The following is a 110,940-nucleotide window of genomic DNA, read 5'->3' on the forward strand; positions in this document are numbered from 1 at the left end:
ACCGAAGAGGGCCAGTTCCACTGATCCGCCACTCCGAGGTTTCAGCGCACTAGTCAGGCGGCTCGCGACATTCGTTGCGGGCCGCCTGTCTCGTATCGGCCCGGCTTCGCCCGTGCCCCAGCAGAGTCACCCTCGCCTCGCCTCCGCGCGGGGAGTCGTGCATCGTGAAGGAGAAACGTGAGCAGCGAGAAGATCGAACGTGTCGGGATCGTCGGCGCCGGACAGATGGGGGCCGGAATCGCCGAGGTGTGCGCACGCGCCCACGTCGACGTGATCGTGTTCGAGCAGACACGGGAACTGGCTGCCGCGGGCAAGGCGCGCATCCTGAAGTCGCTCGACCGCGGCGTCAGCAGCGGCAAGATCACCGAGCGCGAACGTGAGCAGGCCGCCGCACGGTTGACCTTCACGTCCGAGCTGTCCGACTTCGCCGATCGCGAGATCGTCGTCGAGGCCGTGCTCGAGGACGAGGGGATCAAGACGGCTCTCTTCGTCGAGCTCGACAGGGTGGTCACGGATCCCGACGCGGTGCTCGCCTCCAACACCTCGTCGATCCCGATCATGAAGCTCGGCGTGGCCACGACCCGTCCCGAGCGGGTCATCGGCATGCACTTCTTCAACCCGGTGCCGGTTCTTCCTCTCGTGGAACTCATCTCGTCGCTGAAGACGTCCGATGCCGTCCTGGCACGCGCGGAACGTTTCGCGGCGGACGTCCTCGGCAAGCAGGTCGTCCGCGCGGCGGACAGGTCCGGCTTCGTCGTCAACGCTCTGCTGGTGCCGTACCTCCTCTCGGCGGTCCGCATGGTCGAGTCGGGCTTCGCCACGCGCGACGACATCGACAAGGCCACGGTGCTGGGCCTCGCGCATCCCATGGGCCCGCTCGCACTGTCGGACCTCATCGGGCTCGACACCGTGAAGTCGATCGCCGACTCGATGTACGCCGAGTACAAGGAACCGCTGTACGCGCCGCCGCCTCTCCTGCTCCGCATGGTCGAGGCCGGCCTGCTGGGCAAGAAGACCAGTGCCGGGTTCTACGAGTACGTCAACGGTCGCATCGCGACCTAGTCCGGGGCCCGATGTTTGTCAGGCGTCACTGAACTCCCGAGAAACCGACTCGATCCCCGTTCTGCCGCGCTAGTTTTCAGCGCGGCGCACCACCTGCGTCCGACTGACTCGAGACGTACGGGGGGATCGACATGGCGCGCAGCATGCCGCTCGTCTCCCGCGTCACCACGGGCACCCGCACGCTGGGTCGTTTCGCCGACCTCGTGGTCGCTGCGTTCGGTCACCTGGTGCGGGACCTGGTCGGCTTGCGCTTCGCCTGGCGCGAGTTCCTCGACCAGGCGTGGTTCATGGTCACGGTCACCGTGCTTCCCGCCGTGCTCGTCTCGGTGCCGTTCGGTGTCATCGTCTCGGTCCAGGTGGGCAGCCTGACCAACCAGATCGGTGCCACGTCCATCGCGGGCGCCGCGGGCGGCCTCGGAGTCATCCGCCAGGGAGCGCCCATCGTGACCGCGCTGTTGCTGGGCGGCGCAGCAGGATCCGCGATCGCGGCCGATCTCGGTGCCCGCACGGTGCGCGAGGAGATCGACGCGATGCGCGTCATGGGCATCGACCCGGTGCGTCGGCTCGCGACCCCCCGGCTCGCCGCCATGCTCGTCGTCGCACCGCTGCTGTGCTCGCTGGTCATCTTCATGGGTCTGGTGTCCGGGTACATCGTCAACGTCGGGTTCCAGGGCGGTACGCCGGGCAGCTACCTGTCCTCCTTCGCGTCCTTCGCCTCGACCACCGATCTGGTCGTCGCGATGGTGAAGGCCGAGATCTTCGGCATCATCGTGGTTCTCGTCGCGTGCCAGCGCGGGTTCGAGGCCACGTCGGGCCCTCGCGGTGTCGCGAACGCGGTGAACGCCTCGGTCGTCGTCGGTGTGCTGTCGGCCTTCATCGTCAACGTCCTCGCCACCCAGTTGGTGTCGATGTTCCTTCCGCAGCGGCTCGGGTGACGCCATGACCGTCGCTCGCTACACCCCGCCCGGCACCGCGCCGCTCGTCCGCGGCGGCAAGCGCATCGCCCGCGTACCGCTCGGGCTGGTCGAGCACCTCGGGCATCAGCTCACCTTCGTGTGGCAGGTGCTCGTCGCGATCCCGCACACCCTGCGTGCCTACCGGCGCCAGACCATGATCGTGCTCACCGACATCACTTGGGGCAGCGGTAATCTCGTGGTCGGCGGCGGTACCGTCTCGGTGCTGGTCATCCTCGGCGTGGCCGTGGGGTCGTCCATCGGGATCGAGGGTTACAACGCCCTGAATCTCGTCGGCATGGGTCCTCTCACGGGCTTCATCTCGGCCTACGCCAGCACGCGGGAACTCGCCCCGATGATCGCCGCGATCGGGTTCGCCTCCCAGGCGGGATGCCGCATGACGGCGGAGATCGGTGCGATGCGCATCTCCGAGGAGATCGACGCGCTCGAGGTGGTGGGAATCCGCTCGATCCCGTTCGTCGTCACCACGCGCGTCATCGCCGGCGTGGTCACGATCATCCCGCTGTACCTGCTCACGCTGATCCTGAGCTACGTCTCGTGTGCGTTCATCGTCGCCGCGTTCGGCGATCAGTCGTCGGGGACGTACGACCACTACTTCTCGGCGTTCCTGCAGCCGTCGGATCTGCTGTACTCGCTGCTCAAGGCCACCATCTTCGTCGGCGCCGTCATCATGATCCACGGCTACCAGGGCTACTACGCGACGGGCGGACCCGAGGGTGTCGGCCGTGCGTCGGGCCGCGCGATCCGCGCGTCGCTCATCGTCATCGTCGTCCTCGACATGATCCTCACCGTGGTCATCTGGGGAGTCGACGTCGGCATCAGGATCTCGGGGTAGGGGACCATGGCAGTCTTCGACGATCTGTCCCGCAGATCCGCGGGCCCTCGCTCGCTCCGGGTACGTGGCCTCGTGGTGGCCGTCGTGCTCGTGGTCCTCGGTGTGGTGCTCGGCAAGTACGCCACCGGTGACTTCGAGTCCCGTTTCGATCTCACGATCGACAGCACCGCCGTCGGTGACGGCCTCGCGGTCGGGTCGGACATCAAGTACCGCGGACTCCCCATAGGCCGTGTCGACGAGATCGAGCCGCTCGGGTTCGGATCGCAGCGAGTGCACGCCCACATCGAGCCGGCCGTCGCCTCGGTCCTGACCGACGACGTCACCGCGCGGTTCTCCTCCGCGACGGTCTTCGGAGCAACGGTCATCGAATTGTACTCGGAGGGAGAGGGATCCCCGCTGCGCGAGGACACCGTCCTGGCGCTGGGCGACGACACCGAGACGGCGACGGTCACCGGCGTCTTCCGCCGACTCGCCGATCTGACCGACGTGCTGGACGCGGACAACACCGAGCGGGTGCTCGACCTGGCGTCCCGCGTGTCGTCGGAGTTCGGCGACAGCCTGAAGCCCTTCTTCGACACCGCGCAGATGATGGCCGAGACCCAGCGTGCGCCGCTCGCCTGGAAGCTGCACCGCGGTGGTGAGTTGGCGGACGGGCTGGGCGCCTCCATCGGACCGGTCACCGACGTGATCGACCAGGTCGTCACCAGCAGTGAGTACTTCGAGAATCCGGAGAACAGTGCGCGGGCGATCAAGGCCATGTCCGGACTCGGATCCGGCCTCTCGATCCCACTGGGAGATCTGTTGCGCGACAACGGTCCGTACCTCCGCCCGCTGCTCGACACCTTGCTGGACGTGTTGCTGCCGGTGGCGCTCTCGGCGGGAACGCTCGCGCCGGCATACCAGCGTGTGCCCGACGTGATCTCCGGCGTCGAGGACGCTTTCCCGAACGTCGACGGCCGGACCCAGCTGCAACTTCAGGTGATCGTGAAGAACATGCCCGCCATGGCCGGTCCGGCGGAAGCCTTCGCGGCGCGTCTGGGCGGTGTGCTGTGACGCGCTCGTCGGTGGTGGGGACGCCGGTGGCGACCCTGGTGAAGCTCGGTGCGTTCGCGCTCGTGGCCGTGTTGTGTCTCGTCCTCGTGGGCGGCGCGCTGCGCAACGGCGGCGGCGACGACCGGTCGACGTTCGACGCGCGTTTCGACGACGTCTCCGGTCTCTACGCCGGTGACGACGTCCGCCTCTCGGGCGTGCTCGTGGGGTCGGTGAACGACATCGAACTCGACGGGAACCGGGCCAGGGTGTCCTTCGAGGTCGACTCCGACCGGCCGGTGCTCACGACCACGAAAGCTGCTGTGCGCTACCAGAACCTGTTGGGTCAGCGGTATCTCGAGCTCATCAGCACCGACGACTCGGGATCGGAGTTGGCACCGGGGTCCTCGCTGGCGGACGACATGACCGTGCCGTCGTTCGACATCACGACGCTCTTCGACGGGTTCCAGCCCATCTTCGAGACCATCGACACCGACCAGGTGAACCGGTTCGCGCAGAACGTGCTCGATCTCGTGCAGGGCGATGGGTCGGGCCTCGGGCCGGTCCTGCGCGACCTGGACGGGCTGACCACCTATGCCTCGCAGCGCGAGGACCTCATCGTGCTCCTCATCCGCAACCTGGGCGCCATCTCCGGTGTGGTGGCCGAGCGCTCGGAGCAACTGGGTCGACTGTTCGCCGAACTCGACCGCGTGGTGTCGACGTTCGCCGACAGGGCCGACACCCTGCTCTCGTCCGTCGACGACATCAATTCCGGTCAGGGACCGTTCATCTCGATCGGGGAGCAGTTGCGCGACACCTACGACTCCGAGTACGGCCCGGTGGATTCGGCGTTCAAGCGGCTCGTGCCGGGAGCTCAGCAACTGGTGGACCTGCTCGCGATGGTGCCCAGTCTGCTGCGCGGTGTCGACCAGACGGTGCGCAACGCCCCCGAGGGGCAGGTCTCCGCGTGCTCGGCCGGCGACACCGAGATTCCCGGCATCGGCTCGGTCGTGCTCGGAACCCAGCGCCTGGTGGTCTGCCGATGAGCTCCGTGCGTCAGGGAAGCCAGACCGTCTGGGGAATCGTGGGTGTGCTCGCGCTCGTCGTCGCCGTGGTGGCCGCCGTCGTCGTGTACTCGCTTCCCATCGGGCATCGCACGTACACAGCGGCATTCGAGACGACCGGCGGAGCGCACGCCGGGGACGACGTCCGCATCGCCGGTATCTCGGTGGGATCGGTGACGTCGATGAAGCTGGACGGCGACCACGTCCAGGTGGCCTTCGAGGTGGACGAGAACGTCGAACTGGGCGACGCGACGTCGCTCGGGGTGCGCCTGCTGACGCCGGTGGGGGGCCACTACTTCTCGCTGACTCCCGGCGGTACCGGAGAGCTGCAGGACGGGGAGATCCCGCTCGAGCACACCCGCGTGCCGTTCTCGCTGTCCGACACGGTCGAGGCGGCGACGCCGATCCTCCGAGATCTGGACGGAACGTCGTTGCGGCAGAACATCGCCGAGATCGATCGGGCCGTGCAGGCTCAGCCGGAGTCGATCCGCGACATCACCACGACCCTGACGTCCATGACCGGTGCGATCGCCGATCGCCAGGACGATCTCGACCGGAGCCTCGACGTGGCCGACGAGTACATCGGCGAACTGGCGACCGATCGCGAGATCCTGCTGGGGCTGCTGAAGCAGATCGGCATCATCACTTCCAAGCTGGGCGCGAAGCGCGCCGACGTCGCCGCGGCCGCCGACAAGCTCTACCGGCTGTTCTCGCTCCTGCACCGACCGATCATGGCGCTCGACGAGGGGCTCGGCCCCACGATCGACGAGGTCGAGAATCTCGTGGCCTCGCTGAAGGAGCGCACGGGGTCCATCGACGACGCGATCTCCGCGGGCCGCGAGTTCTCCGAGTCCATGGCCGGCCTTCTCGACACCGGCGCCGGGCCCGTCATCGACCGCAGTGCCGCCGTCGTCACCGGATCGACGCTGTGTGTCCCGGTTCCCGGAAAGGTGTGCTGACGTGGCCGCTCGCAGCAAGGTGGTGGCAGTGGCCGTCGCCGCCGTCGTCCTGGTCGGCGCCGGGACCGCGGCGTCGTCCGCAGCCCAACTCGTCGGGACCCCGCGCTCGGATCTGTGCGCCGAGATGACCGATTCGGTCGGTCTCTACGAGGGGAACGACGTCACGCTCCTCGGCATCCCCGTGGGCGAGGTGACCGGCATCGATCCTCGCGGCGACCACGTCCGGGTCACGATGTCCGTCGAGGACTCGCTCACGCTGCCGGCCGACGTGGGTGCGGTGACGATGTCGGACTCCATCGTCACCGATCGCCGGCTCGAACTGACCACGCCGTATCGCGACGGCGTGCCCCTCGATCGCGACGAGTGCATCCCGCTGGAGCGCACCCGCACCCCCATCGGGATCAGCGACACCCTCGAGGCGGTGAACAAGCTCGGCGCGGAGCTTCTCGGAACGACGTCGACGACCGATCCGGACAACCCGCGGCCGCCGGACGAGGAGATTCTCGGCGACACCCTGCGCTCGCTCGACACCGCACTCGACGGCAGCGGGGAGCAACTCGGGACCGCGCTGTCCCAGGTCTCCGATCTGGTCGGCAATCCGGCGAACAAGGACACCCAGGTGCGCCGCATGGTCGACAGCGTCGACACGCTGACGGCGACCCTGGTGGACCGGTGGCCGGACATCACCCTGCTGATCGAGAACCTGAAGCAGGGGCTCGGGGCCGCGGGCGACTTCTCGGAGCGGTTCGCCCAGGCGATCGACCTGACGGTCGAGTTCCTGCCCGTCCTCGAGAAGACGCTGCCGAAGTTCGCACCCACGCTCTACCGCGTGCTCGACGTCGTCGTCCCGATCGTGGCGATCATCGTCAGCAGAGTCGGCGACATCGCGAGCATCCTGTCGCGGGTGCCGAAGCAGACGGAACAGCTCGCCTCCCTCCAGGATCCGGACACGCAGGCCGCCCGGCTGACGTTCGCACCTCCGCAGTTCGCAGTGCCCGTCGCGGGTGGGTCCACCGTGAACGTCGATCTGGTCCCGCTCGTGCTCGGATCGGCAGGGTCCCGGTGAAGCGGCTCCTGGCGGCGCTGACCGTGGCGGCCGCGGCCGTGACGGCGTCGGGCTGTGGTGCCTCGATCGCCGACCTGCCCGTGCCGGGCAGTTACGTTCCGGGCCCGACCTACCGGGTCGACATCGAGTTCTCGAGTGTGCTGAATCTGCCGGCGCGGGCCAAGGTGGTCCTCGACGGTGTGGACGTCGGGCTCCTGGAGTCGGTCACCCTCACTGGTTCGACCGCCGTCGCCGCCGTGAACGTCGATCGCACCGTCGCACTGCCGGCGCTCACGCGAGCGGAACTGCGCCAGGGCACGATCCTGGGCGAGATCTACGTCGCGTTGCAGCGTCCGGAGGACGGATCCGACACCTCGGGTGCCACCCTGCAGGACGGCGACGTCATCCCGCTCGAGCGGACGACGCCGGCGGACAACGTCGAAGACGTGCTGCGCGGGCTCTCCGAGGTGGTGGCCGGCGGGCACATCGTCGACTTCCAGCGGTCCATCGATCGGTTCAACCGGGCGATCCCGCCGGATCCGGCGACGGTCGACCTCATCAACGACAAGGCCCGAGAGGCGTTGCGAGACCTGGCGACCAACACGACGGAGCTCGACCGCATCCTGGGCGGCGCCGAGGCGGTGACCCGGTCGTTCGCCGAGAAGACGGACACGCTCGACACCATCCTAACGAGTGGTCCGGAACGTGTCGCGGGACTCGCGGACGCCCTGTTGGTCGTGGTCGACGCCCTGATCGATCTGGGGTACATGTCGCGGAACATCGGTGCCGTGATCAACCCGGTGGCGGGAGATCTGCACGACGTGATCGCCACTCTGCAACCCATGATCCGCACTCTCGCCACGGCCGATCTGACGGCGCCGATGCTGGCGTCCCGCATGGACGCCCTGCTGCGCGAGAAGCTGGTGCCGTTCTTCACGTCGTCGCCGAACGTCCGCATCGCCTCCGTCTCGGGTGACACGCCCGCGGGAGAAGCACCCGTCGATCAAGCCGACGAGATGATTCAGGTTCTGCGATCGATCGGATTCGTGCGATGAGGGGTTCGATCCTGTCCGCCACGGCGCTCGCGGCGGTCGCCGTGCTGGGTGTCGGATACCTGTCGTTGAACGTCCTGGACATCGATCCGCGACGCGACCACGCCGAGATCACCGTGCCGCTCACGACTTCCGGCGGCCTGATCGACACCTCTCAGGTGACCTTGCGAGGATTCGCCATCGGCAGGGTCGAGCGGATCGACGTCGAGGGCGGTGGACTCCGTGCCGTCGTCAGAGTGGATGCCGCGCAGAAGATTCCGGTCGACACCGAGGTGCGGGTCTCGAATCTCTCCGCGGCGGGCGAACAGTTCCTCGACTTCCGTCCGCACTCGGACTCCGGGCCGTACCTGGCGGACGGGGACGTGGTGGACGCGGCGGACGTCTCGGTCGCTCCCAGCGTCAGCGACACCCTCGCGGTCGCCGAGGCACTCACGCGCGAGATCGACACCGATGCGCTGGGCGGCATCGTCGACACGGTCGACACCGCCACGCGTGGCCGGGAGTCGGACATCGACAACGTCGTCGAGGTGTTGCGGCTGCTGTCCCTCACGTTGGCCGACAAGAAGGACGAGATCCGGCGGCTGTATCGCAACCTGCAGGTGCTCGGCGAGAACGCGTACGCCGATGCGCTGGGCCCGCGGCTCGCGGACGCGGTTCCCGAACTGAACGCCTCCGGAGCAGGTCTCGACCACCTGATCGGTTCGTACCAGGACTACTCGTACGTCGGCGAGACCGTGTGGGACGGCGAACTGGCCCGGTTGGTGCCCAAGATCGACGAGTACCTGAGTCAGTTGTCGCCGGACCTCGGCTTCATCGCCACCGTGCTGCGCCCGGTCACACAGCCGATCCGCCCGCTCCGGGTCGATGCCGGCGCCCTGGTGACGATGCTCGAGCAGGTCTTCCCGCGCGGCGGACCGGCTCGGGTGGCCGTGACCCTGCCCGGCAACTGACGTACCCCTCCTGCATCAGACGGACGACTAGAAGGCCATCATGACAACAGAACTCGACACCACCTCGACCGAGGACGACGCGGCGCCGGACACGGCGGTGCCCGCGGTGTCGTCCCGGACGCGCCTCGTGGCGATCGTCGCCACCGTGGTCGCCGTGCTCGCGACCGTCGCTGCCGTGGTGGCAGGAGTGCAGTGGCAGTCCGCCCACTCGGCCCTGGCCGCGGAACGCGGAGCCGATGCCGACCGCGCCACCGCCGAGAACACGGCGCGGGCGTACACGGAGCGGTCGTTGACCTACGACCACACGGACATCGACGGCTTCTTCGGGGGCGTAGAGGAGGGCACCACCGACGCTCTGCGTGAGCGCTTCGACGGTGTGCGCGAGGTGCTCACGCAGATCATGACCGACTCGCAGGTGGTGGCGTCGGGTCGGGTGAACGCAGCGACGGTCACGGCGCAGGAGGGCGACACCTACACGGTGTCGGTCTTCGCGACCCAGACCACGCAGAACCTGCAGCAGCCCGAACCCGGTGCCGTGCCGACGCTTCTGACGGTGACCGTCGAGCACACCGGCGACGAGTGGTTGGTCTCGGACTACGGAGCCGACACCGGCACGTCCTGATCGCTGCGGCTCAGCCGCCCGGTGACGAACTGGGCTGCGCCGTGGATGCGCTGCTCCACATGCTCGACCCCGCGTTCCCGCAGGACGTCGGTGATGTCGTCGCGTCGGAACATCTCCAGTCCCACGGTGCTCGCTGCCGCGGCGGTGACCGCCCCGACCGGCTGTGGGCCGCGCCGCACCGTCGTCATGAGCGCGATGCGGCCGCCCGGTCGCAGCACCCGGATCATCTCGTCGAGGACCCGGTACGGCTCCGGCACCAGGTACAGCGCGGCGTAGCAGCACACCGCGTCCACGGCGTCGTCCTCGAACGGGATCTCTCGCGCGTCCCCGAGCAGGTAGGCGACGTGCTCGTCGTCGTCGGTGTCCGCCGACGCGCGGGCGATCATCGGCTCCGACGCGTCCAGGCCGATGACGAGAGGCCGACCGTGCGCTCCGGTGAGCATGGCCTCGGCCAGCGATCGCGAGAAGTTGCCGGGTCCGCACGCGACGTCCAGGACGACCGACACGTCGGGGGACACGAGACCGAGGTCACGCACCGCGTAGGCCCGCTGTTCCTCCACGGAGGGCCCGCCGGCGCCCATCCACAGGCGGAACAGAGGCCGCCACGCGCGTTCGTAAACGGCCGCGAGGGGGGAGAAGGTCATCAGGCGCCCGGCGACGGACGATGCGGAGGCGGGGGACGCCTCTCGCGCTGTGGAGTCCGTCACCCGGACGTCGAGCACTCCGCGCATCGGCGACGACGCGTCGACACCCGTTCGGAGCAGTTCTCGGGTCCGCCGTACCGCGGGTGTCTCGGCCATACCGACCACGCTAGCGCGACCACGCCCACGGCGGTGCGGACGTTGCTACTGTGACCGACGGGGTCCGGTCGGACCCGTTCGCGTACAGGGGAGGACGTCACGTCATGGCTTCGATCACGGTGCCCACCATCGCTGGAATCGGTCTCGCTGCAACAGGTGCCGCGCACTTCGTGGCGCCCGACGCCTTCCGCTCGATCACCGAGCCGGCGTTCCCGAAGGACACTCGTACGTGGACCTACCGCAACGGTGCGTCGGAGCTCGTGATCGGCACTGCCATCGCCGTCCCGGCCACGCGCAAGGTCGGTCTCGTCGCGCTCGCGGGGTACCTCGGCTTCCTCGGGTACCGGATGGCCACCGCTCGCTGATCCGTCGCCGGGGACGAACCGGACATGGTTTACGAGTCAACGATGCACGGGTAGACATGTGTACATGTCCACAGCAACCGCATACGCCGCCACCGCACCCGACGCACCGCTCGAGAAGACCACCATCGAGCGACGAGAGCTCGGTCCGAACGACATCCTGATCGACGTCAAGTTCGCCGGTATCTGCCACTCGGACATCCACACCGCCCGTAATGAGTGGGGCGGCACCACGTACCCCGTCGTCCCCGGCCACGAGATCGCCGGCATCGTCGCCGAGGTCGGTTCCGACGTCACCAGCCGCAAGGTCGGCGATCGCGTCGGCGTCGGCTGCTTCGTCGACTCCTGTGGCACCTGTGAGGCCTGCAAGGACGGCGACGAGCAGTACTGCACCAAGGGCGTCGTCCAGACGTACAACTCGAAGACGTACGAGGGTGAGTTCACCCACGGTGGCTACTCGACGCAGATCGTCGTCACCGAGAAGTTCGTGCTGGGCATCCCCGAGGGCGTCGAGCTCGACGTCGCCGCGCCGCTGCTGTGCGCCGGCATCACCCTCTACTCGCCGCTGAAGCACTGGGGCGCGGGCCCCGACAAGAAGGTCGCCATCATCGGCATGGGCGGACTGGGCCACGTCGGCGTCAAGATCGCCCACGCGCTCGGCGCTCACGTCACCGTGCTCAGCCAGACACTGAGCAAGGAGGAGGACGGCAAGCGACTCGGAGCCGACGAGTACTACGCCACCAAGGACACCACCGCGCTGAAGGACCTGCGCGGCAAGTTCGACCTCATCCTCAACACCGTCTCCGCGAACCTGCCGATGGGCGACTACCTCGGCCTGCTCGCCCGTAACGGCACGCTCGTCGAGTTGGGCGTTCCCGAGAAGCCCCTCGAGGTCCCGGCCTTCAACCTGCTGGCGAACCGTCGTTCGTTCGCGGGCTCCATGGTCGGCGGCATCGCCGAGACCCAGGAGATGCTGGACTTCTGCGCCGAGCACCACATCGGCGCCGAGATCGAGGTCATCTCCGGCGACCAGATCAACGAGGCGTACGACCGCGTCGTCAAGTCGGACGTGCGCTACCGCTTCGTGATCGACACCGCCACCCTCTGATCCACAGGCGCAGCGCCACAGCTGCGAACACCACTTCCGGGCGCCGACCTCGCGGTCGGCGCCCGTCGGCGTTCACGGCCGCGGCAGGGACGCCAGACGCTGCTTCTCGTGCTCCACGTCGAAGTCCGCGGGCGGCCACTGCAGGTCCAACGACGTCAGTGCTCCCGTCAGCAGCTCCGTGACGGCGAGGCGGCTGTACCACTTGTGATCGGACGGCACCACGTACCAGGGCGCCCACTGCGTGTCGGTGCGATCCAGGACCGCCTGGTACGCCTCCTGGTAGGCGACCCACTTCTCGCGCGCCTCGATGTCGCTCGGGTCGTACTTCCAGTACTTGTCCGGCCGGCGCAGTCGACGAGCGAGACGCTTGCCCTGCTGCTCCCACGACAGCGCCATGGCCACCTTGACGATGGTGGTGCCGCTCTCGACCACGCGGCGCTCGAAGTCGTTGATCTCGTCGTAGCGCGTGCGCCACACGCTGGGAGGAGCAAGTTCGTTCACACGAACGATGAGGACGTCCTCGTAGTGGGACCGATCGAAGACCCCGATCTGGCCCGGTCGCGGCAGCTTCTTCTCCACGCGCCACAGGAACGGGTGCGCCCGCTCCTCCTCCGTCGGGGTGCCGAAGGTCGCGTGATCGACACCCTGGGGCTCGACCATGCCGAGCACGTGCCGGACCATGCCGCCCTTGCCCGAGGTGTCCATCCCCTGCAGCACGAGCAGGACCGACCGGTGGTCGCCGCTCTTGCCGCAGGCGTACAGACGCTCCTGAAGTTCCGACAGGATCTTGCCGCGCGCCGACATCAACTCCTTGCCGGCGTCCTTGTCGCGATCGAAACCGGGCGTCGACGCGGCGTCCACCGTCGACCACGACGTGCCCGACGCGGCCAGGGCCGCGGGCAGATTCGTGGTGAAGCCGGGCGACGGTGAGCTGCTCATCCCGCGAGCGTAGGCGTACGCCCCGCTTCTCTAGTGTAGTTCCTCGCGGAGTTGGGCGAGTGTCCGGGCGAGGAGACGCGAGACGTGCATCTGCGAGATCCCCATCTTCTCGGCGATCTGCGTCTGCGTCATGTTTCCGAAGAAGCGCAGCAGCAGCACGTTGCGCTCACGCTCGGGGAGCTTCTCGAGCAGGGGACGGAGAGCCTCGTGGTTCTCGACGTTCTCCATCTCCTTGTCGTAGTCGCCGAGGGTGTCCGCCAACGACAGGCCCTCGGAATCGCTTCCGCTGGAAGCACTGTCGACCGAGAGTGTCTGGTAGGCGTTGCCGGCGGTGAGCCCCATCGCGACCTCGTCGCGGTCCAGGTCGAGATACTCGGCCAACTCGGAGACGGTCGGTGACCGCCCCTGCGTCTGCGACAGATCCGCGATGGCACGGGAGAGCTGCAGGTGCAGTTCCTTCATGCGCCGAGGGACGCGGACGGCCCATCCCGCGTCACGGAAGTGTCGGCGTACCTCGCCCATGATCGTGGGTACCGCGAAGGACACGAAATCGGATCCGCGTTCGACGTCGAAGCGATCGACCGCGTTGACCAGCCCGACGCGGGCGACCTGCACCAGATCGTCGTGCGCCTCACCGCGGCCGTCGAATCGGCGGGCGATGTGTTCGGCGAGTGGCAGGCACCGCGTCACCAGCTCGTCGCGCAGCTTGCCTCGCAGGGGATCGCCCTCGGGCAGCGTGCGGATGCGGGTGAAGCGCTCGGCGACGTCGGCGTACTCGTCCGCCGAGCGCCGTGACTTCGGCTTGCGTTCGCTTGTCGTCACTCGTCCCAGCCGTGCTTGCTCTTGGTGAACTCGATGGTGGTCGAGACGACACCGTGCTCGTCCTCGGACTGCGACGTCGACACGGAGTCGGTCAGGGCGTTGAGAACGTGCCAGCCGAAACCACTGGCGTCCAGATCGGCGCCGGCCTCGGTCGTCGTCGTCACCGACACGTGGAGGGCGTCGTCCGCGGTGAGGAAACGGCACACCATGCGGGCACCCGGGGTGGCACGCACGATGAGGCGGCTGCAGGACTCGTCGATGGCGAGCCGGATGTCGGCGATGCTGTCCAGATCGAAGTCGTCCTGGGCGGCGAGTGTCGCGGCCACGGCGCGAGTGACCGACAGCTGGCTCGCGTCGGCGTGGACACCGAGCTCGATGGTGGCGTCGGCCCCCTCCGTGTTCGGCTCCGTCGTGATGGCCCGTGTCATGAGGTCTCCCACTTCTTCGTGTCGCGTGTCGGTTCAGACGAACCTCGTACGTGTTCGACCGGTCGAGATTACCCGGGGGCCGTCGTCGCAAAACGTGCACCGTACCGGCGGCGTCTCCCGCGGCGTCGCTCGATGTTCACCAGGATCCTCACCGAAGTGGTTGGCAGACCGCTCCGGGTAGCGTAGGTTCAGAGACAGGTTGAGTCAGCAGCCGACGTACGAAGCACCGTCGATGGTCGCTCGGACTCCTTTCCATCAACCGCCACTCATTCTGCAGTCGCGGACGGGTTCTTTCTCCTGCAGCACCATTGCTCTGCTTCTCCAGCTAGATCGGCATTTGGAGAATCATGACTGTTTCGACTTCACACGCATCCACCACCACCACTCTCGGCGACGACGTCGTCATGCTCGGCGGACTCATCTCCGTCGTGCGCACCGACTCGGAGACCACGTACCGCGTCACCGGCAGTGTGGATCTGTCCAACTCGTCCACCTTCTCGGACGTCGTGAGCAACGACGTCGAGGCGGGACGAAGCATCGTGCTCGATTTGTCCGGAGTCGACTTCTTCGGCACCGCAGCACTTTCCGTCGTGGCGGGTCTCGACGCCCGCAGCGCGGCGAACGGTTCCCACCTGACCCTCGTGGTCGGCGACGCGGTCACCCGCGTCATGGGTGCCGCTCGGTGGGAGCCCACCGCACGCGTGGTCCGCTGACCACCCTGCACCGAAACTCGGCGTGATCCGGTTCGTCCGGGTCGTCGCTCCCCCCTGCCCCTGTCGCCGGTTCCCGGTGGCAGGGGAAGTGTCATGTCCGGGGCCGTAGGCTCTGACGGCATGGAACCTGTTGCCGCACTGCGAGAGGTGGCGTTCTGGCTCGAGCGGTCGCGGGCCGAGACGCGCCGGGTCAAGGCCTACCGCACCGCCGCCGACGTCCTGGCCGCACTGGACGCCGACAGGATGGCCGAGCTCGCTCGCACCGACGGCTGGACCACCCTGCGCGGCATCGGTCCGAAGACCTCCGCGGTCGCCGCGGCGGCCGCGGCCGGCGAGGTTCCCGAGTACCTCCTGCAACTGCGCGCCGAGGCACAGCCCATCGGGGTCGGCGGCGAGGAACTGCGAACAGCTCTGCGCGGGGATCTGCACACGCACTCCGACTGGTCGGACGGGGGAAGTCCGATCGAGGAGATGGCGGAGACCGCGCGCAGGATCGGGCACGAGTACTGGGTGCTCACCGACCATTCACCGCGTCTGACCGTCGCCCACGGGCTCTCCGCCGACCGACTGCGCGCCCAGCTCGAGGTCATGGACGAGGTGCAGCGACGCTTCGAGACCGACGGCGGGCGGCCGATGCGGGTGCTGACCGGCATCGAGGTCGACATCCTCGACGACGGGTCGCTGGACCAGGAGCCGGAGCTGCTCGACGACCTCGACATCGTCGTCGCGAGCGTCCACTCCCACCTGCGCGCGGACAGCGCCACGATGACGGCGCGCATGATCGCCGCGGTGACGAACCCGCAGGTCGACGTTCTCGGCCACTGCACCGGCCGTCTCGTCGAGGGCGGACGCGGCACCCGCCCCGAGTCGACGTTCGACGCCCGTGCCGTGTTCGAGGCGTGCCGTGACCACGGGACCGCGGTGGAGATCAACGCGCGTCCCGAGCGCCAGGACCCGCCGGAGCGGTTGATGGAGCTCGCTCTGGAGATCGGCTGCCTGTTCAGTATCGACACCGACGCGCACGCCCCCGGCCAACTGGACTGGCTCGGCCACGGTTGTGCACGTGCCACCGCGGTGGGCATTCCGCCGGACCGTATCGTCACCACCTGGCCGGTCGACCGGTTGCTGGACTGGGCGTCGTCGGACGGAGCGTGACGCGGGCAGGTACCGGTCCCCGAGAGGAAAAGCGGGCAAAGAACGGGCAGAGTGCGTCGAAGGTGGAACAATCGCGAGGTGTTGCTGGGGGCGGAAACGGGTCTGGGGGCGGAGACGTGGTGACGGGAAGCCTGAACTCGGGTGGCCTGAACTCTGGTGGTTCGGACTCGGGCGACGCCGGCGACAGGCGCACCGTTCTGGCAGCGCTGACGGCGATCTCCGAGTCGTCCCAGGACGGTGTCGTGGTCTTCGATCGCAACACCTCCGTGCGGTACGCCAACGCCGCCGCCCGCACCATCCTCGAGTTCCCGGCCCACGAGAACCCGTCCGCGCGAGACCTCGTCGCGGACACGGCGGCCTCTACACTCGACCTCATTCTCGCCGAGCTGAACGCCACGGGAGCCTGGACCGGTCGGATCGCGGTGGGAACTCCGGCCCGACCGATCCTGGTGTCCGCCTGGGTACTCGGACCCACCGACGGCCACGAGGTCGTGGTCGCGACACTCGTGGACGGCTCCGAGCGGCAGGAGCGCGAGGAGGAGCTCGTCGACGCCCTCACCGCCGTCCGCCGCCGAGCGCGCGAGCAGCGCATCGTTGCCGGGCTCAACCGTGCGGCGCTCACCGGATCCTTCGACGACCTCGTGGTCACCGCTCTGCAGTCCATCGTGGATCTCGTCGGTGCCACGCACGCCGTGGTGTTCCGCCGACGCGGTGCGGACCGCCTGGCCGTCCACGCGGCCACCTTCGAGCCGCCGGACGAGGAGACCCTGCCCTCGGGCACCGCGACGCTGGCCGGCTACGCGCTCGAGCGCGAGGAGGTGATCGTGTGCGCGGACACCCGCGACGAGACCCGCTTCGACGTCACCCTGCTGGAGGACCACGACCTCCGCAGCGGTGTCGCGGCTCCCGTCCGCGGGGGCGACGGCACGTGGGGTGTCCTCGTCGTCTATCGCACCGAGCCGCACACGCCGTCGGCCGACACGCTGTCCTTCGTCGTCACGGTGGCCGCGGTGCTGGCGTCCGCCGTGCGACGGTCCGACCTCGAACGCGAGCTGCGGTACCGCAGCCTGCACGACCCGCTGACGCAGTTGGCGAATCGCACGCTCGCGTACCAACGCATCGATTCCGCGCTCGGAGTCTCGCGCGAGGACGGCACGCTCACCGCGGTGATCCTGGTGGACCTCCACGACTTCCGCACCATCAACGACAGCTTCGGCCACGGGGCGGGGGACGCGGTGCTCACGGCGGTGGCGCCGATGCTCACGCGCACCGTCAGGCCCTCCGACACCGTCGCCCGCTTCGGCGGCGACGAGTTCCTGCTCGTGTGCCCGGGCCTGCGCAGCACCTTCGACGCCATCGGCGTCGCCCAGGGTGTGCTGGCCATGTTCCGCCGTCCGCTCACCATCGGGAACCGGACGACGACCGTCACCGCCTGCATGGGCATCTCGGTCGGGTACGGCGAGCACACCGCCGCGGAGATGGTCCGCCAGGCGGACGTCGCCATGGGGGGCGCGAAGAAGGAGGGGCCGGGGAGCTACGAGCTGTACGACAAGGTGCAGGGCGGAGAAGCGTTGCGGCGCTTGACCATCGCCTCGGAGCTCCGGTCTGCGATCGAGAACGACGACCTCGACGTGGCGTACCAACCCGTGTTCGACATCCGATCCGGACGCATGACCGGGGTCGAGGCGCTCGCGCGGTGGACCACGTCGAGTCTCGGCGTCGTCGGGCCCGACGAGTTCGTTCCCGCCGCCGAACGCGCGGGCCTGATCGGGCCGCTCGGCAGCTGGGTGCTGCGCCGGGCGTGCACCGAGGCCGCGCGCTGGCAGACCGGTGATCCGGTGGAACTTCGCGTCAACGTCAGTCCGCTGCAGCTTCGTCAGCGCACGTTCGCGTCGTCCCTCGCCGACACGCTCGAGCGCACCGGTCTCGCCCCGGATCTGCTGGGCATCGAGATCACCGAGACCCTGTGGCTCGAGGACACGTCCGCCGTGAAGAACAACCTCGACGAGCTGCACCGGATGGGCATCAAGATCCTGCTGGACGACTTCGGTGTCGGCCACAGCTCGCTGGACTACCTGACGCGCTTCCCGATCCTCGACGCCATCAAGATCGATCGATCGTTCGTCGCCGACCTGCCGACCGAGCAGTCGGAGGCGGTCATCCGCGCCGTCGTGTCGGTGGCCGACGCGTTCGGTCTCGACGTGGTGGGCGAGGGCGTGGAGACCACGGCCCAACTCGACAGCCTCGTCCGGTGCGGATGCGGCTACGCCCAGGGCTACCTGATGGCGCGACCACTACCGCCGGGCGACGTGACCGCCCTGGTGGCGTCCGGGGGTCGGATGAATGTCGATGCCGGACCTGCTCGGTGACCGACGCTTCGACACGTACATGTTCTCGTCCGCGAGCGACCACGACGCGGTGATGCTGCCGGCCTCGGTGACCGTGCTCCAGCCGACCGACATCGGCACGTCCGCCGCGTGGGCGGAGGACTCCAGGGCCGTGAGCATGCCGTCGACGTCGGTGGCGTCGCGGTCGAACACCAGGACTCCGAACTCGTCGCCGCCGAGACGGGCCACGACGTCCGACTCGTGAGCCCACGCCCGCAGCAGTTCGGCGGCGCGTCGGATCACCCGGTCTCCCGCGGCATGGCCGTGCCGGTCGTTCACCTGCTTCATCCCGTCGAGGTCGACGACCACCACGGCGCCGGGGTCGGCGAAGCGAGTCCAGCGCGCGTCCTCGGGCTCGAGCACCCGGTTCCATCCCCGCCTGTTGAAGAGTCCGGTGAGAGGGTCGGTCTCCGCCTCGCGCCGAGCCAGTTCGGCGGACCGCTCCGCGACCGCGCGGGCGTGGTCGGTCTCGAACACCGTGGTGAGCAGCCCGGACAGAAGATCGAGCAGCGCGGTCATGCCGGCGGGCAGCGGCCCGCTGATCGGCCGCGAGCCGAAACCGCACATCGTGCCGAACAGCGAGCCGTCCGCCCGCCGGATGGGCACACCGATGTACGACCGGACCGGGTCGTGCCCGGGAACGCCGATGCGCGGAATGCCCGCGTCGTCGAGGTCCTCCACGACGGACGGGATCTCGCCCTCGGTCATCGAATGGCACAGCGACTCGTTCCACCCCACGACGAGGCCGGTGTCGATCCCCAGGCCGTTGGTGTTGGTGCGCAGGAAGATCTGCTTGTCGTCGACGACGCGCGAGACGGCCCAGGCCGTCGCGGGAAGGATGCTGTCGAGATACGCGACGACGGCCGCACCCGCGGCGTCGAAGGTGGAGAGCGCGGAGGGCGGCGGTGCGATCGAGGGGGGACGAGGTGGAACGGTCACGGTCTGTCCTGAGGGCGGAAGGTCGACCGCGGCACCCCCGGAACCGCGTGGCCGGTGAGTCCGGACCGAGTGTCGTCTGTCGACACCGATTCTAGCCCCCGGCGGGCGAGCACCTACTCTCGAATCATGGCACCGACGTACGCAACAGCCGACCGAGTCGATCTCGATGCCCTGCATCGCTTCGTCGCCGAGCGGCATCACGCCACCCTGGTCACCACGAAGCAGTCCGGTGGACTGCAGATCTCACCCGTGACCTGCGGGCTCGACGCGCAGGGGCGCATCGTCGTCTCGACGTACCCGCAGCGCGCGAAGACCGTGAACATCCGTCGGTCCTCGGCCGTCACGCTCTGCATCCACTCCGACGACTGGAACGGCCCCTACGTGCAGATCGACGGCACCGCGGAGGTCATCGACCTGCCCGACTCCGTCGAGCCGCTCGTGGACTACTACCGGGCGATCGCGGGCGAGCACCCCGACTGGGACGAGTACCGGCAGGCGATGGTGACGCAGGGCAAGTCGATCATCCGCATCGCCATCGACACGTGGGGACCGATCGCGACCGGCGGATTCCCGCCGCCCGCGCAGGATCAGCCGGCCGACGAGTCGAACGGCTGACCCCGGCTCACTCGGCCGCGTCGAGAGCGGTGACGGCCTGGACCACGGCCTCGCAGAACGCGGGGATGTCGTCCGGGTTGCGGCTGGAGATCAGGTTGCCGTCCACGACGACCTCCTCGTCCACCACCGTGCCGCCGGCGTTCCTGATGTCGGTACGCACGCTCGGGTACGAGGTCAGCGTGCGACCGCGTACGACGTCGGCCTCGACGAGCGTCCACGGGCCGTGGCAGATCACCCCCACCGGCTTGCCGGAGTTCACGAAGTCGCGGACGAACGACACCGCGTCGGTGTCGAGGCGCAGCGTGTCGGGGTTGGTCGTTCCACCCGGCAGGACCAGCGCGTCGAAGTCGTCGACGGAGGCCTCGGCGACCAACTGGTCGACGGCGAAGGTGTCGGCAGGTTCGGTGTCGTTCTCGAAGGCCTGGATCTCACCGTGGGTCAGCGAGAGCAGCACCGTGGTCGCTCCGGCCTGATCGAGTGCCTCGCGGGGAGCGGTGAGCTCGATCTGCTCGACACCGTCCGTCGCGAGGAACGCCACGGTGCGGCGGGCCGACCCGGAGTCGGTGTTCGGGGTGTCAGTCATCGTGAACCTCTCTCGTTCTCGCCGTGTCGCGGGACGCGATGCGGCTGTCCCGATCTACCCGGCACCCGGTGGTGGGAAACGGCACACCCTCGGCGGGTTGGATCGGCCCGGGCGCGGGTATCTGCCCTTCGACCGGATGGTGAGCACGTCCGATCGAGGCACCGCTGCGTTCACCGAGAGGTGACGCGGGAGAGGGGAACACCAGTGAGCACACCGACAGTGGACGCGGCCGGAGCGGTCGTGCCCGACACCGCCGGCGATGCCGCCGAGGCACCCGTGATGACCTGCCTCTTCGAGCACACCACGGCGGGAATCGTCCTGATGGTCGCCCTGTGCGCCGGGATGGCGGCCTTCGTGGCGGCCGCGGTGAACTCCTTCGCCCTGGGAGCCCTGGTCGGTGTCCTCATGATCGGTATGGCCGGTATGGCCGTGGTGTTGGTTCCGGTCGAGCGCCGGTAACCTCGGAACGGCCCACGCAGACTCACCGAGGGAGGGAACGACAGATGCCCGATTTCACGAGCCCGGAACTTCCCGTCGAGGACGCTCTCGAGCAGGAGCGGGACACGGTGCGGGACGACGACACCGACGCGGTCACGCCCACGGTCGCCGTGACGTACGACGCCTCCGACGCGGACCTGCTCGAGCAGAGTCGCGACGTCCCGCTCGACGACGAGCACGACCGCTAGGCGCCTCTATTCGTCGACGAGTGGGTGGTCGACCGCGTTGAAGCGTGAGGGCGAACCGCCCGCTTCCGCGACACCGTGGATGCCGCCCCACACCATCATGGTGAGGTAGTCGATGAGGTCCGCTGCCGACATCGACCGGTTCGAGATCCACCAGTGCGTGGCCAACTGGACGCCGCCCACGATCCCGTACGACCAGGGCAGCGAGCCGCCCGAGTCCATCTCCATCCGGCGCAGGCGCTCACCGAGCACCGTCGCCAGCAGTTCGGCGATCATGCGCTCCGACTCGGCGACCACGTCGCGGTTCGGCCCCGAGCTGTTCGACATCGCGTACAGGTAGACCTCGGGGTCGTCCGCGACGGTCTCCACGTACGCGGCGACCACCTGGCGGGTGAGGTTGTACTCGTCGAGCTCGACGCTGATCGCGTCGTAGATCCGCGGTGCGAGAGTCGTCTCCACATATCGCTCGAGCGTCGCGTTGGTCAGATCGTTCTTGTCGTGGAAGTAGCGGTACAGGACGGTCTTCGAGATACCGATCTCGGTGGCGATCTCGTCCATGCCGATGTTGCGGCCGCGCAGCCGGATGGCGGCGAGAGTGCCGTCCACCAGTTCCTCGCGACGGGCGATCTTGTGCTCGCGCCAGCGTCGCTTGCGGCCGTCCGGCTTGTCCGTGCGGGCGTCGGTCGCGGTGTCGTCGGAATCCGGCTTCACCGTCTCGGCCCTGGCGGAACGGGTTCGCCCGGTCTTCCGGGCCCCGGTCTCGTCGGCGTCCTGGTCGGCGGTGTCCCCGTCGCTCTTCCTCGCTGCCGATCTGCTCGCCACGCGCGTGTACTCCGTCCCGATGTCCGACTGCGCTTCTGGCGCACTCGTGTGCGGCGGCGCATGTCACGTCGCCCACTCCAACAGTAGTGCCCGGCGCCGTCGGACCCGCGTCCGGGCGAGACGTCGTCGCCGGTCGGGGCACGAGTCGCGCGCCGACCCTGCACAATGGAGTCGGTGCAGCTCATGACATTCGACGAGGACGTCAAACGACGCGACCTCCGCAAGATGAAGATCGTCGCCACCGGCTTCCTGGTGTTCGCCTCCATCGTCTATCTCTTCTGCCGGTGGCAGGAGTCCCGCGGCGCCGGCGGCTGGGTCGGTTTCGTCCGGGCGGCGTCGGAGGCGGGCATGGTCGGCGCGCTCGCCGACTGGTTCGCCGTCACCGCTCTCTTCAAGCACCCCATGGGTCTGAAGATCCCGCACACCGCGATCATCAAGCGGAAGAAGGACCAGCTCGGCACCAGCCTCGGATCGTTCGTCGGGCAGAACTTCCTCGCCGTCGACGTGGTGTCGCAGAAGGTCGAGTCCGCGCGCATCCCGCTGCGCCTCGGCACCTGGCTCGCCGACCCGGCCCACGCCGACCGTGTCGCGGAGGAGACGGCGACCGTGCTGCGCGGCTTCCTCGACGTGCTCGACGACGAGGACATCCAGCAGGTCATCGACAACACCATCGTCAAGCGCCTCGGTGATCCGCAGTGGGGGCCGCCGATCGGACGCGTCCTGGGCTCGCTGCTCGAGGACAACCGGCAGAAGCCACTGATCGACCTGCTCGCCGAGCGCGCACACGAATGGGCCCAGAACAGCCTGCCGACCATCGACCGGATCGTGTCGAGGGACTCTCCGTCCTGGTCGCCGAAGTTCGTCGATGTGCTTCTCGGAGAACGCATCCACCGCGAACTCGTGGAGTTCACGTGGAAGGTCCGGTCGAACCCGCAGCACGAGTTGCGGCTCGCGGCCGACAAGTTCCTCACCGACTTCGCCGACGACCTGCAGAACGACCCCGACACCATCGCCAAGGCCGAGTCGATCAAGTCGGAGATCATGGGCCGCGACGAGGTCACCGGCCTCGCGGCGGCATCGTGGAAGGTGGCCAAGCGGCTCATCGTCGACTCGGTGGACGACCCGAAGAGCACCCTGCGCGCCAAGATCAGCGAGAACGTGCAGAAGTTCGGGCTCCGCCTGCGCGACGACGACGCGATGCGCGGCAAGGCGGACGGCTGGCTGATGGCCGGCGTGCGCTACATCGTCGAGAACTACACCGACGAGATCACCACCGTCATCACCGACACCGTCGCCCGATGGGACGCCGACGAGGCCAGCCGCAAGATCGAGCTGCAGGTGGGACGGGACCTGCAGTTCATCCGCATCAACGGCACGGTGGTCGGCTCGCTCGCGGGTCTGGCGATCTACTCGATCTCGCACCTGTTGTTCGGGTAGCCGCCGCGGCCGTGCACGGGGTGCGTGAGGTGCCCACCCCTTTCCGCCGACTGGTCGGGGTGCGCAGCGCCGAGCAGGGTGTGTGGCTGGTCGACACCACCACCGCGTGCGCTCAGGTGTGGGTGCTAGCACAGTGCTTGCAATTGCTAGCACCCTTGGTTATCGTCGTTGGCGAGGCGCATTCGACATGAGTCAGGAGTGTTCGAGATGGCATCCGAGGAGAAGGAAGGCGACGACACCACAGTGGTGTCGGCAGCCGGAGATCTCGCCGCCCGCGTCGTCAGCACGGCGACACAGGACATCGGGAGTTTCATTCGGGCACAGCGAGAGTCGGCCCAGGTGTCCCTGCGGCAACTCGCACTCTCCGCCGGCGTCAGCAACCCCTACCTCAGCCAGATCGAGCGGGGCCTGCGCAAGCCGTCGGCAGAGGTTCTGAGTCAGATCGCCAAGGGTCTTCGTGTGTCCTCGGAGGTCCTGTACGTGCAAGCCGGTCTGCTCGAGGAACGGCCGCACAGTCCCATCATCGACGCGGTGCACGGTGACGACTCCATCACGGAGCGTCAGAAGCAGGTGCTCCTCGAGATCTACTACTCGTTCCGCCGCGAGAACGAGACCGGCACCCCCACGCTGCGATCAGAGATCAACCACGAAACGACATCAGGAGATCACACATGACCGACCCGAAGTTCGACACCGTCAAGACCCCGCTGTTCGCCGCCGTCGGCGCCGGTGACGCCGTGGTCCAGGCCGTGGCCGACGTCGTCGCCCAGGTCCGCCACCGCGCCGAGAGCACGCAGGCCGACGTCAACGACCGCGTCGACACCGCCCGCGCCCGCCTCGCCGACCTGCAGGAAGACGTCACCGAGAGCGTCGAGACGCTCCGCGGACGCCTGAACGCGCTGCCGCAGGAGCTGCCGGACGAGATCGCCGATCTCCGCGAGCGTTTCACCCCCGAGGAGCTCCGCAAGGTCGCCGAGGCCTACCTCAAGGTGGCGTCGGACCTCTACACCGCACTCGCCGAGCGCGGCGAGGAGACGGTCGAGCGCATCCGCAAGAACCCGGCGGTCGAGGACGGTCTCGAGCGCGCCAACGCCGTCGCCAACGACGCTGTCGACCTCACCGAGCAGACCCTCGGCACCGTCGCCTCGCAGACCCGCGCCGTCGGTGAGCGCGCCGCAGCCCTCGCGGGCCGCGCGTCCGATCGTGTGCAGGAAGGTGCCGACGAGGCCACCGACGCGATCAAGGAAGGCGCCGAGGACGCCGTCGACAATGTCGACGAGGCTGCCGACGAGCTGAGCGAGAAGATCGACGAGCTCGGCCAGAAGGCGAAGACCGCAGGCCAGAAGGCGTCGGATCGCGCCTCGGGTGCAGCCGGCACGGTCGAGGGCAAGACGCGCAACAACGCGGGCTCGCCCATCAAGAAGACCCCGGCCACGAAGTCGGCTCCCGCCAAGGCCACCCCGGCCAAGGCCTCGACTCCCGCCCCCGCCAAGAAGGCCACCCCGGCCAAGAAGGCTCCGGCCAAGAAGTCGACCAGCTAGTCGATCGCGACAATTCCGACCCCCGCGCTGACGAAGCGCGGGGGTCGGTGTCGTTTAGGATGACCGCATGCCCATGGCGTACAGCGCGACCAGCGCGATCATGAACATCCTGCAACTCATCGCTCTGGTGGGTGTGGCGTTCGCGCTCTTCCACGCCATCCGCCAGCGCCCCGACGCCTTCACCGCCGCGGACAAGCTGAACAAGCCGGGGTGGGTGGCCATTCTCGCGGTCGCGCTGCTGATCCTGCTCGTCTTCCCGGTGGTGGGCTTCGTCGGCATCATCGCCGTCGTCGCCATCGGTGTGTACCTCGTGGACGTGCGGCCCAAGGTCGACGACATCCAGCGCGGACCGCGCTGGTAGCTACCCCTGGCCGGTGACCGTGAGCCAGAGCAGTGCCGCGTTGAGCGCCACGATCAGGCCGGTGGTGACGACGGCGAGGACCACGGTGGTCCGTGAGTTGATGCGGGCGCCCATCACCGCGCTGCTGGAGGTCATGCGCACCAGCGGGATCAGCGCGAACGGAATGCACAGGCTCAGCACCACCTGACTCAGCACCAGCGCCAGCGTCGGATCGACGCCGATACCCAGGACCACCAGCGCGGGAATCAACGTGACGACGCGGCGCACCTGGATCGGGATCCGCTTCTGCAGCAGTCCCTTCATGATCTCGGCACCGGCGGCGCAGCCCACCGAGGTCGACGCGAGACCCGAGGCGAGCAGGCCGACGGCGAAGATCGCGGCGACCGCGGGCCCGAGATTGTTCTCGATGGCCGCGTGCGCGCCGTCGATGGTGTCGGTGCCCTCCTCGCCGCGGAACGCCGATGCGGCGAGCAGCAGCATGCCGATGTTGACGCTGCCGGCGATGATGAGCGCGAACGTGACGTCCCACTTGGTCGCGCGCAGCAGGCGGTCGAGCTTGCCGGAGTCCTTCTCGACGCCGTGGCGGTCGCGGGCGAGCGCGGAGTGCAGGTAGATGGCGTGCGGCATGACCGTCGCGCCCAGCATGCTGGCCGCGAGCAGGACCGATCCGGAGCCGTCGAACCCCGGTACGAGACCGCCGGCGACACCGCCCGCGTCGATGTCGGTGAACAGCAGGCCGGTGAGGAAGCCGATCGTGATGATGGCAAGCATGCCGATGACGACGAACTCGAAGGTGCGCTGACCCCGCCGTGACTGGACGGCCAGGATCACCATCGACACGACGCCGGTGATGAGACCGCCGACGAAGAGCGGAACGCCGAACAGGAGGTTGAGCGCGATGGCGCCGCCGATCACCTCGGCGAGGTCCGTCGCGATCGCCACGGCCTCGGCCTGCACCCAGAACGCCCGGCGGGGCCAGGGACGCATGCGGTCGCCGAGCATCTCCGGCAGTGATCGTCCGGAGACCAGGCCCAGCTTGGCCGAGAGGTACTGGATCAGTACCGCCATCGCATTGGCGGCCACGAGTACCCACACGAGGAGGTAGCCGTAGCGCGCGCCCGCGGTGAGATTCGCGGCGACGTTGCCCGGGTCGACGTAGGCGATGGCGGCGACGAACGCGGGGCCGAGCAGCGTGAACAGCCGGACGGGAGTGATGCCTCCGGATGTGGGTAGACGAGTTCCGATGCGGTCGACCATGACGGAAGTGTAGGGCACCCGGCGCGATCATGTTCGCCGGGCCGTACCGATAAGTTAGGGCACCCGCATCATGTCTCGTCGTCCACCCATTCGAGCAGGTCACCCGGCTGGCACTCCAGCACCCGGCACATGGTCTCCAGGGTGCTGAACCGCACCGCGCGGGCCCGCCCGTTCTTGAGTACGGCGACGTTGGCGGGGGTCAGTCCGACGCGCTCGGCGAACTCGCCGACGCTCATCTTGCGCTTGGCCAGCTCCACGTCGATGCGGACGACGATGGGCATCAGATGACGCCCTCGAGGTCGGCGCGCAGGTCGCTCGCCTTCCGCAGCAGGGCACGCATGACCATCATCAGCAGTGCGGCGACGCCGACGATCATGCAGAGCAGGAACAGCAGGAGCACGGGCCCCGGATCGTCCGCGCGGAACCCGACGACGAGGAACACGACACCGAGCGACACACCGGCGGCCACGATCGCGCGGACGATCGCGTCGACCCACACGAACGCGGCACCGGAGAAGATGCGATCCCGGCGGACGAGAGTGAGCAGCTTCCAGGTGGCGATGACGACGATCTGCACGCACACCACCCAGAAGATGGTGAGCGCGGTGAGGGGCCATCGGAGGTACGCGGATTCCGGGTTCTCGCGGGCCATGTGCGCGAACTGTCCCGGCAGCGACATGACCTGGAACAGGACGAGCAGGGCGAACAGGCCGGCGAGGAACACCCTGAGTGTCGCGACGACGCGTCTTTCCGTGATCATGCATCGAGTATCGGTCAGGATCTATCGAAAATCAATAGGTACTGGTGCGGGAGGACGGCAGGGTTAAGGTCTGAGGGTGCCGGACTCCCCACTCGACGATGCTCGCTCGCGTGATCCCCGGGATCTCCGCCGAGTCGGCCTGACCGAGTACCGGATCGACGACCTCGCCAGGGAAGCCGGCGTGAGCGTCCGCAACGTGCGCGTCTATCAGGACCGCGGTCTGCTGCCGCCCCCGCGCAAGGTGGGTCGGACGGGCTGGTACGACGAGTCGCACCTCGCTCGGCTGCAGATGATCTCGCGCATGCTCGACCGTGGCTACACCTTCGTCACCATCAGCGAACTCCTCACCGCGGCGCAGTACGGACTCCGCGTCGAGGACGTCCTGGGCACTGAGGATCCCGACGGCGCCGCCAACGTCGACCACCCGGCGCGGCTGACCCGCGACGAGATCGACACCATGTTCGACGGACGGATCAGCGACGACGATCTGACGCGTGCGGAAGCGCTCGACGTCTTCTCCCGCGACGGGGACGGCTACCGCATCGAGAACCCCGCCCTGGTCCGCGCGGCCAAGGTGCTGTTCGACGCGGGTCTCGCGCTGCCGGACATCCTGTCCCGCACCGAGCGCGTCCACCAGGACCTGACGAGCGTGTCCCAGCAGTTCGTGCGTCTGGTCGTCGACAGGTTCGTTCCGGGCGGCGCCGATCCGTTCACGCTCGACCCCAGCGAGCTCTCGGCCATGGCGGACCTCATCACCACCCTGCGTCCGCTGGCCAGCCGTGCCGTGCAGGCGCTCTTCTCCGAGACCATGGACGCCGAGATCGTGCACGCGATGGAGAAGGCGCTCAGCGGCGACGCCGCCACGGCGCTCAGCGGCGACGCCGCCACGGCGCTCAGCGGCGACGCCGCCACGGCGCTCAGCGGCGACGCCGCCACGGAGGACAGCGGCGACGCCGCCACGGCGGACACCGACGACAGTGACGGCAACGGCGCGAGCACCAGCTCGAGCAGCAGGACAGGAGACCGATGAACACTCGTGGTGCAGTGGTGACCGCTGCCGTGGCCGCGGTCGCGGTGGCCGGTGCAGCCTCGATCCGGGCGACTCGACGGGCGTCACCGCCCTCGGCGCGGATGGCGGACACCGATGTACTGCTGGCGCGTCCGGAGCTCACCCCACGGGTGCGCACGGTCGTCGCCGAGGACGGTGCCGCGCTGCACGTGCGCGAGTACGGCGACCCGGACGCCGCCCCGATCGTCCTCAGTCACGGATGGACCTGCTCCGCCGACTTCTGGGCGCCGCAGATCAACGACCTCGCCGGACGGTACCGCGTCGTCGTGTACGACCAGCGCGGGCACGGAGCCAGTGAGGTGGGGACCCGGCCACTCGGTGCCGACGTCCTGGGGGACGACCTCGCCGCGGTGCTCGACGCGACGGTCGACTCGGACACCAAGGCCGTCGTCGCCGGACACAGCATGGGCGGCATGTCCGTGATGAGTTGGGCGGCACAGTATCCCGCGCAGGTGCGCCACTACGTGAAGGCGATATTGCTGGCCAACACGGCCACCGACAGTCTGGTCCGCGAGACCACTGTCATCCCGTTGCCACCCGGTGTCGCGCAGGTGCCGGCGCGGGTGGCGTCGAGCGTGCTCGGATCGGCACTGCCCATCCCGTCGAGTCCGTTCTCCGCTCGTGCTCTGAAGTACGTGACGATGGGCGCCGAGTCCACTCCGGCGCAGGTGGCGTTCTGCGAACGCATCGTGCGCGAGTGCTCCCCTCGAACGCGGGGCATGTGGGGATCGGCGCTGTCCGCGTTGGACATTCACGACGCGCTGGAGAACATCGACGTCCCGACGTCGGTGATCGTCGGTACTCGCGACCGCCTGACGCCGCCGGTGCACGCCCGCAAGCTCGCCGATCGACTCTCCCGCGCCGGAGTGCTGGGCCGGTTCCTCGAACTCGACGGTGTCGGACACATGAGCTCGGTGGAATCGATCGCGGAGTTCGACGCCGAGCTGGTCCGGCTGGCGGAGCTGCCGGCATGAGCGACGACACCAGAGGGGACGCCTACACCGAGCGGCTGCGCGAGCTGCAGGGTGCGCGGTGGAAACGCGTTCTGCGCGTGCAGGCTCCGTACCAGTGGAACATCCGACGCCATCTCGCTGGGCGGCGCGTTCTCGACGTCGGCTGCGGGATCGGCCGGAATCTGCGCAACCTTCCCGCGGGCAGCGTCGGTGTCGATCACAACGTCGCGTCCGTCGAGTTCTGCCGCTCGCAGGGCATGACCGCATACACACCCGAGGAGTTCCACGCCCTCGGCGACACGGGCTTCGACGGCATGCTCATGGCCCACCTGCTCGAGCACCTGCCGCCGGGCGCGGAGGGTGAGGTGCTGACGGAGTACCTGCCGTGTCTGCAGCCGGACTCCGTCGTCATGATCGTGTGCCCGCAGGAAGTCGGGTTCGCCAGCGACCCGACGCACACGAGTTGGTTGGACGCCGCCGACCTGCTCGCCCTCTGCGCTGCCGCCGGCATCGAGCGCACGACGTCCGCCTCGTTCCCGTTCCCGCGGCCGGTGGGAAAGGTGTTCGTCTACAACGAGACCGTCGTGGTGGGTCGAACCCCAGCTGCCTGATACGACCAGCCGTCTAGTCGAACACCACGGTCTTGCGGCCGTGCACCAGCACACGGTCCTCGAGGTGCCAGCGCAGTCCGCGCGCGAGCACCATCTTCTCGATGTCCCGGCCCTGACGGACCATGTCGGCGACCGCGTCCGCATGGTCGATGCGGATGACGTCCTGCTCGATGATGGGTCCGGCATCGAGCTCGGCGGTGACGAAGTGGCACGTCGCGCCGATGAGCTTGACCCCTCGTGCGAACGCCTGGTGATACGGCCGGGCGCCGACGAACGACGGCAGGAAGCTGTGGTGGATGTTGATCGCGCGCCCGGACCAGTGCTCGCACAACGACTCCGGCAGCACCTGCATGAAGCGCGCCAGCACCACCGCGTCGGGGGAGTAGCCGTCGACGAGGTCGCGGAGCGCGTCGAAGGAGGTCCCGCGCTCGCTGGGGTGCTTGGGGAACGGAACATGGTGGAACTGCACACCGTGTGCGCGCGTGACGGATTCGAGATCGGGGTGGTTTCCGATGACCGCTTCGATGGTCGCCGGCAGTTCTCCGCCGGCGGCGCGCCCGAGCAGATCGTGGAGGCAGTGTCCCTCCTTGCTCACCAGGAGCACGACCTTCTTGCGCTCTCCGGAATCGTGCAGCGACCACTCGGATTCCGGGCCGATCTCCGCGGCGACCGCCGCGAACCGTGCGCGCAGCTCGTCGACTCCGATGTCGATCGACGAGGCCGCGACGGCCTGACGGGTGAAGAACCAGCCACTGTCCGCGTCGGCGTGATAGGCGGCCTCGACGATCGAGCCCCCGAGATCGGCCAAGAAGGTCGAGATGCGCGCGACGATGCCCGTGCGGTCGGGGCAGCCCAGGGTGAGGACGAAGCGGCGAGAGTCGGAGCGTGGAGATTCGGGCGGCATGGGCGCCATTGTCTCACTGACACCCGTCCCTTCCTGACCGATCCCGACCGGCCTCCGTCTGGAAAGGTGGAGCGCATGACAACCCTCACGCGCACCGACGTCGCCCGCATGGTCGATCACACTCTGCTCAAGCCCGAGGCGACGGTCGCCGACGTCCGGGCGCTCGTCGCGGAGGCGAAGGATCTGGGCGTCCTCGCGGTCTGCGTGTCGCCGTCGATGCTCCCGGTTCGTGACACGGGTGACCTGGTGGTCGCCGCGGTGGCGGGGTTCCCGTCCGGAAAGCACCACTCGTTGATCAAGGGTTCGGAGGCGCGTCTGGCGGTGCAGCACGGGGCGCGCGAGGTCGACATGGTGATTGACGTCGGCGCCGCGGTGGAGGGTGACTTCAACGCCGTCCTGGCGGACATCATCACCGTCCGGGAGGCGATGGGCGAGAACGCCGTCCTGAAGGTGATCATCGAGTCGGCGGCGCTGCTCGCGTCGGCGGACGGGGAGCGCGCGGTGATCGAGTGCTGCCGGGCGGCGGAGCGGGCCGGCGCGAACTATGTCAAGACGTCCACGGGGTTCCATCCCGCGGGTGGAGCGTCGACGGAGGCCGTGAGTCTGATGGCCCGCACCGTCGGTGGCCGCCTGGGTGTCAAGGCGTCGGGCGGCATCCGCGATGCGGACACCGCCCGAGCGATGATCGAGGCCGGCGCCACCCGACTGGGCCTGTCCGGGACCCGCAGCGTGTTGCTCGGCTTCGCCGACTAGCAGGTGACCTGCTGCTGACCGCCCTGCGCGGCGGGGATCGTGTACTGGCCGCCGCTGAGGGTCATGTGGATCCCGGTGTCGGTCACCTCGAGGGCGTCCGGCGTCATGCCGAGCGGGTACGCCTGCAGGCTGTCCGTGAGCACCGAGACGACGCTGTCCGCGAGGTCGGTGGGAATGCCGATGCCGAGGATCGACGCGTCCGTGGTCTGGACCTCGATCGTATCGCCCTGCACCACGGGCTTCACGGTGAGTTCCGCCAGTCCACCGACGATGGCGAACTTCAGCGTTCCGGCGGCGGGATCGCTGGTCACACCGGACACGACGCTGCCGACTCCCTGCTCCTGCAGGGTCGCGAGGATGCCGCCGGTCGACCACGTGACGTCGGCCGAACTGCTGCCGATCTGACCGGACGTGGTGTCCGTGGAGGTGAGGTCGACGTCGTTCACGGTCGCCTGGACCTGCATGTCTTGTGCGGGCCCGAACTTCGTGTCGTCGCTCGAGATGTCGACGGACGAGAACTTCTCGGTCGCGAGGGAGAACAGGACGGGCTGCAGGCCGAGGCCGACGTCGATCTGTGAGCCGAGTTCGCTCTCGAACTGGGTCGTGAGGCAGTTCTCGACGCGGTTGCGGGCATAGAACTCGCCGCCGACGAGTGCCGCGATGACGACGATGACCAGCACTCCGGCGATGAGAGGCACCCGGGAGCGTCGTCTGGGTGCGGTGTCGTGAGTCATGAGAGACAGTGTGGACGACATCTCTGAGGTTCCTCTGTGGACCGGCCGATCGGGTGCACGGCGACAGCGCCATTTCTCTGTGACGCGTGACACAACCACGTAGGCTCTTCGAGCATGGCGGGCGACGATGTGGCGGAACGTCTGGACGGCGTGGTCGCCGAACAGGACGGGTACTTCACCGCAGCTCACGCGCTCGATGCCGGGTATCTGCCGTCCGAGATCGAGGCGCACGTCGCCGACGGATCCTGGACGCGGGTCGAGACCGATCTGCTCCGGTTGTCGGACTGGCCGAGCCACGATCTCGAGGAGTACTCGAAGTGGTGCGTGTGGCTGGGCGCCACCGCGGTGATCTCCCACCAGAGTGCGGCCGAGTTGCACGGCATGGGCAGCCTGCACCCGCAGTTCGTCCACGTCCGGGTCAGTGGGACGGCGCGAGCGCACGACCAGCGCCTCGCGATCCATCGGGGACGCCTGACGGGCGCGGACATCGAGCTCTCCGGTGCCTTCCGCATGACGACGCCGGTCCGCACCGTGCTGGATCTCGCGGCGGGCGGCATCTCGCAGTTCACCCTCGACGAAGTGGTCGCCGACGGTCTGGTGCTCGGACGACTGGTCGTCGACGACCTCTTCGAGCAGGCTGTGGAGTGCGGTGACCGGGTGGCCGAGCGGGTGGAGACGGCGCTGCGCTGAGAGGATGTTCCTCTCATGCGCACGCTGCTGATCGACAACTACGACTCGTTCACCCACAACCTGGCCCAGTACCTGGAGCAGGTGTCCGGCACCGCCCCCATCGTCGTGCACAACGACGTCCCGTGGTCCTCCCTCCCGCTGGACCGGGTGGACGCCGTCGTCGTCTCGCCAGGCCCGGGCCGCCCGAGTCGCCCGGCCGACATGGGCGTCAGCAGCAGGATGATCCGGGACGGTGGTCTGCCGCTTCTCGGGGTGTGTCTGGGGCATCAGGGCATCGCGGACAGCTGTGGTGGCGTCGTCGATCTGGCACCCGAGCCCATGCACGGCCGGATGTCCGACGTGCGGCACGACGGCACCGATCTCTTCGCCGGCCTGCCGTCGCCCCTGCGCGTGGTGCGGTATCACTCCCTCACCGTCACGGCCCTGCCCGACGAGCTCGAGGCGACGGCGTGGACCGACGACGGGGTGATGATGGCGCTGCGTCATCGGTCACGGCCGCTGTGGGGAGTGCAGTTCCATCCCGAGTCGATCGGCACGGAACGTGGACTGCAGGTGATCGCCAACTTTCTCGACCTCGCGCGGGACGCCCGCCCGAGCACCCACACCTCCGCGCCGACCGTGGCGCCGCGTGACCCGGTCGTGCGCGACCCCCGCTACCGGGTGCTCGTGCGCCGTCTCGACGTTCTACCGGACCCCGAGGAGGTGGCGCGCCCACTACGAGGACGGTCCACGTTCTGGCTCGACTCGAGCGCCGAGCTCGACGGCAGTGCCCGGTTCTCCTACCTCGGACCCGGTGACGGCCCACTGGCGGAGGACGTGTCGTACGACGTCGCCACCTCGTGCGTGACGACGACGACCGCCGACGGCACGACCGAGGAGACGGTCACGTCGTTCCTCGACCACCTCGGGGAACAGATCGCGGCGCGGGCCGTGGACCGGGTGCCCGCGGTGCCGTTCGACTTCGCCCTCGGCTACGTCGGTCACCTCGGCTACGAACTCAAGGCCGAGACGGGCGGAGCGGCGGCGCATGCGTCACCGACGGCCGATGCGCGAATGATGTTCGTGGACAGACTCATCGCACTCGACCACCGCGATCGGTGCACCTATCTGCTCACCCTCACACTCGTCGGTGGCGACGACACCGCGGCGCTCGGATGGTTGGACGAGACGGCCGCGGCCGTGACCGCGCTGCCCCGCTCGGAGCGCGGTCGCCCGGCCGTGTCCGACACCCCCCTCGGCGCGCTGCCGTCGGTGATCGACACCCGGCACGACGACGGCGCGTATCGCGCGGCGATCGCGGACTGCCTGGAGCAGATCACGATGGGGGAGAGTTACGAGATCTGTCTGACCAACGAGATGAGCGTGCCGTTCGACGGCGACGCCGCCGACCTCTACCTCGCGGTGCGGCGCGCCAGTCCCGCCCCGTACGCGGCGTTCCTGCGATTCCCCGGGCTGGCGATACTCAGCGCGTCACCGGAGCGCTTCCTGCGGATCACGGCGTCGGGCGTCGTGGACTCCAAGCCCATCAAGGGAACTCGGGCTCGCGGGCGCACGCCGGCGGAGGACGCGGCCGCGCGCCTCGACCTGGCGACGAGCGAGAAGGACCGCGCCGAGAACATCATGATCGTCGATCTCGTCCGCAACGACCTGAATCAGGTGTGCGTGCCCGGGTCGGTGCACGTGCCGGTGCTCTTCGACGTGGAGAGCCACACCCATGTGCACCAACTGGTCTCGACGGTCGAGGGTCGGGTGCGCCCGGGGCTCTCGGCCGTCGACTGTGTGCGCGCGGCGTTCCCGGGCGGATCGATGACCGGCGCCCCGAAGCGCCGCACGATGGAGATCATCGACCGCCTCGAGGGCGGGCCGCGCGGCGTGTACTCCGGTGCGCTGGGCTGGTTCTCGCTCACCGGCGCGGCGGACCTGTCCATCGTCATCCGGACCGTGGTGCTCGCGGACGGCCGGGCGTCGGTGGGAACGGGCGGCGCCGTCGTCTCGCTGTCCGACCCGCAGGACGAGGTGGACGAGATGCACCTCAAGGCCGACGCACTACTGCGTGTCCTCGGCGGGAGCGACGGCCGACCACGGTAACGCGAGCACGTTGTCCCGCAGTCGTCGGCGCGGCACGGTGACCGGAAGTCCCTGCGCCGCCAGGGCTGTCAGCGCCGCACGCCACCGCACGCGGGGTCCGAACGGTGCCAGCGGCGCCGCCACGTCCCACGCCCGATCGGCCGCCCGCAGCACCTCGTGCACGCGCTCGCCCGCGACGTTGCGGTGGATCAGGACCTTCGGCAGCCGCTCCGCGATGTCCGACGGCCGCTCCACCGTGAACGGATCCCACGCGATGGTCAGACTGCGCGGTCCCGACGCGTCCACGGTGACCCACGTGGCCCGACGCCCCAGTTCGTCGCACGTGCCGTCGACGAGGAGGCCGCCGTCCGCGAGAGCGGAGGTGATGCGTGCCCACGCACCCGGTACCGCGTCCTCGGGATACTGACGCAGCACGTTGAACGCGCGCACCAGGTGTGGCCGCAGTCCTGCGAGTTCGAAGCCGCCGCGGCGGAAGGAGACACCGTCCCGATCGGGGACGACGCGGGACGGCTCGATCTCCAGCCCGACGACGGCGACGTCCGCACGGACGGTGCGCAGTCGCGCGGCCAACTCCAGAGTGGTGACCGGACTGGCGCCGTAGCCCAGGTCGACGACCAGAGGACGCGTCGCGCCGCGGAGCAACGCTCGGACGTCGGGATCGTGCACCAGCCGGCGATCACTGCGCCGCAACCGGTTGATGTTGGTCGTCCCTCGAGTGACCACACCCTCGGGACCGATCCGGGAGATCACAGTGCCCAGCAGTTCGTTCCGCTCATCCCGACCGGCTTCCGGCCTACCCGCCGGTCAGGCGTTCTTCGTGAGCCAGTCGTGCGTGACCTCGCCCTCGCCCCGCCACAGATCGACGAGGTTGACGAGCATCAACTGTTCGAGCTTTCCGCCGATGAAGGGGATGTACACCTTGGCCTCGGACGTGGTGCGCAACGTGGAGCCGGCCTCGGTGGCGAAGAGGGACGTCGTGCCGGTGAGGCTGCCCGGGCCGGCGGGAATCGACGCGTCGTACTTCCCGGCGGTGGTCTCCGAGTACGCGTCGTGATGGATGTTGCGGGTGATGACCATGTCCTTCTTCATCACCGCCTGCGCGACGTCGGGCAGCGTGTCGCGCGGAATGATGTGCCGCATGACCACGTCGACACCGTCCGCCGTGACCTCGAAGCGCGTGAGCTCGTTCTCCGAGTACTTGCGCAGCTCCTCGATCACCGCGTCCCAGTAGTCACGCGTCGTCAGCGCCCCGTACACCTGCTCTGTGGTGAACGGGAGACGAGCCGAGTAGTTCATGCGACGTGCCATGGTCGATGAGGTTACCGGTGAGTCAGAGGTGCTCCGGCGCCCAGGTGTCGGTAAACTCCTGCTCGGCGTCGATCAGCGCGAGAACCTGCTCGATGACCGCCTGCTCGATCTTGCCGCCGAAGATCGGCACCTTGACCTCGGCCTGACCCGTTGCCGTCAGGCTCGATGCGGAGCCCTTCGAGCGCAGTGCCAGGGTGCCCGTGATGGACGCCGGGGCGCCCTCGACCTTGGCCTCGAAGGTGCCCGAGGCGCCCTGCGCGTCGAGGGAACCCCACGACTCGGTCCGGTGGATGATCAGATCGCCCGGGCGGATGCTGGTGATGGCGCCGGGCAGGAACTCCTCCGCGATGGCCTGGGTCATCGACACCGACACCGTGCGGCTGTCCGCGTCGTCGCCCGCGACGGTCACGTCGTTCAGCTGTGCCTTGGGGCCGCCGACGGCCTCGAGCCGATCGGTCCAGTACTGCTCGGTGGTGAGGGCGGCGTGGACGTCGGACGCGGCGAGCGTGGACGGAACCGTGTGATCGAACCTGCGTGGCATGAGCTGAGATTAACTCTGTGCGGCGCGCTCGGACCGCAGCGGGTGGCCCTTCGACGTGAGGCACTTGCCCGTCTCGAGGTTCCAGTCCCAGCCGTGCAGATTGCACGTGAGCGTGGTGCCCTCGATGACACCGAACTTCGACAGATCCGCCTTGAGATGCGGGCAGCGCCGCTGGATCTCCCAGCCGTCCTTGACGATGGTGGCCGTGTCGTCGTGTGCCTCGGCGAACCAGCCGTCCGCGTAGGCGATGCGCTCGTCGGTGAGGCACTTGAAGAACGTGTACAGGAACTCGTTGTAGCCACCGACCCGCTTCGCCCGGAACCGCGTCGACAGGAAGATCGAGTTGACCCAGTCGGACTCCCCGTCCCGCAGCACCGTGCGGACCAGCTCGGCCGGGATCTCGAACGTGTAGCGGAACTTCTCGTCCTGGATCGGTTCGCGCACGATGCGTTTCGGAAAATCGAGCACCACTCTGTCGGCAGCCACCGGAGGTCGACCGGCCTCCGGCCTGCCCGTCAGATTCAGCTCCACCGGGTAGCCGATGCCGTCGGAGATCTGGTCGGTCTGCGCCATGATCGGCTCGAACAGCGCGCGCAGCGGTCCCAGCAGCGGCTCGCCGGCTGCGGTCGCCCACGACGCCTTCTCGGCCGCGATGACGTCGGCCTGACGCTGCGCGTACGCCTCGATGTAGTCGGCCTTGCCGGTGGTGAAGATGGCCTCCACCTCGTCGGTGGGCAGCGGGTGCGCCAGCTCGTTCAGGTCGGAACCCGCGAAGTCCGCCGTGGTTCCGGGCATCATCAGCAGGCCCTTGTCGTGGCCGTGGCGGCGCATCTGGTCGAGGAACACCATCTGGTCGGGGAAGATGTTCGCCGGATCGCCGTAGACGTCGTTGAGCGAGCGCAGCTCGTCGTCGAGGAAGCACGGGGGACCTGCGGACGGAATGACCCACGTGGCGCCGACCTGCTCGATGTACTGCCGACACCGGTCCATCTGACGCTGCCGCTTCTGCGTCCCGAACGCGTCCTTGGCGCGCTGCGGCATGTCGTAGACCATCGGGTACCAGATGGCGCCGGAGTACTGCAGCATGTGGACGTCGATGTGGCCGAAGGCTTCGGTCATCATGTCCAGGTCGACCGGCCGGGCGTCGTTCATGTTGAACGCGGTGGTCTCACCGTCGCTCACCACCAGACCCGAGTCGCCGATGGGTCCGTCGGCAGGAGCGCGCAGCGCCACGATCATGACGTCGAGGTCGCCCTTGGGGCCGGACACCGTGTGCTTGACCGAGTCGGTCGTCTCGAAGAACGAGGTGAAACCGAGCTTCTCGAGCTCCGTGCGCAGGTCCGGCACCGGGTAGTCGGGGAGCAGCACGACCGCGTCCTTGTTGACGTGCTTCGCCAGGTGCTTCGGATCGAAGTGGTCCTTGTGCAGATGCGAGACGTACAGGTAGTCGCAGTTGCCGAGCTCGTCCCAGTCGAGCTGGGAGTTGTCGGGGAACGGGAACCAGGACGCGAAGTACGCGGGGTTGACCCACGGATCGCACAGGATGGACCCCGCAGACGTCTGGATGTGAAATCCCGCGTGTCCGACACTGGTGACCTGCACGTGAATCCTCCCGAAATATGGAACCTGGTTCGGTGACCATGGTAGGCGTGCACACCCGGTGCTCACGACGAGGCGGGGGCAGCGCCGGGTAGCGTTCACCCCCGTGACGAGCAGTCCCCTCCAGTCCGCGACGGCTCCGGAGACCGGCGATCCCGGCTCCGCGACGGCCGCGCACCGCCCCGTGTCCTTCGCCGACCTCACCACGATCCACGTCGGTGGCCCCGTCGGACGTCTCGTCGAGGCGACCACCTCGCAGGAGCTCGTCGACGCCGTACGCAGCGCCGACGCGGCCGGAACTCCGGTGCTCGTCATCGGCGGCGGCTCGAACCTGCTGGTCGGAGACGACGGTTTCGACGGCACCGTCGTCCGCGTCGCGACGTCCGGGCTCCGGGTCGAGGGCACCAGGATGCACGTGGACGCCGGAGTCGAGTGGGATCTGGTCGTCCGCACCGCGCTCGATCACGGGCTCGCCGGCATCGAGGCACTCTCCGGCATCCCGGGCAGCACCGGCGGAACGCCCGTGCAGAACGTCGGCGCGTACGGCGCCTCCACCTCGGACTGGCTCGAGTCGGTGACGGTGCTCGACCGGGAGAGCGGGGAGGTCGAGGTGTGGGACAACGCACGCTGCGGATTCGGCTCGCACCGCTCGTCGGCCTTCAAGTACACCGATCGCTACGTCGTGGTGGATGTCACGTTCGCGCTCCGACGCAGCGACGAGTCGGCGCCGGTGCGTTACGCGGCGCTCGCCGAGCGGCTCGGCGTGCGCATCGGAGAGAGCGTCTCGGCGCGCGAGGTGCGCGATGCCGTGATCGCTCTGCGGACCGATCGCGGCATGGTGTGGGACGAGGCGGAGCACGACTCGTGGAGTGTCGGGTCCTTCTTCCTGAACCCGATCGTGTCGTCCGTACCGCCCGAGGCACTCGGATCGCCGCAGTTCACGGACCCGAAGGGCATCAAGCTCAGTGCTGCCTGGCTCATCGAGCACGCCGGGTTCTCCCGCGGGTACGGCGAGCGCGTCGGCACCGGACGGGCCACCCTCTCCACCCGCCACGTCCTGGCCGTCACCAACCGGGGCGGCGCGAGTGCAGCGGACGTCACCGCCCTCGCGTCACACGTGCGCGCGGGTGTGCAGGAGAAGTACGGCATCACGCTGACCCCCGAGTGTCGCCTGGTGAACTGCACGCTCGACTGATCGGTCTGTTGCCACAGGTAACGTCGTCCCCGTGAAGATGCAGGGGAGAACACCGTACGCAGCCGTCCTGGCCGTGCTGGCACTCGTGATCGCGCTGGTCGCGGGGTGCTCCGGCACACCCGGGTCCTCGGAGAGCGCCGCGCCGACCACCGAGGCCGCGCCCGTGGCGGCGGTGACCTACGCACCGGCGGCCGGTGCGACCGACGTCTCACCCACCGCTCCGATCTCCGTCTCGGTCGCGAACGGCACCTTCGAGGCCGTGTCGCTCACCACCGCCGACGGCCGCGCCGTCGCGGGAACGCTGGACCCGGCGAAGACGACGTTCACCGTCACCGAGCCCCTCGGGTACAACGCGGTCTACACGTGGGCAGGGACGGCAGTCGGCAGCGACGGCAAGCCGGTGCCGGTCGAGGGCACTCTCGGCACGGTGGCGCCGCAGTCGATCACGTCGGTCTCCACCAACATCGGTGACGGCCAGGAGGTCGGTGTCGCGGCGCCGATCATCCTGAAGTTCGACGACGCGATCGTCGACAAGAAGGCGGTCGAGAAGGCGCTGACGGTGACCACGAATCCGCCGACGGCCGGCTCGTGGGCCTGGCTGCCCGACGACGGCGGGTCCCGCGTGCACTGGCGTCCGCAGAACTACTGGGCCCCCGGCACCACCGTCGACGTGTCGGCGAAGCTCTACGGCGTGAACTACGGCGGCGGCGCCTACGGCGACTCGGACGTCACGGTGAACTTCACCATCGGTCGGAGCCAGGTCGTCGTCGCCGATGCGACCAGTCACCGCATGCAGGTGGTCCGCGACGGCCAGACCGTCATGGACATCCCGGTGAGTTACGGCGAGGGCAACGAGGACCGCAACGTCACGCGCAGCGGCATCCACGTCGTCACCGAGAAGTACGAGGACTTCCTGATGTCCAACCCGCCGTACTACGAGAACGTGCGGGAACGGTGGGCCACCCGCATCTCGAACAACGGCGAGTTCATCCACGCCAATCCGCTGACCACGGGAGTGCAGGGCTCGTCCAACGTGACCAACGGCTGCATCAACCTCTCCACCGAGGACGCGCAGACGTACTTCCAGATGGCCGTCTACGGTGACCCCGTCGAGGTCACCGGCACGCGCATCGATCTCTCGGCGGCGGACGGCGACATCTACGACTGGGCGATCGACTGGCCCACATGGCAGAGCATGAGCGCCCTGACTGCCGCGTGAGAGTCGGACTGCCGCGTGAGAATCAGGTCCGACGGCTGAAACGGCCGTTCGGGGCCTGATCGCGCGGGCGCACGACGATGGTGTCGAGGTTCACGTGCGAGGGGCGGGACGCCACGAAGCCGATGACCTCGGCGATGTCGGCGGCCACCAACGGGTCGATGCCCTCGTAGACCTTCGCGGCCTTCTCCTCGTCCCCGTCGAAGCGGACGAGAGAGAATTCCGTCTCCACCGCGCCCGGAGCGATCTCGGTCAGACGGACGGGCGTGCCCAGCAGTTCGCCGCGGAGCGTCCGGTGCAGCACGCCCTGTGCGTGCTTGGCCGTGGTGTATCCGGCGCCGTTGTCGTACGTCTCGAACGCGGCGATGGACGTGATGGTCACGACGAGACCGTTGCCGGACTCGATCAGTTTGGGTAGCAGCGCCTTGGTCATGCGCAGCGTGCCGACGACGTTGGTCTCCCACATCCACTGCCAGTCGTCGAGGTCCGCCTCGAGGATCGGGGCGAGGCCCTTCGCGCCGCCCGCGTTGTTCACCAGGACGTCCACACGCGGCAGCACCGAGGTGAAGGCCGCGACGGAGTCCTCGTCGGTCACGTCGAGGGCGAGGGCGGTGCCGTCGATCTCCTCGGCCAGTGCCTCGAGGCGGTCGACGCGGCGGGCGCCCACGACCACGTGATAGCCGCCGGCGGCGAGTGTCCGCGCGGTGGCGGCGCCGATCCCGGAGCTGGCTCCGGTGACGACGGCGGTGGGGCGGTCGGTCTGGGTCGACGGTGTCGTCGGAACGCTGGTCATGGGAACCAGGCTAGATCGCGTCAGCTCGCGATCGCGCTGTAGCCCGACGCGTCGCCGGCGACGACGCGCGAGTACTCGCCCTGCACGCTGACGGGAACGTCGCCCGCGAGGGTGATGCGCTCGAGGCGGCGGTACTGGTCGTCGTAGTCGGAGACGGCGTAGTGCTGGGTCGACCGGTTGTCCCAGATGGCGATGTCGCCGAGCTCCCACGACCACCGGATGGTGTTCTCCAGGCGGGTCACCCGGTCCTGCAGCAGCTCGAAGAGTGCGCGGAACTCCTTGGAGGAGAGGCCCGGGAACGACTTGGCGAAGTGGCCCAGCAGGATCGCGCGCTTCCCCGTCTCGGGATGCACGCGCACCACGGGATGCTCGACCTCGAAGTACTCGCTGCGGAACTCCGCGCGGTAGCGCTCGGCCGTCGACGTGACGGACTTCTCGGCAGCGGTCGCCGCGTAGTCGTAGATGTTGGTGTGCACGGCCCACAGCGACTCCGCGAGGGCCTTCATCGCGGGCGGCAGCTGCTCGTAGCCGGCGGTCGCCGACGCCCACGTGGTGGTGCCGCCGTACGGGGGCAGGTGCACGGCCCGCAGGATCGACGCCTTCGGCACGCGGTCGACGAACGTCACGTCCGTGTGCCAGCTGTCCGCCTTGTCGTACGTGGAATCGATGGCGAGAGTGCGGGTTCCGCGCGACCGGACCGTGGGGTGCGGGGTGGTGGGGATCCCGAGCCGCTCGGCGAACGCGTACTGCACCTTCTCGTCCACGTGATGCTGGCCGCGGAAGAACACGACCTCGTGCTCGAGCAGCGCCTCGTTGATCTCGTGCACGATCTCGTCCGGGAGATCGCCGCCGATCTGCACGTCGTCGATGCGTGCGCCGATGTTCGCGCCCAGTTTCACGGTCTTCATGGGCCCACTGTGATGCCGAAGTCGCAGGTTGTCCACCCTTCGAATCACCTCGAGCGAAACAGGCGATTCTGCAGCGCGGCGACATCGGTGCTACTTTTCGGTCATGGCACCAGCGAGGAAGTCCGCACCGCGGGTCACGTATGTGACCGCCGCGCTCGGTTCCCGTCTGCCTCTCGCTCGCGAACTCTGTTGTCGACGCGGTCTCTCACGAGTCTGATCGCGCGTCGACGGACGACCTCCATGTGAGGTCCGACGATCGGGTGTGACCGGCCTCGTTCCCAGGCTCCCGGCCCATCCGTCTCGCTTTCGAGGGATTCCCATGTCTGCCCCCACCGTTCTCGCCCAGAGTTCTGCTCCTCGTACGCCGGGTTCCGCCGCGCGGTCCCCGTACGGACGTCCCCACCGGCCGAGGCCGGCGCGCGTCGTCGCGCCCGAACTGCGCGTCAGCGACACTCCGGCCGCCGTCGTCCTGCGCGCCGTGGTGCAGCGCGGCCCCGTGTCGCGCGACGTCATCGTCTCGGCCACCGGCATCAGCACCGCCACCGTCAACCGCCACGTCAGTGCGCTCATCGCCGCAGGGCTGCTGCGTGAGCGTGCCGATCTGTCCACGTCCGGCGCCGTCGGGCGTCCCCGCGTTCCGGTGGAGGTGGACCACGAGGGGCAGTGCACCCTCGGGGTGCACATCGGCGCGACCACCACGCGCATCGTCGCCGTCGACCTGCGCGGCACCGTGCTCGGCGGCGTCGAGATCGCCACACCCTCCGGCCCGCACGCCGGCGCACTGCGCTCCATCGCGGAGAGTGCCGCGTCCTTCGCCGCACGGTGGCACCGGCGCCGCATCCTGTTCGTGGGTGTCGCCATCGGTGGCCGCGTGAACGTGCAGAAGGGCACCGTCGATCACCCTCGCCTCGCCTGGTCCGACGCCCCGGTGGGCGCGGTCCTGGGCGAGCGGCTCGGTGCCGTGGTGGCCGTGGCGCCCCACGTCGAGGCGATGGCAGCGTCGGAGTTGCTGCTCGCGACGGAGTCGGCCCCCGAGGATGCGGGAAGGTCGGAGGCCGGTGGGTCTGTCGGCGGCCGGCCGGGTACGTCGCTGTACTTCTATGCGCGGGAGATGACGGGGTTGGCGCTGACCATCGACGGTCGGGTGCACACCCCCGCGGGCGGTCCGGGGTCGATCGCTCATCTACCGACCGGCTCGGACGCCGTGTGCGACTGCGGGCGTACGGGATGCCTCGAGGCGACCGTGAGCGATCGGGCCGTCGTGGCCGCGGCGCAGCGCGCCGGACTGCTGGACGAGTCGGAGCGTTCCATCGCTGCGGTGTACCTGGCGGCGCGCACGGGTTCCACTGTGGCACAGGGACTTCTGAACGACCGCGCCGATGCGCTGGGTCGCGCACTGGCGTTGGTGCACGATGTCGTCAACCCCGACAGCGTGCAGGTGGGCGGTCAGGCGTTCACCGCGTATCCGGCGGCGATGGAGCGCGTCGAGGCCGCGTTCGAGTCCTCCAGTTCGGTCGCGACGTCGCGGCGAGTGCGGGTCACCAGCTTCGGCAAGCGCGTGCAGGACCACGCTGCGGCGGCGGTGTCCCTGGGCTCGCTCTACGCCGATCCCGTGGTGACGATGCGGAAGATCGACGCTCAACGCTGATCGCACGGGGAATACTGCGGACATGACAGCACCCGATCTCCGGTTCTACTTCGACCCGGTGTGCCCGTTCGCCTGGATGACCAGCAGGTGGGTCCGCCTCGTCCAGGCGCAACGGGACTACATCGTCGACTGGAGCTTCATCTCCCTGCGACAACTCAACGCGCACATCGACTACGCGACGCACTTCCCGCCGGAGTACGAGGCGGGACACACTGCGGGGCTCCGGCTGCTCCGGGCTGCCGCGAGCGTGCGGGCCGAGCACGGCCGGGAGGCGATGGGCCCGCTGTACGCCGCGCTCGGCGCGCGGATCTTCGATGCGGAGCCGGTGCCCGACGAGGCCGGTGCTCACGCGCACCGCGGAACGGCCGAGTTCCTCGCACCGATCCTCGCCGGCCTCGGCCTGCCCGAGCATCACGTCCGGGCACTGGACGACACGTCGTTCGACGAGGAGATCCAGGCGTCGACCGACGAGGCGCTGTCGCTCACGGGCAAGGACGTCGGAACACCGATCATCCACGTCGAGCCGCCCGAGGGCGTGGCGTTCTTCGGCCCGGTCATCAGCCGGCTCCCGTCGGACGACGACGCGGTGGAGTTGTGGGACCACGTCGTGGGACTGGCACGGTTCCCGGGATTCGCGGAGCTGAAGCGCAGTCTGCGGGAGCTACCCCAGCTGCGGGCTCTCGGTGTGAGCGAGGACGAGGCGGGCGTGCAGCAGGACTGGCACGGCGGTAGTCGGCGCCGGAAGAAGTAGCTACCGCGTCGGCGCGGGGAACTTCGCGAGGTACTTCTCCCGCTTCGCGGGCTGGATGTTGGAGCGCCGGAGGTCGCCGTCGTAGTGCGCGACCACGCGCTTGTCCATCAGCGCCCGCCACAGGAACGGGAAGTACGACACGAGGATCAGTGGCGCGTAACCCGCTGGGAGCTGCGGAGATTCGGGCATGCTCCGCAGCACCTGGTACCGGCGCGTGGGGTTGGCGTGATGGTCGCTGTGTCGTTGCAGGTGGTAGAGGAAGATGTCGGAGACGGCGTAGTCGCTGTTCCAGCTGTGTTCCGGAGTGCAGCGCTCGTAGCGTCCGTTCTCCTTGGTGCGCCGCAGCAGCCCGTAGTGCTCGAGGTAGTTGACGGCCTCGAGCAGCGAGATCCCGTACACCGCCTGCAGAACCAGGAACGGCAGCAGTTCGACACCGAACACGCCGACCAGCGCACCCCACAGGGCGAGGCTCATGAGCCAGGCGGTGAGATTCGCGTTCGAGAAGGAGAAGGTGCGCTTCCCGGTGCGGTGCAGACGATCACGCTCGAGTGCCCACCCGGAACGGAATCCGCCGAGAACGCTGCGGGGGTAGAACTGCCACAGGGTCTCACCGAGACGCGAGCTCGCCGGATCCTCCGGAGTGGCGACCCGGACGTGATGCCCGCGATTGTGTTCGACGTAGAAGTGCCCGTAGAAGCTCTGCGCGAGCACGATGCGCGAGAGCCACTGTTCGTACTCGACCCTCTTGTGACCGAGCTCGTGGGCCGTGTTGATGCCGATGCCGCCGACGAGTCCGATGGTCAGCGCCACGCCGATCTTCGAGGCGAGTGACAGGCCGTTCTCGAGCCCGAGCCACGAGAGGTCGTCGGCCGTCAGTAGATGGGACGACAGCCCGATGCCGAAGAACTGCATGGGGATGTAGGCGTAGACGCAGCCGCGATACCAGAAGTCGGCCTCGAGAGACTCGACCAGATCCTCGGGCGGATTCTCGTCGAACGGGACGACGATGCGATCCGCGATGGGGACCACGACGTAGAGGAACAGGGGACCCGACCACCACGCGACCTGTGACACTCCCGGTGCCCACCACTGCAGTCCGAAGACGATGCCCACGGAGATGAGCGGAAGCATTGGAGCGATGAGAGCCCACGGCCAGTAGTACCGGTTGAGGTCACGCCATTCGCCCGTCTTCGGCGAGATGGAGCGCTGGTGTGTTTCGGTCACGACGGAACTTTACCGACGAGTCGACGCTGCTCAGGCCGCTGCACGAGCCCTTCTGACATCCCACAACGTGCGCCCAATATGTTGGTGGCATGGCAATACGAGAGGCGCTCGGGCGCGACGGAACATCCCTGGTCTACCGCGTCACGGGAGACGTCTCGGCTCGACCGTTGGTGCTGCTGCACGGCTGGGCCCAGACCGGAGCCTGCTGGGGCGACGACCTCCTCGCCGACCTGTCCGAGCGGTACCGCGTCATCGCACCGGACCTGCGCGGGCACGGCATGTCCGGTGCCCCCGACGTCGGTTACGACCGGTCCGCGCTGTGGGCCGGGGACGTGCACGCCGTTCTCGAGCAGGAGGGCATCCGCTCGGGTGCGGTCCTGCTGGGCTGGTCCTACGGCGGTCTGGTGCTGTGCGACTACCTGTCGGTGTACGGCACCGGTGCGGTGGCGGGTGTCGTCTTCGTCGCGGCGATCACCGCGATCGGTCCGGACCGACCCGGCGGCGCCGTCGGCACGGCGATGCGTGCGGCGATCCCCGGCGCGATGAGCGAGGACTCGCGCGTGGCCATCAGGGCGCTCGCGAGTTTCGGCAACGCCCTCACCGGACCCGGCGAAGGACACGGCGCCGCAGCTCAGGCACTGTTCGGCGCCAGCCTGGCGACGCGTCCACGCGTGCGGTCCGCGGTGTTCCGGCGCGACGTGGGACACGACGAGACGCTGGCGGCGCTGGACGTCCCCACCCTGGTGATGCACGGCACGGCGGACACGGTGGTGGACGTCGGCGCGGGTCGGCACACCGCCTCCGTCGTGCCCGGTGCGTCGACCTCGTGGTGGGAGGGCGTCGATCACGGCCCGTTCGTCGCCGATCCGTCGCGGTTCCTGGGGGAGGTCACGGGCTTCGTCGACGCGCTGGGCCGCCGGACCTGACCGGGTGGGCGCGCACCTGCGACGCAATCGGACAGGGCACACTGGAACGGTGGTCCGCCGTCACAGCCCGCATCGGGTAGCCGTGTTGTCGCTGCACACGTCTCCGCTGGCGCAGCCCGGCACGGGGGACGCGGGCGGCATGAACGTGTACGTCCTGCAGACCGCCGTGCAGATGGCGGCGCGCGGAGTCGAGGTGGAGATCTTCACCCGGGCCACGTCCTCCCGTGACGAACCCGTGGTCGAGGCCGCGCCCGGCGTACTGGTGCGCAGCATCGCGGCCGGCCCGTTCGAGGGTCTCGACAAGCACGACCTGCCCACCCAGCTCTGCGCCTTCGCCGCGGGCGTCCTGCGCGAGGAGGCACGGCACGAGCCGGGCCACTACGACATGATCCACTCGCACTACTGGTTGTCGGGGCAGGTCGGCTGGCTCGCCCGCGACCGGTGGAAGGTCCCCCTGGTGCACACCGCGCACACGCTCGCCGCGGTGAAGAACCTGTCGGTGGCGGCGGGAGACAAGCCGGAACCGGCGGCCCGCCGCATCGGTGAGAAGCAGGTCGTCGAGGAAGCCGATCGGCTCACGGCCAACACTCTCGACGAGGCCCGGGCTCTCGTCGATCTGTACGACGCGGCCGAGGACAAGATCGACGTCGTCGCGCCGGGAGCGGACCTGAGCATGTTCCGGCCGGGCGATCGCGCCGCCGCTCGACGCTCCTTGGGGCTGGACGCCGACGACCCTCTCGTGACGTTCGTGGGACGGATCCAACCTCTCAAGGCGCCGGACGTCCTCGTCGCGGCCGTCGCCGAGATCCACCGGCGGGACCCGTCGTCGCGCGTACGCGTGCTGGTGGTCGGTGGCCCGTCGGGCACCGGTCTGGAACGGCCCGACTCCCTCATCGAGCTGAGTCGCCGGCTGGGCATCGAGGATCGGGTGACGTTCCTCCCGCCGCAACCCCCGGACAGGCTGGCGGACGTCTACCGCGCGTCGGATCTCGTTGCGGTGCCCAGTTATTCGGAGTCCTTCGGTCTCGTGGCCATCGAGGCCCAGGCGTGCGGTGTCCCGGTGGTCGCCGCGGACGTCGGGGGCCTCGGTGTGGCCGTGCGGGACGGGGAGACCGGCGTGCTGGTGCAGGGCCACGATCCGGCCGACTGGGCCACCGCGGTGCAGTCGTTGCTCGCCGACGACCGTCTGCGCACCGTGATGGCGTCGAATGCCTCACGACATGCGGAGAACTTCTCGTGGGAACACACCTCGGACGCGTTGCTGGACACCTACGCCCGCGCGGCGTGGAGATTCGGCCGTACCGCGGGTGTCGAGAGACCGACGGGTGAGTTCTCGCCTCGCAGACCCCGTGGTCTGTGGCGACTACGACGGACAGGACCGGTGAGAGCGCTGTGACGACGACCGACCAGGTGACGGAACTGATCGACTCGGTGTTGGCCGACCGGGAGTTGGACTACTCCCGGGCCACCGACACGCAGTTCGTCGTGGACCTTCCCGGTGAGAAGAAGCTCAAGACCTCGACGATGCTGACGGTCGGCAACCACGGCGTGCGCATCGAGGCCTTCGTGTGCCGCAAGCCCGACGAGAACTTCGAGGGCGTGTACCGATACCTGTTGCGGCGCAACCGCCGTCTGTACGGAGTGCACTACACGATCGACAAGATCGGTGACATCTACCTCGTCGGCAAGATGTCGACGCACGCGGTCACGGGAGACGAGATCGACCGCATCCTCGGGCAGGTGCTCGAGGCGGCCGACGGCGATTTCAACGTGCTGCTCGAACTGGGCTTCGCCGAGTCCATCCGCCGCGAGTGGGCGTGGCGCGTCTCGCGCGGCGAGTCGCTGAACAACCTGAAGGCGTTCGAGCATCTGGTGAACGGCAGGCCGGACGACGGGCCCACGTCCTGGGTGCAGCCGGCGGACCGAGCGGACGACGACGACCGGGACTGATTCGGACACCGTGCAGGTAGGCTCCTTCGTGTGATGGCTGTCACCCGGAATGTCCGAAGGATGTTTATGTGACCGCCCGACACATTAAGGTTGCCTTTCTGTCGTCCCTGCTGTGCCGATGAGGAGTTCCATGAGTTTCCGCAGCCCGTACCCCGACGTCGAGATTCCCGAGCAGAGCGTCTACGAGTTCCTCTTCGGTGACCTCACCGAGGACGACCTCGCGCGCCCCGCCCTGATCGACGGCCCCAGCGGCGCCGTCACCGACTACCGCACTCTCGTCGGTCAGATCAACGGTGTCGCAGGCGCACTCGCCTCGCGCGGAGTGAAGGTCGGCGACGTGGTCGCGGTGCACTCGCCCAACGTGCCGGCGTTCGCGTCGGTGTTCCACGGCATCCTGCGCGCCGGTGCGATCGCCACGACGATCAATGCTCTGTACAACGCCGAGGACATCGCGAAGCAGCTCACGGACTCGTCCGCGACCATGATCTTCACGGTCTCGCCGCTGCTCCCGCAGGCGAAGGCCGCTGCGGAGCAGGTCGGCCTGTCGGCCGATCGCATCGTCGTGCTCGACGGCGCGGAGGGCCACGAGTCGCTGCGCGACCTCCTCACCGAGGGTGCACAGGCGCCCGACGTCAGCTTCGACCCGTCGACCCACCTCGCGGTGCTGCCCTACTCCTCGGGCACCACGGGACGGCCGAAGGGCGTCATGCTCACGCACCGCAACCTGGTGGCCAACGTGTCGCAGATCGAGCCGCGCATGGGCGCGAACCGGGACGACGTCCTGCTCGCCGTGCTGCCGTTCTTCCACATCTACGGCATGACCGTGCTGCTCAACCTCGGCCTCAAGGTGCGCGCGTCGCTGGTCACGATGCCGCGCTTCGATCTCGAACAGTTCCTGAGCCTCACCACCGAGAAGAAGATCACCTACCTCTTCATCGCGCCGCCCGTCGCCGTCGCACTGGCCAAGCACCCGATGGTGGACCAGTACGACATCTCCAGCGTGCGAATGGTGTTCTCCGGTGCCGCCGCCCTCGACGAGAACCTGGGCAACGCCGTCGCGAAGCGACTGAAGACCAAGGTGCGTCAGGGTTACGGCATGAGCGAGCTGAGCCCCGTCTCGCACGCCATCCCGTTCGACGGCGACGACATGCCGCTGAGCAGCTGCGGCACCGCCGTCGCCAACTCGGAGAACAAGCTCGTCGATCCGGCCACCGGCGAGGAGGTGGCCTACCCGGAGCCCGGCTCGGACAAGGTCAGCGAGCCCGGTGAGCTGTGGATCAAGGGCCCGAACGTCATGGCCGGCTACCTGAACAACGACGCTGCGACGGCCGAGACGCTCGACGCCGACGGGTACCTGCACACCGGCGACATCGCCGTCGTCGACGGTCGTGGGTGCGTCAGCATCGTGGACCGGCTCAAGGAGCTGATCAAGTACAAGGGCTACCAGGTGCCGCCCGCCGAGCTCGAGTCGCTGCTGCTCACGCACCCGCAGATCGCCGATGCGGCCGTCATCGGCGTGCTCGACGACGAGGGCGAAGAGGTACCGAAGGCGTTCGTCGTGCTGCAGCAGGGCGCCGAGCTCACCGAGGACGACGTCATGACGTTCGTGTCCGAGAAGGTGTCGCCGCACAAGAAGGTTCGCCGCGTGCAGTTCATCGACACGGTGCCGAAGTCGGCGTCCGGCAAGATCCTGCGCAAGGATCTGCGCGCGGCCGAGCCTGCCGCCGGCTGACACTCCCTGTACCACCCGAACACCCTCTCCAGCGTGCTGGAGAGGGTGTTCGCGTCATGTGAGGGGTGTGGGGGCACTCGGGGTGGTACTCATGAGCCATGGACACGATCACCGTCGATACACCCCAGGGCCAGGTGCGCGGTCGCACCGACAACGGCATCGCCTCGTTCCTCGGCGTTCCCTACGCCGAGGCGCCGTTCGGCCCGCACCGGTTCCAGGCGCCCACCGCGCCGCCGCGCTGGTCCGACACCCGCGACGCCCTCGAGCACGGCGCCACCGTCCCGAAGGTCGGGTACCGGCCGCCCACCAGCGAGATCCTCAGCGAGCCCGTGGTGCCCGGCGAGGAGTGCCTGAACGTCGCCGTGTACTCGCCGGACGTCGCCGGCTCCGCGCCCGTGTTCGTGTGGATCCACGGCGGCGCCTTCGTGAACGGCAGCAATGCAGTACCCGCCTACGACGGCACCGCCTTCGCGCGGGACGGCGTCGTCGCCGTGGTGATCAACTACCGGCTCGGCGTGGACGGCTTCGCGCAGATCGAGGGCGCTCCCGCCAATCGTGGTCTGCTGGACCAGGTCGCGGCGCTCGAATGGGTCCGGGACCACATCGCGTCGTACGGCGGCGACCCGGCGCGGGTGACCGTCGCGGGAGAGTCCGCGGGTGCCATGAGCGTCGGCACGCTGCTGTCGATGCCCCGCGCCGAGGGGCTGTTCCACCGCGCGGTCCTGCAGAGCGGCGCCGGCCATCACGTCATCTCGGCGGAGACCGCGGGCACCGTCTCGGCCGCGCTGGCGTCGGCCCTCGGCGTTCCGGCGACGGTGGAGGGGCTCGGCTCGGTACCCGTCGACGCCCTCGTCGACGCCCAGCGCACCCTGTCCGATCGCATCGCCGCGGAGGCATCGAGCGGCGCGTGGGGTGAGGTGGCACTGAACATGATGGCGTTCGAGCCGTGCATCGACGGTGATGTCGTTCCTGCGCTGCCGTATTCGCGCATCGCCGACGGTGCGGGCACCGACGTCGAACTCCTGCTCGGCACCACCAGTGAGGAGCACGCGTTCTTCCTCGTGCCCGCCGGCATCGTTCCGCACATCACCGAGGACTACCTGCGGACGGTGCTCGCCGGGTATCGACTGGACCCGTCGGTGCTGGACACGTACCGCGATCGGTATCCGGACGCCTCGCCCGGTGAACTCATGATCGCGGTCATGACCGACTGGTTCTTCCGCATCCCCGCCGTGCGCGTCGCCGAGGCGCACCCGGCCCACGTCTACGAGTTCACCTGGCGCTCGCCGCTGTTCGACGGGAACCTCGGCGCGTGCCATGCGCTCGAGATCCCGTTCGTCTTCGACGTGCTGGGCAAGCCCGAGACCGCTCGCATCACGGGGCCGAACCCGCCGCAGGCGGTCGCCGACGAGATGCACCGTGCCTGGGTCGACTTCGTGCGCGACGGCGATCCCGGCTGGGCGCAGTACGGGTCCGAGCGCACGGTGAAGATGTTCGGGACGGAGTCGGCCGTGGTGAACGACCCGCGGCCCGACACCCGGGAGGTGTGGGCCGGGGTCCGCTGACTGCGTTCGAGGTCGGCGCTACTGGGGCCGGACCACCACGGCATACGATCCGGCGCCGACGAGGTCGAAGCCCGGGATCGACGTCGACTTCATGACCAACGACGTGACGGAGCCGCTCTCGGGGTCGAAATCGACGTCCTGGACTACTCCGAGATCGGATCCGCTCGTCGTCAACACCCGCTTGCCCAGGATCGAGTGATCCTTGTGCGAGAGGGTGTCGATGTCGCCGGTCGCGTCGGTGATGCACTCCTCCGATGCCACCGTCACCGCGTCCGTGCCGAACGAGGAGAGCGCGTCCCAGACGATGACCTCGCCCGCTTTGGTCTTCTTGACCTCGACAGCGACGACGAGGCGCGATCGAGCATCCACGACGAACCCGGACACCTTGGCGATCGTGTCGGCCGTGCTGGTGCTGACCACCTTGTGGCCCTTGGCCTCTGAGAACAACATGTCACTCGCCCTTCAGTGCGGATCGAAACTCGTCGACGGCTGCGCCGAAGCCCGCGAGGTCGTTGCGCACGAACTCTGTGGCGCGGGCCGGAACCATCAGGTGCTGTCCCGAGGCCGCCAAGGTGTCGGGAAGCGGGATCAGTACCTTGGTGCCGTTGTTCGCCAGCGCCTCGGACGACTGGATCTCGTACCCCACGACGTCACACTGCCCGTCATTCTGTCCACTTACCTCGATGATCACGTCGACCACCTTGCCCAGGTTCGTCCCGGTATCGGTGAGCACCTCGGATCCGAGGACATCGTCGTGCCCGCCGCGGGACGAGGACCCGTCGCCGGCGAAGGCTTCGGCGGGGGACGCGAGCACGTCCTCGCTGTCGATCATCACGGCATCGGGTCCGAGTGCGGACACGGCCGCCCACCCGAGAACGTCCTTGCGCGGGCCGGAGAACAGCCCGCGCCCGTTGAGGGTGAAACCTGCGACCTGGCCCCCGCCGGGCTGGTAGACGATGTCCTTGATCTGGGCGACGTCGACACCGTCCATCGTGACCACAGGCCGCTTCTCCACTTCGCTCGCGCGCATCAGCGTGCTCATGTCGCCGATCCGTTCTTGTTGTTCCGGTCGACGATGATGACGCCGCCGGCGCGACGCTTCGCCTGGACCAGGAGAACCGCGCCGACTATCACGGCGACGACGACCACCGCGATGATGAGCCAGACCCACCAATCCATAATCAATCCTTGTCAGAGTGCGAGCCGGGAAACCCGGGCTCACCAGTGGCTGCCCGCTGTCTGCGGGCCGTGTAGCCGGCCGGGTGATGCGTCGAACGGACCGCGCCCGAGCCTTGTTCTCGACAGTAGTGTGTTCGCGCACAGGGGGTGCGAATGCGGCGGATCAGCCCGTGAACGGCGGCACGAACTCGCACGGTACGGGTCGCGGGTGCGCGGGGTCGAGAGCGTTCAGCACGAACGCCGCGGCCCTCGGCGACCCGACGATGCCGGCATGCTCGGAGAAGTCGACGTCGCACGTGTCCTGTACGACGATGTTGGTCGCGTTCGGAGCCTCGACGTAGCCGTCCGTGTACGGGACCACCACCTCGTCGTACCGGGTCATGATGTTCGTGTACGTGATGCCCGGCGCGTAGCGATACGACGCGTCGGGCCACGCGAACTGCGACGGGCCCGACCCCTTCCACAGCGGGGCCAGCGAGACGTACCTGTCGATGTCGTCCGCTCCGCCGAGCACCTGCGCGTAGTAGTTGGGCAGCACCGTGCCCTGCGAGTGTCCGACGATGTCGACCTTCTCGGCGCCCGTCTCGGACAGCACCTCGTCGACGAATGCCGCGAACTGCGCTCCCTTCTCGGGAACCGGCCCGAGGCCACCGATCGCGCTGATCGGCCACGCACCCGGCAGCGCACCGTACGTCGGAGCGAAGACGCAGTACCCCTCGTTCTTCAGCAGCGGCGCGTACACGCCCCACCCTGTCTGCTGCCCGGTCCCCGTGCCGTGCACCAGGATCACCGGATTCGGGTGCTCCGCCGTCGGCGCGCACGAGAAGTCGTTGGTTCCGGGCAGCGATCCGCCCGGGTTCGCGATCTCCGCCGGGAAGCCACTGAAGAAGTTGTAGTCGACGGGCAGCGGATCGGCCGTGGCGGTCGGCGCGCACGCGAGCCACGCGCACGCCGCCAGCGCCACTGTCCAGCGGGTTCTCATCAGCAGAGGCTAGCGGTCACGCCGGTTCGGCTCGGCGGAAGCGCAGTTCCCGCTGTGCACCCCGCACGACCTGCGGCGCGCCCGACCGGTCGTCCCGCCGACGGCATCGTGAGAAACTGGGCGGCATGAGCATCGGAACCCTGATCCTTCTCCGCCACGGCGAGAGCGAGTGGAACGCGTCCAACCAGTTCACCGGATGGCAGGACGTGCGCCTGACCGCCAAGGGTGAGGCGGAGGGGAAGCGTGCCGGCGAGCTGATCAAGGAGGCCGGTGTGCTTCCCGACGTGCTGTACACCTCGCTTCTGCGTCGCGCCATCAGCACCGCGAACCTCGCGCTCGACGCGGCCGATCGGCACTGGATCCCGGTCGTCCGCGACTGGCGTCTGAACGAGCGGCACTACGGCGCACTGCAGGGTCTCGACAAGGCGGCGACCAAGGAGAAGTACGGCGACGAGCAGTTCATGCTGTGGCGTCGTAGCTACGACACCCCGCCGCCCCCCATCGAGGTCGGCTCCGAGTACAGCCAGGACGCCGATCCGCGCTACGCCGATCTCGACAGCGTGCCGCTGACCGAGTGCCTGAAGGACGTCGTCGAACGCTTCGTTCCGTACTACGAGGACGTCATCGTCCCCGAGCTGCGGGCAGGGAAGACGGTCATGATCGCCGCCCACGGCAACTCGCTGCGCGCCCTCGTCAAGTACCTCGACGGCATCTCCGACGCGGACATCGCGGGGCTCAACATCCCCACCGGCATCCCGCTGCAGTACGACCTCACGGAGTCGGGCGACAAGCTCGTTCCCACCGTGCCGGGCGGCACCTACCTCGACCCGGAGGCCGCTGCGGCCGGAGCCGCGGCAGTGGCGAACCAGGGCAGGAAGTAACGACTCGATGAACGCGGTGCGAACGTGCGCCGGACGTGCGGTGACGGCCGGAAAACCCGGCCCACCGTGCGTCGGTGCACGGTCGTGTGACCGTACGATCGGCCCGTGACCACTCCGACCGTCGTACTGATCGCCGCCGTCGCGGCGTTCGGTGGGTACCTCGTCGGTGGAGTGCTGATCCCGTATCTGAACTCCCGCCACGTCCTGCGTCAGACCCGCGACAACGGGCTGACGATGTCCCAGGTCCTCGACCTCATCGTGCTGGCCGCGCACAGCGGTATCGCCGTCGTCGACCAGTTCCACGACGTCGTGCTGTTCAATCCGCGCGCCGAGGAGCTCGGTCTCGTCCGCGGTCGGTCGCTCGACGATCGGGCATGGAAGGCCGCCACCAGGGTCCTCGAGACCGGTGACCACGTCGAGGTCGACCTCACGGTTCTCGACGCCCGCGGGCGCGCCGGCATCGCCGTGAAGGGGCACGCGCAGCTGCTCTCCCAGGAGGATCGCCGGTTCGTCGTCCTGTTCGCCGACGACGACTCCGAGCAGGTCCGCATGGAGGCCACGCGGCGGGACTTCGTCGCGAACGTCAGCCACGAACTCAAGACCCCCGTCGGCGCCATCAGCCTGCTGGCCGAGGCGCTGCTGCAGTCGCGCGACGATCCCGAGTCGGTGCAGCGCTTCGGTGAGCGGATGCTCGACGAGTCCACGCGCCTGGGCAACATGGTCAGCGAACTCATCTCGCTGTCCCGTCTGCAGGGTGCCGAGAAGCTCCCCGATCTGGACGTCGTCGACGTCGACACCGTGGTCAAGAGCGCGCTCTCGCGTTCCGCTCTCAAGGCCGAGGCCACGGGCATCGTCGTCACGACGGACCGACCGAGCGGACTCGAGGTGCTCGGCGATCAGACCCTGCTGGTCACCGCACTGTCCAACCTCGTCGAGAACGCCATCGCATACTCCCCGAAGGGGTCTCCCGTGTCGGTGACGCGGTCCCTGCGTGACGACGATGCGACGGGCCCACAGAGCATGGTGGCCTTCTCGGTCACCGACCGCGGCATCGGCATCGCCAAGGAGGACCAGGAGCGCGTGTTCGAGCGCTTCTTCCGCGTCGACAAGGCGCGGTCGCGGGCCACCGGCGGTACCGGTCTGGGACTGGCCATCGCCAAGCACGTCGCCGCCAACCACAACGGCCGCATCGAGCTGTGGAGCAAGCCCGGGACGGGCTCGACCTTCACGCTCCTCATTCCTGCTCACATCGAAGACGACGGCGAGCCGTCATGACCGAGAAGGACACCCCATGACGAGCGTGCTCATCGTCGAAGACGAAGAATCGTTGGCCGACCCGCTGGCGTTCCTGCTCCGCAAGGAAGGGTTCGACGCGACCGTCGTCGGCGACGGCCCCTCCGCCCTCGCCGAGTTCGATCGCGTGGGAGCGGACATCGTCCTGCTCGACCTCATGCTGCCGGGCATGAGCGGCACCGACGTGTGCAAGCACCTGCGCAGCCGCTCCGGTGTGCCGGTCATCATGGTCACCGCGCGCGACAGCGAGATCGACAAGGTGGTCGGACTCGAACTGGGTGCCGACGACTACGTCACCAAGCCGTACTCGTCCCGTGAACTCATCGCGCGCATCCGTGCGGTCCTGCGCCGTGGATCCGACACCGAGGAGATCGACGACAACAGCATCCTCGAGGCCGGACCGGTACGCATGGACGTGGAGCGCCACGTCGTCATGGTCGGCGGGCAGCAGATCACGTTGCCGCTCAAGGAGTTCGACCTGCTGGAGTACCTGCTCCGCAACTCCGGTCGAGTGCTCACCCGCGGACAGTTGATCGACCGCGTGTGGGGCGCCGACTACGTGGGCGACACGAAGACGCTGGACGTCCACGTCAAGCGGTTGCGCTCGAAGATCGAGACGGACCCCGCGAAGCCCGTGCACCTCGTCACGGTGCGTGGACTGGGGTACAAGCTCGAGGAGTGAGGCCGTTCGGTTTCGGCGAGTACGTCGAAAGTGTCGCTGCGGATCCGTTGATCACGACACTTTCGGCGTATTCGCGGACATCAGGCGGCAAGTAGCCGGCGGACACGACCGACCAGGACATCAGGTTCGCGCCGCACATCGTCCGACGTGATCTGCAGAACGCGCCAGCCTTCATCAGCGAGCAGCGCAAGACGGGCCTTGTCGTGTCGGATGCTATCGGGCGTTCCGTGGAATTCGTCGCCGTCGTATTCCACCGCGAATCGTCGTGCTGGCCAAGCGAGGTCGAGATAGAAGATGCCGAGTCCGTGCATCACGGGCCACTGCAACTCGGGTGCCGGAAGGTGGCCGTCGTGCAGCACCAGGCGAGTCTCCGACTCCATCGGTGAGCCGGATCTTCGGTCGACGAGCGGTGCGAGGCGGCGGACCTCGACGATGCCCCGCCGCCCCCGTTGCGCATCGACTGCTCGTTCCAGCGATCCGGGTCCGCAGCCCACCCGGGCCGCGGCGTCGAGAACGGCGAGCGCGCGACCAGGGGCACGTTGCCGTGCGACCTCGACAGCAGTCCAGGCGGGCTCCACGACGAGTCGGGTGCCGATCTCCATGAGCGGCGCACCCCGCCGCTGATGCACCACTACCCCTGGTCTGCTCTCGATGCGCCGATCGTCGGGCTCCACCACATGTAATTGCTGCGTCTGGTCGACGTCGAAACCGTGCATCGCCGCCGCCGTGTCCATGGATGCGGCAACCCGCGTTCCGAGCTCGATGCTCAGAGCGTCGAGTCGCGCCGAGACAGGGAGCGTTCCGACCGCGTACAGCCCGTGCCGTACGCGAGTCAGCTGACGAGTGTGCACCAGCCACCGCACGCGGCTCGGGGACATGCGTCGGAGGAGATCGGTCGTGTGCAGGAAGCCGCCGTTGGCTCTCATTGCGTCGACGAGTGTGGGGTCCATGGCGCAGACCGTCACGAGCTGCACCGACAGGCGCCGCGTCGATCGAGCAACTCGCCAGTGCCGTGGGGATGACGGGGTGCCTGTGGATGAAGCGTGACCAAGCCCCGGCGAGTACGTCGAAAGTGCTGCGGCGAGCGCCGAGATCACGGCACTTTCGACGTACTCGCGGGGCATTGACGGGACTACGTGCGCTGAGCCTCGCGGGTCGCGGGGTGCACGGCGATCAATCCCAAGCCTTGCCGACGCCGACACAGCGCGGCGAGTTCGGTGTAGACGTCCTTGCCGAGCAGCTCCGTCAGCTCTGGCGCGTACGACTGCCAGACCGCCTTCGAGCCGACGTGTGCGTCGGGGGAGGCGGTGCAGTACCAACTGAGGTCGGCGCCGCCCTCACCCCAGCCGCGTCGGTCGTACTCGCCGACGACGGTCTGCAGGATCTCGACGCCGTCGGGGCGGGTCACCCAGTCCTGGGTGCGGCGGATGGGCAGCTGCCAGCAGACGTCGGGCTTCACCTCGAGGGGTTCGACGCCGGTGCGCAGCGCCATCCGGTGCAGTGCGCACCCGATGCCGCCCTCGAAGCCCGGTCGGTTGAGGAAGATGCACGCACCCTTGTACTTGCGGGTGCGCAGCGCCTGCTCGCCCTCGAGGTCGTCGACCTCCACGAAGCCCTTCTTGCCGTGCCCCTTGTCGAAGAACTGCCAGTCGTCCGGCGTGAGCATCTCGACGGAGGCGACGAGCTTGGCGTGGTCGTCGTCGTCCGACAGGAACGCTCCGTGCGAGCAGCACCCGTCGTCGGGCCGATCCGGCACCGTTCCCTGGCACGCGGCGGTACCGAAGACGCACGTCCAACTCGACAGCAACCACGTCAGATCCGCACGGACGACGTGCTCGGGGTTGGTCGGATCGACGAACTCGACCCACTCGCGCGGGAAGTCCGGCGCCACCTCGGGTGCGGGATCGAGTTTGTGGGTCGCCGCGGGTTCCAGCACGTCCGCGGGCCGTCCGGTGGCCTCGCCCGACCGCCGTCCGGCCTCGTCGCCCACGCTCGTCGTCTGCTTTGCGGCCCGGCCGGCCTCCGGCCTACCCGCCTTCTCAGCACGTGTCACAAGCCACGACGCTAGACCCAGTACGGTGTTCCCTGTGCGGTTAGGGGTGCTCGACGTCGGAAGCAACACGGTTCATCTGCTCGTGGTCGACGCTCACCGCGGCGGTCACCCGACACCGATGAGCTCCACCAAGGCTGCCCTGCGCCTGGCGGAGAACACCGACGACGCCGGTGACATCACCCAGTCCGGCTCCGATCGACTGGTGCGGACGGTCGCCGACTTCTCGTCGATCGCCACATCGTCGGGCTGCGGCGAGCTCATGGCCTTCGCCACGTCGGCCGTCCGCGACGCACGCAACTCGACCGCCGTGCTGAACCGAGTGCGTGACGAGACCGGCGTGAGCCTGCAGGTTCTCTCCGGCGAGGACGAGTCGCGACTGACGTTCCTGGCCGTGCGTCGGTGGTACGGCTGGAGTGCCGGGCGCATCCTCGACCTCGACATCGGCGGCGGATCCCTCGAGCTCAGCACCGGGATCGACGAGAACCCGGACGTGGCGATGTCGCTTCCCCTCGGCGCGGGCCGACTGACGCGCGACTGGCTGGCCGAGGATCCTCCCGGCAAGCGGCGGGTCGCCGTGCTGCGTGACTGGCTCGACGCGGAACTCGTCGAACCGGCGAAGAAGCTGCTCGAGCCGGGGCTGCCCGACCGGGCGGTGGGAACGTCGAAGACCTTCCGCTCGTTGGCTCGATTGACCGGTGCCGCTCCGTCGGCTGCCGGCCCCCGTGTCGTCAGGACCCTGACGGCCGACGGCCTGCGTCAGGTCATCTCGTTCATCTCGAGGATGACCTCGGCGGACCGTGCAGAATTGGAAGGCGTGAGCGCGGATCGATCACGACAGATGGTGGCCGGAGCACTGGTCGCCGAGGCGAGCATGCGCGCGCTGTCGATCGATTCGTTGGAGATCTGTCCGTGGGCGCTGCGTGAGGGATTGATCCTGCGCAAGCTGGACACGGAGACGTTCGGCGATGTGGTGGAGACTCGAGAGACATGAGTGACGACAACAACGGAAGTGGCGCGGCCGACACCGGACAGGTGTCGGTGGCGGAACTGCTCGCGCGCAACGGCGCCAAGGTGGACACGCAGTCCGGTGGCGGTCGACGTCGACGCGGCATGGCCGGCGGGATCTCCGTCGCCGAGCTGACCGGCGAGATCCCGATCGTTCGCGACGAGACCCCGGCCGAGGCGCCCGACGACGAGACCGACGCGTCGCCCGAGACCGAGTCGCCGCAGGACCAGCCGCGGCAGGCCGAGGCCGACGAGTCGACCCGCGACGCCGAGCCCGAGCGGCCCGCCCCGGCACCCGAGCCCACACGGACCACGCCCCGGATCGACGACCGCCGCCGTGAGCAGCAGGCCCGCCCGACCCCTGCGTTCGGTGCCGCCCGTTCCGCTCGGCCCGAACCCGCGCTGTTCTCCGGCGCTCCGTCCGTGGCGGTCGACCGCCTGCGCGCCTCCACCGAGGAGCGTGCGCTCGCACCCGAGCGGCCGGCGCAGGAGCGTCCCGCTTCCGACCGACCCGGCACTCCTGAGCAGCAGCGGTCGACGCCGGCCGAGCCGGAGGTCGACGCCGACGAGGTCACGGCCGAGAACGACGCGGTGACCACGATCGTCCCGGCACTGACCGAGGATTCCGAGACCCCGGACACGATCGCCACCGACACGGCCGACGAGGCCGATCTCGCGACCCCCACCGATGCGGAACCCGTCGAGGACGCACCGGTGGCGCCGTCGAAGTCCCGCAGCCCGGTCAAGCAGTGGTTGTCGCTGATCGGCCAGGGCATCGTGGCTATCGTGCTCGGCGCGCTCCTGTTCAAGGGGTTCGAGCGACTGTGGGAGATGCTCCCCTGGGTCGCTTTGGTCCTTGCGTTCTTCGTCATCGTCGGACTCGTGGCCGTGGTGCGTGTGCTGCGCCGCACCGACGACATCGTGTCGATCCTGCTGGCGGTGGTCGTGGGCGGATTCGTCACTCTGGGCCCGCTGGCCTTCATGCTCAGCACCACGTGACGACGCCCGGTCGCCGGCACGTTCCGGTGGGGTTGTCCACGGCCTCGGTCTATCCGCAGAACACCGAGTCCGCGTTCCGCTTCGCCGCGGAACTCGGCTTCGACGGGATCGAGCTCATGGTGTGGGCCGAGCCGATCAGCCAGGACGTCGGTGCGATCAAGCAGCTCAGCCGCGCGTACGGCGTTCCGGTTCTGGCGCTGCACGCACCGTGCCTGCTGATCACCCAGCGGGTGTGGGGTTCGGATCCGGTCTCGAAGCTGGTGCGCTCGGTCCACGCTGCCGAGGCGCTCGGCGCGTCCACCGTGGTGGTGCACCCGCCGTTCCGGTGGCAACGCATCTACGCCGACGGTTTTCCCGACCAGGTCGCCGAGCTCGAGTCCGACAACGAGGGCATGGTCGTCGCCGTCGAGAACATGTTCCCGATGCGTGCGGACCGGCTCTTCGGTGCGGGCACCGGCTCGGTGAAGCGGCTCGAGAAGCGCGGCGGGAAGCCCGGCATCGGGTTCACCGCGTTCGCGCCGTCCTACGACCCGACCGACGTGGGCCACCAGCACTACACGCTGGACTTCTCGCACACCGCGACGTCCGGGCTCGATGCCGTGGCGCTGTCCGAGCGCATGGGCGCCGGGCTCAAGCATCTGCATCTCGCGGACGGCCGCGGCGCCTCCGTCGACGAACACCTCGTGCCCGGCGACGGCACGCAGCCGGTCGCGGAGGTCTGCCAGGCGCTGGTCGCGCGAGGCTTCGACGGTCAGGCCGTGCTCGAGATCAACACCCAGAACGCGCGGACCGCCACCGAGCGGTCGGCCGCACTCGAACGATCGTTGGCGTTCGCCCGGCAGCACCTCTGACGTCCCTCACCTCTGAAGTCCGCACTCTCGGAAGATCGCACCCTCGGATAGTCGCACTATCCACTGTGGTCTAGAGTTCGACCGGTGCGCATGTCCGAGCTGGTCGAACGGTCCGGGGTCCCGCGACCCACGATCAAGTTCTACCTCCGCGAAGGGCTCCTCATGCCCGGGGTCGGCGCGGCGACGGTGTCCGAGTACACCGACGAGCACCTCGACCGCCTCCGGTTGATCAAGGCCCTGACCGGCTCCTCCCTTCCTCTCGGACGGATCAGGACGGTGCTCGCGGCCCTCGACGAGGCGACCGGCGACGTCCATCCCGCGATGAGCCGGGCACTCGGTGCGCTCCCGCCCTACCTCGACGACGCGGGGCACGACGGACTCGACCCGGGTCTGGCGCCGCGTACCTCGCGGATCCTGGAACGGCTCGGCCACGCCGCCGCCGATCTCCCGACCGACAGTTCTGCGGCTCGTCAGCTCGACCACTCGCTCGCCGCCGCCGACGCTGCGGGCGTTCCGCTCTCCGACGACGACGTCGTCGCATACGCCCGTGCCGTCCGCGTGATCGCGGAGGGGGAGTGGGCGCGGGTGCTCGACCACACAGAGCCACGCGCCGCCGTGCGCTTCGCCGTCCTCGGGACGGTGCTCTACGAACCGGTGGTCACCGCCCTGCGCCGCCTCGCGCACCACGATCTAGCCCAGCAGCACTTCGCCCCGACCGGCCTTCCCGACCGACTCACCCGGCCGGCCTCCGGCCTTCCCGACCGGCCCCACCCGACGACAGATTCGAGCGACCAGTGACCGACGCCCCGTTCCGCACCCTCACCACACTCGATCGCACCGACACGGATCTGTTCGAGGGCAGCATCGACCCGACGTGGACCATCGGCCCCAAGGTGCACGGCGGCGCCATGATGAGTGTCTGTGCCGCGGCCGCCACTCAGCGTCTCGCGCTGGACGACGACCCGATCGAGCTCACTCCGCTCGCAGTCAGCGCCAGCTACCTCGCGGCGCCCGATCCCGGCCCGGTGACGGTCGAGACGACGGTGCTCAAGCGTGGTCGGCGCGTGGTGCACGTCGACGCGGTGTTGCTGCAGAACGGTCGTCCCGCGGTGCGGAGCGTGGTCACGCTCGGCACGCCGGACAGCGGAGCGCCCGTGCACCAGGAGCACGAGTCGTCCCTGGCGTCGGTCCTCGACATGGCCGTCGAGCCGCCGGACTCGGCCGCTCGAGTGGCGCCCGGTCACCCGATGGCGGACGTCGTCCACGTCGCCACGGGCTGCGACATGCGTCTCGATCCCACCGCCGCGCACTTCCTGACCGGCGCGCAGGGGTCGGCGGAGATCCGCATGTGGGTCCGGCCGCGGCCCGTCGACGAGAACGATCCCGTCACCGCGGCGCTGTTCGCCATCATGGCCGGCGACATCTGCCCGCCCGTGACGATGAATCGCGGCCTCTTCGGCTGGGCTCCGACGGTCCAGCTCACGACGTACCTGCGCCACACCCCGGCACCCGGCTGGCTGCGCGTGAAGTCGTCGAGCACCGTGCTCGGCGGTTCCTGGTTCGAGGAGGACCACACCATCGTCGACTCCACCGGTGCCGTGGTGGTGCAGAGCCGACAGCTGGCCATGGTGCCGCTCGCGACCTGAGCCCGACCGAGGGACCGCGACACCCTGCCGATCGCCACCCGCGGCATGGCACGCTGAGCGCATGACGAGAATTGCGGTGATCGGCGGCGGCCGGATCGGTGAGGCGTTGATCGCGGGACTGATCGAGGGCGGGTTGCCCACCGGCAACGTGGTGCTGGCGGAGAAGTACCCGGCCCGCGCGGACGCGGTGGCCACCCAGTTCGGCATCCGGACCACCAGCGTGATCGACGCGATCGAGGGCGCCGACGTCATCGTCGTCGCGGTGAAGCCCGACGACGTCGACTCGGTGATCACCCAGATGTCCAAGGCGGAGCTCAACGGGGAGCGCGAGCAGATCATCGTCACGATGGCCGCCGGCGTCACCGCGTCGCGCTACGAGCCGAAACTGCCCGCGGGCATCCCGATCGTCCGCGTCATGCCCAACACCCCGATGTTGGTGGGCGAGGCGATGAGTGTGCTGGCCCCCGGCCGCCATGCCCGCTCGGAGCACATCGAGACAGTGCGCAAGCTGCTCGGCACCGTCGGGAAGACGGCCGTCGTGTCCGAGGACAAGATCGACGCGGTCACCGCCGTCTCCGGATCCGGACCCGCCTACTTCTTCCTCATGGCCGAGGCCATGATCGACGCCGCCGTGGGTCTCGGACTGCCTCGAGACACCGCCACGACACTGGTCGTCCAGACGATGGTGGGCTCCGCGGCGATGCTCGATCGCTCGGACGAGTCACCGCAGGAGCTCCGCGCCGGTGTGACGTCTCCCGGCGGCACCACGGCGGCGGCCATCGCCCAGCTGGAGCGAAAGGGCTTCCGAGCTGCGCTTCTCGACGCGATCGACGCCGCCAAGGCGCGGGGAACGGCTCTCGGTTCACCGGTCGAATAAATATTGGTCCCCCCACCCGTCGCTTTTGTCACTCGAGTCCCGCTAAGCTCGCTGCAGCACGTGCGTGTCTGTTCTGCCGGAGGGGAAGCCGGCAGCGCGGGCGTGCCGGAGGTATGTGGATTTATGGAATCCGTCAACAAGCCGTCCGGGTCGAGCAAGAGCTCGTCCCACGACGGCCAACCGGCTGTGGCCGGAACCCAGTTCCTCACGGTGGCAGAAGTTGCCTCACTGATGAGGGTGTCCAAGATGACCGTGTACCGCCTGGTGCACGGTGGCGAACTGCCCGCCGTTCGTGTGGGCCGTTCGTTCCGAGTGCATGCGAAGGCGGTGCACGACTACCTGGAGACGTCCTACTTCGACGCAGGCTGACGCACGCCTCGTCCCGTCTGTTCCACGTGGAACGGTGCATGCCCGGGGAAGGGCATGGCACGGTTCACCGGAATCGGACGGTTCGGGCGTGCGCCGCTGCTGCGGAGGCCGGTCGAGGGTGGTCGTGTGAGCTGGGTATGATGGGGCTGAGTCGCGTGAGCGCGCAGTCCCGTCACTGCCGTGTCCGCCGACGACCGAACAGCACCAGCAGCGGTATCAGCAGTGCAGCTGTACAGAGACGAAAGAACGCGAGGACACCCGCATGGGTTCAGTGATCAAGAAGCGTCGCAAGCGCATGTCGAAGAAGAAGCACCGCAAGCTGCTTCGCCGCACCCGCGTTCAGCGCAGGAAATTGGGTAAGTGATCCGGTAGGGATCGCGACGACTTCCGCCCGTGAGGATCGAGTTTCGACCGTCCTCGCGGGCGTTGTCGTATCCGGTCCCGCGGGTGTCGCGAGCCGGTTCTTCTCGTGCCGGAGCGCGCACGCGGGGTTCGTGACACCATGGCGTGTGCGGTGCCGCGCGAGCGGTGGCCACGGGAGAAACCGAGGGGGTCTGGTGAGCTCTGACGACACCGGGCGCGACGCTCCACGCGTCGTGCTCGTCACGGGAGCGAGCCGATTCCTGGGCGGATACCTCACCATGCGACTGGCGCAGAACCCGTCGATCGAGCGGGTCGTCGCCGTCGATGCCGTGGCACCAACCAAGGACATGATCCGGCGGATGGGTCGCGCCGAATTCGTGCGGGCGGACATCCGTAACCCGTTGATCGGCAAGGTCATCCGCAGCGCGGGCGTCGACACCGTCGTGCACGCGTCGCTGCTGTCCCGGCCGCCCAGCGGCGGTGGCCGCACGGTGATGAAGGACCTCAACGTGCTCGGGGCGATGCAGCTGTTCGCCGTCTGCCAGAAGTCGCCGACGGTGCGGCACGTGGTGCTGCGCTCGTCGACGGCGGTGTACGGCTGCAGTGCGAAGGATCCGGCGCAGTTCACCGAGGAGATGGGCGCGCGGTCACGTCCGCAGGGCGGCTTCGCCCGCGACGCCATCGAGACCGAGGGCTACGCCCGTGGGCTGGGCCGTCGTCGTCCGGACATCGACGTCAGCATCCTGCGCAACGCCCCCATGATCGGACCCCGGTTGAACGGATCCGTCTCGCGCTACCTCACCTCGCCGGTCACACCGTCGATCCTCGGTCGCGATGCGCGCATGCAGTTGCTGCACGAGGAGGACGCGCTCTCCGCACTCGAACGCGCCACGTTGGCCGGCCCCGCGGGCACCTTCAACATCGCGGCCGACGGCATCATCATGCTGTCGCAGGCCATCCGCCGAGCCGGCCGCGTGGAGCTGCCGGTGCCCATGGCCCTGTTCCGCACCACCGGCAAGGCGGTGATGGGATCGCTGATGCGCGACTTCTCGGCGGAGCAGCTCGACTACTTCAACTTCGGATGCGGGGTGGACACCACCCGGATGAAGAACGTCCTCGGATTCACCCCACGGTGGACCACCGTGCAGGCGTTCGACGACTTCGTGCGCGGAGTCGCGCTGACGCCGGTGATCCGGCGTCAATGGGTCGACGCGATCGAGAATCGTGTCATCGGACTGTTGGGCGGTGCGACCTCCGGGGCGCACCCGTCGCCCGTGTCGTTGCCGGCCGGAGCGGGAAGGTGACCGACGTGGCCAAAGTGATTCCGCTGCACGGTAAGTCGTTCGATCGCCTCCGGCAGTCCACGCCCGACGGTGGGCCACGCGCCGGCAGCGACCCGGCGGACGTCCGCGGTCGGCACCCCTCGTCCTATGCGTCCCCGTCGCCCTCGCCCTCCATGATGCCGAGTGTCGAGGTGCCGACGCCTCTGGTCGTGCCCGAGACGGCAGCACCGCATGCGACGCCGGACGTCGGCGAGTTCCCGTCGGCCGTCGAGTCGGTACGGCGTGCGCTCGTCGACCGTGTCGCCGGGGGAGCGGACTTCCTGCGGACGCGCCTGTCGGGCGACTACGAGGTCGACGAGTTCGGTTACGACCCCCACTTCGCCGATTCCGTCTGGCTTCCGGCGTTGCGACCGCTGTTCGAGAAGTGGTTCCGCGTCGAGGTGCGCGGGATCGAGAACGTGCCCGCCGAGGGCGGCGCTCTGGTGGTCTCGAACCACGCGGGTGTCATCCCGATCGACGGACTCATGGCCTCGGTCGCGATGCGGGATCACCACCCGCAGCACCGCGCGCTGCGCATGCTCGCCGCGGACCTCGCGTTCGAGACCCCGCTGGTCGGCAGCATCGCGCGCCGCGCCGGCCACACCCTGGCCTGCCAACCCGACGCCGAGCGACTGCTGCGTGGCGGCGAGGTCGTGGCGGTGTTCCCGGAGGGGTTCAAGGGCATCGGCAAGCCGTTCAGTGAGCGCTACAAGCTGCAGCGTTTCGGCCGCGGTGGCTTCGTCTCCGCCGCGCTGCGCACCCAGACGCCCATCATCCCGTGCTCGATCGTCGGGTCCGAGGAGATCTACCCGAAGATCGGTGACCTGACGACGCTCGCACGCGTCCTCGGCATGCCGTACTTCCCGGTCACGCCGCTGTTCCCGCACTTCGGTCCGCTGGGTCTCGTCCCGCTGCCGTCGAAGTGGTACATCGAGTTCGGCGAGCCCATCGAGACCACGTCCTACGAGCCGTCCGCCGCCGACGACCCGATGGAACTGTTCGAGGTCACCGACCGCGTGCGCGAGACGATCCAGCAGACGCTCTACCGGCTGCTGACCCGTCGCCGGAACGTCTTCCTCGGCTAGAGGACGTCGGCGATCAGCTCGTCGACGATCTGTGCCGAGAGCGTCACCAACGGGAGTCCGCCGCCGGGATGCGACGATCCACCGACCAGGAACAGGCCGGGGATCGGCGAGCGATTGGCGGGGCGCAGGAACGCGGCCGTCGCCCCGTTGGACGACGTTCCGTAGATGGACCCGCCCGGAGTCATGGTGCGGCGCATCAAATCTGCCGGCGAGATGATCTCCCGCCACAGCACCCGCTCGCGCACGTCCACTCCGCGCGCCGCCATGACGTCGAGGATGCGGTCGGCGTAGCCCTCCGACAGTTCGGGAGCGTCCCAGTCGACCAGTGCCGAGGAACCGGTGCCGTGTCGCGCGGCGTTCACCAGGACGAACCAGGCCTCGGTGTCGTCGTCCGGGCGCAGAGCCGGATCGTCGGGGGCGCTGACGTACACGGTCGGGGCGTCGGCAGGGTGCGCCGGCCGCGTGCGGGTGCCGAAGACGGCGTCGAACTCGGCGTCGTAGTCGTCCGGGAACAGCACCCGGTGGTGCGGGGTGTCGGCGTCGCGGTCCCGCAGAGCCAGCAGGATCACGAAGCCGGACAGGCTCGCGGTGGTCGCGTCGAGGCGCCGCCGGGCGAGCGCGGTGCGCCGCGTGGCAGGGACCAGAGATCGGTAGACCTGCTCGGCATCGGCGTTCGCGACGACGATGTCGGCCGCGACGGGTCCGTGTGTGGTGTCGACGCCGGTGGTGCGTCCGTTCTCGACGCGCACGCCGGTCACCGTGACACCCGTGCGGATCTCCGCTCCGAGCGACGTCGCGCGGTCGGCGATCGCCTCGGCGATGCGGTGCAGCCCACCGGGAACGTGCCACGATCCCCAGCGCTGCTCGACGTGCGGCACCGTGGCCAGGGCCGCCGGGGCGCGCCGCGGATCCGAGCCGGTGTAGGTGGCGTAGCGGTCGAGCATCATCGCCAGCCGGGGATCGGTGAGGTACTGCCGACCCAGATCACGCAGCGACGACCACGGGCTGATGGTGCGGAGGTCACCCACCCGTCGCGACAGCGACACCAGTTCGCGGGGGCCGATGGGCGACTCGAGGAACGCCTCGTGGGTGGCGTCCCAGATCTGCTCGGCACGCTCGGAGAACCGGGACCACTGCGCACCGGCACCGGCTCCGAGCGCCGAGTCCAGAGCGGCGGGGATCTCCTCCGCGCGACCGGGCATGTCCAGCTCGGTGCCGTCGGGAAAGCGGTAGCGACACGCGACCGGGAGCCGGTCGAACGTGAGGTCCGACGGCCCACCGGTCTGCGCGAAGAGATCGTCGAACACGTGCGGCATGGTGACCAGTGACGGCCCGGTGTCGAACGAGAAGCCGTCCCGCCGGACGATGCCGAGCTTCCCGCCCAGATCGTGCGACTGCTCGAGCACGACGGTCTCGACACCGCGGTGGGCCAGGCGGGCGGCGGTGGCGAGTCCGCCGACACCCGCACCGATGACGACTGCTCTCACAGGTAGGCCGGAGGCCGGTCGGGTGGCGGGTAGGCCGGAGGCCGGTCGGTTCATACGTTGCGTCGGCCGAGCACCGCGGCGACGCCGCCGCCGACGGCACCGAGTGCGAGAGCGGTGGGGACGCCGATCTTGGCGGCCTTGCGGCCGGTGCGGAAGTCGCGGATCTCCCACCCGCGGTTCTTCGCGAGCTCGCGCAGGTCCGCGTCGGGATTGACCGCGACGGCCGTCCCGACGAGGGACAGCATCGGTACGTCGTTGTGGCTGTCGGAGTAGGCGGTGCAGCGTCGCAGGTCGAGGCCCTCGCGCACGGCGAGGGTCCGCACGGCGTGGGCCTTGCCGCGACCGTGCAGGATGTCGCCGACGAGGCGCCCGGTGAAGACGCCGTCCTTGCTCTCGGCGACGGTGCCCAACGCGCCGGTCAGGCCGAGGCGTTTGGCGATGATGGACGCCAGCTCCACCGGGGTGGCGGTGACGAGCCACACCTGCTGGCCGGCGTCGAGGTGCATCTGCGCGAGAGCACGGGTGCCGGCCCAGATGCGGTCGGCGATGATCTCGTCGAAGATCTCCTCGCCGAGCCGCACGATCTCCGCGGTCGAGCGGCCCTCGACGAAGGACAGTGCCTTCTCGCGGCCGGTGCTGACGTCGCCCAGGTTCTCCTTGCCGCTCACCCGGAACTTGATCTGCTGCCAGGCGAACTCGGAGACGTCCTTGGACGTGAAGTACTTGCGGGCCGCGAGCCCGCGGGCGAAGTGGATGATCGACGCGCCCTGCACCATCGTGTTGTCGACGTCGAAGAACGCGGCGGCTGTGAGATCACGCGGAACCGTACTGACGTGGTCGTCGGCGGCCTCGGCGCTCTCGGCCTGCAGCGCGATGGCGGCATCGGCGCTCGCCTCGCCGGCGAGCTTGGCGCGGATCTGGGCGGCGGTGGGGCCGAGGGGATTGCGGATCCGTCGACGGACCTGCTTCTCGGCCGCCTCCGGGTCGACGAGTCGACGTTCCCGCGACTCGTCCATCACCTCGGGCGACTCGGTGAGTTCCGAATCGGGCGTGACAGCAGCATGTGCGTCGTCCGGATCATGCTGATCGGGCACGGTGCACCTCCCCACCTCGACCGGTCGTCCCACGGGCGCGGGCCGTCCCGGTCCTGCCGATCCACCCTAACCGCGTGCGCGAGGCGGTGAGACACTCGACTCATGACCAGCCCGGTACGCACCGTGACGTTGCTGACACGCGCCGGATGCGGGGCGTGCGACGCCGCCCTGCGCGTGCTCGTTCCCCTGTGTGCGGAGTACGGCGTGGCCTGCGAGTCGGTCGACGTCGACGCGGTGGCCGCGCAGGACCCTGACCTGCGGGCGGAGTACGGGGACCGGCTGCCGGTGGTGCTGCTGGACGGCCGCGAACACAGCTACTGGGACGTCGACGTGCCCCGGCTGCGGCGCGATCTGGAGAACTGACCCGGGCCGCTCGTCACCGTCGGTGCGCGCGGCCGTCGGATCGCCGGGCGCGGGATCGTACTACACGGGTCGGCGACTTTGTTCATCCCTCCACGAGAGGTTACCGTGGAGAGAAGAAAGGGGTCGGCGACGAACCCTGCGTCACAGGTACCACGGTCCTGTGCGTGGCCCGCCGATCCTCGGATGACCGTGGAGACCGCATGCCTGTCATCAGGCGTGCCGTCGGACGAGGAGCCTTCGACGTGACCTCACAACGCCGCCTGCCCGGCGTCGGTATCGCGCGCTCCGGCGCCGTGTCCGACTCCGGCCGCGACGGTGGTGCTGTGTCTCGTGACGGTGGTGCGGTCTCTCGCGCTGTGCCCCAGGCTACGGTCACCCGATTCGCGGGGTATCTCCGGGTACTGAGTTCGCTGACCGACACCCGAGTGATGATCGTCTCGAGCGAGGACCTCGCGACGGCCGCCGGGGTCGGTTCGGCCACGCTGCGCAAGGACCTCTCGTTCCTCGGCCCGATGGGCGTGCGCGGAGTGGGATACGACGTCGCTCGCCTGCGGGCGCGCATCGAGCTGGCGCTCGGTCTGGATCGCGGTCACCGCGTCGTGCTGGTGGGCACCGGCAACCTCGGCACCGCACTGGTCGGGTACGACGGGTTCAGTCGTCGCGGTTTCACGATGGTCGCCCTGTTCGACAGCGATCCGGCCGTCGTGGGCCGTGAGATCACCGTCGGCAACGCCGACGACGGCTACTCGCAGCTCACCGTTCTGCACGTCGATCGGCTGGTCGAGGTCGCCGCCGAGCTCGGCGCCACCGTCGGCGTCGTCGCCACGCCGGACGCTGCCGCCCAGTCCGCCGTCGACGCCCTCGTCGAGGCCGACATCGACTGCATCCTCAGTTTCGCGTCCACCGATCCGGTGACGCCCCCGCACGTCGATCTCCGCCGCGTCGATCTCGCCGTGGAGCTGCAGGTCCTCTCGTTCGCGAACGCCCACAAGGCACCGCGCATCCGTCCCGCCCGCCCGGTCTGTCGTGATCCCCGGACGGTCACCCCCGCTAGTAGAAACGGATCGGTGATAGCACCGTGAGTGTCCTTCTCCTCGGGATTTCGCATCGAAGCGCTCCCGTCTCGGTGCTCGAACGTATCGCTGTCAGCGACACGGAACGCCCGAAACTGACCGACGAGATCATGATGTCGCCGCATGTCTCCGAGGTCATGATCGTCTCGACGTGCAACCGCGTCGAGGTGTATGCGGTGGTCGACGCCTTCCACGGCGCCCTGACCGATCTCGGTGCACTGTTGTCCGAGCACTCCGGTCTCGAGCTCGCCGAGCTCACGAAGTACGCCTACGTGCGCTACAGCGAGGCCGCGGCCGAGCACCTGTTCGCCGTCGCCGGCGGACTCGACTCGATGGTGATCGGTGAGCAGCAGATCCTCGGGCAGATTCGTGCCGCCTACGCAGCGTCGGACGCTCAGCAGGCATCGGGCCGCGCGCTCCACGAGCTGGCGCAGCAGGCGCTGCGCGTGGGCAAGAAGGTCCACTCCGAGACGGGCATCGACAAGGCGGGAGCCTCCGTGGTCTCCGTCGCGCTCGATCGCGCCTCCGACGTGCTCGGTGGTCTCGCGGGCAAGAAGGCCGTCGTGCTCGGCGCCGGCGCGATGGGCGGTCTCTCCGTCGCTCATCTGACGCGCACCGGCATCGGCAGCATCGCGGTCGCCAACCGCACCCAGAGCCGCGCGCAGCACCTGTCCGAGACCGCGGCCGCGGGCGGCGTGACGTCGTTCGCGATCACACTCGACCAGCTCTCCGCGACGGTGGCGGACGCCGACATCCTCGTCACCTGTACCGGTGCGGTGGGTGCCGTCGTGACCATTGCCGACGCCCATCGTGCGCTCGCCCAGCGCGACACGCAGGCTCGCCCGCTGGTGATCTGCGACCTGGGCCTGCCTCGCGACGTCGAGCACGCCGTCGCCGGCCTGCCCGGCGTGACCGTCCTGGACATGGAGTCGCTGCAGCACGATCCCGCGGCCGGCGCCGCGGCGTCCGACGAGCGTGCGGCCCGCGACATCGTGGCCGCCGAGCTCGCCTCCTACCTGTCCGGACAGCGCCTCGCCGAGGTCACCCCGACCGTCACGGCGCTGCGTCAGCGGGCCGCCGAGGTCGTCGAGTCGGAGCTCATGCGGCTCGACTCACGACTGCCCGATCTGGCCGACCCGCAGCGCGACGAGGTGGCCCGCACCGTGCGCCGCGTCGTCGACAAGCTGCTGCACGCGCCCACCGTGCGCGTGAAGCAGCTGGCCACCACGCCGGGCGGCGACTCCTACGCCGAGGCGCTCCGGGAGCTCTTCGAGCTCTCGCCGAGCACGGTTCAGGCCGTCGCGTCGCCGATGGAGGTCGCCACCGCCGTCGACACGGACAATCCCACCGCCGCCCTCGCGGACGACTTCACCCTCTCCCACGAGCGGGGTACGGAATGATCGCGAACGCCGCTGCGCTGGGTGATCGCGTGGTGCGTATCGGTACCCGCGGCAGCCTGCTCGCCACGACGCAGGCCGAGACCGTCCGCGCTGCCATCACGGCCGCCGGTGTCCGAACCGAGCTGGTCGTCGTGACCACCGCGGGCGACAAGTCGGCCGCACCGGTGCAGGAGATCGGCGTGGGCGTCTTCACCGCCGCCCTCCGGGAAGCATTGGCGGACAAGACCATCGACGTCGCCGTGCACTCCTACAAGGATCTTCCGACGGCGGAGGACGAGCGTTTCACCATCGGCGCGATCCCGCAGCGCGAGGACGCGCGTGACGCCCTGGTGGCGCGCGACGGACTGGTGCTCGGCGAACTGCCCGCCGGTTCCACCGTCGGCACGTCCGCACCGCGGCGTATCGCCCAGCTGCGCGCACTCGGCCTCGGCCTGGACGTGCAGCCCCTGCGCGGCAACCTCGACACTCGCATCGGCAAGGTCACCAAGGGTGAGCTCGACGCCGTCGTCGTGGCCCGTGCCGGACTGGCGCGGATCGACCGTCTGGACGTCGTCACCGAGGCTCTCGAGCCGGTGCAGTTCCTGCCGGCTCCCGCTCAGGGGGCACTCGCAGTGGAGTGCCGCTCCGACGACCACGATCTGGCCTCCGTGCTCGCGACCCTCGACGATCCCGCGGCGCGCGCCTCGGTGACGGCGGAGCGGGCCCTGCTCGCCGAGCTCGAGGCCGGCTGCACCGCTCCGGTCGGGGCCATCGCCGAGGTCGTCGAGTCCATCGACGAGGACGGCCGAGTCTTCGAGGAACTGTCCCTGCGCGGCTGCGCCGCCGCGGTGGACGGCTCCGACGTGATCCGAGCCTCCGCAGTGGGGCCCGTCGACGACGCCGACGGCATCGGCCGCCGTGTCGCCCGTGAACTTCTCGAACTCGGCGCCAGAGACCTGGTCGCCGTCACCGAGCCCTCCAGTTCGTCCACCGCCGCCTCGACCCAGAGACCGGGCGGTACCGAGAAAGGCGAGTCGATCGATGCGTGAGCAGAGGGCGCTGAGCGTCGTCGGGACCGCGAGCCGACACAGACGTGGCGGCCTGCCCGGGCGACGCGTGACACCCCGTCCGGGACGGTACGAGCGCATCGCCACATCGCGGTTGATCCCCAAGCGGGGTCCCGCCACCGAGATCGAGATCCGCTTCCGCGACAAGTACGCGGAACAGACTGCACTGGAGAACGAATCATGAGCCGAGTCCGCAAGAACACCCCGGGACGGATCCTGTTCGTGGGCTCCGGACCGGGCGACCCGGCCCTGCTCACCGTCCGGGCGAGGGACGCGCTGGCGATCGCCGAGATGGCCTTCACCGATCCCGACGTCGACAAGGGTGTCATCGCCCTGGTGGGCACCGCAGTCCCGGCCGACGCCGAGACGGGCGAGAACGGCGTGGACGTGCGTCCGGCGCTCGGCGAGCCCGCCGAGGTGGCCAAGACGCTGGTCGCCGAGGCGAAGAACGGCCACGACGTGGTGCGGCTCGTCTCGGGTGACCCGCTGACCACAGACTCCGTCATCGCCGAGGTCACCGCCGTGGCGCGGACCCAGGTGCAGTTCGAGGTCGTTCCCGGCCTTCCCGCGGGGTCCGCGGTGCCGAGCTACGCCGGCATGGCACTGGGCTCCGAGCACACCGAGGCGGACGTCCGGGGCGACGTCGACTGGGCGTCGCTCGCCGCGGCACCCGGACCGCTCGTCCTGCACGCGACGTCCGGCCACCTCGCCGAGACCGCCAGCGCGCTCGTCGAGCACGGCCTGGCCCCGCAGACGCCTGTCGCCATCACCGTCCGCGGTACGACGCGTCAGCAGCGCACCGTCGAGGCGACACTCGCGACGCTGAACGACGCGGGATCCGAGCTCGTGGGATCACTCATCGTCACGGTCGGCAAGGTCGTCTCGCAGCGCAGCCGGATGTCCTGGTGGGAGAGCCGCGCGCTGTACGGCTGGACCGTCCTCGTGCCCCGCACCAAGGACCAGGCCGGCGAGATGAGCGAGCGCCTGGTGACGCACGGCGCCATCCCCATCGAGGTGCCGACCATCGCCGTCGAGCCGCCGCGCAGCCCCGCTCAGATGGAGCGCTCGGTCAAGGGCCTCGTGGACGGCCGCTACCAGTGGGTCGTCTTCACCTCCACCAACGCTGTGCGCGCGGTGTGGGAGAAGTTCGAGGAGTTCGGACTCGACGCTCGCGCGTTCTCCGGCGTCAAGATCGCCTGCGTCGGCGAAGCGACGGCCGAGAAGGTCCGCTCGTTCGGCATCAACCCCGAGCTCGTCCCGTCCGGCGAGCAGAGTTCCACCGGGCTGCTCGAGGACTTCCCGCCGTACGACGAGGTCTTCGACCCCGTCAACCGGGTCCTGCTGCCGCGCGCCGACATCGCGACCGAGACTCTCGCCGAGGGCCTCCGCGAGCGCGGCTGGGAGATCGACGACGTCACCGCGTACCGCACGGTGCGCGCTGCGCCGCCGGCCGCCGAGACCCGCGAGATGATCAAGACCGGCGGCTTCGACGCCGTGTGCTTCACGTCGAGCTCCACCGTGCGCAACCTCGTCGGCATCGCCGGCAAGCCGCACGCGCGCACCCTCGTGGCGTGCATCGGACCGAAGACCGCCGAGACGGCCGTCGAGTTCGGCCTGCGTGTCGACGTGCAGCCCGAGACGGCTCATGTCGGACCGCTGGTCGAGGCACTGGCCGAGCACGCTGCACGACTGCGCGCCGAGGGTGCACTGCCGCCTCCGCGCAAGAAGTCTCGTAGGCGCTGACCCGCCCGTGCGCCCTTTGCGCATCCAGGGATACGCAAAGGGCGCACGGCCGAACGAAGTGAGGGTTCCGTGTTCCCCGTAGACCGTCCCCGGCGACTGCGTCGTACCCCAGCCATCCGCCGGTTGGTGGCGGAGACGTCGCTCGAACCGCGGCACCTGGTGCTGCCGATGTTCGTGGCCGACGGCCTCGATGCCCCGCGCGAGATCAGCTCCATGCCGGGCGTCGTCCAGCACACCCTGGACTCGCTGTCCGCCGCTGCCGACGAGGCCGTGCGGGCCGGAGTCGGCGGTCTGATGCTCTTCGGGGTTCCGCGTCCGGAGGACAAGGACGGACAGGGGTCGATGGCCTCGGATCCCGACGGCATCCTGAACACAGGTCTGCGTCGGCTCCGAGACGACCTCGGCGACAGCACCGTCCTGATGGCGGACACGTGCCTCGACGAGTTCACCGACCACGGTCACTGCGGTGTCCTCGCCGCGGACGGCAGCGTCGACAACGACGCGACGCTGGTGCGCTACGTGGACATGGCTGTGGCGCAGGCGGAATCGGGCGCTCACCTGCTCGGCCCGAGCGGCATGATGGACGGGCAGATCGGCGCGATCCGCGAGGGCCTCGACACCGCCGGATTCGCCGACGTGGGTCAGCTGGCCTACACGGCGAAGTACGCCTCCGCGTTCTACGGCCCGTTCCGCGAGGCCGTCGGGTCGACGTTGCGCGGCGATCGCCGGACCTATCAGCAGGATTCGGCCAATCGGCGCGAGTCGATGCGCGAACTCGACCTCGACATCGCCGAGGGTGCCGACATGGTGATGGTGAAGCCCGCGATGAGCTACCTCGACATCCTGCGCGACGTGGCCGACGCGTCACCCGTGCCCGTCGCCGCTTATCAGATCTCGGGGGAGTACGCGATGATCACCGCCGCCGCGCAGAACGGGTGGATCGACCGCGACGCGGCGATCATGGAGTCCGTCACCAGTATTCGCCGAGCAGGCGCCGACATCGTCCTCACCTACTGGGCCACCGAGATCGCGACGCGGCTGTGAACGACCAGCGCCCGGGCGGCAACCCGGAGGACCCTCGCCACGACCCCCACGATCCGCAGGGTCAGCCGCAGTGGGGTCAGCAGCCGCAGTGGGGTCAGCAGCCGCAGTGGGGTCAGCAGCCGCAGTGGGGTCAGCAGCCGCAGTGGGGTCAGCAGCCGCAGGGCAACTGGCACCCCGAGGGTCTGCCCCCGAGTGCGATGCAGCCGATGCGGTCACCGGAGAACAGCGAGGCGCCGGTCGACATCGAGACGGCGCGCCACCTGTGGTTCGGCGTGATCGGCATCGGTCTGCTCTCGATGCTCATCGGGCTCTACTCCCTGTTCACCGATCGTGACGCCTTTCTCGACGCGTTCCTGACGGACCTCGAGGCGCAGGACCCGTCGTTGGCACTGCCGCCCGAGACCGCGGACACCGTGCTCGTCGTGGCCATGGTGTTGTCGTTGATCGTCGGGGTGCTGATCGCGGGGCTCGTCCTGCTGGTGGTGCGGAAGATGCGGGCCGGGAAGCTCTGGGCGCGCGCGGTTCTCACGGCGATCGGCGTGGTCATCGTCGTCACCACGATTCCCACGCTGTTCGGCCTCGGTTCGGGAGGCGCGATCGCCCTGGTCACCGCGGTGCTCGGGATCCTGCAGGCCGTCGCGGCCGCGGGTGCGGTGTACCTGATGCATCGACGCGAGTCGTCGGAGTACTTCCTCTCCCGGAGATCACCGCGCTGACCTGCGACACGCCGTGACAGATGTGACCTGAGTTACAGAAGTGGCGTTATGGTTCTGACGATCGGACACACCCTGATCGGAGGATCTTCATGACCCCACGACAGACGGTCGGGCACGACGCCAACGACCGCCGCAACCCTCTCGCCGAGGTGTTCGCCCTGCTGCTCCTGACGTCTGCCGTGGTGGTGGTCGTCCTCGTCGTCGCCAGCGGCTTCTCGGGCGCCTGAGACGCCCGTCCTGCCTGGTCAGGCTGTCTTTTTGCGTCAAACATCGATCGGTGTATCGTGACCACTGTCACAAGCATTCTGATCAGTACGGAGACAGTGTTGCCCGCCGATTTCTCCTCCACCTCCGCCGGTTCCACGGCGCCTCGCACTCGTATGCAGACCGTCGAGTGCAGCAGTGGCCGACGTGAGTTGTGGTTGCTCGCCATCGTGCTGATCACGGGCATCCTCATGGCTGCCGCAGTGCTTCTGCCGGCCGTCCTCACCTGATCGAGAGACGCCTGGACTCCACCGTGTGGAGGCGTCTTGGCAGGATGGTCGAGTGAACGTCGAGAAGCCCGAGCCCGCGTCGCCCGCCCGTCCCCGGATCGTCACCGTCGCGTTCGCCGTGTGGGTTCTCGGGGCCGTCCTCGTCGTGCTGCTCGGCCTCATCTCGCTGACGTTCCCGGCCGACTCGCTGCGGACCCAGCTGACCGAGACCGGGGGCGAGCCGGATGCCGTGGAGAGCGTCATCACGGTGCTGCGCACGGTCGGTGTCCTCGAGATCATCGTCGGACTGGCCATCGGATTCCTCGCGGGGCCCGCGTGTCGACGCGGCGATCCGCGGTTCCGCCGGGCACTGACGGTCCTGTCGATCGTCTTCGGGCTGGTGCTCCTGGGCTCGGTGACCGTCGGCTTCGCCATCGTGCCCCTGCTGGCGACGCTCGGGGCGATCCTCTTCTTCGTGGCCTGCGTGCTCGTGTACCGACCGTCCGCGGCGCCGTGGTTCGCGGCACCGGAGGCCCCGTGAGCGACGAGACGGAACCGGTGATCTTCGCCGAGTACGGCGCGAAGTGGCGCGCCCTGGCCTGGGGGCCGATCTTCTGTCTCATCGCTCTCGGCGTCGAGATCTACACGGGACCCGTCGTGCACTACGTGGCGCTCGTCGTGATCGCGCTGGTTCTCATGGCCTTCACCTACGTGCAGATCGTGGCCGCCCGTCGGCACGCCACGGTGATCCTGACGCCGACGACGCTGAGCCAGGGCACGGAGAACGTCGCCATCGCGGACATCCTCGAGGTGTACCCGGAGCCCGACTACGACGCCAACGGGAACACCCTGGAGAAGTGGCAGGCCGCGCGAGTGCTGGGGGAGCTGTCCGGGGTGCCGCGCAAGCGGACCGGCGTCGGCCTGAAGCTGCGGGGCAACGGCCTGGTCCAGGCGTGGGCGAAGGACGACGAGACGCTCCGCGAGGAACTGCTCGCACTCGTGGCGCCCGCCACCGACGCGGAGCCCGACGCGTGATGCGCCGGTTCGCTCCGGTGGTGGTCGCGGTCGTCCTCGCCGTCGTGGCCGTGGTGCTGTGGGTGCAGTCGAGGACCACGACCACCGTGACCGAGCAGTTCCCCACCACGTCGTCGTTCGAGGGGTTCTCGGTCACGTACGACTCGACCCGTGTCGCGGGGCCCTGGGCGGCTCTCTCTGTGGTCGCGGCGGCCGTCGCGGTGTACCTGGTGATGCGCGTCGTACGGCGGCGCTGACCTCTACCCGTTACCCCCTGGGGGTACTCTGGACGCATGAGCAGTTTCGATCAGGACGACCTCCTCAAGCGCCTGCGCCGCATCGAGGGACAGGTGGCAGGCATCTCTCGCATGGTGGCCGACGACCGGTACTGCATCGACGTGTTGACGCAGGTCTCGGCCGTCACCAAGGCGCTGCAGTCCGTGTCGCTGAAGTTGCTGGACGCCCACCTCGCGGGCTGCGTCGTGGACGCGGCCCGCGAGGGCGGACCCGAAGCGGACGCGAAGGTCAGGGAGGCGTCCGAGGCGATCGCTCGCCTCGTCCGTTCCTGAGCCCCGCCCCCGGCGAGTACGCCCACACTGTCGTTGTGGAGCACTGAATCACGACAGAATGGGCGTACTCGCGAGGGGGCCGAAGGGGGCGCCGGCCTAGTCGGCGGTGACGGATTCCTTCACTTCACCCGGCTCGTCGTCGGCGAGCATCGCCGCACCGAGCAGCGCCTCGGGAACGCCGAACGCGTCGATCAGCGTGTGGGCGTGCGGGCGCAGCGTGCGGCAGCGCTCGTTGATCCCGCGCGTGACGGCCTTCGACCGCTCTGTGGAGATGTGGCGGTGCTCGATGAACCAGGCCTTGTCGGCGTCGATCGTGGTGAGCGCGTAGAGGTCGCACACCTCGCCGAGCAGTTCCTTGGCGTCGTCGTCCTCGCAGTTGTCGATGCCGGCGACGAACGCCTCGAGCACCACGCGATCGACGTGCGCCGTGGCCGCGTGCAGGATGTGGTCCTGCACCGCGTTGAACGCGTCGAACTGGCTCATCTTCTTGGACAACCCGTTCAGACGCTTCGCGGCCGTGGAGATGAGGTACTCCTCGCGCTCCTCGAACATCGAGATCTGGGTGCCGCGGTTGAAGAGGCTGCCCTCCTCCTCGTTGTCCTGACGCGAGTCGACGAGGGTTTGGATGATGGGCGCCGCCGCCGTGCGCTTCTTCACCACGTCGCCGACCGTGCCGGCGGCGAACTTCACCCAGTCGGCCGCACCGAACGAGCGGACCTCGTGGGCGTACGCGGTGAGCAGCTCCTTCGCGACGAGCTGCGTGAGCACCACGTTGTCGCCCTCGAAGGTGGTGAAGACGTCCGAGTCCGCCTTGAGCGCGATGAGTCGGTTCTCCGCGAGGTAGCCCGCGCCGCCGCAGGCCTCGCGGGACTCCTGGATCGCCCTCGTCGCGTGCCAGGTGTTCGCTGCCTTCAGGCCGGCCGCGCGCGACTCGAGTTCCCGCTGCTCGGTGGCGTCGGGATCCTCGGCGCTCTGGATGTCGTGCATCTTCGAGACGAGCTCGTTCTGCGCGAACTGCAGCGCGTACGACTTGGCGATGAGCGGGAACAGCCGACGCTGGTGGACGAGGTAGTCCATGATCGTGACCTCGTCGTCGGTCCCGGGCGCGCTGAACTGCTTGCGCTGCAGCGCGTACTTCGTCGCGATGGTCAGCGCGACGCGCGCCGCGGCGCCCGCCGAACCGCCCACGGTGATGCGGCCGCGGATGAGGGTGCCCAGCATGGTGAAGAAGCGCCGGTTCGGGTTGTCGATGTCCGAGGAGTAGCTGCCGTCGGCCGCGACGTCCGCGATCTTGTTGAGCATGTTCTCGCGCGGGATGCGAACGTGGTCGAACATGATGCGGCCGTTGTCCACGCCGGGCAGGCCGCCCTTGTAGCCGATGTCGAACGTGGTGACGCCGGGGAGGTCGCTGCCGAAGTTCTCGTCGCGGATCTGGACGACGAAGCAGTGCACGCCCTTGCTCTCGGGCTCCTCACCCGGTCCGGCGGTGATCAGCTGCGCGAACACGGCGGCGTACTTCGCCGACTCGGCGGCGCCGCCGATGTAGTCCTTGCGCGAGGACTTGTCCGGCGTGTGGATCACGAATTCCTGCGTCTCGCGGTCGTACGTCGCGGTGGTGCCGATCGACTGCACGTCGCTGCCGTGGCCGGTCTCCGACATCGCGAAACAGCCGAGCGTCTCGAGATCGATCAGGGGCTTGATGAACTCCTTGTGGTGCTTCTCGGTGCCGAGGTTCTCGATCGCGCCACCGAAGAGGCCCCACTGCACGCCGGCTTTCACCATGAGCGACAGATCCGACATGGCGAGCATCTCGATCATCGTGACGGCGGCGCCGATGTCGCCCGTGCCGCCGACCTCTTTGGCGAAACCGGACTCTGCCGCGCCGGCCGCGGCGAGCACACGCAGCTGCTCGAAGGCCTTGGTCCGCGCGATGGCGGTGTTGGGTGTGTAGTGCGGTGCGAACTCGTGGCGCGCGAGCTGCTCGCGCGTCTGGTTCCGTACGTCGCGCCACCGTCCGTCGAGAGTCCTGCGCAGGTGATTCGCCAGCTGAGCAGCGTTGTCGGAGGACGTGCCGGTGTCAGTGGTGCCGGTCTCGGTAGTGGTCATACTCGACGGTAACCAAAACTCGAGGTGCCCGGGAGGGACTTGTCAGCGCGGCCACAGAAATTCACGCCACACCGCGCGAATCTTGCGAAACATCACACTCGTGGCGTCCATCGACGCAGCCTGCGGGGTCGACGGGGCGTAGGGGCCGTCGCGGAAGAGCGAGGCGCCGTTGTCCGCAATGGCGCGCGACATGATCGAGCTGAAGCCGTCGCACTGCTCGACGAGGTGCTCGCGGAACCCCTCCGGCCAGGCCAGTCGGGATCCCGGGTGCCGGTCGGGCTCGTGTGGTGCCGTCATGGCAGAAGGATATGCCCGGTGTAACACAGATTTAACACTTTCGACCAAGTCGATTCTCGTCGATCGTGCCTCCCTGCAGCCGACTACCGTGTCGCTGTGCTGATTCGCGACGCCGTGCCCGCCGACCTGCCCGAGATCCTCACCGTGCACAACGCCGCCATCGCGGACACGACCGCGATCTGGGACGAGGAGCAGGTGGGACTCGCGGACCGGCAGGCCTGGTTCGACCAGCGCACCGGCGCCGGCCTGCCGATCCTCACCGCCGAGATCGACGGTCGGGTCGCGGGCTACGCGTCCTACGGGCCGTTCCGGCCGAAGTCCGGCTACCGGCACACCGTCGAGAACTCCGTGTACGTCGCCGACGGCTTCCATCGGCGCGGCGTCGCGACCGCGTTGATGGCGGAACTGATCGAGCGCGCCCGCCGTGGGGACGTCCACGCGATCGTCGCGGGAATCGAGTCCTCGAACACCACCTCGATCGCCCTGCACGCGAAGTTCGGCTTCACGGTGGTGGGGGTCATGCCGCAGGTCGGCGTCAAGTTCGGGCGGTGGCTCGACCTGACCTGGATGCAGCTCCTGATCGAGGCGTGAGACAGCCGGTGTGAGACTGCTCCTTATCAGAAAGAGCACTCCGCGTCCTGTGAAACACTGGAGGGCGTGACTCCTTCGAGCGGAACCGACACCGGCGTCCCCACCGCCCGATCCGCAGAACTCTTCGCACGCGCGTCCGCCGTCATCCCCGGTGGCGTGAACTCGCCCGTGCGGGCCTTCCACTCCGTGGGCGGAACCCCGCGGTTCATGGCCGAGGCCAGCGGATACACCCTGCGCGACGCCGACGGCAACAACTACGTCGACCTCATCTCCTCGTGGGGACCGATGATTCTCGGTCATGCCCACCCGGCCGTGGTCGAGGCGGTGCAGAAGGCGGCCTCCACGGGACTGTCCTTCGGCGCTCCCACGCTCGGCGAGATCGAGTTGGCGGAGGAGATCGTGCGCCGCGTCGATCCCGTCGACGAGGTGCGCCTGGTGAATTCGGGCACAGAGGCGACCATGAGTGCGGTGCGTCTGGCCCGCGGGTTCACCGGTCGCAGCAAGATCGTCAAGTTCTCCGGCTGCTACCACGGCCATGTCGACGCCCTGCTCGCCGACGCGGGCTCGGGCGTCGCCACCCTGGGGCTGCCGACGTCGCCCGGCGTGACGGGTGCGCAGGCGGCCGACACCATCGTCGTTCCCTACAACGACCTCGATGCGGTCGCGAAGGCGTTCGCCGACCACCCGGGTCAGATCGCGTGCGTCATCACCGAGGCCGCGGCGGGCAACATGGGTGCGGTGGCGCCGCAGCCCGGCTTCAACGAGGGTCTGCAGCGTCTGACCCGTGCGCACGACGCGCTGCTGATCATGGACGAGGTCATGACAGGCTTCCGCGTCAGCGCGTCGGGGTGGTACGGCGTCGACGGCATCGCCGGTGACCTCTACACCTTCGGCAAGGTCATGAGCGGCGGCCTGCCCGCGGCCGCGTTCGGTGGCCGGTCCGACATCATGAGCTACCTCGCCCCCGCGGGCCCCGTCTACCAGGCCGGCACCCTGTCGGGTAACCCCGTCGCGGTCGCCGCCGGTCTGGCGACGCTGCGCGCGGCGAACGCCGACGTCTACGCGGCACTCGACGCGAACTCCACCCGTCTGGGCGGCATCCTCGGTGACGCGCTCACCGCGGCGGGCGTCCCGCACCGCGTGCAGTACGCCGCCAACATGGTCAGCGTCTTCTTCTCCGAGGAACCGGTGATCGACTACGCGGGCGCCAAGGCGGCCGCCACCTGGCGTTTCCCCGCCTTCTTCCACGCGCTCCTGAGCCGCGGCGTGTACCCGCCGCCGAGCGCGTTCGAGGCCTGGTTCGTCTCCGCGGCGCTCGACGACCGCGCGTTCGAGATCATCGAGGCGGCCGCTCCCCACGCCGCCGCCGCAGCAGCCGCTGCCGAGCAGAAAGCACCGTCATGACCGAGTCGTCCCCGACCGACCCGACAAACAGCGACGCGTCCGGTAACGACACTTCCGGGCACCCGCACGCCGACACCCGCACGATCGTGCACGTGATGCGGCACGGCGAGGTGCACAACCCCAAGGGAATCCTCTACGGGCGCCTCCCGAACTTCCGGTTGTCGGTGAACGGTCAGGCCCAGGCGCGCACGGTGGCGAACGTGCTCGCCGGGCACGACGTCACGCACGTCGTCGCCTCCCCGTTGCAGCGCGCCCAGGAGACGGCGGCGCCCATCGCGTCGGCGTTCGGGCTCACCATCGAGACGGACGAGAACCTCATCGAGGCCGGGAACGACTTCGAGGGTCTGAAGGTCGCCGTCGGAGACGGTGCGCTGCGCCGGCCCCGCCACTGGCTCAAGCTGCGTGACCCGTTCACCCCCTCGTGGGGCGAGCCCTACCTGCAGATCGCCCACCGGATGTTGGCCGCCGTCAACGCGGCTCGCGTCGCGGCCGTGGGCCACGAGGCCGTGTGCGTGAGTCATCAGCTGCCCGTGTGGACCCTGCGTCGCTTCCTGCAGGGCGACCGGTTGTGGCACGACCCCCGCAACCGCCAGTGCGGCCTCGCATCGCTCACCTCGCTGATCTACGAGGGCGACACCCTCGTCGACATCGTCTACTCCGAGCCCGCAGGGGCGTCGGACCCCCTCCAGACCGGCGCATGAGACCCGCCCGCCTGCTCGCGCCGCTGCTCGTGGCCGCCACCGTTCTCACCGGGTGCGCCACGGGTACCGACGCCGTGGCACAGGGTGGGACCTTCGAGTTCGTCTCACCCGGCGGCAAGACGTCGATCTTCTACGACCCGCCCGCCGACCGCGGCACCGTGGGGAACCTCTCCGGACCCGACCTCATGACCGAGGGCACGACGACGTCGCTGTCCGACTACGAGGGCCAGGTCGTCGTCCTCAACATCTGGGGTCAGTGGTGTGGCCCCTGCCGCGGTGAGGCCGACGATCTCGAGCAGGTCTTCGAGGCGACGAAGGACCAGGGTGTGCAGTTCCTGGGCATCAACGTGCGCGACAACCAGCAGGACAAGGCGCAGGACTTTGTCATCGACAACAACGTGACGTACCCGTCCATCTACGACCCGCCGCTGCGCACCCTCCTCGCTCTCGGATCGAACTACCCGACCACCGTCATCCCGACCACGATCGTGCTCGACCGTGAGCACCGCGTCGCCGCGGTGTTCCTGACGGAGCTCCTCGCGAGCGACCTGCAGCCCGTGGTCGAGCGCATCGCAGCCGAGCCACCCGACGTGTCCGATGGGTGAGGCGTTCCAGTCGGCTGCCGCGTCGGGGCCGCTGTTCCTGGCTCTCGGTGCCTGCCTGCTCGCCGGTCTGGTGTCCTTCGCGTCGCCCTGCGTCGTCCCCCTGGTTCCGGGTTACCTGTCCTACCTGGCCGGAGTCGTCGGAGCGGACTCCCCGTCCGTCACCGCCGACGAGGCGGCCACCAAGACTCTGGTGCGGGGTCGCAGCCGCGTCGCCGGTGCCGCGGCCCTCTTCGTTCTCGGATTCACCGTGGTGTTCGTCCTGGCCACGGCCTCGGTCTTCGGCGCCATCTCGGTGCTGTCGGTGAACCGCGAGATCCTGCAGCGTGTGGGCGGCGTCGTCACCATCGCGATGGGTCTCGTCTTCCTCGGTCTGATCCCCGCCCTGCAGCGCGACACGCGCTTCGAACCGCGCCGCGTCGGCAGCATCCTCGGGGCACCGCTGCTCGGTGGCGTGTTCGCGCTCGGATGGACCCCGTGTCTCGGACCCACGCTGGCGGGCGTCATCTCGCTGACGGCCGGTACCGAGGGCACCACCGCGGCGCGCGGTGTGGTGCTGATCGTCGCCTACTGCCTGGGACTGGGACTGCCCTTCGTCGTTCTGGCGTTCGGCTCCGTCAGCGCGTTGCGCGGCGTCGGATGGCTGCGCCGCAACGCCCGTGCCATCCAGGTGTTCGGCGGTCTGATGCTGGTGGCTGTCGGCATCGCACTGGTGACCGGCGCCTGGGACCTGTTCGTCAGCTGGATCCGCGACGGAGCGGTGACCAGCGTGACCCTGCCGATCTAGTGGACGAGAAAGAGATATGAGCACTGACCTGTCGGCCCGCCCGGACGCCGAGGCGCGCCCGCCGCGGCAGTCTCCGGCGGGGCGCGTCGTCGCCGCAGTCCGGAACACCTGGCGCGGCCTGACCTCGATGCGCACGGCACTCGTGCTCCTGTTCCTCCTCGCCCTGGCCGCGATCCCGGGTGCGCTGCTGCCGCAGCGCAGCCTCAACTCGGGGAAGGTGGACCAGTACATCGCGGACCGCCCGTCCCTCGGGCCCGTCATGGACCGGCTGGAGTTGTTCGACGTCTTCGGCAGCTTCTGGTTCACGGCGATCTACGTCCTGCTGTTCGTCTCGCTCGTCGGCTGCATCCTGCCGCGCTGCGTCGACCACGCCCGCGCGTTGCGCACCCCGCCGGTCGCCACCCCGCGCAACCTGGGGCGGCTGCCCCACCACCTGCGCACCGAGGTCGACACGGCACCCGACGTTCTTCTCGACGAGATCGACGGCCGGATGCGCGGCTGGCGGAAGATGCGGCGCACCGAGGAGAGCGGCGCCTTGACGCTGTCCGCGGAGAAGGGGTACCTGCGCGAGGCGGGCAACCTGGTGTTCCACCTGTCGCTCGTCGGTCTGCTCGTGGCCATCGCCGTCGGGAAGCTCTTCAGCTACGAGGGCAACGTCGTCGTCATCGCCAACGACGGCCCGGGCATCTGCACCACCTCGCCCGCCCAGTTCGACTCGTTCCGCGCCGGCAACAGCGAGGACGGCACGGGCATGACCCCGCTCTGCGTGCGGGTGAAGAACTTCACGGCCGACTACCTCGAGAACGGGCAGGCAGAGCAGTTCACGTCCGACATCGAGTACCAGGCCGGCGACGACCTGGTCACGAACACCTGGCGCCCGGACACCCTGCAGGTCAACCATCCGCTGCGAGTCGCCGGTGACCGCGTCTACCTGCAGGGACACGGATACGCGCCGACGTTCACGGTGACGTTCCCCAACGGAGAGACCCGTACCGAGACGGTCCAGTGGGAGCCCACGGACGGCACCACGTTCCTCTCCAGCGGAGTGCACCGCTTCGATCCGCCCGGCGGTCTGTACCCGGATCCCGATGTCCGCCGCCAGAACCAGATCGCCATCGAGGGGCTGTTCGCGCCCACCGCGTTCTTCCACGGCTCGCTGTTGTCGTCGAGCTTCCCCGCCCCGAACGATCCGGCGGTGGCCGTCGACATCTACAAGGGCGACACCGGCCTCGACACCGGTAATCCACAGTCGCTGTTCTCGCTGAGCCAGGTGCTGGTGGAGCAGGGCCGGCTGGTGAAGCAGGATCGCGTCAACCTGACACCGGGGGAGTCGACGACGCTGTCCGACGGCACGCAGGTGCGGTTCGACGGCGCCGAGGAATTCGTCAACCTGCAGGTCTCGCACGACCCCGCGCAGACGTGGGTGCTGGTGTTCGCGCTGTCGATGATGGCCGGTCTGCTGGTGTCCCTGGTGATCAAGCGCCGTCGCATCTGGGTCCGCGTGAGCACGGACGACGACCGACGACGTACCGTAGTAGAAGTGGGCGGACTCGCCCGGACCGATCAGGCCGGCTGGGGTGACGAGTTCGACCGCCTCACCGCGCGGGTGCTCGACCGACCCGACGCCGATGACGTACCGACCTCGAACAACAGGGAGTGACCATGCCGATCGACGCCACACTTGCGCAGTTCAGCGACTGGTCCTTCCGGTCGGCGTTCGGTGTCTACCTGCTTGCGGCGGTGTTCCTCATCGCCCAGTACGCCACGCAGACCGTCACGGCTGCGGAGCAGAAGTCCGAGCGGCAGCTCGTCGCGGCGGGCAAGGCGCCCGTGCGGCCCACCGGTCCCGGTCGGATCGAGGAGGCGCCCCGGCGTCCCGCGTCCGAGCGCTACGGCGGCATGGGCTACGCGCTGGTGGTGCTCGGTCTGCTGCTCACGGTCACGTCGATCGTGCTGCGCGGATTCGCCACCGACCGGTTCCCCCTCGGCAACATGTACGAGTTCGTGACGATGGCCACGGCCGCCGCGACGGCGACCTCGATCATCGCGCTGCGGAAGATGCGCCCGACGCTGATCTTCGTGGTCGTCCCGGTCATGATTCTGATGTTCCTCGCGGCGACGGTCCTCTACGCCGACGCGGCCCCAGTGGTTCCGGCCCTGCGCTCGTACTGGTTGCCGATCCACGTGACCATCGTCAGCATCGGCAGCGGAATCTTCCTGGTGGCCGGCGTCGCGTCGCTGCTGTTCCTGCTGCGGATGCGCTTCCCCGCCACGGAGGACGGCGCGAACACGGGTGCACTCGCCCGGTTCGCCCAGCGTCTTCCGGACGCCCGCACGCTCGACCGCCTGGCCTACAAGACCACGATCATCGGCTTCCCGCTGTTCGGCGCCGGCGTCATCCTCGGTGCGATCTGGGCCGAGGCCGCGTGGGGACGCTTCTGGGGCTGGGATCCCAAGGAGACGGTGTCCTTCATCGCGTGGGTCGTCTACGCGGCGTACCTGCACGCACGGGCGACGTCGGGCTGGCGGAACACCCGCGCGGCGTGGATCAACGTCGCGGGCTTCGTCGCCATGCTGTTCAATCTCTTCATCATCAACATGGTCGTCTCCGGTCTGCACTCGTACGCGGGTCTGAACTGACCGTCGGCTCGACATGACCGCCGGGGGGAATCGGTGACGGACGATCGTTGGGACGGGTGGTCGCCCGGCCCGCAGGACGACGGGCGGATCCCGTCCGCGTCGACGCCGACGGATCCGGCGATCCAGCAGGTGCCTGCCTCGCCGATGCAACCGCCCACGGCGCACGACCTCTCGACGTCACGGCTGCTGCGGACCTCGCCGCCCCCACCGACGGGCGGCTGGCGCCGCACGCTCTTCGACGTCACCGGTGGCCGGGTGAACGTGGGCAACAGCGCCAAGGAGCAGCGGCGGCTCGCGTTGATCCGTCAGGTCGGCAACCCGTTGCACGGGTGTCATCGCATCGCGATCCTGAGCCTCAAGGGAGGCGTCGGGAAGACCACGGTGGCGGCGGCGCTGGGATCGACGTTCTCGTCGGTCCGGGGCGACCGTGTGATCGCCGTGGACGCGAACCCCGACCGCGGAACGCTGAGCTCCCGGGTTCCGCTGGAGACCGAGAAGACGGTGCGCGACCTGCTGAAGGACGCCCGCGACATCGACAAGTACAGCGCGGTCCGCGACTTCACGTCCCAGAATCACCACCGGCTCGAAGTGCTGGCGTCGGAGTCCGATCCGGCCATGTCGGAGGCGTTCGACGCGTACGACTACGAGACCACGGTGGCCGTGCTGGAGCGGTTCTACAACATCGTGCTGACCGACTGCGGAACGGGACTTCTGCACTCGGCGATGCGGGCGATCCTGCGCAGCGCCGACGGGCTGGTGATCGTGAGCAGCGGATCGGTGGACGGTGCGCGGAGTGCATCGGCGACGATGGACTGGCTCGACGCGCACGGCTACCGGCATCTGGTGGAGCAGTCGTTGACAGTGGTCAACATGGTGCGGCCCGGGTCGAAGGTCATCGACGTCTCGAAGATCGTCGACCACTTCGGTCAGCGATGTCGCGCCGTGCGGGTGATCCCGTACGACGACCATCTCGCTCAGGGGGCGGAGGTCGACCTCGATGCTCTCGCGCCGGCGACGCGCACGGCGCTTCTCGAGACGGCAGCAGCGATGACCGCCGAGTTCCCGCCCCACGTCACGCGGTGACGGTCGTCCGCCGCACCGCACCGCACCGCGTGACGCGACTCAGTCGACGGAACCGGGCGTTCCCGCATCGGGACGCTCGGGACCGTTGCCACGATCACGTGCAGGGTTGTTCCTGATCTTCCACAGGAACTCCGGGTCGTCGTCCGGTCCGGTGACGCGTCCTCTGGGTGCCCCGGTCTCGGGGCCGAAAGACTTCCAGAGGAGCACGATCACGACCACGAGCCCGATCAGAGCCAGAACATAGATCATCACGCACCTCCACTACCGAGCGTAGTCGTGGCGGAGCGCCGGGGCACTCGAGTCGAGCTCGCAAGATCCTGAGAATCTGCTTGCACGTACTGGTGTCCGGCACGAACACCGCGAGTGGCGACCGATGGTCGACTCGGTGACGAGTGGGTGGCGCTCTAGGGGTGACGCGTGATCAGCGGTGCGCCTCGGTGGTGAGCGAGGTCAGGAGCTGCATGACCTCGGACTCGCGGAAGCGACGGTGGCCGCCGGGAGTGCGGAGCGATCCGAGCCGGCCGGCGTGGGCCCAGCGCGTGACGGTCTTCGGATCGACATGGAAGAGTGCGGCCACCTGGCCGGGGGTGAGCAGGTTCTCCTGCGTGGGGGTGTAAGCCGGTGCACTCATCGCGATCCTCCAGGGACACAGTCTTCATCTCGGTCGAATGCGGCTGTATGTCCGCATCCGTTGCCCATGGTGGCACCGAGACCCCCGGGTACTCGACTCTTCTAATGTTGGTAAAGGGGAGGTAATGGACAAATCGGATACGTCGAACGGCTCCGGTAATCTGTGTCCATGACCGATCCCATCCCCACCGGCAGCACCCCGAGCGGGTCGGCGAAGGGCCGACTGGTCCGCGATCTCGGCCTCTACACCGCCGCCCGGCTCGGTCTCATCGCTGTGGTCGCGGCCGTCATCTACTTCGGTGCCGCGCTGGTCGGGGTGACCGTGCCGCTGCTGATCGCCATGGTGTTCGCCCTGGTCGTCGCGTTCCCCCTGTCGCTCGTGCTCTTCAAGGGACTGCGCCGACGCGTCAACGAGGACATCGCCGCCGTCGACGAGAAGCGTCGCCGCGACCGCGAGGATCTGCACTCACGCCTGCGCGGAGAGTGACCGTGCGGCGAGTGCGCGGGCCAGGTGGTCGCGCTGCTCTATCACGCACCGTCGCAGAGCCGCGGGTACGTCCGGGTGACCCGAGAGCCAGCGATCGGCGTCCTCGCTGTGGGCGGCCGACGGGAAGAGCCCGATGACGAGTCGTCGAGCGATCTCGATGCTCCGCTCCCGCCAGAAGGTCTCCAGCAGGGCGTAGTACTGCTCGTCGAAGCGCTCGATCAGCGTGCGTGACGGTCCGGCGGTGAAGCCGCGGATCAGCGCCCCCACCCGCTCGTTGCTCAGGGCGTCCGAACCGGTCAGGGCGGCCCAGGTCGCCTCCTTCACCGACGCGACGGGCTGCGCCGCCACCGCGGCGGCGTACTGCACCTCACCGGCCCCCGTGCGGTCGGACTCGAGCACCGTCGCCAGCTCGGCCTCGTCGGTGTGACCGGTCGCCGACAGGGCGAACCACAGGACCCAGCGCTGCTCGGCGTCCAGTTCGAGACCGTCGACGGAGTCCTCGCCGGAGAGCAACGCGCGCACCCTTCCGGCGTGCGACGGGTCGTGTGACGCCGCGGCGGAGAACGCCCGGAACCACTCGAGCTGCGCGTCCGACCCGGCCGGCGCCCCGGCGAGCTGCTCGGCCGCCGTCGCGGTCCACCGCTGCCGGACACCGTCCCGGTCCGCGGCGTAGTGCTCCACCGCGACCGCGGTGTCCGCGAGAATCGATCCGAGCACGGCCGGATGCGACTCGGTGGGTGCGAAGCGGACGGCGAGATCGACGTACGTCTGCGCAGACAGTTCGGCATCGCGCGTCGCGTTCCACCAGGAGGACCACACCAGTGCGCGGCGCAGGTCGTCGGGGATGCGGTCCACCGACTGCATCGTCGACTCCATCGACCGCGCGTCCAGGCGCACCTTCGCGTACGTGAGATCGCCGTCGTTCGGCAGGATCACCGCGGCATCGGGCAGTGCGAGCGGGGTCTCCGCGTCGGTGATGTGCACCGAGATCGGTTCCGCATCGACGAGGTGGCCGTTCTCGTCCGGCGACAGGCACGCGATGTCCAACCGCTGAGGACGCGGATCCGTCTGCGTGAGAACACCTCTGGTGCGGTCGTACAGCACGGTCGACACGCCGGTGGTCTCGAGCCAGGCGGCCGACCAGTCGTCGAGCGACCGACCGGCCGGTGCGGCCAGGGCGTCGAGCAGGTCGCGCAGGGTGGCCGTCCCGAAGGCCCGAGCGCGGAAGTATGCGCGGGCGCCCTCGAAGAAGGCCTCGTCACCGACGAAGGCCCCGAGTTGTTTGATCACGCTGGCGCCCTTGGCGTAGGTGATGCCGTCGAAGTTGAGCTTGGCCGCCTCGAGGTCGACGATGTCGGCGACGACCGGGTGGGTGGTCGGGAGCTGGTCCTGCGAGTAGGCCCAGGCCTTGCGGCGCAGGGCGAACGACACCCACGCGTCGGTGAACCGGGTGGCCGCGACCGAGGCGTACGCGCCCAGGTAGTCGGCGAGGGACTCCTTGAGCCACAGGTCGTCCCACCACTGCATGGTCACCAGATCGCCGAACCACATGTGCGCCATCTCGTGCAGGATCGTGTTCGCGCGCCGTGCGTACTGCGCTCGGGTGGCCGCGCTGCGGAACACGTACGACTCCGTGAACGTGACGCAGCCGGGGTTCTCCATGGCGCCGAGGTTGTACTCGGGCACGAACACCTGGTCGTACTTCCCGAAGGGGTAGGGGAACTCGAACGCATCGTGGAAGAAGTCGAGCCCGGCGCGCGTGACGTCGAAGATGTCGTCGTGGTCGAGGTACTCGCCGAGCGACGCACGGCACCACGCGCCGAGTTCGATGGTGAGGTCGCCACGGCGGTACTCCGACGTGGCGCGGTGGTACGGGCCCGCGACGACGGCCGTGATGTACGTGGAGATCGGCTGCGTGGCGGCGAAGACACGGGTGGACGACCCTGCGTCGTCGGTGGTGGTCTCCTCCACCCGCTCGTTCGACAGCACCGTCCACTCGTCCGGTGCGCTCACCCGGAAGACGAACGGTCCCTTGAGGTCCGGCTGCTCGAAGTTCACGAAGACGCGCCGCGCGTCGGCGGGCTCGTACTGCGTGTAGAGGTAGGTCTCGCCGTCCGCCGGATCGACGAATCGGTGCAGGCCCTCACCGGTGCGGCTGTACGAGCCGCGGGCGTGGATGCGCACGGTGTTGCGGCTCCCGAGATCACGCAGCAGCACCCGCGCACCGTCGTACTGCACCTCCTGTTCGTGGTCGTTGACGATCACGCGGTCCACGCCGGCACCGAGGAAGTCCATCCACGTCGACGACGCGGTGGCCGCGAAGCTCACGGTGGTGACGGTGCCGAACTCGGCTCGGGTCCGTGCCTCGGTCAGGTCCAGCGCCACGTCGTATCGCACGTCGGACACCACCCGGGCGCGGTCGGCGGTCTCGGCGCGGGTCAGGTTCGCGGTACTCACACCTTCATGCAACACCACCGGAGGCGCGGCTCGCGACACACCACCGTCGCGGCGACCCGTGCCATCATGGGGCGCATGATTCTGGTGCTCAGATTGATCGTCACGGCGTTCGCGATCTGGCTGGCGGCGTCCTGGGTGGACGGCATCTCGATCGCGAGTTCGGGGCGCGGGCAGGGCTGGGACCTGGTGGTGCTGATCGGGATCGCCGCCGTGTTCACCGTGATCAACGCCTTGGTCAAGCCGATCGTGCAGTTGTTGTCGCTGCCCCTCATCGTGCTGACCCTCGGGCTGTTCCTGTTGGTGATCAACGCGTTGATGCTGCTGCTCACCGCCGCCATCACCGAGAGCACCGGGTACGGGCTCACCGTCGACGGTTTCGGGTCCGCCTTCTGGGGCGCGGTGATCGTGTCCATCGTCAACTGGGTTCTCGGTGGACTGGTGCCGGACCGGCGATCGGCGCGCCGCTGAGGCTGCCGCCGACCGCGGTCAGTCCAGCCGCGCCACGAATGCCGTGATGGTCTCGCGAAGCTTGCCGACGCGCTCCTCGACCGGGGTGTCGTCGCGGTACTGCCGTCCCAGCGTCGGGGTCTTGATCCGCCGCGCGTACAGGGAGCAGGCCAGATCCGAGCACAGGTAGGTGCCGACGGTGTTGCCGCGGCGGCCGGACTCACCGGTCTTGCGGGCCACCATCAGCGTGACACCGCCGTTCTGATGCCCGGTGGTGCAGATGCTGCACATCTGAGACCGGCGCGAACTGCTCTCCGAACGCAGGGCGACTCCGACGAGCCGATCCGCGGTCGGCACGACGAGGAAGCTGCGGCCCGGATACGCGGGGTCGCTCCAGCCGAGGAAGTCCAGGTCGTCCCACGGGCGACGGTCCAGATCGGTGGGGACGGGGATGCGCTTCGCCTCGCCCTTCGAGCAGTTGACGAACGATGCCCGGATCTCGGGTTCGGTCACGGGGTCCATGGGACGACCGTAGAGGGAGATCATGACCGTCGGCAACGGAATTATCCGTCGCGCGGCGACTATCCGAGCAGCAGGCCGACGGTGGTCGCCACCGCCCAGACGAGCATCGCGAGACCCGAGTCGCGCAGCGCCGGAATGAGCGCGAGGCCCTGCTGCCGGGTGCGGACGGGGGCGTTGGCACGCCAGGCCAACGGGAAGGCGACGACGCCCAGCACGGCCCACGGCGAGTGCAGGAGCAGCAGCAGGCTGACGAGGAACGGCACGCCGAGCAGCGCGGCGTGCAGACCGCGGCTCCGGGCGTCACCCAGCCGGACCGCGAGGGTGAGCTTGCCCGCCTCGGTGTCGGTGGGAATGTCGCGGATGTTGTTGGCCACCAGGACGGCGCTCGAGAAGCAGCCCATCGCGACGGCGCTCGCGAGTCCCACGAGGTCGACGCGATCGGTGAGCACGAACTGGGTGCCGAGCACGGCGACGAGGCCGAAGAAGACGAAGACGGCGATCTCTCCGAGGCCGCTGTAGCCGTAGGGCTTCGATCCGCCCGTGTAGTACCAGGCTCCCGCGATGCACACGACACCGACGAGAACCAGCCACCAGGCCGTCGTCAGGGCGAGGACGAGCCCCGCGACGGCAGCGAGTGCGAAGCACGCCACGGCCGCGCCGCGGACGGCCGACGGCGTCGCCAGCCGGGAGCCGACGAGGCGGATCGGTCCGACGCGGTCGTCGTCGGTTCCGCGGATGCCGTCGGAGTAGTCGTTGGAGAAGTTCACGCCGACGATGAGGGCGACCGACACGAGCAGTGCCACCGGGGCCTTCCACCACGTCACGTCGCCGGCCGCCGCTGCCGCACCCGCCGCGGCCACGACCGGTGCGATCGCGTTCGGAAGTGTGCGCGGCCGTGCGCCTTCGAGCCACTGGGATGCTGTCGCCATGTGTGGATCATTGCCTACGCATGCCGATGCGGCCCCGCGCGGTCGTGTTGTGAGGCCCACCGCTCCCGGCGTACACTCCGGATGCGCCCTCGACCTCGGGGGTTTCTCACAGGCTTGTCGCCGTCGGCCGTGAACGTGGCACACGAATGCGGAACCGGTCCTTCGATCGGTTCACCTGTCGCACCCCGGGGATGAACGATGGACGACATCACCAGTTCCACGATCGACGACGCCGTCGCGGCCATGACGGACGTCGAACTCGACCGCGCCATCCGCGCGCTCACACTGCGTCAGCGGTCCCTGCTGCTCGGCGGTGATCTCGACACGGCCTGGGCGGTCACCGAGGATCTCGAGCGCTGCCTCGCCGCCCGGTGCGGTATGCCGCGAGCCTGACACGCTCGAGCCCCAGAAGAGGCTCAGCTGGACCGTCTGCGCGGCCCACGACCCGGGTATCCGGTGTCGGTGGGCGGGACGGGATCGTCCTCGTCGGAGAATCCGACCGGTTGGAATTCCACCATCAGGAACCGTTGTCCCGGAACACGTGTCGCCCGTAGGTCGACGACGGTCCACCCGCCGTCGACACGGCGCAGACGAACGCCCGGGATCTCGGTGCGATGGTCCGCCCACTCGTGCATCTGCCGATAGGCCGACACGATGCGGGCGATGTCCGAGGGGTGCGGGGTGTCGCGCTGATCGACCTGCCCTTTCCACAGGATGTTCTCCACCGGATCCGTCAGCCACCGCACGACGCGCACGCGCTCGGTGTCGATGAGGGCGATCGCGGTGGGGGAGTTGCGCGTCAGCGACCGCAGCGCGAACGCCTCGACCGACGGTCCGGCCACCACGAGTTCGTCCGCGCGGAGCGAGATCGCCAACGCGTGCGACACGGTGTCGACGTACCGGCTGGCGTCGTCGGCGGACGAGGTGTCGAGCACCGTCCGCACCGCATTGCGCAGGGGCCGGGCACCGCGCGGGGTACGCAGCGCCACGGTGCCGTCCCAGCGGGTTCCGGGTTCCGCGTCGAGCAGAGCGACGAGGAGATACATCGCGCTGTCGGCGTCGTCCGCGTGGTCGAACAGCTCGAATGCCGGTGCGGCGAGCTTCGATGCCGGCTCCCGGCCCGTGACGCCGGCGATGCCGGGCGTGAACGCGAACTGTCGACGTGACGAGGACCAGTCGTAGCCGACGACGAGGGGCGGCGGTGCGTCGGAATCGTCACCGGCGTACAGCATCACACCGTGGACGGCCTTCCGGGGACCCGGTACCGCGACGGCCCGCAGCGGACCGTTCAGTCCCGGCACGGTCTCGGCCGCGTCCTCGCCGCTGGTCGCGACGAACGCGGTCATCGCACGCGCCGCGTCCGCGATGCGCTTGCTGCCGACCGCGCGGGAGAGCGCCGTCCAGTCCTTCGCCCGACCGTCCTTGGCGACGACGGTCCCCACGGGACCGGCATCGCCGTCGGGCGGTTCGGCGAGTGTCTCCACGACGATCCAGCCGTCGTGCGCGTCGGGAGCTGCTCCCGTCGCCTGCCTCGCCATCGTCACTGTCCTCCGAACCCACGAACAACCAAGCCCCCGACCCGGATGTACCGGGAGGACCTTACTCACCGTCACGGTCTCGGGCGGCTCGCCCCTCGGCGTGCGGGGGAGATGTCATTCGGTCGGACCACACGCGACCAGCGTCGTTCGCGCCGCCGCGCGGTCCACCTTGCCCGGGCCGCGGGCCGGGAGCGCGTCCACGAACAGCACCTGCCGGGGTGCCGCGGCAGGGCCGAGCGCGTCGGCGACGGCCGCCCGGAGAGACTCCGGCGACAGCTCGACACCGGGCCGCAGCACCACCAGTGCGCCCACCCGTTCGCCCAGGCGCGGATCGGGAACGCCGACCACGACGCACTCGGAGACCCCGTCGATCCCCGCGACGGCGTCTTCCACCACTCGCGGTACGACGGTGAGTCCGCCCGTGGTGATGGCGTCGTCGGCCCTCCCGAGAATCTGCAGACGGTCGCCCTGCAGGCGTCCGAGATCATCGGTGCGGAACCACCCCGCCTCGGCGAACGCCGGGTGATCAGGCATTCCGCGGTAACCGTTCGCCAGTGTGGGTCCGCCGAGGCGCACCCGGCCGTCCGCCTCGAGGCCGACGGTCACGCCGTCCAGGGGAACGCCGTCGTAGACGCACCCGCCGCAGGTCTCGCTCATCCCGTAGGTGCGGACCACGGTGATCCCCGCAGCGAGTGCGCGGTCGAGCACGGGAGCCGGGGTCGCGGCCCCGCCGAGCAGAACGGCGTCGAGGGACGCGAGCGCCGCGACGGCGTCCGGACGATCGAGCGCCTTCACCATCTGGGTGGGGACGAGGGAGGTGTAGCGCCGGGGCCCGCTCATCGACGCGACCGCGCGGACGAGGTGCGCGGGGTCGAATCCCGTCGACACGTCCACCACCGCGGGTTCGTGGCCGGCGGCGAGGGAGCGTAGGACCACCTGCATCCCGGCGATGTGATGGGCCGGCAGCGCGAGCAACCACTGTCCCGGCCCACCCAGCCGGGCATGGGTGGCGGCGGCGCTGGCCCGGAGTGCGGCCGCCCCGAGCAGGGCCCCCTTCGGGGTTCCCGTCGACCCGGACGTCGCGAGCACCATCGCGGTACCCGGCTCCGCGGGAGTGCCCGGTGACAGCGCGTCGGCGAGGCGTCGACGCTCACGATCGTCGTCGGCGGGGACCGGCAGGACCGGCTCGGCGGTACCGTCGAGCACGGCGCGCAGTCGCGGCAGCAGACCCAGCACCGAGTCTCCGCTGGGCACCGGGAGGACGGTCAGATCAGCCACGGCGTTGCGGATGGTCGGGCGGAACCTCGACCACGACGATGCGTGTGCCGTCGGGGTCGGCGATCCACATCTCCGTCAGTCCCCAGGGCTCGGTCTGCGGGGGCCGCACGATCTCGACGCCCGCCGCCTCGAGTTCGGCGCGCGCCGCCTCGACGTCACGCACCTGCAGGAGAATCGTCGCCCCCGCCCCCGCCCCCGCCCCCGCCGTCGGCTCGCCGTGGCCCGCCACCTCGATCAGCGACTGCCCCGCGAAGAACACCACGCCACCGGGATACTCGCGGAAGATGCCGAGCCGCAACCGGTCCCGATAGAAGCTCAGGGTCTCGTCGACGTTTCTCGGCCGCAGGATGATCCGGCTCGCCAGCACCTCCATCGTCGGTCGCCTCTCAGAAGTACCAGGGGTAGGGAGACCAGTCCGGCTCACGCTTCTCGAGGAACGAGTCGCGACCCTCCACGGCCTCGTCGGTCATGTAGGCCAACCGCGTCGCCTCGCCCGCGAACAGCTGCTGCCCCACCAGCCCGTCGTCCTGAAGATTGAACGCGTACTTGAGCATCCGCTGCGCCTGCGGGGACTTGCCGTTGATCGTGCGCCCCCACTCGATGGCGACGGTCTCGAGGTCGGCGTGATCGACCACCTTGTTCACAGCACCCATCCGGTGCATGTCCTCGGCGGTGTAGGTGTCACCGAGGAAGAAGATCTCGCGAGCGAACTTCTGGCCCACCATCTTCGCCAGGTACGCGCTGCCGTATCCGCCGTCGAAGCTGCCCACGTCGGCATCGGTCTGCTTGAAGCGGGCGTGTTCCCGGCTCGCCAGAGTCAGGTCGCAGACCACGTGCAGGCTGTGTCCGCCGCCCGCGGCCCACCCGTTGACGAGGCAGATCACGACCTTGGGCATCGTGCGGATCAGGCGCTGCACCTCGAGGATGTGCAGGCGTCCCGCGCGCGCCCGGTCCACGGTCTCGGCCGTGTCGCCGCTGGCGTACTGGTAGCCGGACCGCCCCCGGATGCGCTGGTCGCCGCCGGAACAGAAGGCCCACCCGCCGTCCTTCTCACTGGGCCCGTTGCCCGTGAGGAGGACGGCGCCGACGTCGGAGGTCATCCGGGCGTGGTCGAGCGTGCGGTACAGCTCGTCGACGGTGCCGGGGCGGAAGGCGTTGCGTACCTCGGGGCGATCGAACGCGATGCGCACGGTGCCGTCGGTGACGTGGCGGTGGTACGTGATGTCCACCAGGTCCTCGAAGCCGGGGACCGCGGTCCACTGCTCGGGCTGGAACGGCGAGGTCTGATCGGTCACCCTCGACAGCCTAACGACGGACCGAATCGGACTCCGCGTTACCGTCGTCCGATGACCGACGATTCCCCCCACGGCGGATTCCCGAAGTTCACCAGGGCCACGCCGCCGCCGGACTACGGCCGGTTGATCGAGGCGTTGCGCACCGTCCAGGACCTCGCGGTGTCCACGGACCTGCCGGACGACCAGCTCGCCCTGGCCGCCGACCAGGCGGAGAAACTCGCTGCGACCATGGCGCCGTACGTGGTGCCGGAGGGTCTGTCACCGGCGGGCCGCGCGCTGGAGCTCCCGGGCCGCGGCAGTCTGCTGATGCTGCCGTGGACCGTCGAGAAATACGGCGCCGAGGGCGTGCGGTCCACCGGTGTGTTCCGCCGGTTCCATCTCGGCGGCAACGGCGCAGCCCACGGCGGCACGCTGCCGTTGCTGTTCGACGACCTCTTCGGGCTGATCCAGCACGCGTACGGTCGCCCGATCAGCCGCACCGCTTTCCTGCACATCGACTACCGCGCCGTGACCCCGTTGAACGAGCAGCTCGTCGCCGAGGGGCACGTGACGAAGGTCGAGGGCCGCAAGACGTTCATCGAGGCCCGGTTGACCAAGCAGGACGGCACTCTCGTCGCCGAGAGCAACGCCCTCATGGTGCAGTTGCTCCCCGGCCAGCAGTGACGGCGGCACCCGCTCCCGGGCTCGACGAGATCGTCGCGTCGGCCCACGTGCTGTCGCTGCCCATGCGCACCCGGTTCCGCGGCATCACGACGCGGGAGGTACTGGTGTTCTCCGGACCCGCCGGATGGGGCGAGTTCGGCGCGTTCCCCGAGTACGACGACGCCGAGGCGTCGGCGTGGCTGCGTGCCGGCATCGAGATGGCCTGGCAGGGCGCGCCCGATCCGGTGCGGGACCACGTCGAGGTCAACGCCACCGTGCCCGCGGTGCCCGCCGCCGAGGTGCCCGCCGTGCTCGCGCGCTATCCCGGCACGCGCACGGCGAAGGTCAAGGTCGCCGAGAAGGGCCAGACCCTCGACGACGACGTCGCACGAGTCGAGGCGGTCCGGGCGCTCGTCCCCACCGTGCGTGTCGACGCCAACGGGGGCTGGACGGTCGACGAGGCCGAGACGGCCCTGCGTGCCCTCACCGAGAACGGTGACCTCGAGTACGCGGAGCAGCCCTGCGCGACGGTCGAGGAACTCGCCGAGGTGCGCAGACGCGTGCGCGGAGTGTCGATCGCCGCCGACGAGAGCATCCGGCGAGCCGAGGACCCGCTGCGCGTGGTGCGGGCCGGGGCCGCCGACGTGGCCGTCGTCAAGGTGCCGCCGCTGGGCGGGGTGCGGGCGGTGCTGCGGCTCGCCGAGGAATTGGCGCAGTACGGCGTCCCCGTGGTCGTGTCGAGCGCCCTCGACTCGGCGATCGGCATGTCGGCGGGACTCGCTGCGGCGGCGGCCCTGCCGTCGAGTGCCGCGTGCGGCCTGGGCACCGGCGCACTGTTCGTCACCGACGTGGCCGAGCCGCGAGCACTCGTCGACGGTCGGCTGCGGGTCGACACCGTCGTCCCCGATGCGGATCGACTCCGCGAGCTCGCCGCCCCGGACGATCGGCGGACGTGGTGGCTGGAGCGTCTCGCCCGGTGCCATCCCCTCGCTCTGTTGTAGGGTCGCGCCGACCAGAAACCTTCTCCGAGAACGGCGTTTGCGCCCGACTCTCAACCAAGAGAACGGCCTCCGGCCTGACTCCCGACGACAGGATTGTTTCCCGTGGCATCACTGCAGACCACCCTCCTCGACGAGAACACCGCACCGGCCGTGCGCGCGGACGTCCGCGCGCTGATCGACGCCGAGGTCTCCGACAAGAAGGGCGCCTCCGGCCTGGCGGTCAAGGGCGGATACGGCGCCGTGAAGAAGGTGAGCCCCAGCGTCGTCGACGATGCGGTCGCCAAGCTGTGGCCGAGCTTCGTCGAGAAGCTCGACCCGTTCTGGCAGCGGTACCAGGCCGCGCCGACCGGCACGTTCGGTGAGTTCCTCGCCGCGAACGGTGACGAGGCGTCCGACGCGCTGCTGTCCGTCACCGACGCGCGCATCGACGAGACCAGCAAGTCGACCATCAAGAAGGCGTACTCCTCGCTCCGCCCGTCGGCGAAGAAGAACGTCACCGAGGCTCTCCCGCGCGTCGGCGCCCTGGTGCAGAAGTACGCAGCCTGACCCCCGTGCGCCTTTCGCGTATCCCCGGATGCGCGAAAGGCGCACGGAGGGCCGGATCGTCGATGATGGAGCCATGACTCCACGCAACGATCTCGCAGCCCTCACCAGTGGACGCAACTTCTGGAGCACCGAGCAGCAGGACGGGCTCCCGGCGATCACGCTGACCGACGGCCCGCACGGCGTGCGGATGCAGGCGAGCGACAGCGACATGTTCTCCGGACGACCCGCGACGTGCTTCCCACCGGCCACCGCCACCGCGAGTACCTGGGATCCCGACCTGCTGCGGCGGATGGGAGAGGCGCTGGCCACCGAGGCCCGGTCGATGGACGTGTCCGTCCTGCTGGGCCCCGGCATCAACATCAAGCGCAGCCCGCTCGGTGGCCGCAACTTCGAATACTTCTCGGAGGACCCGTTGCTCACGGGCACGCTCGCCGCCGCCTACGTGCAGGGCGTGCAGAGCCGGGGCGTCGGCACCTCGCTCAAGCACTTCGCGGTCAACAGCCAGGAGACCGACCGCATGCGCGTGAGCGCAGAGGTGGACGAACGCACCCTGCGCGAGATCTACCTCCGGGCGTTCCAGCGTGTGGTGGAGCAGGCGCAGCCGTGGACCGTCATGTGCTCCTACAACCGCATCAACGGCGTCCACGCCTCGCGGAACCGGTGGCTCCTGACGGACGTGCTGCGCGGCGAGTGGGGTTTCGAGGGCGCCGTCGTGTCCGACTGGGGCGCCGTCGTGGACCGGGTCGACTCGATCGCCGCGGGCCTCGACCTGACGATGCCCGGACCCGACGCTGCCGGTGACCAGCGGGTCGCCGACGCGGCGGAGTCCGGTGCGCTCGATCCGGGCGCTCTCGAGACGGCGGCGGCGCGCGTACGCGCACTGGTCGAGCGCGCGCAGGACGCGAGCGGTTCCGTGGACGTCGATCACGATGCCCACCATGCGCTGGCCCGAGAGATCGCGAGCCGGGCGATCGTCCTGCTGAAGAACGACGGTCTGCTGCCCCTCGCACCGGGTTCCGGATCGATCGCCGTGCTCGGTGAGATCGCCCGCACCCCGCGCTACCAGGGCGGCGGTAGTTCGCAGATCACCCCGACCCGGTTGGACGACGCGCTGTCGGCGATCACCGCTGCCGCGCAGGGCGAGGTGGCGTTCGCGCCCGGGTACGACGCCGACCACGCGTCGACCGAGGAGACCGACGCCGACGACGGACTGCTGAACGAGGCCGTCGAGCTCGCTCGCACGCACGACATCGCCCTCGTCTTCGTCGGCAACGACCCCGAGACCGAGGGCATGGACCGCACCACGCTGGCGCTGCCGGAAGGCCATCTGGCCCTGGTCGAGCGAGTGCGCGCGGTGAACGAGAACACCGTGGTGGTGCTGTCGAACGGCGGCGTGGTCCTGACGTCTCCGTGGGACACCGACGTCCCCGCGATCCTCGAGACGTGGCTGCTGGGACAGGCCGGCGGCGGAGCGATCGCCGACGTGCTGTTCGGCGTCGTGAACCCGTCGGGACGGCTCGCGGAGACCGTTCCGCTCCGGCTCGAGGACCACCCGTCCTACCTGGACTTCCCCGGTGAGCACGGGGTCGTCCGCTACGGCGAGGGCATCCACGTGGGCTACCGCGGATTCGATGCGCGCGAGACCGACGTGTCGTACCCCTTCGGGTGGGGCCTGTCGTACACGACGTTCGAGTACGGCGACGTGACCGCGACGGTGGGGGAGCACGGCATCGACGTCACGGTGCCGGTGACCAACACCGGGGACCGGGACGGCAGGGAGGTCGTGCAGATCTACGTGTCTGCGCCCGACGAGGACGCGCACCGCGTTCCGCGTGAGCTCGCGGCCTTCGAGTCGGTCGAGATCGCCGCGGGTGCGACCGAGACCGTGACTCTCACCGTCCGGCGTGCCGACCTGGCGTACTGGGACACCCGGGTGTCGTGCTGGATCGTGGCGCCGGGCGAGTACGTCGTGGCCGCGGCGGCATCGTCGCGCGACCTCCGGAGCGTCGCGATCGTCTCCGTGACGGGCGACGACGTCCGCCTGCCGTTGACGGCCGAGTCGACCGTCACCGAGTGGCTGGACGATCCGCGCGGCGGTGACCTGCTGCGGACGGCCATCGAGGACGGCGACGGACCGTCGGTGGCACAGGCGATGATGGGCAACCCGGAGACGGCAGTCTTCCTGTCGAGCGTCCCGCTCGCCCGCATGGTGGCCTTCGGCGACGGAACCCTGACACCCGATGTCGTCGCGCGGCTCGTGCAGGACGCGAACGGCTAGCCGCGCCCGCGTGCCCGGGTGAACAGCGGGACCACCAGCAGCATCATGAACACCCGGAGCACCTGGGCCGCCACGACGAAGGTCACGTTCACGCTGCTCGCCGCCGCCAGCGCGAGCACCGCGTAGATACCGCCCGGCGTCGTGGCGAGGTAGGCCTCGTACGGGGTGATGCCGGTGGTGCCCACCAGGATCAGGCCGAGCAGCGCGCAGCCCACCGCGATGGCGATGATCAGCAGTACCGCCCACGGGATGATGCGGCCGATGGACTTCAGGCTGTCGAGGGTGAACTGCAGGCCGGCCTGCCATCCGATGACGATGTAGACGAGCTGGAGCAGCAGAAAGGGCACGCCGGCGTCGCCCGTCCACCCCAGCAGGTCCGCGGCACCGGAGATCAGCAACGGTCCGAGCAGGGCGGGCGCGGGCAGGCGGATCAGTCGGCCCAGCGGGATGCCCACCAGCAGGCACACCGCGATGAAGAGCGCGTCCGTCCAGAGCGGGGCGGAGGCGGTGTCGAGTGATCCGCCCTGTCCGGTGTCCGCCGAGAAGACCACCGTGGCGACGAACGGTAGCGACGCGGTGACCAGCAGCACCCGGACGTACTGCACCACGGCGACCACCCGCTCGTCGCCGCCCAGATCACGGGCGATCGCGACCATGCCGGACGCACCCCCGGCCACGAGTGCGAGGGCGCCGGTGGTGGCGTCGAGGTCACGATGCAGTCCGAGGAGAGCGCCGGCCGCGATGGACAGCACCAGGGTGCCGAGCGAGACGACCACCACCCAGATCCAGTCGGACCCCAGCGAGGACATCGTGTCCCGATCGAGCAGGGTGCCGATCTCGACGCCGAGCACGGCCTGCGCGCCCATCGACGCGGTGCGCGGAACCTTCCCCGGGCCCCACCCGCACAACGCGAACACCGTCGCCACGGCGAGCGCGACGAACAGCGCGGCCGACGGAACGCCGACCCGCTCCGCCAGGACGGCGACGACGACGGTCGCCAGAGCGAGCGAGGCCCAGCGCACCGTGCGCGAGCGGTCGAACGGGACCCGATCCGGACTCAAGGCCTGTCGGGGCGCTGGATTCGTCGCACGGCCGGGGGCATGCCCCACTCGTCGCGGCCGAGCCGGCTCAGCGGTGCGAGGGCGCCGAAGTCGGGCAACCCGTCCTCCGCGAGGAACTCCGGACGCACCGTGATCATCGTGACCGCGCCCATGACGACGAACGAGTTGCCCACGTCGACCACCTGATGGAGCGTCGCCTCGATCGAGAGCGGGGACGCGACGACGCGCGGCGGGCGGACGGTCTCACTGGGCTCGCTCTCGAGGTCGACCGCGGTGTACTCGCTCACCGAGGCGTCGTAGTTCGCGGACGTCTGATTGATCTGCTCGAACAACGACTCGGTGGCGAGGTTGACGACGAACTCGCCCGTCTCCTCGATGTTCCGCAGGCTGTCCTTGCGGCCGACCGACGTGAACTGCACCACGGCGGGTGCGCTGGAGGAGACGGAGAAGAAGCTGTACGGCGCCAGGTTCGGTACGCCGTCCGCGGAGACCGTCGACACCCACGCGATGGGTCTGGGCACCACTGACGTGGTGAGAAGCTTGTAGTAGTCGCCGGCGTCCATGGTCTGCGGATCGAAGTGTGTGCGCACCGGTTCATCGTGCCAGGGCCGCGCGCGCCCTGGAGGCCGGCCGATCATTCAGGCAGGTCCGGCATCTGTGACACTCTGAAATGGTGAATACGTCCACCTCTCAAGCCGCCGTCGTCGTCGACGAGATGATCCGCGGCGGCGTCCAGGACGTCGTGCTGTGCCCCGGATCGCGTAACGCGCCGCTCGCGTTCGCGCTCGAGGCCGCCGACCGCGCCGGTCGCGTCCGCCTGCACATGCGCATCGACGAACGCACCGCCGGCTTCCTCGCCATCGGGCTCGCCGTGTCCGGCCGCCGACCCGTCCCTGTCGTGATGACGTCCGGAACCGCCGTCGCCAATCTCGGACCCGCCGTGCTCGAGGCCAATTACGCCCGCATTCCGCTGGTCGTGCTCAGCGCCAACCGCCCCTACGAGATGCTCGGCACCGGCGCCAACCAGACGGTCGAGCAACTCGGCCTGTTCGCGGGTCAGGTGCGCGCGACCATCAGCCTCGGTCTCGCCGAGGAGTCCGACCAGGTCAACAGCCAGTGGCGGTCGGCCGTGTGCCGCGTCCTGGCTGCCGCACGCGGTACGCGCTCGGGCAACGCCGGCCCGGTCCACTTCGACATGCCGCTGCGCGAGCCCCTCACGCCCGACCCGGCCGACTCCCGCCCCGCCCCGGAGGGACGTCCCGACGGCTCCCCGTGGACCACCACGCAGTACGCGACGCTCGACGTTCCGGTGGACCTGGACCTCTCGGTGGACACCGTCGTCATCTCCGGACACGGCGCCGCCTATCGGCCGGAACTCGCCGGGCTGCCGACGGTCGCCGAGCCGACCGCGCCTCTGCACGGCCACCCGCTCAACCCGCTCGCGCTCGGTGCGCTGTCGCCGCGCCAGGCCATCATCACCGGGCGTCCCACGCTGCATCGTCAGGTCTCGAAGGTGCTGGCCGACCCGGCCGTCTCCGTCATCGCTCTCACCACCGGACCCCGCTGGCCCGACGTCTCGGGCAACGTCGTGGCGACCGGAACGCGCGCGCTGGTCACCGGGACACCGTCACCCGAGTGGCTGCGTCGCTGTGCCGACGCCTCGGAGTCGGCCGATGCCGCGGTCCGCGGGCAGCTCGACTCGCTCTCGATTCCAACGGGTCTGCACGTCGCCGCCGCCGTGTCGTCGGCACGTCGGCCGGGTGATCTGCTCGTGCTCGGCGCCTCCAACCCGGTGCGCGACATGGCGCTGGTCGGCTACCCGGCGGAAGACGTCCGGGTGCTGTCCAATCGCGGTGTGGCGGGCATCGACGGCACCGTCTCCACCGCGGTGGGCGCTGCGCTGGCACACGACGGCCGCACCATCGCGTTGATGGGGGACCTGACGTTCCTGCACGACGCGTCCGGACTGCTCATCGGCACCGGGGAGCCCCGACCGCGGGACCTCACCATCGTCGTCGCGAACGACGACGGTGGCGGCATCTTCGAACTGCTCGAGCAGGGTGATCCCCAGTACGCGGGCGTCTTCGAGCGCGTGTTCGGCACTCCGCACGGCATGGACCTCGCGGCGCTGTGTGCCGCGTACCGGATCCCGCACCGGCGGGTCGATCCCGACGAGCTCGCGAAGCTGCTCACGGGTCACGCCGAGAGCACCCGGGTGCTCGAGGTGACCACCGATCGGTCCGGTCTACGCGCGCTGCATGCTTCGATCCGCGCTGCCCTCTAGGCCCTGTCGGCGAGGTACTCCCGTGCCTGCTTGCTCTCGGAGTGCACCATCTTGCCGATCATCTCGGTGACCATGCCCTCGATCTTGCCGCCGACGAACGGGACCTTCACCTCGGCCGTCCCCTTCAGGGTCAGGCGCGATCCGGTGCCATGAGGCACCAGTTCGAACGTTCCGCGCACCTTCGAGGTCAAGCCCGTCGATCCGCCTTCGAGCGTGCCGTTCGCACGGTCGCCTTCGAGCGGTCCCCAGCTGTCCTTGCGCGTGATCACCAGGTCGCCGCGAATCACCTTCCGGACGAACCCCGGCAGCACGGACGCGCCGACCCCCTCGGAGATCACCACGTCGAAGCCGCCGTCGGGCCGGTGCGAGTACTCCACGCTGGCCCGGTCGGAGACCTCCTTGGTTCGCTTGTCCCACAACGCTTCGTCCGTCAAGGCGGAGTGCGCCTGCGCCGGTGTCACGTCGAAGTCCTCGGTGTAACTGAATTTCCGCCCCATGGCGGGAGACGTTACTCGGCGTACCGCTGCCGACGTCCTGCGTGGTGCGGTCGCTAGCCTGTTCTGGTGAACCCCGTCGTCCCGAGTCCGGCCGGTGCCGAGATGTCCGGTGGCGACATGCCTGCTGTCGAGAACTCCGAGGCGGACGAGGCCCCCGTGCGGCGCCGCTCGCGCGTTCCCACCGTTCTCCTGGTGATCGCCACCGTCGTCTCGGTGCTCGCGGTCCTGTTGGTCCTCGCGGCGTGGCGCAACGACCACACCATCTCCTCGGACGAGGGCGTCGCCACGGCCGAGGTGCTGTCGGCCGGACGTCTGCGCTCGGCGGTGAGCTTCGTGACTCCCGACGGCGAGATGCACAATCCCAAGCTCGGAGTGCTGTACCCGACCAACCTCGTCGCCGGTCAGCGCATCGACGTCGAGTACTCCCGCAGCGATCCCGACCTGGTGCGGGTCGCCGGCCGCGACGCCTCGGTGGCCGTCGTGCCCGCGCTCTCCGTCATCGTCGTCACGTGGCTGATCGCCGGCCCGTCGATCCTCTACCTGCGGCGCCGCGACGCGCGCGTCTGACCCGGTACCGGAGGGTTCGCCCGGGGTTCGCCCGCTGGTCACGTCGCCCTCGCACCGCGGTCGTCGCGGCGCGGAACAGTCCACGGTGTGCGCATAGCCGTGGTCGCCGAATCGTTCCTGCCTCACGTCAACGGTGTCACCAACTCGATTCTCCGTGTGCTCGAGCACGCGGAGTCCGCAGGTCACGACGCCATGATCGTCGCGCCGGACACGCCGGCCGGGGTGCCCGCGGCACCGACCTCACACGACTCGTTCCCGGTTCTGCGAGTGCCGTCGGTGATGGTCCCCAAGGTGAGTTCGCTGCCCGTCGGCGTGCCGAGCCCCGGTATGACCGCCGCGCTGCGCTCGTTCGCGCCCGACGTGGTGCACCTGGCATCGCCGTTCTCGCTCGGTGCCGGTGGCCTCGCGGCCGCCCGGAGGCTGGACGTCCCGGCCGTCGCCGTCTATCAGACCGATGTCGCCGGGTTCGCCGAGAGTTACGGTCTCGGGTTGACCTCGCGTGCCTGCTGGGCGTGGACCCGCCGGATCCACAAGGGCAGTGCCCGCACCCTCGCACCGTCGACGTCGGCGATGGACGCACTCGCCGCGCACGGCATCCCCCGCGTGCATCGCTGGGGTCGGGGAGTGGACACCGTGCGCTTCGCGCCGTCGTCGCGGAACGCGGAGCGTCGTGCGCAGTGGGACGCGGGCGACGCGCTGGTGGTGGGCTTCGTCGGCCGGTTGGCACCGGAGAAGCACGTGGAACGCCTCGCGGTACTCGAGCGGACACCGGGCGTGCGTGTGGTGATCGTCGGTGACGGTCCGGAGCGCGCACGGCTCGAGGCGCTCATGCCGTCCGCGGTGTTCACCGGTCAGCTGGGCGGGCAGGCCCTGTCGGAGGCCTACGCGTCCTTCGACGTGTTCGCGCACCCCGGTGAGCACGAGACGTTCTGCCAGACCGTCCAGGAGGCGCTCGCGAGCGGTGTCCCCGTGATCGGACCCGACGCCGGCGGTCCCCGCGATCTGGTGAGCCACTGCCGCAACGGGTACCTGCTGCCCGTGGATCGGTACGAGGAGTTGCTGCCGAGCGCCGTGCAGGCCCTCGCCGACCCCACCACGCGTGCGAGGTTCGCCACGTCCGCGCGCAAGTCCGTCCTGCATCGCACCTGGCCCGCGCTGTGCAGCCAGTTGATCGGCCACTACGAGGCGGTCATCGGCACCTCGGACGTCGGACGGCGGACGACGGCGGCCTAGGTGAGTGCGCGGCCCACGTACTGTTCAGGTGTGGCAGCACACGGCTCCAGAGCGCAACTGGACAAGCAACCGCACGACGTCGCGTCCATGTTCGACGGAGTCGCGAAGCGGTACGACCTGACCAACACCGTCCTGTCCTTCGGGCAGGACCGCGGCTGGCGGCGCGCGACGCGCGACGCGCTCGCGCTGAAGCCCGGGGAAGCGGTGCTCGATCTCGCGGCCGGGACCGGAGTGTCCACGGAGGAACTCGGCCGGTCCGGCGCCTGGTGCGTCGCCACCGACTTCTCCAAGGGCATGCTCCGCGCGGGCCTCTCGCGCGGCGTCCCGATGATCGCGGGCGACGCGATGCACCTGCCGTACGGCGACGACGTGTTCGACGCCGCCACCATCTCGTTCGGTCTCCGCAATGTGGCCGATCACAACGCCGGCCTCGCCGAGATCCTGCGGGTGGTCCGGCCCGGCGGACGGTTGGTGGTGTGCGAGTTCTCCACACCGGTCTTCCCGGCGTTCCGCACCGTCTACATGGAGTACCTGATGAAGGCGCTCCCGGCCGTGGCCCGCACCGTCAGCAGCAATCCCGACGCCTACGTCTACCTGGCGGAATCCATTCGCGCCTGGCCGGACCAGGCGGAGCTCGCGCGGCGCATGCAGTCCGCGGGATGGGGCCGCGTGCAGTGGCGCAATCTCACGGGCGGCATCGTCACCTTGCACAGCGCCGTGAAACCGGTGTACTGAAAGATACGGAGAACGCACCTATCGGTGTTCGTACCGTGTCCGGATACGACATGATCTGCGCATGCCCGTACCGGATTGGCTGCCCTATGCCACCCTCGCTGCCTCGGCCGTCGCCGCCGGCGGGGCCGGTTGGGCCGTCAGCACCACGCGCATGCACCTCACCAGGGAGACGCGCCGCGCGCGCGAGCTGCGCACCATCCGCGCCGAGCTGGCCCATGATTCCGGTCGCCA

At 69.2% G+C, this 110,940-nt stretch carries 126 protein-coding genes (2 of these 126 running past the window's edge); 85 read left to right on the top strand and 41 right to left on the bottom strand.

Annotated elements, in window-relative coordinates; all coding sequences use genetic code 11:
- The 11 genes from aceA to OG947_RS13450 all read left to right on the top strand — a co-directional run.
- Positions 1-24 carry the 3' portion of an isocitrate lyase gene (aceA, locus tag OG947_RS13400; protein ID WP_027506305.1) on the top strand. The gene continues 1,266 nt to the left of window position 1, outside the view, so only the last 24 of its 1,290 coding nucleotides appear in the window; the start codon falls outside the window, past its left edge; the stop codon is at positions 22-24.
- Between the two features lie 153 nt (positions 25-177).
- A complete protein-coding gene (locus OG947_RS13405; RefSeq protein WP_328812061.1) occupies positions 178-1,062 on the top strand; it encodes a 3-hydroxybutyryl-CoA dehydrogenase in 885 nt (294 codons plus the stop codon).
- A 131-nt stretch (positions 1,063-1,193) separates the two neighbouring features.
- Positions 1,194-1,997, top strand: a complete 804-nt coding sequence (locus OG947_RS13410) for an MlaE family ABC transporter permease (RefSeq protein WP_328812062.1) — start codon at positions 1,194-1,196, stop codon at positions 1,995-1,997.
- A gap of 4 nt (positions 1,998-2,001) precedes the next feature.
- On the top strand, positions 2,002-2,871 hold the full coding sequence (locus tag OG947_RS13415) for an MlaE family ABC transporter permease (protein ID WP_056441517.1): 870 nt from the start codon (positions 2,002-2,004) through the stop codon (positions 2,869-2,871).
- A 6-nt stretch (positions 2,872-2,877) separates the two neighbouring features.
- Positions 2,878-3,924 carry an MlaD family protein gene (locus OG947_RS13420; RefSeq protein WP_056441520.1) on the top strand — a complete coding sequence of 349 codons (1,047 nt, stop codon included), beginning with the start codon at positions 2,878-2,880 and terminating at the stop codon, positions 3,922-3,924.
- Positions 3,921-4,946 (top strand): MlaD family protein, encoded by a 1,026-nt coding sequence (locus OG947_RS13425; protein WP_308123810.1) that lies wholly within the window; start codon positions 3,921-3,923, stop codon positions 4,944-4,946. Before OG947_RS13420 ends, OG947_RS13425 begins: the two co-directional genes overlap by 4 nt.
- On the top strand, positions 4,943-5,923 hold the full coding sequence (locus tag OG947_RS13430; RefSeq protein WP_156380447.1) for an MlaD family protein: 981 nt from the start codon (positions 4,943-4,945) through the stop codon (positions 5,921-5,923). Before OG947_RS13425 ends, OG947_RS13430 begins: the two co-directional genes overlap by 4 nt.
- A 1-nt stretch (position 5,924) precedes the next feature.
- Positions 5,925-6,989: an MCE family protein gene (locus OG947_RS13435; protein WP_328812063.1), complete on the top strand. Its 1,065-nt coding sequence runs from the start codon at positions 5,925-5,927 to the stop codon at positions 6,987-6,989.
- Positions 6,986-8,023, top strand: coding sequence for an MlaD family protein (locus OG947_RS13440; RefSeq protein WP_328812064.1), 1,038 nt, complete (start codon positions 6,986-6,988; stop codon positions 8,021-8,023). The genes OG947_RS13435 and OG947_RS13440 overlap by 4 nt, the downstream gene beginning before the upstream one ends.
- Complete coding sequence (locus tag OG947_RS13445) at positions 8,020-8,970, top strand: MlaD family protein (protein WP_037186130.1); 951 nt, start codon at positions 8,020-8,022, stop codon at positions 8,968-8,970. The genes OG947_RS13440 and OG947_RS13445 overlap by 4 nt, the downstream gene beginning before the upstream one ends.
- A 40-nt stretch (positions 8,971-9,010) precedes the next feature.
- Positions 9,011-9,592 carry a hypothetical protein gene (locus tag OG947_RS13450; protein WP_051613463.1) on the top strand — a complete coding sequence of 194 codons (582 nt, stop codon included), beginning with the start codon at positions 9,011-9,013 and terminating at the stop codon, positions 9,590-9,592.
- Here OG947_RS13450 and OG947_RS13455 read toward each other — a convergent pair.
- Positions 9,565-10,392, bottom strand: coding sequence for a class I SAM-dependent methyltransferase (locus OG947_RS13455; protein WP_155957055.1), 828 nt, complete (start codon positions 10,390-10,392; stop codon positions 9,565-9,567). The genes OG947_RS13450 and OG947_RS13455 overlap by 28 nt on opposite strands.
- Positions 10,393-10,496: 104 nt before the next feature.
- Here OG947_RS13455 and OG947_RS13460 point away from each other — a divergent pair, with 104 nt between their 5' ends.
- Both OG947_RS13460 and OG947_RS13465 read left to right on the top strand, forming a co-directional pair.
- Positions 10,497-10,757 (top strand): hypothetical protein, encoded by a 261-nt coding sequence (locus OG947_RS13460; RefSeq protein ID WP_027506312.1) that lies wholly within the window; start codon positions 10,497-10,499, stop codon positions 10,755-10,757.
- 64 nt (positions 10,758-10,821) lie between these two features.
- Positions 10,822-11,862 carry an NAD(P)-dependent alcohol dehydrogenase gene (locus tag OG947_RS13465; protein ID WP_027506313.1) on the top strand — a complete coding sequence of 347 codons (1,041 nt, stop codon included), beginning with the start codon at positions 10,822-10,824 and terminating at the stop codon, positions 11,860-11,862.
- A 72-nt stretch (positions 11,863-11,934) separates the two neighbouring features.
- Here the strand turns inward: OG947_RS13465 and OG947_RS13470 are convergent, their stop codons facing one another.
- Genes OG947_RS13470 through OG947_RS13480 form a run of 3 tightly spaced genes read right to left on the bottom strand, consistent with a single transcriptional unit; the run spans position 11,935 to position 14,051 of the window.
- Positions 11,935-12,801, bottom strand: coding sequence for a PPK2 family polyphosphate kinase (locus OG947_RS13470; RefSeq protein WP_056441540.1), 867 nt, complete (start codon positions 12,799-12,801; stop codon positions 11,935-11,937).
- Positions 12,802-12,831: 30 nt separating this feature from the next.
- Positions 12,832-13,623: a SigB/SigF/SigG family RNA polymerase sigma factor gene (locus OG947_RS13475; RefSeq protein ID WP_027506315.1), complete on the bottom strand. Its 792-nt coding sequence runs from the start codon at positions 13,621-13,623 to the stop codon at positions 12,832-12,834.
- Positions 13,620-14,051: an ATP-binding protein gene (locus OG947_RS13480; RefSeq protein WP_056442299.1), complete on the bottom strand. Its 432-nt coding sequence runs from the start codon at positions 14,049-14,051 to the stop codon at positions 13,620-13,622. Before OG947_RS13480 ends, OG947_RS13475 begins: the two co-directional genes overlap by 4 nt.
- A gap of 347 nt (positions 14,052-14,398) precedes the next feature.
- Here OG947_RS13480 and OG947_RS13485 point away from each other — a divergent pair, with 347 nt between their 5' ends.
- The 3 genes from OG947_RS13485 (at position 14,399) to OG947_RS13495 (ending at position 18,288) form a co-directional block, all read left to right on the top strand.
- The gene (locus OG947_RS13485) at positions 14,399-14,764 is read left to right on the top strand and encodes an STAS domain-containing protein (RefSeq protein ID WP_328812065.1); all 366 of its coding nucleotides are present in this window, start codon (positions 14,399-14,401) and stop codon (positions 14,762-14,764) included.
- A 120-nt stretch (positions 14,765-14,884) separates the two neighbouring features.
- Positions 14,885-15,919 carry a PHP domain-containing protein gene (locus OG947_RS13490; protein WP_328812066.1) on the top strand — a complete coding sequence of 345 codons (1,035 nt, stop codon included), beginning with the start codon at positions 14,885-14,887 and terminating at the stop codon, positions 15,917-15,919.
- A gap of 119 nt (positions 15,920-16,038) precedes the next feature.
- Complete coding sequence (locus OG947_RS13495; protein ID WP_328812067.1) at positions 16,039-18,288, top strand: EAL domain-containing protein; 2,250 nt, start codon at positions 16,039-16,041, stop codon at positions 18,286-18,288.
- On the opposite strand, the gene OG947_RS13500 is transcribed toward OG947_RS13495, so the two are convergent.
- Positions 18,214-19,245 (bottom strand): sensor domain-containing diguanylate cyclase, encoded by a 1,032-nt coding sequence (locus OG947_RS13500; RefSeq protein WP_051613466.1) that lies wholly within the window; start codon positions 19,243-19,245, stop codon positions 18,214-18,216. The two genes, OG947_RS13495 and OG947_RS13500, sit on opposite strands and share 75 nt — an antisense overlap.
- A 126-nt stretch (positions 19,246-19,371) precedes the next feature.
- Between OG947_RS13500 and OG947_RS13505 the strand changes: the two genes are divergently transcribed.
- Positions 19,372-19,860, top strand: coding sequence for a PPOX class F420-dependent oxidoreductase (locus OG947_RS13505; protein WP_037186134.1), 489 nt, complete (start codon positions 19,372-19,374; stop codon positions 19,858-19,860).
- 7 nt (positions 19,861-19,867) lie between these two features.
- On the opposite strand, the gene OG947_RS13510 is transcribed toward OG947_RS13505, so the two are convergent.
- Positions 19,868-20,443 carry a type 1 glutamine amidotransferase domain-containing protein gene (locus OG947_RS13510; protein ID WP_155957057.1) on the bottom strand — a complete coding sequence of 192 codons (576 nt, stop codon included), beginning with the start codon at positions 20,441-20,443 and terminating at the stop codon, positions 19,868-19,870.
- Positions 20,444-20,647: 204 nt separating this feature from the next.
- On the opposite strand from OG947_RS13510, the gene OG947_RS13515 reads away from it, so the two are divergent.
- Both OG947_RS13515 and OG947_RS13520 read left to right on the top strand, forming a co-directional pair.
- Positions 20,648-20,902 carry a hypothetical protein gene (locus OG947_RS13515; protein ID WP_155957058.1) on the top strand — a complete coding sequence of 85 codons (255 nt, stop codon included), beginning with the start codon at positions 20,648-20,650 and terminating at the stop codon, positions 20,900-20,902.
- A 44-nt stretch (positions 20,903-20,946) separates the two neighbouring features.
- Positions 20,947-21,129 carry a hypothetical protein gene (locus OG947_RS13520; protein ID WP_027506321.1) on the top strand — a complete coding sequence of 61 codons (183 nt, stop codon included), beginning with the start codon at positions 20,947-20,949 and terminating at the stop codon, positions 21,127-21,129.
- 6 nt (positions 21,130-21,135) lie between these two features.
- On the opposite strand, the gene OG947_RS13525 is transcribed toward OG947_RS13520, so the two are convergent.
- Positions 21,136-21,837 carry a TetR/AcrR family transcriptional regulator gene (locus OG947_RS13525; protein WP_027506322.1) on the bottom strand — a complete coding sequence of 234 codons (702 nt, stop codon included), beginning with the start codon at positions 21,835-21,837 and terminating at the stop codon, positions 21,136-21,138.
- A gap of 276 nt (positions 21,838-22,113) precedes the next feature.
- Between OG947_RS13525 and OG947_RS13530 the strand changes: the two genes are divergently transcribed.
- The 4 genes from OG947_RS13530 (at position 22,114) to OG947_RS13545 (ending at position 25,287) form a co-directional block, all read left to right on the top strand.
- The gene (locus OG947_RS13530; RefSeq protein ID WP_027506323.1) at positions 22,114-23,385 is read left to right on the top strand and encodes a DUF445 domain-containing protein; all 1,272 of its coding nucleotides are present in this window, start codon (positions 22,114-22,116) and stop codon (positions 23,383-23,385) included.
- A 207-nt stretch (positions 23,386-23,592) separates the two neighbouring features.
- Entirely contained in the window at positions 23,593-24,060 is a 468-nt protein-coding gene (locus OG947_RS13535) for a helix-turn-helix domain-containing protein (RefSeq protein ID WP_037186255.1), read from the top strand.
- A complete protein-coding gene (locus OG947_RS13540) occupies positions 24,057-24,926 on the top strand; it encodes a heparin-binding hemagglutinin (protein ID WP_056441562.1) in 870 nt (289 codons plus the stop codon). Before OG947_RS13535 ends, OG947_RS13540 begins: the two co-directional genes overlap by 4 nt.
- Positions 24,927-24,993: 67 nt before the next feature.
- Positions 24,994-25,287: a DUF2516 family protein gene (locus OG947_RS13545; RefSeq protein ID WP_027506325.1), complete on the top strand. Its 294-nt coding sequence runs from the start codon at positions 24,994-24,996 to the stop codon at positions 25,285-25,287.
- Here the strand turns inward: OG947_RS13545 and OG947_RS13550 are convergent, their stop codons facing one another.
- From OG947_RS13550 to OG947_RS13560, 3 genes are all read right to left on the bottom strand, one after another.
- Positions 25,288-26,544, bottom strand: coding sequence for an Nramp family divalent metal transporter (locus OG947_RS13550; protein ID WP_222649812.1), 1,257 nt, complete (start codon positions 26,542-26,544; stop codon positions 25,288-25,290).
- Positions 26,545-26,612: 68 nt separating this feature from the next.
- On the bottom strand, positions 26,613-26,825 hold the full coding sequence (locus tag OG947_RS13555) for a helix-turn-helix domain-containing protein (RefSeq protein WP_027506327.1): 213 nt from the start codon (positions 26,823-26,825) through the stop codon (positions 26,613-26,615).
- Positions 26,825-27,304 (bottom strand): DUF2975 domain-containing protein, encoded by a 480-nt coding sequence (locus tag OG947_RS13560; RefSeq protein WP_027506328.1) that lies wholly within the window; start codon positions 27,302-27,304, stop codon positions 26,825-26,827. Before OG947_RS13560 ends, OG947_RS13555 begins: the two co-directional genes overlap by 1 nt.
- A 76-nt stretch (positions 27,305-27,380) precedes the next feature.
- Here OG947_RS13560 and OG947_RS13565 point away from each other — a divergent pair, with 76 nt between their 5' ends.
- The 3 genes from OG947_RS13565 to OG947_RS13575 are packed head-to-tail and all read left to right on the top strand — an operon-like array spanning position 27,381 to position 29,937.
- Entirely contained in the window at positions 27,381-28,334 is a 954-nt protein-coding gene (locus OG947_RS13565; protein WP_328812068.1) for a MerR family transcriptional regulator, read from the top strand.
- Positions 28,331-29,347: an alpha/beta fold hydrolase gene (locus OG947_RS13570; protein ID WP_027506329.1), complete on the top strand. Its 1,017-nt coding sequence runs from the start codon at positions 28,331-28,333 to the stop codon at positions 29,345-29,347. The genes OG947_RS13565 and OG947_RS13570 overlap by 4 nt, the downstream gene beginning before the upstream one ends.
- On the top strand, positions 29,344-29,937 hold the full coding sequence (locus OG947_RS13575) for a class I SAM-dependent methyltransferase (protein WP_328812069.1): 594 nt from the start codon (positions 29,344-29,346) through the stop codon (positions 29,935-29,937). The genes OG947_RS13570 and OG947_RS13575 overlap by 4 nt, the downstream gene beginning before the upstream one ends.
- A gap of 13 nt (positions 29,938-29,950) precedes the next feature.
- On the opposite strand, the gene purU is transcribed toward OG947_RS13575, so the two are convergent.
- Complete coding sequence (purU, locus tag OG947_RS13580) at positions 29,951-30,841, bottom strand: formyltetrahydrofolate deformylase (RefSeq protein WP_328812070.1); 891 nt, start codon at positions 30,839-30,841, stop codon at positions 29,951-29,953.
- 75 nt (positions 30,842-30,916) lie between these two features.
- Between purU and deoC the strand changes: the two genes are divergently transcribed.
- The gene (gene deoC / locus OG947_RS13585) at positions 30,917-31,594 is read left to right on the top strand and encodes a deoxyribose-phosphate aldolase (protein ID WP_328812071.1); all 678 of its coding nucleotides are present in this window, start codon (positions 30,917-30,919) and stop codon (positions 31,592-31,594) included.
- On the opposite strand, the gene OG947_RS13590 is transcribed toward deoC, so the two are convergent.
- Positions 31,591-32,328, bottom strand: a complete 738-nt coding sequence (locus OG947_RS13590; RefSeq protein WP_027506333.1) for an LmeA family phospholipid-binding protein — start codon at positions 32,326-32,328, stop codon at positions 31,591-31,593. The two genes, deoC and OG947_RS13590, sit on opposite strands and share 4 nt — an antisense overlap.
- A gap of 114 nt (positions 32,329-32,442) precedes the next feature.
- On the opposite strand from OG947_RS13590, the gene OG947_RS13595 reads away from it, so the two are divergent.
- Together OG947_RS13595 and pabB are read left to right on the top strand one after the other, a co-directional pair.
- Positions 32,443-33,018: a type IV toxin-antitoxin system AbiEi family antitoxin domain-containing protein gene (locus OG947_RS13595; protein WP_222631959.1), complete on the top strand. Its 576-nt coding sequence runs from the start codon at positions 32,443-32,445 to the stop codon at positions 33,016-33,018.
- A 15-nt stretch (positions 33,019-33,033) separates the two neighbouring features.
- Positions 33,034-35,106 (top strand): aminodeoxychorismate synthase component I, encoded by a 2,073-nt coding sequence (gene pabB / locus OG947_RS13600; protein ID WP_328812073.1) that lies wholly within the window; start codon positions 33,034-33,036, stop codon positions 35,104-35,106.
- Here the strand turns inward: pabB and OG947_RS13605 are convergent.
- Genes OG947_RS13605 through OG947_RS13620 form a run of 4 tightly spaced genes read right to left on the bottom strand, consistent with a single transcriptional unit; the run spans position 35,065 to position 38,557 of the window.
- Positions 35,065-35,856, bottom strand: a complete 792-nt coding sequence (locus tag OG947_RS13605; RefSeq protein ID WP_373428253.1) for a class I SAM-dependent methyltransferase — start codon at positions 35,854-35,856, stop codon at positions 35,065-35,067. The two genes, pabB and OG947_RS13605, sit on opposite strands and share 42 nt — an antisense overlap.
- Before the next feature lie 54 nt (positions 35,857-35,910).
- Positions 35,911-36,414, bottom strand: coding sequence for a DUF2505 domain-containing protein (locus OG947_RS13610; protein WP_027506337.1), 504 nt, complete (start codon positions 36,412-36,414; stop codon positions 35,911-35,913).
- 22 nt (positions 36,415-36,436) lie between these two features.
- Positions 36,437-36,955, bottom strand: a complete 519-nt coding sequence (locus tag OG947_RS13615; protein WP_056441577.1) for a DUF2505 domain-containing protein — start codon at positions 36,953-36,955, stop codon at positions 36,437-36,439.
- Between the two features lie 9 nt (positions 36,956-36,964).
- On the bottom strand, positions 36,965-38,557 hold the full coding sequence (locus OG947_RS13620; RefSeq protein WP_328812074.1) for a Rieske 2Fe-2S domain-containing protein: 1,593 nt from the start codon (positions 38,555-38,557) through the stop codon (positions 36,965-36,967).
- A gap of 103 nt (positions 38,558-38,660) precedes the next feature.
- Between OG947_RS13620 and OG947_RS13625 the strand changes: the two genes are divergently transcribed.
- Positions 38,661-39,749 carry a UDP-N-acetylmuramate dehydrogenase gene (locus tag OG947_RS13625; RefSeq protein ID WP_328812075.1) on the top strand — a complete coding sequence of 363 codons (1,089 nt, stop codon included), beginning with the start codon at positions 38,661-38,663 and terminating at the stop codon, positions 39,747-39,749.
- Between the two features lie 37 nt (positions 39,750-39,786).
- On the top strand, positions 39,787-40,968 hold the full coding sequence (locus OG947_RS13630) for a L,D-transpeptidase (RefSeq protein WP_328814023.1): 1,182 nt from the start codon (positions 39,787-39,789) through the stop codon (positions 40,966-40,968).
- A gap of 22 nt (positions 40,969-40,990) precedes the next feature.
- Here the strand turns inward: OG947_RS13630 and OG947_RS13635 are convergent, their stop codons facing one another.
- Complete coding sequence (locus tag OG947_RS13635) at positions 40,991-41,758, bottom strand: SDR family NAD(P)-dependent oxidoreductase (protein ID WP_027506342.1); 768 nt, start codon at positions 41,756-41,758, stop codon at positions 40,991-40,993.
- Positions 41,759-41,778: 20 nt separating this feature from the next.
- A complete protein-coding gene (locus OG947_RS13640) occupies positions 41,779-42,666 on the bottom strand; it encodes a TauD/TfdA dioxygenase family protein (RefSeq protein ID WP_056442310.1) in 888 nt (295 codons plus the stop codon).
- Positions 42,667-42,985: 319 nt separating this feature from the next.
- Between OG947_RS13640 and OG947_RS13645 the strand changes: the two genes are divergently transcribed.
- Both OG947_RS13645 and OG947_RS13650 read left to right on the top strand, forming a co-directional pair.
- Positions 42,986-44,314 carry an ROK family transcriptional regulator gene (locus tag OG947_RS13645; protein WP_328812076.1) on the top strand — a complete coding sequence of 443 codons (1,329 nt, stop codon included), beginning with the start codon at positions 42,986-42,988 and terminating at the stop codon, positions 44,312-44,314.
- A gap of 22 nt (positions 44,315-44,336) precedes the next feature.
- Positions 44,337-45,065 (top strand): mycothiol-dependent nitroreductase Rv2466c family protein, encoded by a 729-nt coding sequence (locus OG947_RS13650; protein WP_328812077.1) that lies wholly within the window; start codon positions 44,337-44,339, stop codon positions 45,063-45,065.
- Here the strand turns inward: OG947_RS13650 and OG947_RS13655 are convergent, their stop codons facing one another.
- Complete coding sequence (locus OG947_RS13655; protein ID WP_328812078.1) at positions 45,066-46,289, bottom strand: alkane 1-monooxygenase; 1,224 nt, start codon at positions 46,287-46,289, stop codon at positions 45,066-45,068.
- Positions 46,290-46,378: 89 nt separating this feature from the next.
- On the opposite strand from OG947_RS13655, the gene OG947_RS13660 reads away from it, so the two are divergent.
- The 5 genes from OG947_RS13660 (at position 46,379) to OG947_RS13680 (ending at position 52,462) form a co-directional block, all read left to right on the top strand.
- Positions 46,379-47,215, top strand: coding sequence for an alpha/beta fold hydrolase (locus OG947_RS13660; protein WP_328812079.1), 837 nt, complete (start codon positions 46,379-46,381; stop codon positions 47,213-47,215).
- A gap of 16 nt (positions 47,216-47,231) precedes the next feature.
- Positions 47,232-48,611 (top strand): D-inositol-3-phosphate glycosyltransferase, encoded by a 1,380-nt coding sequence (mshA, locus tag OG947_RS13665; RefSeq protein ID WP_222650065.1) that lies wholly within the window; start codon positions 47,232-47,234, stop codon positions 48,609-48,611.
- Positions 48,608-49,165 carry a YbjN domain-containing protein gene (locus OG947_RS13670; RefSeq protein WP_037186136.1) on the top strand — a complete coding sequence of 186 codons (558 nt, stop codon included), beginning with the start codon at positions 48,608-48,610 and terminating at the stop codon, positions 49,163-49,165. Before mshA ends, OG947_RS13670 begins: the two co-directional genes overlap by 4 nt.
- A 130-nt stretch (positions 49,166-49,295) precedes the next feature.
- Complete coding sequence (locus OG947_RS13675) at positions 49,296-50,897, top strand: AMP-binding protein (RefSeq protein ID WP_027506349.1); 1,602 nt, start codon at positions 49,296-49,298, stop codon at positions 50,895-50,897.
- A gap of 98 nt (positions 50,898-50,995) precedes the next feature.
- Entirely contained in the window at positions 50,996-52,462 is a 1,467-nt protein-coding gene (locus OG947_RS13680) for a carboxylesterase/lipase family protein (RefSeq protein WP_328812080.1), read from the top strand.
- A gap of 18 nt (positions 52,463-52,480) precedes the next feature.
- Here the strand turns inward: OG947_RS13680 and OG947_RS13685 are convergent, their stop codons facing one another.
- From OG947_RS13685 to OG947_RS13700, 4 genes are all read right to left on the bottom strand, one after another.
- Positions 52,481-52,912, bottom strand: a complete 432-nt coding sequence (locus tag OG947_RS13685; protein WP_328812081.1) for a PRC-barrel domain-containing protein — start codon at positions 52,910-52,912, stop codon at positions 52,481-52,483.
- A 1-nt stretch (position 52,913) separates the two neighbouring features.
- Positions 52,914-53,504 carry a PRC-barrel domain-containing protein gene (locus OG947_RS13690; protein ID WP_328812082.1) on the bottom strand — a complete coding sequence of 197 codons (591 nt, stop codon included), beginning with the start codon at positions 53,502-53,504 and terminating at the stop codon, positions 52,914-52,916.
- Complete coding sequence (locus OG947_RS13695; RefSeq protein ID WP_328812083.1) at positions 53,501-53,641, bottom strand: hypothetical protein; 141 nt, start codon at positions 53,639-53,641, stop codon at positions 53,501-53,503. Before OG947_RS13695 ends, OG947_RS13690 begins: the two co-directional genes overlap by 4 nt.
- A gap of 163 nt (positions 53,642-53,804) precedes the next feature.
- Complete coding sequence (locus tag OG947_RS13700; RefSeq protein ID WP_328811184.1) at positions 53,805-54,623, bottom strand: esterase/lipase family protein; 819 nt, start codon at positions 54,621-54,623, stop codon at positions 53,805-53,807.
- Positions 54,624-54,748: 125 nt separating this feature from the next.
- On the opposite strand from OG947_RS13700, the gene OG947_RS13705 reads away from it, so the two are divergent.
- The 3 genes from OG947_RS13705 to OG947_RS13715 all read left to right on the top strand — a co-directional run bounded on the left by OG947_RS13705 (position 54,749) and on the right by OG947_RS13715 (position 57,479).
- Positions 54,749-55,504: a phosphoglyceromutase gene (locus tag OG947_RS13705; RefSeq protein WP_328812084.1), complete on the top strand. Its 756-nt coding sequence runs from the start codon at positions 54,749-54,751 to the stop codon at positions 55,502-55,504.
- 105 nt (positions 55,505-55,609) lie between these two features.
- Positions 55,610-56,779, top strand: coding sequence for a sensor histidine kinase (locus tag OG947_RS13710; RefSeq protein WP_027504493.1), 1,170 nt, complete (start codon positions 55,610-55,612; stop codon positions 56,777-56,779).
- Positions 56,780-56,795: 16 nt separating this feature from the next.
- On the top strand, positions 56,796-57,479 hold the full coding sequence (locus OG947_RS13715) for a response regulator transcription factor (protein ID WP_027504494.1): 684 nt from the start codon (positions 56,796-56,798) through the stop codon (positions 57,477-57,479).
- Positions 57,480-57,559: 80 nt separating this feature from the next.
- On the opposite strand, the gene OG947_RS13720 is transcribed toward OG947_RS13715, so the two are convergent.
- Positions 57,560-58,429, bottom strand: coding sequence for a DUF559 domain-containing protein (locus OG947_RS13720; protein ID WP_328812085.1), 870 nt, complete (start codon positions 58,427-58,429; stop codon positions 57,560-57,562).
- 182 nt (positions 58,430-58,611) lie between these two features.
- Positions 58,612-59,412 (bottom strand): hypothetical protein, encoded by an 801-nt coding sequence (locus OG947_RS13725; protein ID WP_328814024.1) that lies wholly within the window; start codon positions 59,410-59,412, stop codon positions 58,612-58,614.
- Positions 59,413-59,566: 154 nt separating this feature from the next.
- On the opposite strand from OG947_RS13725, the gene OG947_RS13730 reads away from it, so the two are divergent.
- The 10 genes from OG947_RS13730 (at position 59,567) to OG947_RS13775 (ending at position 68,049) form a co-directional block, all read left to right on the top strand.
- The gene (locus OG947_RS13730) at positions 59,567-60,523 is read left to right on the top strand and encodes a Ppx/GppA phosphatase family protein (RefSeq protein WP_027504497.1); all 957 of its coding nucleotides are present in this window, start codon (positions 59,567-59,569) and stop codon (positions 60,521-60,523) included.
- Positions 60,520-61,536 (top strand): hypothetical protein, encoded by a 1,017-nt coding sequence (locus OG947_RS13735; RefSeq protein WP_328812086.1) that lies wholly within the window; start codon positions 60,520-60,522, stop codon positions 61,534-61,536. The genes OG947_RS13730 and OG947_RS13735 overlap by 4 nt, the downstream gene beginning before the upstream one ends.
- Entirely contained in the window at positions 61,533-62,387 is an 855-nt protein-coding gene (locus OG947_RS13740) for a sugar phosphate isomerase/epimerase family protein (protein WP_231476212.1), read from the top strand. The genes OG947_RS13735 and OG947_RS13740 overlap by 4 nt, the downstream gene beginning before the upstream one ends.
- A gap of 90 nt (positions 62,388-62,477) precedes the next feature.
- Complete coding sequence (locus tag OG947_RS13745) at positions 62,478-63,185, top strand: MerR family transcriptional regulator (protein WP_328814025.1); 708 nt, start codon at positions 62,478-62,480, stop codon at positions 63,183-63,185.
- Positions 63,182-64,033 carry a thioesterase family protein gene (locus tag OG947_RS13750; RefSeq protein WP_442973062.1) on the top strand — a complete coding sequence of 284 codons (852 nt, stop codon included), beginning with the start codon at positions 63,182-63,184 and terminating at the stop codon, positions 64,031-64,033. The genes OG947_RS13745 and OG947_RS13750 overlap by 4 nt, the downstream gene beginning before the upstream one ends.
- Positions 64,034-64,094: 61 nt before the next feature.
- Positions 64,095-64,910 carry a pyrroline-5-carboxylate reductase gene (gene proC, locus OG947_RS13755; protein ID WP_056441616.1) on the top strand — a complete coding sequence of 272 codons (816 nt, stop codon included), beginning with the start codon at positions 64,095-64,097 and terminating at the stop codon, positions 64,908-64,910.
- A 123-nt stretch (positions 64,911-65,033) separates the two neighbouring features.
- Complete coding sequence (locus OG947_RS13760) at positions 65,034-65,279, top strand: helix-turn-helix domain-containing protein (RefSeq protein WP_027504502.1); 246 nt, start codon at positions 65,034-65,036, stop codon at positions 65,277-65,279.
- A gap of 262 nt (positions 65,280-65,541) precedes the next feature.
- The gene (locus OG947_RS13765) at positions 65,542-65,643 is read left to right on the top strand and encodes a 30S ribosomal protein bS22 (RefSeq protein WP_003402602.1); all 102 of its coding nucleotides are present in this window, start codon (positions 65,542-65,544) and stop codon (positions 65,641-65,643) included.
- A 193-nt stretch (positions 65,644-65,836) separates the two neighbouring features.
- The gene (locus tag OG947_RS13770; RefSeq protein WP_328812087.1) at positions 65,837-66,946 is read left to right on the top strand and encodes an NAD-dependent epimerase/dehydratase family protein; all 1,110 of its coding nucleotides are present in this window, start codon (positions 65,837-65,839) and stop codon (positions 66,944-66,946) included.
- Entirely contained in the window at positions 66,943-68,049 is a 1,107-nt protein-coding gene (locus tag OG947_RS13775; protein WP_027504503.1) for a lysophospholipid acyltransferase family protein, read from the top strand. The genes OG947_RS13770 and OG947_RS13775 overlap by 4 nt, the downstream gene beginning before the upstream one ends.
- Here the strand turns inward: OG947_RS13775 and OG947_RS13780 are convergent.
- Complete coding sequence (locus OG947_RS13780; protein ID WP_328812088.1) at positions 68,046-69,536, bottom strand: phytoene desaturase family protein; 1,491 nt, start codon at positions 69,534-69,536, stop codon at positions 68,046-68,048. The genes OG947_RS13775 and OG947_RS13780 overlap by 4 nt on opposite strands.
- Positions 69,537-69,586: 50 nt before the next feature.
- Positions 69,587-70,552: an HAD family hydrolase gene (locus OG947_RS13785; RefSeq protein WP_222631034.1), complete on the bottom strand. Its 966-nt coding sequence runs from the start codon at positions 70,550-70,552 to the stop codon at positions 69,587-69,589.
- Positions 70,553-70,732: 180 nt separating this feature from the next.
- On the opposite strand from OG947_RS13785, the gene OG947_RS13790 reads away from it, so the two are divergent.
- The 14 genes from OG947_RS13790 to OG947_RS13855 all read left to right on the top strand — a co-directional run bounded on the left by OG947_RS13790 (position 70,733) and on the right by OG947_RS13855 (position 80,071).
- Positions 70,733-70,993: a glutaredoxin family protein gene (locus tag OG947_RS13790; RefSeq protein ID WP_027504505.1), complete on the top strand. Its 261-nt coding sequence runs from the start codon at positions 70,733-70,735 to the stop codon at positions 70,991-70,993.
- 200 nt (positions 70,994-71,193) lie between these two features.
- The gene (locus OG947_RS13795) at positions 71,194-72,075 is read left to right on the top strand and encodes a redox-sensing transcriptional repressor Rex (protein ID WP_037184687.1); all 882 of its coding nucleotides are present in this window, start codon (positions 71,194-71,196) and stop codon (positions 72,073-72,075) included.
- Positions 72,072-73,466, top strand: coding sequence for a glutamyl-tRNA reductase (locus OG947_RS13800; protein ID WP_056441625.1), 1,395 nt, complete (start codon positions 72,072-72,074; stop codon positions 73,464-73,466). The genes OG947_RS13795 and OG947_RS13800 overlap by 4 nt, the downstream gene beginning before the upstream one ends.
- Positions 73,467-73,495: 29 nt before the next feature.
- Positions 73,496-74,494, top strand: coding sequence for a hydroxymethylbilane synthase (hemC, locus tag OG947_RS13805; RefSeq protein ID WP_027504508.1), 999 nt, complete (start codon positions 73,496-73,498; stop codon positions 74,492-74,494).
- Positions 74,487-74,696: a hypothetical protein gene (locus OG947_RS13810; protein ID WP_155956936.1), complete on the top strand. Its 210-nt coding sequence runs from the start codon at positions 74,487-74,489 to the stop codon at positions 74,694-74,696. Before hemC ends, OG947_RS13810 begins: the two co-directional genes overlap by 8 nt.
- Positions 74,693-76,255 carry a bifunctional uroporphyrinogen-III C-methyltransferase/uroporphyrinogen-III synthase gene (locus OG947_RS13815; RefSeq protein WP_328812089.1) on the top strand — a complete coding sequence of 521 codons (1,563 nt, stop codon included), beginning with the start codon at positions 74,693-74,695 and terminating at the stop codon, positions 76,253-76,255. The genes OG947_RS13810 and OG947_RS13815 overlap by 4 nt, the downstream gene beginning before the upstream one ends.
- A gap of 69 nt (positions 76,256-76,324) precedes the next feature.
- On the top strand, positions 76,325-77,299 hold the full coding sequence (gene hemB / locus OG947_RS13820) for a porphobilinogen synthase (protein WP_027504510.1): 975 nt from the start codon (positions 76,325-76,327) through the stop codon (positions 77,297-77,299).
- Positions 77,296-78,015, top strand: coding sequence for a DUF5336 domain-containing protein (locus tag OG947_RS13825; protein WP_328812090.1), 720 nt, complete (start codon positions 77,296-77,298; stop codon positions 78,013-78,015). The genes hemB and OG947_RS13825 overlap by 4 nt, the downstream gene beginning before the upstream one ends.
- 89 nt (positions 78,016-78,104) lie before the next feature.
- The gene (locus tag OG947_RS13830) at positions 78,105-78,242 is read left to right on the top strand and encodes a hypothetical protein (RefSeq protein ID WP_155956937.1); all 138 of its coding nucleotides are present in this window, start codon (positions 78,105-78,107) and stop codon (positions 78,240-78,242) included.
- Between the two features lie 57 nt (positions 78,243-78,299).
- Positions 78,300-78,509, top strand: coding sequence for a hypothetical protein (locus OG947_RS13835; protein ID WP_027504511.1), 210 nt, complete (start codon positions 78,300-78,302; stop codon positions 78,507-78,509).
- 52 nt (positions 78,510-78,561) lie between these two features.
- Positions 78,562-79,029, top strand: a complete 468-nt coding sequence (locus OG947_RS13840; protein WP_051613085.1) for a hypothetical protein — start codon at positions 78,562-78,564, stop codon at positions 79,027-79,029.
- The gene (locus tag OG947_RS13845; protein ID WP_027504513.1) at positions 79,026-79,523 is read left to right on the top strand and encodes a hypothetical protein; all 498 of its coding nucleotides are present in this window, start codon (positions 79,026-79,028) and stop codon (positions 79,521-79,523) included. The genes OG947_RS13840 and OG947_RS13845 overlap by 4 nt, the downstream gene beginning before the upstream one ends.
- Positions 79,520-79,759, top strand: coding sequence for a hypothetical protein (locus OG947_RS13850; protein ID WP_156380452.1), 240 nt, complete (start codon positions 79,520-79,522; stop codon positions 79,757-79,759). Before OG947_RS13845 ends, OG947_RS13850 begins: the two co-directional genes overlap by 4 nt.
- A 36-nt stretch (positions 79,760-79,795) precedes the next feature.
- Positions 79,796-80,071: a metal-sensitive transcriptional regulator gene (locus OG947_RS13855; RefSeq protein ID WP_027504515.1), complete on the top strand. Its 276-nt coding sequence runs from the start codon at positions 79,796-79,798 to the stop codon at positions 80,069-80,071.
- 96 nt (positions 80,072-80,167) lie between these two features.
- Here OG947_RS13855 and OG947_RS13860 read toward each other — a convergent pair whose 3' ends face one another.
- Together OG947_RS13860 and OG947_RS13865 are read right to left on the bottom strand one after the other, a co-directional pair.
- Positions 80,168-82,177: an acyl-CoA dehydrogenase family protein gene (locus tag OG947_RS13860; RefSeq protein WP_328812091.1), complete on the bottom strand. Its 2,010-nt coding sequence runs from the start codon at positions 82,175-82,177 to the stop codon at positions 80,168-80,170.
- 42 nt (positions 82,178-82,219) lie between these two features.
- The gene (locus OG947_RS13865) at positions 82,220-82,474 is read right to left on the bottom strand and encodes a hypothetical protein (protein ID WP_056441640.1); all 255 of its coding nucleotides are present in this window, start codon (positions 82,472-82,474) and stop codon (positions 82,220-82,222) included.
- Between the two features lie 96 nt (positions 82,475-82,570).
- Here OG947_RS13865 and OG947_RS13870 point away from each other — a divergent pair, with 96 nt between their 5' ends.
- The 8 genes from OG947_RS13870 (at position 82,571) to OG947_RS13905 (ending at position 90,282) form a co-directional block, all read left to right on the top strand.
- Positions 82,571-83,065 carry a GNAT family N-acetyltransferase gene (locus OG947_RS13870; RefSeq protein WP_056441643.1) on the top strand — a complete coding sequence of 165 codons (495 nt, stop codon included), beginning with the start codon at positions 82,571-82,573 and terminating at the stop codon, positions 83,063-83,065.
- Positions 83,066-83,131: 66 nt separating this feature from the next.
- The gene (gene hemL / locus OG947_RS13875; protein WP_307091218.1) at positions 83,132-84,469 is read left to right on the top strand and encodes a glutamate-1-semialdehyde 2,1-aminomutase; all 1,338 of its coding nucleotides are present in this window, start codon (positions 83,132-83,134) and stop codon (positions 84,467-84,469) included.
- Between the two features lie 95 nt (positions 84,470-84,564).
- Positions 84,565-85,170 (top strand): histidine phosphatase family protein, encoded by a 606-nt coding sequence (locus OG947_RS13880; RefSeq protein WP_051613157.1) that lies wholly within the window; start codon positions 84,565-84,567, stop codon positions 85,168-85,170.
- Complete coding sequence (locus OG947_RS13885; RefSeq protein WP_027504521.1) at positions 85,167-85,775, top strand: TlpA disulfide reductase family protein; 609 nt, start codon at positions 85,167-85,169, stop codon at positions 85,773-85,775. Before OG947_RS13880 ends, OG947_RS13885 begins: the two co-directional genes overlap by 4 nt.
- Positions 85,768-86,559 carry a cytochrome c biogenesis CcdA family protein gene (locus OG947_RS13890; protein ID WP_027504522.1) on the top strand — a complete coding sequence of 264 codons (792 nt, stop codon included), beginning with the start codon at positions 85,768-85,770 and terminating at the stop codon, positions 86,557-86,559. Before OG947_RS13885 ends, OG947_RS13890 begins: the two co-directional genes overlap by 8 nt.
- Positions 86,560-86,575: 16 nt before the next feature.
- On the top strand, positions 86,576-88,219 hold the full coding sequence (gene resB / locus OG947_RS13895) for a cytochrome c biogenesis protein ResB (protein WP_222645466.1): 1,644 nt from the start codon (positions 86,576-86,578) through the stop codon (positions 88,217-88,219).
- A 2-nt stretch (positions 88,220-88,221) separates the two neighbouring features.
- The gene (gene ccsB, locus OG947_RS13900; RefSeq protein WP_056441651.1) at positions 88,222-89,199 is read left to right on the top strand and encodes a c-type cytochrome biogenesis protein CcsB; all 978 of its coding nucleotides are present in this window, start codon (positions 88,222-88,224) and stop codon (positions 89,197-89,199) included.
- A 33-nt stretch (positions 89,200-89,232) separates the two neighbouring features.
- Complete coding sequence (locus OG947_RS13905; RefSeq protein ID WP_051613086.1) at positions 89,233-90,282, top strand: MinD/ParA family ATP-binding protein; 1,050 nt, start codon at positions 89,233-89,235, stop codon at positions 90,280-90,282.
- Positions 90,283-90,321: 39 nt separating this feature from the next.
- Here the strand turns inward: OG947_RS13905 and OG947_RS13910 are convergent, their stop codons facing one another.
- Complete coding sequence (locus OG947_RS13910; RefSeq protein WP_027504525.1) at positions 90,322-90,531, bottom strand: hypothetical protein; 210 nt, start codon at positions 90,529-90,531, stop codon at positions 90,322-90,324.
- Positions 90,532-90,703: 172 nt separating this feature from the next.
- Complete coding sequence (locus OG947_RS13915; protein ID WP_042574081.1) at positions 90,704-90,913, bottom strand: BldC family transcriptional regulator; 210 nt, start codon at positions 90,911-90,913, stop codon at positions 90,704-90,706.
- A 168-nt stretch (positions 90,914-91,081) separates the two neighbouring features.
- On the opposite strand from OG947_RS13915, the gene OG947_RS13920 reads away from it, so the two are divergent.
- Complete coding sequence (locus OG947_RS13920) at positions 91,082-91,399, top strand: DUF4229 domain-containing protein (RefSeq protein ID WP_027504527.1); 318 nt, start codon at positions 91,082-91,084, stop codon at positions 91,397-91,399.
- On the opposite strand, the gene pepN is transcribed toward OG947_RS13920, so the two are convergent.
- The gene (gene pepN / locus OG947_RS13925; RefSeq protein ID WP_328812093.1) at positions 91,379-93,856 is read right to left on the bottom strand and encodes an aminopeptidase N; all 2,478 of its coding nucleotides are present in this window, start codon (positions 93,854-93,856) and stop codon (positions 91,379-91,381) included. The genes OG947_RS13920 and pepN overlap by 21 nt on opposite strands.
- A 75-nt stretch (positions 93,857-93,931) precedes the next feature.
- Here pepN and OG947_RS13930 point away from each other — a divergent pair, with 75 nt between their 5' ends.
- Positions 93,932-94,324, top strand: coding sequence for a phage holin family protein (locus OG947_RS13930; RefSeq protein ID WP_027504529.1), 393 nt, complete (start codon positions 93,932-93,934; stop codon positions 94,322-94,324).
- A gap of 18 nt (positions 94,325-94,342) precedes the next feature.
- Here the strand turns inward: OG947_RS13930 and OG947_RS13935 are convergent, their stop codons facing one another.
- A complete protein-coding gene (locus tag OG947_RS13935) occupies positions 94,343-94,825 on the bottom strand; it encodes an FBP domain-containing protein (protein WP_027504530.1) in 483 nt (160 codons plus the stop codon).
- A 59-nt stretch (positions 94,826-94,884) separates the two neighbouring features.
- Positions 94,885-95,754: a 1,4-dihydroxy-2-naphthoate polyprenyltransferase gene (locus tag OG947_RS13940; protein WP_328811197.1), complete on the bottom strand. Its 870-nt coding sequence runs from the start codon at positions 95,752-95,754 to the stop codon at positions 94,885-94,887.
- Positions 95,755-95,952: 198 nt separating this feature from the next.
- Between OG947_RS13940 and OG947_RS13945 the strand changes: the two genes are divergently transcribed.
- Complete coding sequence (locus OG947_RS13945) at positions 95,953-96,147, top strand: hypothetical protein (RefSeq protein WP_328812094.1); 195 nt, start codon at positions 95,953-95,955, stop codon at positions 96,145-96,147.
- A gap of 23 nt (positions 96,148-96,170) precedes the next feature.
- Here the strand turns inward: OG947_RS13945 and OG947_RS13950 are convergent, their stop codons facing one another.
- The 4 genes from OG947_RS13950 to OG947_RS13965 form a co-directional block, all read right to left on the bottom strand.
- A complete protein-coding gene (locus tag OG947_RS13950) occupies positions 96,171-97,292 on the bottom strand; it encodes a GAF domain-containing protein (protein ID WP_155956939.1) in 1,122 nt (373 codons plus the stop codon).
- A 114-nt stretch (positions 97,293-97,406) separates the two neighbouring features.
- Positions 97,407-98,570, bottom strand: coding sequence for an o-succinylbenzoate--CoA ligase (menE, locus tag OG947_RS13955; RefSeq protein ID WP_328812095.1), 1,164 nt, complete (start codon positions 98,568-98,570; stop codon positions 97,407-97,409).
- On the bottom strand, positions 98,563-98,943 hold the full coding sequence (locus tag OG947_RS13960) for a VOC family protein (protein WP_328812096.1): 381 nt from the start codon (positions 98,941-98,943) through the stop codon (positions 98,563-98,565). The genes menE and OG947_RS13960 overlap by 8 nt, the downstream gene beginning before the upstream one ends.
- Before the next feature lie 13 nt (positions 98,944-98,956).
- The gene (locus OG947_RS13965) at positions 98,957-99,865 is read right to left on the bottom strand and encodes a 1,4-dihydroxy-2-naphthoyl-CoA synthase (protein WP_373425200.1); all 909 of its coding nucleotides are present in this window, start codon (positions 99,863-99,865) and stop codon (positions 98,957-98,959) included.
- A 51-nt stretch (positions 99,866-99,916) separates the two neighbouring features.
- Here OG947_RS13965 and OG947_RS13970 point away from each other — a divergent pair, with 51 nt between their 5' ends.
- The 4 genes from OG947_RS13970 to OG947_RS13985 all read left to right on the top strand — a co-directional run bounded on the left by OG947_RS13970 (position 99,917) and on the right by OG947_RS13985 (position 104,332).
- A complete protein-coding gene (locus tag OG947_RS13970; RefSeq protein ID WP_328812097.1) occupies positions 99,917-100,528 on the top strand; it encodes a PaaI family thioesterase in 612 nt (203 codons plus the stop codon).
- On the top strand, positions 100,525-101,508 hold the full coding sequence (locus OG947_RS13975; protein WP_285184338.1) for an o-succinylbenzoate synthase: 984 nt from the start codon (positions 100,525-100,527) through the stop codon (positions 101,506-101,508). The genes OG947_RS13970 and OG947_RS13975 overlap by 4 nt, the downstream gene beginning before the upstream one ends.
- A 102-nt stretch (positions 101,509-101,610) precedes the next feature.
- Positions 101,611-102,054 (top strand): DUF6918 family protein, encoded by a 444-nt coding sequence (locus OG947_RS13980; RefSeq protein WP_037184699.1) that lies wholly within the window; start codon positions 101,611-101,613, stop codon positions 102,052-102,054.
- A 73-nt stretch (positions 102,055-102,127) separates the two neighbouring features.
- The gene (locus OG947_RS13985) at positions 102,128-104,332 is read left to right on the top strand and encodes a glycoside hydrolase family 3 C-terminal domain-containing protein (protein ID WP_328812098.1); all 2,205 of its coding nucleotides are present in this window, start codon (positions 102,128-102,130) and stop codon (positions 104,330-104,332) included.
- Here OG947_RS13985 and OG947_RS13990 read toward each other — a convergent pair.
- Both OG947_RS13990 and OG947_RS13995 read right to left on the bottom strand, forming a co-directional pair.
- Positions 104,329-105,393 carry an AbrB family transcriptional regulator gene (locus tag OG947_RS13990; protein ID WP_222631861.1) on the bottom strand — a complete coding sequence of 355 codons (1,065 nt, stop codon included), beginning with the start codon at positions 105,391-105,393 and terminating at the stop codon, positions 104,329-104,331. The genes OG947_RS13985 and OG947_RS13990 overlap by 4 nt on opposite strands.
- Positions 105,390-105,983: a flavin reductase family protein gene (locus OG947_RS13995; protein ID WP_442973063.1), complete on the bottom strand. Its 594-nt coding sequence runs from the start codon at positions 105,981-105,983 to the stop codon at positions 105,390-105,392. The genes OG947_RS13990 and OG947_RS13995 overlap by 4 nt, the downstream gene beginning before the upstream one ends.
- An 83-nt stretch (positions 105,984-106,066) precedes the next feature.
- On the opposite strand from OG947_RS13995, the gene menD reads away from it, so the two are divergent.
- Positions 106,067-107,677, top strand: coding sequence for a 2-succinyl-5-enolpyruvyl-6-hydroxy-3-cyclohexene-1-carboxylic-acid synthase (menD, locus tag OG947_RS14000; RefSeq protein WP_328814028.1), 1,611 nt, complete (start codon positions 106,067-106,069; stop codon positions 107,675-107,677).
- On the opposite strand, the gene OG947_RS14005 is transcribed toward menD, so the two are convergent.
- Entirely contained in the window at positions 107,674-108,174 is a 501-nt protein-coding gene (locus OG947_RS14005) for a DUF2505 domain-containing protein (RefSeq protein ID WP_027504543.1), read from the bottom strand. The genes menD and OG947_RS14005 overlap by 4 nt on opposite strands.
- Before the next feature lie 117 nt (positions 108,175-108,291).
- Between OG947_RS14005 and OG947_RS14010 the strand changes: the two genes are divergently transcribed.
- The 4 genes from OG947_RS14010 to OG947_RS14025 form a co-directional block, all read left to right on the top strand.
- The gene (locus OG947_RS14010; RefSeq protein WP_051613160.1) at positions 108,292-108,741 is read left to right on the top strand and encodes a DUF3592 domain-containing protein; all 450 of its coding nucleotides are present in this window, start codon (positions 108,292-108,294) and stop codon (positions 108,739-108,741) included.
- An 87-nt stretch (positions 108,742-108,828) separates the two neighbouring features.
- A complete protein-coding gene (locus OG947_RS14015; RefSeq protein WP_328812099.1) occupies positions 108,829-109,974 on the top strand; it encodes a glycosyltransferase family 4 protein in 1,146 nt (381 codons plus the stop codon).
- A gap of 30 nt (positions 109,975-110,004) precedes the next feature.
- Complete coding sequence (locus OG947_RS14020; RefSeq protein WP_027504546.1) at positions 110,005-110,709, top strand: demethylmenaquinone methyltransferase; 705 nt, start codon at positions 110,005-110,007, stop codon at positions 110,707-110,709.
- Between the two features lie 61 nt (positions 110,710-110,770).
- On the top strand, positions 110,771-110,940 hold the beginning of the coding sequence (locus tag OG947_RS14025) for a hypothetical protein (RefSeq protein WP_328812100.1). Its footprint extends 814 nt past the window's final position; the window shows 170 of its 984 coding nt (coding positions 1-170); it begins with the start codon at positions 110,771-110,773; the stop codon falls past the right edge of the window.

The organism is Rhodococcus sp. NBC_00297 (genome assembly GCF_036173065.1).
Classification (GTDB): domain Bacteria; phylum Actinomycetota; class Actinomycetes; order Mycobacteriales; family Mycobacteriaceae; genus Rhodococcoides.

Excerpts from the sequence above, each read along its gene's own strand:
- OG947_RS13535 (WP_037186255.1), top strand. The coding sequence starts at position 23,593 with ATGGCATCCGAGGAGAAGGAAGGCGACGACACCACAGTGGTGTCGGCA.
- OG947_RS13865 (WP_056441640.1), bottom strand. The coding sequence starts at position 82,474 with ATGACGGCACCACACGAGCCCGACCGGCACCCGGGATCCCGACTGGCC.
- OG947_RS13860 (WP_328812091.1), bottom strand. The coding sequence starts at position 82,177 with ATGACCACTACCGAGACCGGCACCACTGACACCGGCACGTCCTCCGAC.
- OG947_RS13635 (WP_027506342.1), bottom strand. The coding sequence starts at position 41,758 with ATGACCAGCGTTCCGACGACACCGTCGACCCAGACCGACCGCCCCACC.
- OG947_RS13470 (WP_056441540.1), bottom strand. The coding sequence starts at position 12,801 with ATGAGCAGCTCACCGTCGCCCGGCTTCACCACGAATCTGCCCGCGGCC.
- OG947_RS13885 (WP_027504521.1), top strand. The coding sequence starts at position 85,167 with ATGAGACCCGCCCGCCTGCTCGCGCCGCTGCTCGTGGCCGCCACCGTT.
- OG947_RS13430 (WP_156380447.1), top strand. The coding sequence starts at position 4,943 with ATGAGCTCCGTGCGTCAGGGAAGCCAGACCGTCTGGGGAATCGTGGGT.
- OG947_RS13785 (WP_222631034.1), bottom strand. The coding sequence starts at position 70,552 with ATGGACGAGTCGCGGGAACGTCGACTCGTCGACCCGGAGGCGGCCGAG.
- OG947_RS13530 (WP_027506323.1), top strand. The coding sequence starts at position 22,114 with ATGGAGTCGGTGCAGCTCATGACATTCGACGAGGACGTCAAACGACGC.
- OG947_RS13855 (WP_027504515.1), top strand. The coding sequence starts at position 79,796 with ATGAGCAGTTTCGATCAGGACGACCTCCTCAAGCGCCTGCGCCGCATC.
- OG947_RS13420 (WP_056441520.1), top strand. The coding sequence starts at position 2,878 with ATGGCAGTCTTCGACGATCTGTCCCGCAGATCCGCGGGCCCTCGCTCG.
- pabB (WP_328812073.1), top strand. The coding sequence starts at position 33,034 with ATGCGCACGCTGCTGATCGACAACTACGACTCGTTCACCCACAACCTG.
- OG947_RS14005 (WP_027504543.1), bottom strand. The coding sequence starts at position 108,174 with ATGGGGCGGAAATTCAGTTACACCGAGGACTTCGACGTGACACCGGCG.
- OG947_RS13950 (WP_155956939.1), bottom strand. The coding sequence starts at position 97,292 with ATGGCGAGGCAGGCGACGGGAGCAGCTCCCGACGCGCACGACGGCTGG.
- OG947_RS13915 (WP_042574081.1), bottom strand. The coding sequence starts at position 90,913 with ATGAGTGCACCGGCTTACACCCCCACGCAGGAGAACCTGCTCACCCCC.
- OG947_RS13760 (WP_027504502.1), top strand. The coding sequence starts at position 65,034 with ATGGAATCCGTCAACAAGCCGTCCGGGTCGAGCAAGAGCTCGTCCCAC.
- OG947_RS13550 (WP_222649812.1), bottom strand. The coding sequence starts at position 26,544 with ATGGTCGACCGCATCGGAACTCGTCTACCCACATCCGGAGGCATCACT.
- OG947_RS13465 (WP_027506313.1), top strand. The coding sequence starts at position 10,822 with ATGTCCACAGCAACCGCATACGCCGCCACCGCACCCGACGCACCGCTC.
- OG947_RS13595 (WP_222631959.1), top strand. The coding sequence starts at position 32,443 with ATGGCGGGCGACGATGTGGCGGAACGTCTGGACGGCGTGGTCGCCGAA.
- OG947_RS13720 (WP_328812085.1), bottom strand. The coding sequence starts at position 58,429 with ATGGACCCCACACTCGTCGACGCAATGAGAGCCAACGGCGGCTTCCTG.
- OG947_RS14010 (WP_051613160.1), top strand. The coding sequence starts at position 108,292 with ATGCCTGCTGTCGAGAACTCCGAGGCGGACGAGGCCCCCGTGCGGCGC.
- OG947_RS13935 (WP_027504530.1), bottom strand. The coding sequence starts at position 94,825 with ATGGACCCCGTGACCGAACCCGAGATCCGGGCATCGTTCGTCAACTGC.
- OG947_RS13680 (WP_328812080.1), top strand. The coding sequence starts at position 50,996 with ATGGACACGATCACCGTCGATACACCCCAGGGCCAGGTGCGCGGTCGC.
- OG947_RS13945 (WP_328812094.1), top strand. The coding sequence starts at position 95,953 with ATGGACGACATCACCAGTTCCACGATCGACGACGCCGTCGCGGCCATG.
- OG947_RS13930 (WP_027504529.1), top strand. The coding sequence starts at position 93,932 with ATGATTCTGGTGCTCAGATTGATCGTCACGGCGTTCGCGATCTGGCTG.
- OG947_RS13615 (WP_056441577.1), bottom strand. The coding sequence starts at position 36,955 with ATGCCACGCAGGTTCGATCACACGGTTCCGTCCACGCTCGCCGCGTCC.
- OG947_RS13640 (WP_056442310.1), bottom strand. The coding sequence starts at position 42,666 with ATGAAGACCGTGAAACTGGGCGCGAACATCGGCGCACGCATCGACGAC.
- OG947_RS13415 (WP_056441517.1), top strand. The coding sequence starts at position 2,002 with ATGACCGTCGCTCGCTACACCCCGCCCGGCACCGCGCCGCTCGTCCGC.
- OG947_RS13645 (WP_328812076.1), top strand. The coding sequence starts at position 42,986 with ATGTCTGCCCCCACCGTTCTCGCCCAGAGTTCTGCTCCTCGTACGCCG.
- OG947_RS13630 (WP_328814023.1), top strand. The coding sequence starts at position 39,787 with ATGCAGGGGAGAACACCGTACGCAGCCGTCCTGGCCGTGCTGGCACTC.
- OG947_RS13970 (WP_328812097.1), top strand. The coding sequence starts at position 99,917 with ATGACCGACGATTCCCCCCACGGCGGATTCCCGAAGTTCACCAGGGCC.
- proC (WP_056441616.1), top strand. The coding sequence starts at position 64,095 with ATGACGAGAATTGCGGTGATCGGCGGCGGCCGGATCGGTGAGGCGTTG.
- OG947_RS13485 (WP_328812065.1), top strand. The coding sequence starts at position 14,399 with ATGACTGTTTCGACTTCACACGCATCCACCACCACCACTCTCGGCGAC.
- OG947_RS13505 (WP_037186134.1), top strand. The coding sequence starts at position 19,372 with ATGGCACCGACGTACGCAACAGCCGACCGAGTCGATCTCGATGCCCTG.
- deoC (WP_328812071.1), top strand. The coding sequence starts at position 30,917 with ATGACAACCCTCACGCGCACCGACGTCGCCCGCATGGTCGATCACACT.
- purU (WP_328812070.1), bottom strand. The coding sequence starts at position 30,841 with ATGCCGCCCGAATCTCCACGCTCCGACTCTCGCCGCTTCGTCCTCACC.
- OG947_RS13745 (WP_328814025.1), top strand. The coding sequence starts at position 62,478 with ATGTCCGAGCTGGTCGAACGGTCCGGGGTCCCGCGACCCACGATCAAG.
- OG947_RS13920 (WP_027504527.1), top strand. The coding sequence starts at position 91,082 with ATGACCGATCCCATCCCCACCGGCAGCACCCCGAGCGGGTCGGCGAAG.
- OG947_RS13445 (WP_037186130.1), top strand. The coding sequence starts at position 8,020 with ATGAGGGGTTCGATCCTGTCCGCCACGGCGCTCGCGGCGGTCGCCGTG.
- OG947_RS13410 (WP_328812062.1), top strand. The coding sequence starts at position 1,194 with ATGGCGCGCAGCATGCCGCTCGTCTCCCGCGTCACCACGGGCACCCGC.
- OG947_RS13960 (WP_328812096.1), bottom strand. The coding sequence starts at position 98,943 with ATGGAGGTGCTGGCGAGCCGGATCATCCTGCGGCCGAGAAACGTCGAC.
- OG947_RS13570 (WP_027506329.1), top strand. The coding sequence starts at position 28,331 with ATGAACACTCGTGGTGCAGTGGTGACCGCTGCCGTGGCCGCGGTCGCG.
- OG947_RS13765 (WP_003402602.1), top strand. The coding sequence starts at position 65,542 with ATGGGTTCAGTGATCAAGAAGCGTCGCAAGCGCATGTCGAAGAAGAAG.
- OG947_RS13795 (WP_037184687.1), top strand. The coding sequence starts at position 71,194 with ATGCCTGTCATCAGGCGTGCCGTCGGACGAGGAGCCTTCGACGTGACC.
- OG947_RS13735 (WP_328812086.1), top strand. The coding sequence starts at position 60,520 with ATGAGTGACGACAACAACGGAAGTGGCGCGGCCGACACCGGACAGGTG.
- OG947_RS13810 (WP_155956936.1), top strand. The coding sequence starts at position 74,487 with ATGCGTGAGCAGAGGGCGCTGAGCGTCGTCGGGACCGCGAGCCGACAC.
- OG947_RS13985 (WP_328812098.1), top strand. The coding sequence starts at position 102,128 with ATGACTCCACGCAACGATCTCGCAGCCCTCACCAGTGGACGCAACTTC.
- OG947_RS13910 (WP_027504525.1), bottom strand. The coding sequence starts at position 90,531 with ATGATCTATGTTCTGGCTCTGATCGGGCTCGTGGTCGTGATCGTGCTC.
- OG947_RS13790 (WP_027504505.1), top strand. The coding sequence starts at position 70,733 with ATGACCAGCCCGGTACGCACCGTGACGTTGCTGACACGCGCCGGATGC.
- OG947_RS13490 (WP_328812066.1), top strand. The coding sequence starts at position 14,885 with ATGGAACCTGTTGCCGCACTGCGAGAGGTGGCGTTCTGGCTCGAGCGG.
- OG947_RS13650 (WP_328812077.1), top strand. The coding sequence starts at position 44,337 with ATGACAGCACCCGATCTCCGGTTCTACTTCGACCCGGTGTGCCCGTTC.
- resB (WP_222645466.1), top strand. The coding sequence starts at position 86,576 with ATGAGCACTGACCTGTCGGCCCGCCCGGACGCCGAGGCGCGCCCGCCG.
- OG947_RS13575 (WP_328812069.1), top strand. The coding sequence starts at position 29,344 with ATGAGCGACGACACCAGAGGGGACGCCTACACCGAGCGGCTGCGCGAG.
- OG947_RS13610 (WP_027506337.1), bottom strand. The coding sequence starts at position 36,414 with ATGGCACGTCGCATGAACTACTCGGCTCGTCTCCCGTTCACCACAGAG.
- OG947_RS13460 (WP_027506312.1), top strand. The coding sequence starts at position 10,497 with ATGGCTTCGATCACGGTGCCCACCATCGCTGGAATCGGTCTCGCTGCA.
- ccsB (WP_056441651.1), top strand. The coding sequence starts at position 88,222 with ATGCCGATCGACGCCACACTTGCGCAGTTCAGCGACTGGTCCTTCCGG.
- OG947_RS13830 (WP_155956937.1), top strand. The coding sequence starts at position 78,105 with ATGACCCCACGACAGACGGTCGGGCACGACGCCAACGACCGCCGCAAC.
- OG947_RS13455 (WP_155957055.1), bottom strand. The coding sequence starts at position 10,392 with ATGGCCGAGACACCCGCGGTACGGCGGACCCGAGAACTGCTCCGAACG.
- OG947_RS13480 (WP_056442299.1), bottom strand. The coding sequence starts at position 14,051 with ATGACACGGGCCATCACGACGGAGCCGAACACGGAGGGGGCCGACGCC.
- OG947_RS13660 (WP_328812079.1), top strand. The coding sequence starts at position 46,379 with ATGGCAATACGAGAGGCGCTCGGGCGCGACGGAACATCCCTGGTCTAC.
- OG947_RS13590 (WP_027506333.1), bottom strand. The coding sequence starts at position 32,328 with ATGACTCACGACACCGCACCCAGACGACGCTCCCGGGTGCCTCTCATC.
- OG947_RS13510 (WP_155957057.1), bottom strand. The coding sequence starts at position 20,443 with ATGACTGACACCCCGAACACCGACTCCGGGTCGGCCCGCCGCACCGTG.
- OG947_RS13890 (WP_027504522.1), top strand. The coding sequence starts at position 85,768 with ATGGGTGAGGCGTTCCAGTCGGCTGCCGCGTCGGGGCCGCTGTTCCTG.
- OG947_RS13700 (WP_328811184.1), bottom strand. The coding sequence starts at position 54,623 with ATGAGAACCCGCTGGACAGTGGCGCTGGCGGCGTGCGCGTGGCTCGCG.
- OG947_RS13540 (WP_056441562.1), top strand. The coding sequence starts at position 24,057 with ATGACCGACCCGAAGTTCGACACCGTCAAGACCCCGCTGTTCGCCGCC.
- OG947_RS13715 (WP_027504494.1), top strand. The coding sequence starts at position 56,796 with ATGACGAGCGTGCTCATCGTCGAAGACGAAGAATCGTTGGCCGACCCG.
- OG947_RS13815 (WP_328812089.1), top strand. The coding sequence starts at position 74,693 with ATGAGCCGAGTCCGCAAGAACACCCCGGGACGGATCCTGTTCGTGGGC.
- OG947_RS13940 (WP_328811197.1), bottom strand. The coding sequence starts at position 95,754 with ATGGCGACAGCATCCCAGTGGCTCGAAGGCGCACGGCCGCGCACACTT.
- OG947_RS13545 (WP_027506325.1), top strand. The coding sequence starts at position 24,994 with ATGCCCATGGCGTACAGCGCGACCAGCGCGATCATGAACATCCTGCAA.
- OG947_RS13705 (WP_328812084.1), top strand. The coding sequence starts at position 54,749 with ATGAGCATCGGAACCCTGATCCTTCTCCGCCACGGCGAGAGCGAGTGG.
- OG947_RS13695 (WP_328812083.1), bottom strand. The coding sequence starts at position 53,641 with ATGGATTGGTGGGTCTGGCTCATCATCGCGGTGGTCGTCGTCGCCGTG.
- OG947_RS13520 (WP_027506321.1), top strand. The coding sequence starts at position 20,947 with ATGCCCGATTTCACGAGCCCGGAACTTCCCGTCGAGGACGCTCTCGAG.
- OG947_RS13555 (WP_027506327.1), bottom strand. The coding sequence starts at position 26,825 with ATGCCCATCGTCGTCCGCATCGACGTGGAGCTGGCCAAGCGCAAGATG.
- OG947_RS13450 (WP_051613463.1), top strand. The coding sequence starts at position 9,011 with ATGACAACAGAACTCGACACCACCTCGACCGAGGACGACGCGGCGCCG.
- OG947_RS13690 (WP_328812082.1), bottom strand. The coding sequence starts at position 53,504 with ATGAGCACGCTGATGCGCGCGAGCGAAGTGGAGAAGCGGCCTGTGGTC.
- OG947_RS13675 (WP_027506349.1), top strand. The coding sequence starts at position 49,296 with ATGAGTTTCCGCAGCCCGTACCCCGACGTCGAGATTCCCGAGCAGAGC.
- OG947_RS13880 (WP_051613157.1), top strand. The coding sequence starts at position 84,565 with ATGCGGCACGGCGAGGTGCACAACCCCAAGGGAATCCTCTACGGGCGC.
- OG947_RS13560 (WP_027506328.1), bottom strand. The coding sequence starts at position 27,304 with ATGATCACGGAAAGACGCGTCGTCGCGACACTCAGGGTGTTCCTCGCC.
- OG947_RS13685 (WP_328812081.1), bottom strand. The coding sequence starts at position 52,912 with ATGTTGTTCTCAGAGGCCAAGGGCCACAAGGTGGTCAGCACCAGCACG.